Origin of the sequence: Acinetobacter sp. AG3 (genome assembly GCF_022343575.1) — a bacterium.
In the GTDB taxonomy this organism is placed as follows: Bacteria; Pseudomonadota; Gammaproteobacteria; order Pseudomonadales; family Moraxellaceae; genus Acinetobacter; species Acinetobacter guillouiae.
In genome coordinates this window covers 1,787,817-1,903,159 of sequence record NZ_JAKQZD010000001.1, presented here as the reverse complement: position 1 = coordinate 1,903,159, position 115,343 = coordinate 1,787,817, and the positions used below count along the sequence as shown (strand labels likewise).

Below are 115,343 nucleotides of genomic sequence, written 5' to 3'. Positions count from 1 at the left end.
CTAATTTCCCCATTTTTTTATACACTTTTATTCCTTGAGCAAAGATTAAGCCATGAATAGCGCTAAATGTCGATAAAACCAATCCATAATTCTGTGTAAAGAATTGTTCGACTCACTTATTTTTTTCTGTTCGTTCAAATCTCATCTTATTGTTTCAATTTAGATGATTAGAATCTTTAGCAACAAGGTGGAATCACATAATTTTTTTAAACCACTTATGCTTTTTTAGATTATTTAATCATACAGCGTCGATCTATTATCTGGCGACAAGCAGGGATAACGTACTGCACATAAAAAACCTGTTTAAAATTTTCATTCTAAACAGGTTTCTGGAATAGCTAAGTCTAAGCTAAATAAGCAATAGACCTCAGCTTAAAACGAAATGCTTCACTTAGTTAAAAGTTTTAAAACGTGTTGCATCATCAATAAATGTTTTTTCGCCCGCTGGTGCTTCGATTGAACCAAATACTAATTGTGCGCGAAGTTTCCAGTCAGCAGGTACATCAAATGTTGCTGCCACTTCTTCATCCACGATTGGATTATAATGCTGTAAAGATGCACCAATACCTGCTTCAGCCAATGCAGTCCAAGTTGCAAATTGTGCAATACCTGTTGAATGCTCAGACCATACTGGGAAATTATCAGCATATAATGGGAATTGTTCTTGTAGAGCTTTGATCACGCTTAAATCTTCATAAAACAACACTGAACCAGCACCAGCGATAAAGCTGTTAATTTTACCCGAAGTTCCTTCAAATGCTTCAGCTGGAACGATTTTACGTAAAGTTTCTAAAACGATTGTCCAGAATTTAACATGTGAATCACCAAATAAAATCACAGCACGAGAAGATTGTGAGTTAAATGAAGATGGGCTATGCTTGATTGCATCTTTGATGATTTCTTCAATTTTCGCTTGGTCTAAACTTAAATCTCTACCAATTGCATAAATTGTACGGCGTTGTTTGATTTGATTTAAAAATGACATGGTGTTAATCCTTCTATGACCAGATGGGTCGTGTTATTTAACATGGTTTGAGTGTATTGCATCATTCTTAGTTTCGTCATGCTTATATACATAACAATGTGTTCTATATTTAGAACAATATGTGAAATCGGGCATTTTTAAATGCTACCGTGTTTATGTGGTCCCCTTTTTAAATTGCAATTAAAGTATTTATTAATCAAACAATTCAATTAAAATTTACCATTAAACTCAGCCTATTGCCTTGAGCTTTTCAACGATAAGAATATGGCAAATATCCTATATACTTTTCATTGCTTGTTTTGTGGTAAAAATATTGCAAATCTGGGCAGATGATTCTAGACATCGCATTAAAGTACAACTTGATGACATTCTTATGATGCCTTCTTTCAATAACGTACCACCATCAACCCCAATCTTAGAAAATAAAAAACTCCGCATAAAGCGGAGTCTCATTTAAGATAAATAGTTATCTAAATTACTTATCTGTTTCAAACAGTGCAGCGACAAATGATTTTGCAGAGAATGGACGTAAATCATCAATCTTCTCACCCACACCAATATATCGAATTGGTACATGAGTACGACTGGCAATATTAAACAACACACCACCCTTTGCTGTTCCATCTAATTTGGTAATGGTTAAACCTGTTAAGCCTACAGCTTCGTCAAACATTTCAACTTGGTTAATCGCGTTTTGACCAGTACCTGCATCCACCACCAACATCACTTCATGTGGCGCAGTTGCATCAATTTTTTGCATCACACGTTTTACTTTAGTCAACTCAGACATCAAGTTACTTTTATTATGCAAACGCCCTGCTGTATCAGCAATTAAAACGTCCACACCTTTGGCACGTGCACTTTCAAAAGCATCAAAAATGACTGAAGCACTGTCTGCACCATGACCTTGAGCCACGACAGCAATATTGTTACGTTCACCCCAGATTTGAAGTTGCTCAGTTGCCGCTGCACGGAAGGTATCTCCTGCTGCAAGCATGACTTTCTTGCCTTCACCTTGTAAACGTTTGGCTAATTTACCAATCGTGGTGGTTTTACCCACACCATTTACACCCACCACCAAAATCACAAATGGATTTTTATTGGGATCGATATGCAATGGTTTTACCCGAGGTGCAAGTAAAGCAACCAGCTCTTCTTGTAGCGCTTTATACAATGAATGTGAGTAAATCAAATCACCACGTTCTGTACGCTCAGTCAAATTCGCAATAATGGTTTTAGTCGCCTCTACCCCGATATCAGCAACCAAAAGTTGCTCTTCTACTTCTTCAAGCAACTCATCATCAATTTCTTTACCACCAATCAGGATATTGACCATACCATCGGCAAGGCTTTTACGTGACTTGGTCAAACCTTCTTTCATGCGGCTAAAAAAGCCACCTTTAGACTTTTCATCTGCCGATTCAATCTGTGCGTCTTGGCTCTCAGTTTGAACAGGTTCCGTTTTAGGTGTTTCTACATTATTTTCAATAATAGGCACATTGACGGCTGGTAAACTAGGTAATGTGACATCGTCATCCCCGATATCCGCATCAATCAAGAATTTATTTTGCTGTTCTTGCATGCCGATTCCTTGAAAAGCATAGCGTTAAAAAAGAATGAGTTTAGCATAGATTGCATCATTTTTAGCGTTAAAGCAGCGATAAAACAAGCAAACCAAAATGCAACATTCCAGCCTTGCTTTAAATCATTAATTTTTTAAGAATAGTTCTAAATTTAAAATAAATTTTTGGGTTATCTGTGTATATTCTGAAATCTAAATTCTTAAATCTTCTTAGACAATCCAAAGTTATCCTTGCGCCACTTTTATTTTTATCTTTTAACACGGTAAATACGCAACTTCAGGCAGCGCCTCAAAGCCAACTTTCTAGGACCACCTTTGAAACCACACTGAAAAATGGTTTAAAAGTGATTATCCGTGAAGATCATCGTTCACCAATTGTTATGACCCAAATCTGGTATGGCGTGGGAAGTAGTGATGAATCAGGTAATGTACTTGGTATTTCGCATGTGCTTGAACATATGATGTTTAAAGGAACCAAAAAAGTTCCAGATGATGAGTTTGCACGTTTGAGTCGAATTTATGGTGGCCGCACCAACGCCGCCACATATACAAATTACACCAACTATTATCAGCTTTACCCCAAGAAGTATTTTCCATTGGCTTTGGAACTTGAAGCAGACCGTATGACAAATCTGGTCCTCAAACAACAAGACTTTGATCCTGAAATCAAAGTGGTGATGGAGGAAAGACGACAACGGACTGATGATAATCCACGAAATCTAGCCTACGAACGTTTTAAATGGATCGCCTATCCAACCAGTCACCATCGTCAACCAGTGATTGGCTTTATGAAAAACCTACAGAATATTCGTCTGGATGATCTTAAACATTGGTATCAAACTTGGTATACCCCCAATAATGCGACCTTGGTCATTGTGGGAGATGTCAATGCAGAACAGGCACTTAAACAGGTTGAAAAATATTTTGCAGCAATTCCCAAAAAGGAACTTCCTGACCGTAATGATGTTTTAGAGTTTGATCGAATGGGGTATCGGCACATGGAAGTGCAGTTGCCAGTACAAGTCCCCAACTTGTTTATGGCTTGGAATGTCAAATCCATTGCCACAGCAAAAAACCCACAAGATGCTTACGCACTAACCATTATCCAGTCCTTACTGGATGGCGGAATCTCCGCACGTTTACAAGATCGTCTGATTCGAGATAAAAAAGTGCTGACCGCAATCAGTGTCAGTTATGACCCCTATAATCGCGGCGACAGTTTATTTATGATCTCCGCGATCCCAAGTGATGATGTTTCTCTGGATGAGGCACAAAAAGCGATTGAAAAAGAGATGAATTTATTTAAAACAGAATTGGTCAATCAAGCTGAACTTGATCGTGTCAAAAACAACTTCGTTTCAAATTTAATCTATAGTCAGGATGATATTAGTGGACAAGCCAATATGATTGGGAATTTGGAAGTAAACGGCCTAAGTTTTCGTTTAATGGATGAATTACCCAAACATTATGACAAAGTCACACCACAAGATTTACAACGAATTGCCAATATTTATTTTGTCAAAGCCAATCTGAGTAGTTTGTATTTAATGCCTGAAAGTACAAAAGAATAAAAAAGGATCTCTCATGAATTTTAATCCATTCTCGACCTATTCGATAAAAATACCGCTGTTTGTGTGCATCAGCTTACTCTACTCCCCCCTTAACCATGCAGAGGTTGAATTAGACAATCATGATGAAACGGATGCGGTTATAGATGATTCAGCACTTAAGGCAAATTCGACTTTACAAAGCTTAAAAAATTTAGATAAACATCAACAGTACCAAGCGCCCTTTGTTCAAGACCTCTCCAACAACCAAAAAGTCAGAACACTGTTTGTTTCAGCCACCGACCTGCCTATTGTGGATATTCAACTCACCTTTAATGCAGGTTCCTCACAGGATGAAGCACTAGGAAAAGGTTTGTATGGTATGGCAAATATGGCAGCCAAACTGATCACTGAAGGTACAGATCAATATACAGCAAAAGAAATCGCGTCTACATTTGAAGGATTAGGCGCTCAATTTAGCGTTACCGCGTACCGTGATATGTTTGTCGTCCGGCTTCGGGTCTTGTCAGATCCTGAAAAATTAAACCCTGCCATCAATACCATGTTGCATGTGCTGAATCATGCACAATTTAATCCATCGGGTTTAAATCTTGTGCTAAATAATACCAAGGTTGGGCAAAAGCAAATCCAAGAAAATCCAAGTCGGATTATGAATATTCGCTTTTATCGTGCGTTATATGGACAACATCCTTATGCCGAACCCACTGTAGGGACCAATGGCAGCCTTAAAAAAATTACCCCAGAACTACTTAGGGCTTATCGACAGAAACTACTTGTTGCCCAAAACATGAATATTGCCATTACTGGTAATTTAACTGCAGCCGATGCAACCCAACTGGCCAATTTAATCAGTCAAAATCTAACTCAAGGTGAAGCTGCACAAGCACTTCCTGAACCACAAGATCAAAGTGATTTTAATATCCATTACATTCCATTTAACTCAACACAAGCCAATGTGATGATGGGACACTTGGCTATTCAGCGCAGCGATCCTGATCGTGTTGCATTAGAAGTTGCCAATCAAATGTTTGGCGGAAGCGGATTTAATTCCACTTTAATGAAAGAACTTCGGGTTAAACGAGGTTATACCTATGGAGCGTATAGTAATTTGACCTCCACATTGGCTCAGGGGTTTTTTAGTTTGAGTTATTCCACTGAACAAAATCAATTGATGGACAGTATCAAAGTTGCACATCAAGCCTTACGTGATTTTGTAAAAAATCCAATCCAAAGAAAACAGCTCGAAGAAACCAAAGAAGGTATGTTACGTTCATTTCCAATGACCTTTAGTTCCAATGCCAATATCAATGCCCAAATCGCATCGATTGGTTTTTATCAACTTCCTGCGGATTATTTGACTCAATATCAAAAGCAATTGAGCCAAGTCACCACCAAACAAGTTCAAAAAGCCATTCAAAAACATCTTCGTGCGGATCGTCTCACCTTGGTTGTTGTTGCACCAACACTGGATCAGAATGAATTAAAAGACATGTTAAGTGCTGATTTAGCCAACCCAGATCAATCCAGTACAAATCAAAACAAGCAAGTGGATACGCAAGCCATGCCAGATGTCCCGACATTGATCATTCAAAAAACAATTCGTCCGCAAGCGGAATCAACCAAATGAGTATTATCAGTTATTGCGGATCTTTACTATCCACCGCAGGATATCGTTTTACTTGTTGATTTTCAAAATGATAGGCACGTAGTAGGCGTAAATACTCAACCACATAAATACGATCTTGGCGGCGCAATTGATTGGCAATTTTTTGCGTCTTAGGATTGGCGGCTTGTTGTGAATATTGCATCACATATTTGTATTGATCTGGATTAACTGGCCGTGTTAAAGCCAATGTTGCAAGAAAAATCATCAGTGCGATGATCACAACAACAAAAGAATTCAAGATTTTTTCCACAGGAAATGAATAGAATAATTTTTGAAAATAATCTTTGAATTTTTGCATGAACTACCTCTAATTACAGATAGTTTATCATCCTGACCATAAAAATATAGGGCTTTCTTCAAGACAGCTGAAGATCGGTTGTAAGATGATCTTTAAGATCAAAATTGCGAGAACGACAGTGCTTAAATAATCTCCCCATAGATATCATCGCCTATCGATATGAGATTTAAAGCCCTGTTCTCTTATTCAAGAAAAGGGCCTGAGCCAAGTTAAACAACGCGTGAATCATTTCTATATCGTGCCAATTAAAGGATCGTTGCACGTAAGAATGCGAAATATAAAATAATCGCGATTATTGCCAATGCAATACTGACAGCAAAGATACTTACTCCCCCCTCTGCATGTGCAGGATGCAAATCATCATCATCAGCAAGACGCCTTAATTCACCATCATAGATTCGATAAAAGCCTGCTTTTTGCACTGGATTTAAGTTTCGGGTATAATCGTACACGCGTTTACGCTGGGCTAAACAATAATCCCCAAGATGGATTTCTTGATGATAAATTGCCTCATCCAGTTGTTTACGGTGATACTGAGCTAATTCTACGATCTGAGACTCAGCAGCGGGTACATCAAAAATAAAGCCATCTATAGTGTTTGTCATTTTGCTCTCCCTTTGTCTTAATTCTCATATTGATTTTAATAAATATTATTTCTGATTAATGTTTAATCATGTAATCTTATCTTCGTCAAGCATAGATTTCAAATCGCTTGACAAACAAGGCTAATTGTAATATTAGTTTAATAAAGTTAAGTTAGATTAGTTAAGTATAAGCTCCGTTGGGGAGCTATGTTAAAAGATCATAATTACAATAAGGAGTTATATATGATTCATCAAATCTCTCACCAAGACTTAGAACATGTTTATGCAGATGCTGTAAATACAATCCAGTGTGAAATGAACTTTGTAGAAGCGGTAAAAGCATTAGAAGATGCGGCGAAAGCGGGTCATGGTAAAGCGGCAATGTTTCTTGCAGAACTTTACTACCAAGGTTTCCGCGTTGAACGTGATTCTCTAAAAGCCCAATATTGGCAAAAGATGGCAACCATGCAAGCATAATAAAACGTCACCTAGGTGGCGTTTTTTTAACCCTATTCTTTTTATTTTTAATAAATCATTACGCTTTCAATACATTTTTTATTGTTTTAATAAATGCTTACGATTGAGCATAAAGCACCAACAGTTCTTATAAGAATTTCAACTACAATAGGCAATGTACTAAATAAGATTGTTAATTATGAAAAAGTATATTCATCTTCAACCCATTTCGAATGAATTGTTTATTAAAATTTCTATTTTAAAATCACTCATGTATTGTGGTGTACTTTGGGGACTTTACCACGATGGCTGGGCAATGAAGTCTGGTTCAAATGAAGTTTATTTTCCTTTTTGGCTAAACGCTGTTCAAGCCCATCAGTATGCAAAGATTCATTGGCCTCACTACACCCCTCGCAGAATAACACCTAAAGATTTTAGAGAATCGCTGTTACCTACATTAACACGGCTCAATATCATGCCTGCATTGTTTAATTCTTCATCTCGAAAATTTAAACTCTCAACTTCTCAAATGGAACATTTCTTTTTCCATAGTCATGTTCAATTTCAACCGGCTTAAAGGCGAAGATATATTTTTAGCGGTTTAAAATTGTTGTAAAAAATAAACTTTATATTTTTATGACTGCAAAGTATTTGCAAAGTTAAAAAATACAGTTAAGTTAAAGGTGTGCAGATTGGTAAGCACCCTAGAAAAGGAAGAATAATTATGACGACAGTAGCACAAGTAATCCAAGATAAGATTGGTCGTGAAATTTATACGATTTCACCCTCTGCCACAGTATTAGAAGCCATTACACTTATGGCAAACAAAGGTATTGGTGCTGTGGTTGTCACTCAAGATACAAAGGTCGTCGGAATCCTCTCAGAACGCGACTATACGCGTAAAATTGCCCTTATGCAGCGTACCTCTGACCATACAACGGTCGCTGAAATTATGACGTCTAGAGTGATTTCTGTGACACGTGGCCATACGGTTGAAGAATGTTTAAATTTAATGACTGACGGACACTTACGCCATTTACCTGTGATTGAAGGTGAAACGCTAGTTGGATTTGTTTCTATTGGCGATTTAGTCAAAGCCACCATGGAAGATCAACGAAAATTGATTGAACAGTTAAGACAGTATATTTCAGGTTAAATGACATTATAAAAATCTAACCCTCCATGTGGAGGGTTTTTTATTGTGTATAGAAAATTGGCATCTCAGCTTGCATGTAAAACCATTTTAAATTTCAAGATAATAGAAATAATCACCTGCTTTGAGTTGCATGTCTTTATTTATCATGGGGATAAAACAATCGAGTTCATTAAACGAAAGCTAAGGCTGAATTTCAAATTTAACGATAAAATAAAAAAACCTAGCCAAATGAACTGAACCCTATAAGTTGGACACAACTTATAGGGTATTTTTATGAAATACGATTTAAAGTTTAAACAAGCAGTCATTGCTTATTATGCTCAAGGTCATTCTAGCTTATCAACAGCCAAGCATTTTTCGATTAGTGATAAGGATGTCTCTAAATGGTTGGCTCAATTCGATTTAGGTGGAATTGATGCAATAAAGCCAAAACAGAATAAGACAATTTATACAGCTGAATTTAAATATTACGTATTAAAAACTATGCAGAATGAGCGATTAAGTTTATCTAATACTGCTCTTCGTTTTGGTATTTCTTCCCCGAGTTTGATCAGTGTATGGCGTAAAATCTATCAAACCGATGGTATGCTTGGACTAGAACCAAAGTCTAAAGGAAGAGTATCCATGTCTAAAAATAAACATAAATATATTGTTGATAAACCAGATCATGAAAAAACAACTGCTGAACTTCAACGGGAACTACTCTATTTACGTGCTGAGAATGCCTACTTAAAAAAGCTCGACGCCTTGCTGAATCCACCCAAAAAGGACAACAAGCAAGGTTGATTGATCAGATGAGTACTGAGTTTGCTTTGCCATTGCTTTTAGATATTGCTGAGTTATCGAGGAGTAGTTTCTACTATCATAAAGCCAAGCTAAATGCCGTAGATAAATATGCAGAACTCAAGCAACGGATTTGCCAAATTTATGATGAGCATAAAGGTAGATATGGTTATAGACGAATCACTTTAGCCTTGAAGCAACAAGGTCTTCATCATAACCATAAATTGATTGCTAGGTTGATGAGAGGCTTTGGTTTAATTTCACTGATTCGGCGTAAAAAGTACAATGCTTACAAAGGTACATCCAATAAAATAGTCAAAAATAAACTCAAACGTAACTTTGAAGCGAAGCGACCCAATAAGCGTTGGCTGACAGATATAACCGAATTTAAAGTTGCTGATACGAAGTTATATTTATCTCCGATCTTAGACTGCTATAACAATGAGATTGTGAGCTATACACTTTCAAGACGTCCAGTATTTCAACTTGTTAAAGATATGCTTGATCAAGCCATAAGTCATTTACCAAACTCACGAAAACACAAGCTTATGCTTCATTCAGATCAAGGTTGGCATTATCAAATGAGCCAATTTAGGAGTACGCTTAAAGCGAATAAGATTAAGCAAAGTATGAGTAGAAAAGGGAATTGTTGGGACAATGCTTTGATGGAGAGTTTCTTTGGTACATTAAAATCAGAGACGATTTATCTAGAGAAACCAGAAAACATTGAGGTCTTAGAGCAACAAATTCATGATTACATCCATTACTATAACCATGAGAGAATACAAATTAAACTAAAAGGATTGAGCCCTGTTCAATTCAGAACTCAATCCAGTGTTAACTAAACTGTCCAGGATTTGGGGTTCAGTTCACAAAGCTAGGTTTTTAAATCAAATCAATTTTTTATCAGTTTAGATTTAACTTTTCAGCAACATAGTCGGCATCTTTATCACCACGCCCTGAAAGGTTTACAACAATTTTGATTTCTTTCGCTAATTTAGGCGCTTCACGAATTGCCCACGCCACAGCATGAGAGCTTTCTAATGCAGGAACAATCCCTTCTACGCGTGAAAGGGTCATAAACGCATCTAAACACTCTTGATCAGTTGCTGTTGAATATTCCACACGGCCTAAATCTTTTAAGAAGCTATGTTGAGGGCCTACACCCGGATAATCCAAACCAGATGCAATCGAGTGCACAGGCAATGGCGCGCCCTGTTCATCTTCTAGTACATAACAAGCCATACCATGAATCTGACTTGGCTTTCCTAAAGTCAATGTTGCTGAATGCTGTTGAGTATCCAGACCATGACCTGCAGGTTCCACACCAACCAGTTTAACCTCTGCATCATTTAAAAATGCCGTGAATGCGCCAATTGCATTTGAGCCACCGCCTACACACGCAACCACATAATCTGGTTGTGCGCCAAAGCGATCTTGGGTTTGAACTTTAATTTCATTGCCGATAATAGATTGGAAATCACGTACCATTTTTGGGAAAGGATGCGGCCCAACCACAGAACCAATCGCATAAATAAAGTTTTTAGGGTCTTTTAAATACTCTTCAAATGCGCTATCTACAGCATCTTTCAGTGTTGCAGTACCTTGAGTGACTGAAACCAGTTTTGCACCCAAAATCTTCATTTTCACAACATTGGGATGCTCTTTTTCAATATCCACCTGCCCCATATGAATTTCACATGGAATACCAACCAAAGCACATGCGGTTGCAAGTGCAACGCCATGTTGACCAGCACCTGTTTCTGCAATCACTTTGGTTTTTCCCATATATTTGGCAAGCAAAGCTTCGCCCAAACAATGGTTAATTTTATGTGCGCCTGTATGATTTAAGTCTTCACGCTTTAAATAGATTTGTGCGCCACCCAATTGATCAGAAAGGCGTCTTGCATGGAATAAAGGACTAGGGCGACCTACATAATTGGCAAATAAATCAGCCAATTCATTTTGAAATTCAGGCGTTTTACGAATTTCCTCATATGCGACATTGATTTCATCCATTGCTTCTTTTAAATGAGGTGGAATAAATTGACCACCATATTCACCAAAAAAGCCTTGTTCATTTGGTAATGCAATACCATTTATTTGATGATCCATTTCTTTCCCTATTTAATAAATCAGCCGTTGAATTTATGAATAACAACTTTGCTTTCGAATAATCTATCGTGACAAATATTTCGTGATATCCTCAATACCTTTAAGGGTCATTGGAAACATATGATCGTCAAATAATTGTTTAATTAATGCGATGGTTTGTGTGTAATGCCAATAACCTTGCTCTTCTGGATTTAACCATGCTGTTTTTTCAAAATGATTGCGTAAGCGGCGTAACCATACGTCTCCTGCTTCATCATTCATATATTCAACAGAGCCACCGACCGATTTCAGCTCATAAGGTGCCATACTTGCATCACCCACCACAATTACACGATAGTCTTTACCATAGGTATTAAATAAATCCCATGTATTCATTCGGGTAGAAGAACGACGATGATTATCTTTCCACACATAGTCATATAGACAGTTATGGAAATAGAAATACTCTAAGGTTTTAAATTCAGTTTTTGCCGCACTAAACAATTTTTCACATTGTGCAATGTGCGAATCCATCGACCCACCTACATCAAACAACATCAAAACTTTAATACGATTACGCCGTTCAGGCACCATTTGTACATCTAAAATGCCCTGTTTGGCAGTTTCATAAATGGTACTGTTAATGTCTAATTCTTCTGCAGCACCTTGACGAGCAAACTTACGTAAACGACGTAAAGCCATTTGCATTTGTCGAGTACCTAAAATTTGTTCATCATCCAAATTTTGATACTTACGCTGTTCCCAAACTTTTACTGCTGAATTTTTACGACTTGGGCCACCAATTCTCACGCCTTCAGGATGGTCACCAAAAGCACCAAACGGTGAAGTTCCACCTGTGCCGACCATTCGGTTGCCACCTTGATGCTTTTTATGTTGTTCACGCAAGCGTTCTTCCAACATCTTCATCAGTTCTTCAAGCGAACCTGCTTTCAGCAATTCAGCACGTTGTTCAGGTGTGAGATGTTTTTCAAGTAACTCTAAATCAAACCAGTCTTTGGGAAGTTTTTGAACTTTGCTGAGCAGATCATCGATATCAAAAGTATGAATACCTTCAAAATAATCTTTCATAGCACGGTCAAATTTGTCAAAGAAGCGTTCATCTTTGACCATGACTGTCTTTACTAATTGATAAAAATCATCTTGATCGGCAAAAACCAAGCCTTCACTAATTGCTTGGTTGAGATCAATGAGTTCTCGTGTTGAAACTGGAACACCATATTTTCTGAGGGTATAAAATAATCGCACAAACATGTTGCGATCTCCTCATTAACGACGTGACATAAAGGCTAAGCGTTCAAGCAACTGTACATCTTGCTCATTTTTAATCAATGCACCATATAAAGGTGGAATCGCTTTTGATTTATCATGATTACGCAAAATGTCTTCTGGCATATCATCTGCCATTAACAAGCTTAACCAGTCAATCAATTCAGATGTTGAAGGTGGTTTTTTTAAGCCAGGCACTTGACGTAATTTAAAGAAGACTTGTAATGCTTCTGAAACCAATGTTCCAGAGATATTTGGAAAATGAACTGCGATAATTTCACGCATCGTTGCTTCATCAGGAAATTCAATATAATGGAAAAAACAACGACGTAAAAATGCATCTGGCAGTTCTTTTTCATTATTTGAAGTAATGATTACGATTGGACGTTGGGTTGCAGTAATTGTTTCGCCTGTTTCATAGACAAAAAATGACATTTTGTCTAATTCATGTAGCAAGTCATTTGGAAATTCAATATCTGCTTTGTCTATTTCATCAATCAACAATACACAGCGTTCTTCGCTGGTAAATGCATCCCACAACTTACCTGGTTTGATGTAGTTTTTAATATCGTAAACACGGTCATCGCCCAACTGGCTATCACGTAAACGAGAAACTGCATCATATTCATACAAACCTTGCTGTGCTTTGGTTGTAGATTTAATGTGCCAAGTAATTAATTTAAGACCTAGACTCTCAGCAACTTGTTCAGCCAATAAGGTTTTGCCTGTACCAGGTTCGCCTTTCACCAATAATGGCTTTTGCAATGCTCGAGCTGCTTTTACAGCCAGTTTTAAACTATCCGTTGCAATATACTGTTCAGTACCTGTGAATTGTTGAGAATCGACAGACATAACTTACCTTTATTTTTTATTTAAAGTGGTGAAATATTTTTTGCTACAGCGCTTGCTTGGGTATTTTTCGTGGTTTTGTATTTAGACCAAAAAAATCCAATGACTAAACCAATACCCATGACAAAAGTAATTAAGGCAAGATTTGACCAAATCAATGGTGAATCCTTGGTCAGAATTCCAAATAACAGTCCAAATATTGCTGGCGCAATCGCTGAGTTTGGTCCTTCAGAAATGGTCGGGGTTGCAAGAACGGCAAATACAATGATCCATGTAATACCGCCAAGTGGCGATGGCAATCGTTTTGAAATCGAATACCAGCACCATAAAATCAACAGCGTCCCAAGAATATAGACGGTTATTGCGATATTATCTTCTGGGATAGCATCAAATAGATCTAAAAAATTTGCCCATATTCCTGATAACTGATCAAGCACCACGTAATCCCTCTGGTTCAACCGCATTTGGGTTAATTAAACCTTCTGGCGGCATTTGAATAAAGAAGCCTTTTGTATTGAGTGAATCGATTACATGTAACACATTTACACGTGCCAATGGTCGAGCTTCGCTCAGTTCAAGATGCATTACATGCGTTGCACGACCAAAGGCAACACGTAGTGGCTCAGAAAGAGCCGCTAAGGGATCTGCACTTTCGTCTGTATTTGGATGATTTGGACGAGCCACATAAAGATACATTTCATCTTTTTTGCTCGATTTATAAATATCACAATGCATTTTAAACAACAGCTTCAGTAAAACTTAGTTGACAGCATACATGAAAAAAACGACGGATACATTATCGAAAGTTAACGCATCAGTCGTTATTTATGTCCAATTGCTAAATCTTTGATCAACAATAACGCAGTAAGCTTTCTTGGCTATTGATGATTATTCATCTAAACAACGGCAGCAACAGCCGCTATTCATTGACCTTCATCTGCATACTTAAAAACTTAATATCTTCTTGTAACAGATGGATAAGTGGCTGGGTAAGTAATTCATAGCGCCACCCCAACAAATAACCGGGTAAATCCTGTTCATTGCCATGAAATACCACATGATGATACAAGGCATTTAACCATTTTTTACGCATAAGTACTTCTTTAGGTACTTGCATTTCAAATGAAACCTGAGAAATTAACTCATCCACTTCAAGGGTGATTCCCTGAGAAGAATGCTTAATTGGTCGTGCAATACGCAGTGGCCACTCATCGGTTTCAGGCAGAAACTTCAATAAATCTAAAATTGTTTTTCCATGTTCACGCACAATATTTGGACGTATTCCCTTCACAGAGGACAATTGAAAATTATTTTTAGGATTGACTTCAACCAAATCAATCATCGTGGCATTTTTTAGAATAAAGCTCCGTGGTTGATTGAGTGCTTTGACCATTTCTTCACGCCAAACACTTAATTGTTGCAATTGCATCAATTGTTTTCTGGAATGACGATAATTACCAATATCACAATATAATTTTTCTTTTGGTGTTTCTGAAGCAATTTCAAAGGTTAAATTTTGACAATCTTCAAGCACATGTGAGTATAAGCTTTTCTCGACCAATTCTGCTTTTACTTTTTCAGCCAGACGCATAATGTATAAAACATCATTGGCTGCATAATTCATTTGTTCATCTGTTAACGGTCGAGCCAGCCAATCTGAACGTGTTTGATCTTTATCAATATCAATCTCTAACACCAATTTCAATGCATTTTGATAACTGACCTGTAGACCATGTCCTAAAAAAGACAACCCCACTTGGGTATCGAAGACATTTTTCAGATTTTTCTGATCTGCATAATGATAAATGAGATCAATATCTTCTCCACAAGCATGAAAAATATTTTGCTGTGCTTGAAAAAGTTGAAACCAAAAGCGATCTAAATTTAAGGTTGAGAGGTGGTCCCACATGTTTGAACAACTAAAAGCTTATTTATAAGTGATACTCTGCTCTAGTTAAGCTACCTTATTTTGTTGTGGTAGCTGGTCATAGTAAAACTCATCTGGAGTCATTTTGTCCAGACTCGAATGAGGTCGTTTCAAATTATAAAATTCAAAATATGCGTTTAATTGCTTCTTCGCATCCAAAACATTGCTGTAGGCTTTGAGATACACCTCTTCATATTTAACGCTCCGCCATAATCGTTCAACCATCACATTATCAACCCATCGACCTTTACCATCCATACTGATTTGAATGCCATTTGATTTCAATACATCAATAAATGCATCACTGGTAAACTGACTGCCTTGGTCTGTATTAAATATTTCAGGTCGACCATATTTTTCAATAGCTTCATTTAATGTTTCTATGCAAAATGTAACCTCCATACTAATCGATACTCTATGCGCAAGTACCTTGCGGCTATGCCAATCAATCACAGCACATAAATAAACAAAGCCTTTTGCCATAGGGATATACGTTATATCCGTAGACCACACTTGATTACTGCGCTGAATAGCCAATCCTTTGAGCAGATATGGATATTTGCGGTGAGCTTGATTAGCCTGGCTTAAATTTGGTTTGCAATATAACGCATTAATGCCCATTTTCTTCATTAAAGTACGTGTATGACGTCGTCCTATATGATGTCCTTGACGATTCAACAAATCACGCATCATACGGCTACCTGCAAAAGGGTATTGCATATGTAACTCATCCATACACCGCATCAGCTTCAGATCTGATGCACTCACAGGTTTTGGGCGATAGTAATAACAACCACGGGAGACTTTCAGCAGCTGAGCTTGCTTAGATACTGAAATCTGAAGTGAGTCATCGATTAACTTTTGTGGTTGAAGCGGCCCAGTTTCTTCAACACACCTTCTAAAAAATCAATTTCTAATGCCTGCTCACCGATTTTTGCATGTAGTTTTTTTAGATCGATGGGTGGTTCTGTTGGAGCTTTTGATTGATCGAAAGCTTGCGAGGAAGCTGAAATCAGTTGATTTTTCCAGTCGATAATTTGGTTTTGATGAACATCAAATTCAGCACTCAATTCAGCAAGTGTTTTTTCTGCTTTAATCGCAGCAAGTGCTACCTTAGCTTTAAAATCATTTGAATGATTTCTTCTTGGTCTACGTGCCATAAAATACTCCATATATTGATGTTTATAACATCATTTGGGGAGCAAAATATCACTTATAAGTGTTGTTCAAATTTCCTGATCCACCTCTGTTGTGCCGTCGAGCAAAAATACTTGACCATTGACATTAATTTGGAATACACCGAGTTTTGGCCAAAGTGTGTCGACTTTAATAAATTCAGTGTCTAGACCATAAGTCGAGGTATGTTGCATCAAGTTCAACACATGTTCGAGATCGGTCTGTTGATTAATAAATTGAAACATGTCAGTTTAAGTCAAAATGTTACATTCAAATGAAATATGATTTTACCTTAATATATAAAATTTAAATATAATATTTTTAAACTAATTCTCCGTAAACACCTTATTTTTCAATAAAGTTTCTTGTGAATATTTATTTTATATATAGGTTTTACAACTTAATAAAAGTATATTTTAAAGTAATAAATAACATGGCTAATCATTGCTTTAGCTTGAGTTTACCTAAAAAATTTAGATTGAATGTAAATAATTTTTAAATGAGACAGAGTTTGTTGATCTTTTAATCGTTATCGCATTTGCGCTAAACACCCAAGCTCAACAAACTCTAAATGGTACCAAGTCTAAGATCGCTATTTCATTCTCATGCGATTATGAACAGCCTGACTCAATGTATGACTATCCACATATTCCAATTCACCACCTTGTGGAACACCTTGTGCGATTCGTGTCATTTGCAAAGACAAATGTTTTGTCGCTTCTACAAGATAATGCGCAGTCGCTTGCCCTTCTACTGTTGCATTGGTGGCTAAAATTACTTCAGTAATTTTACCATCGGTTAAACGCTGCACTAAATATGGAATACCTATTTCTTCAGGACCAATACCATCTAAAGGCGACAAATGCCCACCCAATACATGATATTTGCCTCTAAAGCTACCAGACTGTTCTATTGCCATTACATCTGCAGGAGACTCAACCACACAAAGCAGCTGATCATCCCGATCATTTGAGCAGCAAATATCACAGACTTCATTTTCAGTTAAAGAATGACAAACACTACACTCATGAATATAGGAAGTTGCTTCATTTAGCGCATGCGCCAAACCAATAGCACCTTCTTTATTTTTCATGATCAGATGGAGTGCCATACGTTGAGCCGATTTCGGCCCAACACTGGGTAAGATTCGTAAAGCTTGTACGAGTTGATCAAAACGGTCGCTAAACACCTATGATTCCTTAGAACAAACCTGAAAGACCTGGTGGTAAACCCATACCTGAATTGGCTTCTTTCATCTTCGCTTCTGTAATGACTTCAGCTTGGCGAGCCGCGTCATTCATTGCTGCTGCAATCAAGTCTTCAATCATATCTGGATCGTCTTGTAACAAATCTGGACTGATTTCGATACGCTTAACAACATTACGGCAAGTCATTGTTACTTTTACCAAACCGCCACCAGCTTCAGCATTCACTTCAGTTTGGGCAAGTTGTTCTTTTGCCTTTTTAACGTTGCTTTCCATATCTTTCTGCATACGTTGCGCTTGCTGCATAAGCATATTAATGTTCATAAAATACTCCGAACAAAAGTCCTAAATTAAATCTCTGTCTTGCACTTTCATGACTAGTTTTTTAAAAGCCTAGAAGAAAATGAAAGAAACTCTTTTGCAAATTTTGCTTATCTTAAATTAAATCTAATCCATGAGAAAGGTCACGGATAATATCATCGACATCTTCTAAGCCAACAGACAAACGGATTAAACCTTCACGAATACCCGCTGCTGCTTTTGCTTCAGGAGAAAGCTTACCATGAGTCGTTGTTGCTGGATGGGTAATTGTTGACTTAGCATCACCTAAATTACCTGTAATCGAGATAAATTGTGTATGGTCAATAACTTTCCAAGCACCTTCTCGTTCACCTTTCACTTCAAAAGAAACGATTCCACCAAAACCAGTTTGTTGTTTGGCTGCTAACTCATGCCCAACATGATCTGCTAAGCCAGCAAAATAAACCTTTTCCACTTTTGGATGAGCAACCAACCACTCGGCAATTTTTTGTGCACTTTCAGAATGCGCTTTCATACGCAGTCTTAAGGTTTCTAAACCTTTTAAAAAGACCCATGCATTGAATGGGCTCATCGATGGACCAGTGGTACGAACATAACCAAATACTTCTTCAAGTAATTTGTGACTACCGACCACAGCACCACCCAATGCACGACCTTGTCCATCTAGATATTTGGTGGCAGAGTAAATCACTAAATCTGCGCCAAATTGCAATGGACGCTGTAAAATTGGTGTGCAAAAACTATTATCAATCGCCAATAAAGCATCATTTGCATGTGCTAAATCTGATAATGCTTGAATATCTGCGACTTCAGCCAAGGGATTTGATGGTGACTCAACAAACAGTAATCGAGTTTCAGGACGAACCGCGTCTTGCCAAGCAGTTAAATCAGTTAAATCAACAAAAGTCACTGCGACATTAAATTTAGCGACATATTTTTCAAATAATGAAACTGTAGAACCAAAAACAGCACGTGAACAAATCACATGATCGCCTGCCTTTAAGAACGACATTGCAACGGCCATGATTGCAGCCATACCCGAACTTGTTGCCACAGCGCGTTCACCACCTTCTAGTGCAGCTAAACGCGTTTCAAACATTGCTACAGTTGGATTGGTAAAACGTGAATAAATATTACCTGGTTCAGCACCAGAGAATTTTGCTGCTGCTTCCGCTGCATTTTCATACACAAATGACGAAGTGAGGAAAATTGGCTCACTATGTTCACCTTCAAAACTGCGTGTATGACCTGTACGAATCGCTAAAGTATCAAGTTGGTATTCAATGTCGTCGTGCTGGCTCATTTCAACTACTCAGTCCAAAAACTGCCTTTGTAAAATATTGCCAACATTTTGAGCGCCCTATGTATTTAAGGTCAAGGTAAAATCGTAAATTATCACATACACTTCGCTTAAATCTGCATAAAAATGAGACAATCACCGCTTATGACACAAGTATCAGCTAAGTTCCAACAGCGCAAATCCAAATTGAAGAATCTAACCACACGTATCTTCAATGGTAAGTCATTGGTTTTATCTCAAAGTACCCCTTATGAAATTATTGCGGAGCATCATCAAACCAAAGTGCGTTACTACGCAGCTGCTGAAAAAAAATTTAAGGAACCTTTGGTTTTTACAGCACCATTGTCGATCAATATGGCAATTTACGACCTCTACCCTTATCGTTCACTTATCAAATATTTTACCGAACAAGGCTATGATGTGTATTTATTGGACTGGGGAAAACTCAGTTATCAAGATCGCAACTTAAACTTTTTATATTTTATTGATGAAGCTATGCCGCTATGCATTAATAAAATCCGAGTACATGCTCAAAGTGAGCAAATCTCATTGCATGGCTGGAGCATGGCCGGCATTTTTGTATTACTTTACACGGCATTACGTCAACCCAATTATGTTAAAAACTTAATTATACTGGCCAGCCCAATTGACAGTTATGCATCGGGCGGTATCGGTAAACTTTATCAAAAAATAAATAATCTGATTATAAAGAATCAAAAACTGAAAGATACTTTATATAAAGGTGGTTTACCGAAAAAACTGATCCATACCCCAGGTTTACTCAATGCCATTGGCTTTAAGATTTTAGATCCAAAGGGTTGGTATGAGGGACATAAACAATTGTTGCTAAATTTAGACGACAAAGAGCTCTTACATGAACACGCTACCCTTGGAAATTTTTTAAATCACATGGTGGATTACCCCGGTGGTGTCAATCAAGACATGTTATTTAATGTTTGGCTGCAAAATCCACTGAAAAATGGGGCAATTCAGCTCAGTAACCACAAAATTGAACTTCGCAATATCGACTGTTCATTGATGATTGGGGCTGGAAAAAATGATCAAATGGTCACCGCAGATGCAGTTAAGCCTTTAAGCGAATTGACAAAGAGTAGTGATGTCACGTTTACTCTTATTCCTGGGGGACATTTAGGGCTAATGTCTAGTCAAAAAAGTGCAGATGAATTTTGGCCTACACTGTCCAGATGGTTAGAACAAAGATCGACAAAAATTTAAGAGATAGATATGAAGACTACAGTTGCATTTATTGGTTTAGGCGCAATGGGCTATCGTATGGCAGCACATTTACCCAAACATTTTGATACCGTATATGTGTGGAATCGAAATTTTGCAAAGGCCAAGCAACATGCAACTGAGTTTGGTACTCAAGCTGTCGAACTCGATCAAGCGGTGCAAGCTGATATTATTTTTTCATGTTTACCAACCAGTCAAGATATCGATGATTTAATCCAAGATTTAAAGATCAAAAATGGCGCGATTTGGGTCGACTGTACCAGTGGTGTACCTGATGCTGCGCGTAAACAATCTGAGTATCTGCTCAAAAATAATATTCACTTCTTAGATGCACCTGTAAGTGGTCAAACCATTGGCGCTGAAAATGCAACACTGACCTTTATGGTCGGCGGTGCGGCAGAAGCGTTTCAAATTGCCCTACCTGCAATGCAAGCGATGGGTAAATTAATTAAACGTGTTGGTGACTCAGGTGCAGGCTTTGCTGTAAAAGCTGTAAATAATATGATGATGGCGGTTCATTTATGTGCTGCCGCTGAAGGATTTACCACGCTGAAAGCACATGGGGTAGATTTAAATGAAGCGCTTGATTGTATCAATGCATCCAGTGGTAAAAGTGGTGTGACTGAAACTGCACTACCGCAACGTATCCTCAATCGTAGCTTTCCACTGACCTTTGCTTTACCCTTATTGGCAAAAGATACAGGTATTGCCATTGATTTAGTTCGTGATGCAAGATTATCAGCACCTATTCTTGGTTTAACACAAAGCTTAATTACCGCAGCCAATAGTCTTTCAGAGCCTGATAGCGATTTTTCTACCGCGGTAAAAATGTATGAATCATGGAGCAAAATTACATTAGATTAATTTTTCGTCATTGAATAATCACAACTAAACCTTATAATCACATTAAGTGACATGTAAATATGTCAATTTCGAGGTCGTATCATGAATAAATATGTAATTGCTACACTTTCTAGTTTATCTATTTTAGTCGCTAGTCACGCTTTTGCTGATAACACCCAAGAATGTAAAAAATTGCAAGATGATTACAATGTCATTTATGCATCAAAAGGGTTCTGTTTTAAAGATCCTGAAGCAAAAGCAAAATATAATAATGACAATTGTTATACAAGTAAGCCTAAATTTTCTGAAAAAGAGCAGCAAAAACTTGACTCTATCAAGGAACGTCAGAAAGAATTGAACTGTAAATAATCACATTCATACCTTCAAGGAAATAAACATGGCTTATGATGATCAGAATATATTTGCACGAATTTTACGTGGTGAACTTCCTGCAATTAAAGTTTATGAAGATGATCATGTGCTTGCATTTATGGATATCATGCCGCAAGCCGATGGGCATACCCTGATTATTCCGAAGACTCCAGCTGTGACATTGCTCGACTTAGATCCTGAAATTGCAGCTTATACAATCAAGATTGTGCAAAAAATAGCACAAGCAATTGAAACAGCTTTGGATGCTCAAGGTATTGTATTGATGCAACTTTCTGGAGCTGCTGCTGGACAAACTGTACCTCATGTACACTTTCATTTGATTCCGAGCTCGGTGCATGAATTAGGTCGTCATGCTATTCAAATGGGCGATCAGGAAAAAATTAAAGGGTTTGCTGAAAAAATTAAGGCTGCACTGGCTTAATTAAAAACCTTTTTAGAATCAATGGGGCTAATCAAGCCTCATTTTTTTATTCAAATTACACAAATGTTAAATCCGCGTCATTAAATTGTCATTTTTTCTTCACTGATATGTAACAAAGTTTACAGATACTGCATGCAAGTTAGTAAGTAGTGCACAAACCCACACTTACTGAATAAAAAAAGTAACTGCAAACCCATTGAACATGTTTTGGAGAAATCTCAATGAAAAAAGTGCTACTCGCTGCAGCAATCGCCACCCTTAGCATAAGCGCAGCTCAAGCAGCGCCAACATTGTATGGTAAATTCAACGTAACTTTAGATCAAATTGATAAGAATGGCTTTAAAGACGAAAGCGTAACTAAAGTAAACTCTAACGCTTCTCGTATTGGTGTTAAAGGCGAAGAGAAATTAACAGATAAATTGTCTGCTGTTTACTTGGCAGAATGGCAAATCAGTGCTGATGGTGATGGCGATGCTTTCACTAACCGTAACCGTTTCGTGGGGATTAAATCAGACGGTATCGCAACGTTAAAAGTTGGTCAGTTTGATTCATATTTCAAAAATGCTGCTGGTAACAACCAAGATATCTTCAACGATCACAACGAACTCGATATGACTGCGATTTTAGTTGGTGAAGATCGTTTAAAAAACGTGATCGGTTTTGAAACTGATAAAAAATTATTGGCTGGTTTAGCTTTCAACATCATGTTCCAGCAAGGTGAAGAATCATCTGCTTTAAAAAATGATGCTAAAGGTCAAAAAGGTAGCCGTGATAGTTTCGGTGATGGTATCTCTACATCACTTACTTATGACAACAAAGACTACGGTTTTGCTGCTGCTGTTGCAGGTAACTTCGGTGTTGCATCTAAATATAATGCATATAACTCTGAATTAGGTAGCAACACAATCTACTCTGACGCAATCCGTGTTACAGGTTCTGTAGACTTGAAACCTGCGGGTCTTGATGGCTTAGTATTTGGTGCATTATGGCAAACTGCTAAACCGTCTGATGATACTGTTGCAACCACTTCTGGTACTACAGTAACATCATTCAAAGGCTTGAAAGAAAATGCTTATGGCATCACTGCTGCATATGCAATTCCTTCTACACCGATTAAGCTAAAAGCTGAATATATTTCTGCAACGACAGAACTAGATGGCCGTGATGATCGTAAACAAGACCTTTACGGGATTGGCGCTGATTACAACATCAACAAGCAAGCTCGCTTCTACGGTGTTGTTGGTCAACAAAAGCGTGATTGGTCAACTACATCTACACCAGAGAAAAAGAAAACTGTTATTGGCTTAGGTATGGAATATAACTTCTAATCCGAACCTTTAATAAAAAACGGCAAGTGATCTTGCCGTTTTTTTTCGACTCAATAATTCAAAAGCTCATTTTATAAAATACATATTCATTTGCTGAGTAACCATCATATAAATTTAGCGCTTTTATAAATAGCGTACATATCATTTCATCATCTATGACAGATCTTTCGTTTAGCAACATGAATGTCGTGCTTGGATAGGCATACAGCTCCCCAAACCAAAACTGAAAATCATTAATTTAAATATCAATATGTAGGATATAACAGCAGTTATATATAAACACCAAAAATACAAACAAGCTCGACAGAATCTTAGGATTTCACGCTGTCAATTTTTAACAGTTAAAGTTTGATATAGGTTCGAAACCCACGGCTCGCATAATATGAGGCAGCACCATTATGATAGGTAAATGTACGCCCATAACGCTGATCACAAAAGATCGCCCCGCCTTGCTGACGTAATATCGTTGGAGTTTCGACCCAGCTGGATGTTTTTAAGTCAAAATTGAATATTTGCTGTAGAGCATAATACTGTTGTTCAGTCATTAGTGCTAAGGCATGCTTATTTACCCAGTCGATCACCGTATCTTCAGGAGGATGATCCTTGCGACTGAGTAATGCCTCTCGGTCATAACACAGACTACGCCGTCCTTTTGGAGACTCAACTGCACAATCAAAAAAATACACACCTTCTGAGTTCGGTAAAACAACCACATCAGGCTCACCGCCAGTCATTTCCATTTGTTGTAAAACCCATAACTTTTCAGGACAAAGCAAAAGTTGTTTCTGAACAAAATCCCAGCTCATTTGTGCATGTCGTTCTGTATGCTGCTGAAAACGCTGTGCTAAGGTTTTAAATAGGTTTTCAACTTGCAACGGACTCAATGTTTCTTGCTGTTTTATCATTTTATTTTACTGCCTGATTTTAAGCCTCTGCTAGCATAGCATTATCCGCCAAGCGCAACCAAATCCGCTTTTTAGGCATACTGAAGTGGATTGATTAAATAGTGTGGCACGGATAATTCAATAGATTCCTCTGCATATGCAATTCCTTCCACACCGATCCAACTAAAAGCTGAATATATTTTTGCAACGACAGAAAAATCGTCGTGGCGATCGTAAAATACGGGATATAGCTTCTAATCCTAATTTTAAAAAATGGTAAGAAATCTTGCCGTTTTTTACTTAACAACAGAATATTTTAAAAATCTCGTATTTCATCAAACCAAGTATTCATTGTTTCTTGATCTATATCGAATGTTGAAGCTTCAACCAGTTGCAGTACAGCAAGACCAGTATCTTCCCTTTCAACAGTTTCAATATTGGGCAATGTATTAATTATCTCAACAAGTTCAATAATTGCCCCTTTCACATCTTGCTTTGTCTTCGCCTTGGAGATTTCTTTTAAAGCAGATTTATATGCTTTGATCGCAATTTTTGCATTATTGCTTTCCCAATTTTCAAATGGAATTCCATATTCAGTGGTAAACCATATTGAACTCCTCAGTTTAGACACCGACGAATAATCCAATTGTTTTTCTTTAACTAAATGCTTTAATTCAGCATTTAACCTTTTCCCTGTTTTTTCATCAATATTCCATCCAATGAAGGACCTTAAGTTTTCCCAAGTATTTAAAGCTGGAAAGCCTTCCAAATTTACAGCATAGCGTATTCCAATACGTTCAAGTTGCTGAAGTTGTTTTAGACTTGCTGTATTGGTTATATTCCCAGTTAAGTTTAGATTTTTTAAATTAGGAAACTGTAATAAGCTTTCACAATCAAAAGCTTGACCTAAAGGTTTAACAGCTAAATCTAACGAAGTTATTGCCGCTAAATTTTTCATAACAGGAAGATGGTATGCCGATACCATTGGATCTTTGCTTGTCGTTGGCTCTATTCTCATATGGGGGTATGCTGCTGTGGTAATAATTTCAAAATACTCAATATGACCAGCCAAATGAAGCGAATATAACCCCTTCTTATTCTCACCATCAGCATGATTTAAAACTAATGTGATTGGATGTTCATCTGCTTTGATTGAAAAGTTATGAATTTGAGCATGACTTAAATCTAGACAAATCGCTTGCGTAGGTCGCCAAGAAAAATCTTCTATCACTCTTTTCTTCGACCATTCAATAAACCCCTGATCATTTCCCCAATAATAAAAAAATCTTGGCCAATCTCCATAAGGATGCAAATGCGCATTTTGTTGACCATTTGGCGTATACAAAGTATTAAAAGCGTCCCAATTGATTACAGCATTTTCTTCAACAAGAACATCAAACTTTTTCTTGTCCATTCCGATTCGACCAATTGAGAAGCTTCCTTGCCCAGCTGGAATTTTTATCTGATGGCTATTTGTACCTGTTAAAGAAACATAAATGGGAGTATTTCTATCCATGTTGATCCATTATTTGTAAATTGTATTATTTAGCTTTCAGCAAATATTAACTACTTATACTTGTGCAAATAAGCATATAAACTCAACACAGAATATATCAAGCTAAAAGCTTAGCCTTTGTTTCATTTTAGCAAAATATGAACATGTTAGATTTAGCTCTATATTTCAACTTTCCCAACTTAGATACTTAGATACTTAGATACTTAGATACTTAGATACTTAGATGATCTAAAACCTTGATGATCTATTTTGACCACAATCAGTGGATGGATTAGAAATTCCAATTTTTTCTAAGAAATCATCGCCTAATTCTTTAATATGAAAATCCATATAGTCTTTGACTATCCCTTCAACTTCAAAATCCTTTTGAATGATGTTTTGCTTTTATTGATCAAATTTTACGATATTTTCTAGTAAGTAATTTATTTGATCTAAAGTTTGCTTATTTAAAATATCTTGCCGATTTTCCAATAGAGCACTAACGCCAAAAATGTTGGCACTGTTTACACTTCGTTCCATTTTTATAAAAAAAGAGCGGAAAACCAAGCAATAGAAAAACCAAATAAGCGGGACGTTTTCCTTCGGTATATGGCTGTATATCGCGACTACCACAATGAGGGCAACTTTCACTTGCTCCAAACTGTTGCTCTAATTCTTGGCTAAAATCTTGGGCAAGTAATGCTTTAGCCTCCTCTGCATAGCTTTCAGGAACTAACAGTCGCACACCACCCAAAGCATTAGAGTAGAGCCAATCCATATTAATAGTATGTTCATTTTCAATACGTGCTGGAATTTCAGCTGCTTCTAATTGCGTTTTGGCAATCTGAGCCTCGTAAGGGAATGAATATGTTTCAGCGACCACCCATTGCATAAGAACACCTAACAGAAATAAAAATGGATTTTAAGCTCAATTCATTTCACTGTATATTGCATAAATTTATTCAGTTGATGCTTCCATTTTTCAAGTTATAACGAAGGAAAGAAAATTTCATAAAAATAAGGAAATATGTTGGAGGATAGATAGGTTTTAAAGCAGTGCATTTTATCTATTTCCGTTAAATGTCATTTTTCTTTCTATTCTGCCTAAATAACCAATAACTATAGTTAGTCTTAACTCTATCCTACTTTGCTATATTTTGATGAGGAAGTGAAACAGCAAAATTTATATCTTATTCTTACTATTTATTATTTTTATCCACGCATAAAAAAACACCCCGCTCTCGTTAAAGATCGGGGTGTTTTAGATTTAAAAGCTGGCGATGACTTACTCTCACATGGGTAACCCCACACTACCATCAGCGCTAAGAGGTTTCACTTCTGAGTTCGGGAAGGGATCAGGTGGTTCACTCTTGCTATTGTCGCCAGCAAACTGTTATGGACTTGTTCGGGTCTTATTTAAATGCCTTACTTCGTACCAAATGAGTTTAACAGAACATTTGAGTTGAATAGTTTAACTAGCTTTACAACTAAATCAAGTATGTTTGATCTTTTATGAATCAAATGATGCTTCATATACAACTGCTTGGGTGTTGTATAGTCAAGCCTCACGAGCAATTAGTATTGGTCAGCTTCATGCGTCACCGCACTTCCACATCCAACCTATCAACGTCGTAGTCTTCAACGGCTCTTTAGAGGACATAAAGTCCTAGGGAAATCTTATCTTGAGGTAGGCTTCCCGCTTAGATGCTTTCAGCGGTTATCCCTTCCGAACATAGCTACCCGGCGATGCGACTGGCGTCACAACCGGTACACCAGAGGTTCGTCCACTCTGGTCCTCTCGTACTAGGAGCAGATCCTCTCAAATTTCCAACGCCCACGGTAGATAGGGACCGAACTGTCTCACGACGTTCTAAACCCAGCTCGCGTACCTCTTTAAATGGCGAACAGCCATACCCTTGGGACCTGCTTCAGCCCCAGGATGAGATGAGCCGACATCGAGGTGCCAAACACCGCCGTCGATATGAACTCTTGGGCGGTATCAGCCTGTTATCCCCAGAGTACCTTTTATCCGTTGAGCGATGGCCCTTCCATACAGAACCACCGGATCACTAAGACCTACTTTCGTACCTGCTCGACTTGTGGGTCTCGCAGTTAAGCGCGCTTTTGCCTTTATACTCTACGCGTGATTTCCGACCACGCTGAGCGCACCTTCGTACTCCTCCGTTACTCTTTAGGAGGAGACCGCCCCAGTCAAACTACCCACCAGACATGGTCCTCGTCCCGGATAACGGGACAGAGTTAGAACCTCAATATTACCAGGGTGGTATTTCAAGGATGGCTCCATAGCAACTGGCGTCACTACTTCAAAGCCTCCCACCTATCCTACACAAGTAAGATCAAAGTTCAATGTCAAGCTGCAGTAAAGGTTCACGGGGTCTTTCCGTCTAGCCGCGGGTACACCGCATCTTCACGGCGATTTCGATTTCACTGAGCCTCTGCTGGAGACAGCGCCCCCATCATTATGCCATTCGTGCAGGTCGGAACTTACCCGACAAGGAATTTCGCTACCTTAGGACCGTTATAGTTACGGCCGCCGTTTACTGGGGCTTCGATCAAGAGCTTCGCTTACGCTAACCCCATCAATTAACCTTCCAGCACCGGGCAGGCATCACACCCTATACGTCCACTTTCGTGTTTGCAGAGTGCTATGTTTTTAATAAACAGTTGCAGGGGCCTGGTTTCTGTGGCTGCCAATAGCTCAAGGAGCAAGTCCTATCACCGTCAGCAGCGTACCTTCTCCCGAAGTTACGGTACCATTTTGCCTAGTTCCTTCAGCAGAGTTCTCTCAAGCGCTTTGGTCTACTCGACCTGACCACCTGTGTCGGTTTAGGGTACGATTCCTGTGTAACTGAAGCTTAGAGACTTTTCCTGGAAGCATAGTATCAGCCACTTCGCTAGTAAACTAGCTTGCTATCAGCTCTCAGCATAGAGCACCCCGGATTTGCCTAAGATGCATGCCTACTGCCTTTCACCTGGACAACCAACGCCAGGCTGACTTAACTTTCTCCGTCCTCTCATCGCATTACACAGAAGTATTGGAATATTAACCAATTTCCCATCGACTACGCCTCTCGGCCTCGCCTTAGGGGTCGACTCACCCAGCCCCGATTAACGTTGGACTGGAACCCTTGGTCTTTCAGCGAACGGGTTTTTCACCCGTTTTGTCGTTACTCACGTCAGCATTCGCACTTCTGATACCTCCAGCATACTTCTCAATACACCTTCATCGGCTTACAGAACGCTCCCCTACCACGTGCACATAGTGCACATCCGCAGCTTCGGCATATAGTTTTAGCCCCGTTACATCTTCCGCGCAGGCCGACTCGACTAGTGAGCTATTACGCTTTCTTTAAAGGGTGGCTGCTTCTAAGCCAACCTCCTAGCTGTCTATGCCTTCCCACATCGTTTCCCACTTAACTATAATTTGGGGGCCTTAGCTGGCGGTCTGGATTGTTTTCCTCTTGACTACGGACGTTAGCACCCGCAGTCTGTCTCCCGGATAGTACTCATAGGTATTCGGAGTTTGCATCGGTTTGGTAAGTCGGGATGACCCCCTAGCCGAAACAGTGCTCTACCCCCTATGGTATTCGTCCGAGGCGCTACCTAAATAGCTTTCGGGGAGAACCAGCTATCACCGAGTTTGATTAGCCTTTCACCCCTATCCACAAGTCATCCCCTGGCTTTTCAACGACAGTGGGTTCGGTCCTCCAGTTAGTGTTACCCAACCTTCAACCTGCTCATGGATAGATCACCCGGTTTCGGGTCTATACCCAGCAACTAAACGCCCTATTAAGACTCGATTTCTCTACGGCTCCCCTATACGGTTAACCTTGCTACTGAATATAAGTCGCTGACCCATTATACAAAAGGTACGCAGTCACCGAACAAGTCGGCTCCCACTGCTTGTATGCATGCGGTTTCAGGATCTATTTCACTCCCCTCACAGGGGTTCTTTTCGCCTTTCCCTCACGGTACTGGTTCACTATCGGTCAGTCAGGAGTATTTAGCCTTGGAGGATGGTCCCCCCATATTCAGACAAGGTTTCACGTGCCTCGCCCTACTCGTCATCATTATATGTGCCCTTTCGTGTACGGGACTATCACCCTCTACGGTAGCACTTCCCAGAGCTTTCCGCTAAAACACATATAACTTAATGGGCTGATCCCCGTTCGCTCGCCGCTACTGAGGGAATCTCAATTGATTTCTTTTCCTAAGGGTACTGAGATGTTTCACTTCCCCTCGTTCGCCTCGCATGACTATGTATTCATCATGCGATACCTACCTTATGGTAAGTGGGTTTCCCCATTCAGAAATCTCCGGATCACAGGATATTTGCCGCCTCCCCGAAGCTTATCGCAGGCTATTACGTCTTTCATCGCCTCTGACTGCCAAGGCATCCACCACATGCACTTAATTACTTGACTATACAACCCCAAACAGTCGTTAATCCCTACAAGGAGGATCAACAATGTGAACTTAATCACTTCTATTTGTTGCCTGTGAATTTAATCACTATACAGCTTCAATTTAATTCATATACCAAAACGCTTGATTCAGTTTTATCGCTAGTGCTCATTTCATTCAACATTAACAATTACTTGCTAACATCAACTAAAACGAGTTTAAACAATTATTTCAACTCAAATATATTCTGTTAATGATTCACTACCGCCTCGTCAGCGAGTAGTTAACTGTGATAAATCACAGAACTTAATAAGCTATCGGCTTACTAAGTTCTGTAATCACTTAGTCTTTAATTAGTGGTGGAGACTAACGGAGTCGAACCGTTGACCTCCTGCGTGCAAAGCAGGCGCTCTACCAACTAAGCTAAGTCCCCAGCTTAAGATCTTAATATATCTGCTCTTCTGTGTTCAGTAGACTTGGTGGGTCTGACAAGACTTGAACTTGTGACCCCACGCTTATCAAGCGTGTGCTCTAACCAACTGAGCTACAGACCCTCAGATACATCAATGAAGAACAACTTGTTGTGGATTCTTACCAATCGTCAATCTTTCGTTAAGGAGGTGATCCAGCCGCAGGTTCCCCTACGGCTACCTTGTTACGACTTCACCCCAGTCATCGGCCACACCGTGGTAAGCGTCCTCCTTACGGTTAGACTACCTACTTCTGGTGCAACAAACTCCCATGGTGTGACGGGCGGTGTGTACAAGGCCCGGGAACGTATTCACCGCGGCATTCTGATCCGCGATTACTAGCGATTCCGACTTCATGGAGTCGAGTTGCAGACTCCAATCCGGACTACGATCGGCTTTTTGAGATTAGCATCCTATCGCTAGGTAGCAACCCTTTGTACCGACCATTGTAGCACGTGTGTAGCCCTGGTCGTAAGGGCCATGATGACTTGACGTCGTCCCCGCCTTCCTCCAGTTTGTCACTGGCAGTATCCTTAAAGTTCCCACCCGAAGTGCTGGCAAATAAGGAAAAGGGTTGCGCTCGTTGCGGGACTTAACCCAACATCTCACGACACGAGCTGACGACAGCCATGCAGCACCTGTATGTAAGTTCCCGAAGGCACCAATCCATCTCTGGAAAGTTCTTACTATGTCAAGACCAGGTAAGGTTCTTCGCGTTGCATCGAATTAAACCACATGCTCCACCGCTTGTGCGGGCCCCCGTCAATTCATTTGAGTTTTAGTCTTGCGACCGTACTCCCCAGGCGGTCTACTTATCGCGTTAGCTGCGCCACTAAAGCCTCAAAGGCCCCAACGGCTAGTAGACATCGTTTACGGCATGGACTACCAGGGTATCTAATCCTGTTTGCTCCCCATGCTTTCGTACCTCAGCGTCAGTATTAGGCCAGATGGCTGCCTTCGCCATCGGTATTCCTCCAGATCTCTACGCATTTCACCGCTACACCTGGAATTCTACCATCCTCTCCCATACTCTAGCTTCCCAGTATCGAATGCAATTCCCAAGTTAAGCTCGGGGATTTCACATCCGACTTAAAAAGCCGCCTACGCACGCTTTACGCCCAGTAAATCCGATTAACGCTCGCACCCTCTGTATTACCGCGGCTGCTGGCACAGAGTTAGCCGGTGCTTATTCTGCGAGTAACGTCCACTCTTCTTGGGTATTAACCAAGAGAGCCTCCTCCTCGCTTAAAGTGCTTTACAACCATAAGGCCTTCTTCACACACGCGGCATGGCTGGATCAGGGTTCCCCCCATTGTCCAATATTCCCCACTGCTGCCTCCCGTAGGAGTCTGGGCCGTGTCTCAGTCCCAGTGTGGCGGATCATCCTCTCAGACCCGCTACAGATCGTCGCCTTGGTAGGCCTTTACCCCACCAACTAGCTAATCCGACTTAGGCTCATCTATTAACGCAAGGTCACAAGTGATCCCCTGCTTTCCCCCGTAGGGCGTATGCGGTATTAGCATCCCTTTCGAGATGTTGTCCCCCATTAATAGGCAGATTCCTAAGTATTACTCACCCGTCCGCCGCTAGGTCAGTTACCGAAGCAACATCCCCCGCTCGACTTGCATGTGTTAAGCCTGCCGCCAGCGTTCAATCTGAGCCATGATCAAACTCTTCAGTTAAAAATCATTAGTGACTTAAGGTCACAATTCTGGCTCATCAATGTACTGACAAATTCTCTCAAATAAACTTCGAGTAATTTAAACCAATCAATCAATGATAATATTTCGATCAATCAATCAGTAAAAATCCACACAAGTTGTTCTTCATATTCTCTTAATGATTAATTTATCACTTCGTCAGTGATAAATAAGACGCAATAAACATTTAACAACTTAACCCTCTAAGCTAAGTTCGTTTGCTGTATCGCGTCGGGATGCTGCGTATTCTATACAGATTTTAAACCAGCGCAAGCCCTATTTTCAACAAAATGCATCGTGTGATTATTTTTTAATCTAAATATTCAAAAAACCGCATAATTCACCTATTTTTTAGGCATTTTTGAGAAATTCAGCTTAAAAGCAACCTATATCTATTCAAAATAATCACCAGAAGATTGTGCATGTAGAAACGCAGGAATTAATCCTGTTAATGCTGCACGTATATCAGCACGTTCATTAATCAATTGATGCGAGCCTTCTTCAAGAATCAATAAGGTCTGTAATCTAAATTGTCGACGTACAAAATCAATATTATATTTCCAGTCTACAGTTTGATCTTGTGCACCTTGTGCCAACCAAACCGGAATGCGGCACTTTGGATAGGCTTCCATTTCCAGCATCCACTTTGACATTGCCAAAATCCAATCCATTCCCATCATTCGAGGTTGCAAAGGGTCTTTAAGGCGTACAAATCTTAAAAACTCTGGATTGTGATTATTTCTTTTAAAGTGACGAGGAACTTCTCTTTTAATTCTGCGAATAATTCCTAAACCAATAGAATTATGCCACCACGCTGTTTTTGCAGGTCGGACCAATGGTGAAAGCAGCAATACCCGATCCACAATTGGATTTTCACGTTTTTGTGCATACTCAAGTAAATGATGCATCCAAATTGCACCACCTGTACTTTGCCCCACTCCCAACCACGGCTTAGGAAGCTGCTCTGCATTTTTTACATATTGATAGACCGCATGTAACACTTGTTGATAATGGTCAAAGTTTTGAATATTTGCAGGCGAACCATTACTCAGCCCATGCCCTGGTAAATCATAAGTAATCACACTAAACCCTTGTTCAAGGATTTCTTTCACAATCGGTTGGTAAATACCACTATGTTCTAAATAGCCATGCAACAAACATACAGTGCCTTTTATTTTATCTATATTGGGTTTAAATACTTGCACATGCAGTTTAAACAACGGCATATCAATAAAACCTTGCCATTGCACACAGTCCAGTTGATCAAAACCATAAAGACGTTGATAAGATTTTATTTCTTTATTTGGAATATATTCACGATTTAAGTTTAAGGCTTCTAATAGTTGTGGTGTTGTATCTCGACTTGGTATAGGTAAGTCAAGTTGCTTTAGAATTGTTGGATTTAAAAATGGAATATCTGCCATTAAGGCACCTCTCTACAGCCACTCGAACCAAACAACATATCTCGGATCGTTGCTAAAGTTTCATAATTGGCTCTACGACTATGATCATAATTTTGTTTGCTAGGCTGCCATGCTGTTAATTGAGTTGGCATGGGTGCATTGACAGGAATTGTTTCGATCCCATTTAATGCAAATAAACGACGCGTTCTTGGCATATGGTAACGATCGGTAATTAATAAGACTGTAGGTGCACCACCTTTCTTCTGTAAAAGCAATGAGCTGAAGCGTGTATTTTCACAGGTGTTCATGCTTCTATTTTCTAATAGTTTTGCTTGTACACCGCGCTCAGATAACCATTTTTGCATATAGGGTGCTTCTACACCACTCAGCACAATAGGAAGTTTAACTTTCTCTTCTAAGGCTAAGGTTGTTTCAAGTCTTAGTTTGGTATAGTCATTCACAATAATGTCTTTTTGATTTTTATCTAAAGTTAGACCACCGCCCAAGACTACAATTGCATAAGGTTGACTGATTGGCTTCGGTTGTTCACTGGTTTTGATCGGCAAACTTTCAAGATCTTCTTGTACTTGTGAACTGGACAATTCATTTGCCAATGTGTGTGAATTTTCTTGAAGTAATTTTTCATCAATTTTATGTTTTTTTAAGAATGTTAAATATTCATCCATTAAAGCCTTATTGTCTTCACTATTTAAATCCAATAAGTTTTTAACCACATCGTTCGATTGATTCTCAACAACCTCTGATGCAGCATGTTCAGACACCAATGGAATTACCGGTTTGTTTTGTTCTTCATCATCATTTTTTTGATCTTCAGCAATTTTTTCTTGCAAGGCTTTATATCGTAACTGGAGTAGCATTAAATCCTGAGCATTTTTACTCTTAATGGCTTCATCCATCAGCTTAAGATAGGCTTGTCGAGCAATCCATAAATCAGAACCAGGTTCTAAATTTTCAGCCTCCGAAAGCGCAGCATTTTGCTGGCTCTTTGCTGCCACCTGATTGACTTCAACTGGAACAATGCTATTCAGGATTTTAACCATCATTGTCGAATAAAATGGCGTGTACCAAAAAACGACCAAACAGCCGAATAATACAAATAATATGGCAATTATTCGTAGAAATCTGACCATCCAATGCGGTTTGACCATATATTTACTCAATTTAATGGTTTTCGATTAACCCTAGTTCATTATAAAGCACAGGTTCAGGCTCTAAGTGCACACCAAACTTCTCAAAAACATCTTTTTGTACTGCCTGATATGTTGCGCGTACATCTGTCAATGTTGCATCGGCATAATTCACCAATACCAACGCTTGTTTATGAAACATTCCCACTTGATTAAGCTGTTTACCTTTCCAACCTGATTGATCAATCAACCAACCCGCTGCAATTTTAACGTGATTCCCTGCTTGAGGATAATGTGGAATATTAGGGAATTTTGCAATTAATTGTGAAAACTCTTGTTGCTTAATAATCGGATTTTTAAAGAAACTTCCCACGTTTGGATATTCTTTTGGGTCTGGGAGTTTACTTTGACGAATATGAATCACTTGCTTTTGTAAGTTTTCAGCACTCATATCATCCATCATTGCATCTTTTAAATCCCCATAATTTACTTTTAAATCAGCATGTTTAAGTAATTTAAAAATCACATGGGTAATCACATAACGATCTGGATCATCTTTAAAAATACTGTGTCGATAAGAAAAATGGCAATCTTGTGCTTGAATTGAAAGTGTCTGTGCTGATTGACGATCGTAGACTTCTACAGATTGAATAAATTCACCGACTTCAACACCATACGCGCCAATATTTTGCACAGGCGATGCGCCGACTAAGCCCGGAATCAAAGCCAAGTTCTGTAAACCATAAAGTTGTTGCGCTGTCGTCCATAATACAAAGTCATGCCAAACTTGCCCTGCACCCACTTTGATTGTTTTACTTTCGGCATCTTCACTTAAAAATTCAATACCGTGTATATCTATAGCAACTACAAGCGCATGAATATGCTCAGGCAGCATCATATTGCTGCCCCCTGAAAGCAGTAAAACGTTTAAATCGTGTGCTTTAGAAAACTGCAACGCTTGTTGAAGATCTACGATAGATTGTATTTTGACATAATGTGATGCAATCGAGTTCAAACTCAATGTATTAAAGGGTTTGAGCTGAACCTGTGATTCAATATTCATAACTTAAATTTATTTCCTAAAAATATTTCAATCACTTGCATTAAAACTGTTGTTGAAACACATGTACCCAAGCCAAACTGCTTGATTCACACTGATCAAGTACACGTTCAAATCCATCAGCTTCACCATAATAAGGATCTGGAAGCGCCTGTTGTGGATAAACGCGATCATGCTCACTCATTAAAGCAATTTTAGCTTTGATTTGAGCAAGACCAAATTGGCTGATGGCTTGGTTATACACATGCTGGATATCCGCAAAATTCTGATGATCCATGGCAAGAATCAAATCAAACTCTAAAAAGTCTTGTATTTTTAATTGTCTAGCACGTAATCCAGAAAGATCATAGCCTCTTTTTATTGCATGTTTTTGACTGCGACTATCGGGTGATTTATTTGGATGATAATTGCTCGTTCCAGCGGAATCCACAACTACATTTAATCGTTTTTCATCACAATAGTGTCGTAAAACCACCTCTGCTGTGGGTGAACGACAAATATTTCCTAAGCACACACATAAAACTTTGTATGGCATTTTGGATGACATAACAACCTCAAATGATCATTTCTTTTATAAAGTCTTATGTTAAGTTATTTAGCAGGCGAATCCTATAGAACCTTAAAACAATAATGTTTAATTTGTGATGATAGATTAAGGATAATACATATGAGTCATTTTCAATTCCAAACTGTAGCCAATATTATTTCAGGTTTAGGATCAATCCAAGAACTCAGCACAGTATTAGGCAATCAATACCACAAAGCATTAATCGTGACAGATGCAGGCATGATTCAACACGCACTGCATTTGCCGCTATTAAAAATTTTAGCGCAATGCAATTTAGACTATGAAATTTATGCCGATGTACAGGCAGACCCAGCAGAGCAGATTGTTTTATCGGCAGTTCAATTTGCCAAAGACAATCAAGTAGATGTGGTGATTGGCTTTGGTGGTGGTAGCTCTATGGATGTTGCTAAACTCATCGCGATATTGGCAAATCCAAAGCAATCACAAAGTATTCAGGAAATCTATGGAGTCAATAATGTCAAAGGCCCTCGCCTTCCTTTAATTCTTATTCCAACCACAGCGGGCACAGGCTCTGAAGTCACCCCCATTTCAATTGTCACTACAGGTGAAACCACCAAAACAGGTATCGTTTCCCCCATTTTATATGCCGATGTGGCAATTCTAGATGCAACATTTACCTCAGGCCTACCTGCACATATCACAGCAGCAACAGGCATAGATGCGATGGTGCATGCCATTGAAGCCTATACCTCTAAAATTAAAAAGAATTTTTATGCAGACATGCTTGCTAAACAAGCCCTTAAACTTTTAAATAAAAATTTAAAATTGGTCCTAGCGGATGGTACAAATTTAGCAGCTCGTCAAAATATGCTGGTTGGCTCTATGCTTGCAGGGCAGGCTTTTGCCAACGCTCCTGTAGGTGCTGTACACGCTTTAGCATACCCCTTAGGTGGTCATTTTCATTTATCACATGGACATACTAATGCTTTGGTTTTATTGGAAGTGTTAAAATTCAATGCGCCTGATGCAAAAGCACTTTATGCAGAGTTAATGCAATGGCTTGATCCTTATAGTAAAGGCAGTACAGAAGGCTTATGTGACTTATTTATTGATCATATGCAGAGACACTTAGATCACAGTGGTTTGACTTTGAAATTACGCGATTTAAATGTACACGAGCAGCAACTGGATAGATTGGCATCCGATGCAATGCTACAAACCCGTCTTTTACAAAATAATCCGAGGCCTCTACTCCACGCAGATGCATTAAAAATTTATCAGGCGATTTATTAAAATTTATCAACATTGATCATGCACTGATTTATTGAATACGCTTTTAAATAGACTTCTTTCATAAATCCTTTTTAAAAGCATAAATCAACATAAAAGCGCCCTCATCCTGGCCTTCTTCCAGTAGGAGAAGGCTCTTTCTATACCAATACGACTCACTCCACATGATCATTTTCTGATTTATGAAAAATCTTGAATAAACATGAAGTACAATTGAGACATACTCGCTGAGTGTTTTATTTAAAAGTATAAAGATATCTATCATATGACCTATAATTTGTGTTTGAAATATGCGACCTGCATCAGATCAAATCGACCTAAATTTTGAACAAAACTTATAATCTTGTAAAAATACAGCATTAAAATTAAACTTGATTATTCTCAAAATATGAAAAAAACCATCTTATTGCGTCGTTTTGTTATATTTTTTAATCAATCGAACTTAAAGTTTTTTTAAAGATTTTATTTAAAAATGATTAATTATCAAACTATTAACCCATTAAACGTTTATTTTATGACTAGCTAGTAATTAGTTTTTATTTAATTTTTATTTAATTTTTAAAATAATTACTCTAAAATCGCGACAGATCTTAATCGGAAAATTAAGACAACTAGTATTGGAAAATGATTCTATGAAAAAACTTACATTAGCAATTCTGCCATTAGCAGCATTTGGATTAAGCAACGTTTCTCACGCAGCAACTTCAGATGGTAAAACTTTTGGTGTTTCTGCTGGTTGGTTACATGTTATGCCTCAAAGTAAAGGACAAGGCGTAAATGGTAAAACTGGTAATAGTCCTTATTTAGGTCCATTGGCGAATATACAAGCCAATAACCCAGATGCAGGCTTTGAAGTACAAAATGCAGATACAGCAGGCTTAATGCTTGATTATTTTGTCAATGACAATGTTTCGCTTGAATTAACTTTAGGCGCTCCTCCTGAAATGGAGCTTGCTGGTAAAGGTAGCATTAAAGTTCATGGTGTTACTGTCGTTGATCTAAATAAATTTGATAAAGCTGCAACAACAGATGCTTATACACCAACGCTTTCTGGTCGTTATCACTTTGGTTCAATCAACAACAAGATCCGTCCTTATGTAGGTGCAGGCTTGATGTATGCTCATTTCTCAAATGTTGAGACTGATTCAGCAATCAATGATGCATTAAAAGCCAATCCTTTACTTGGTCGATACAATCCAGAACTAGGTAAAGTTAAAGTTGATGACGCGTTTGCACCTGTTGCAATCCTTGGCGCAGATTTCAATATCAACAAAAATTGGTATGCAACTGCTTCTGTTTCATATGCGCATTTAACAACAAAAGCAAAATTAAATGTTAATGGTACAACGCCAGCTGGACAAACCACTTTAATTTCAGGCCAAAGCAGCATTGAGATTAAACCAATCGTGACTTATTTAGGTCTTGGTTATCGTTTCTAATCAATTTGGACTGAATCAGTTCTAAATTGCAAAAGCTCATTAGGTTAGACTTAATGAGCTTTTTTATTGCATACACTTGATTATAAATGTTTAACTAAAACACTTGTAAACAAGTGCAAAATTCATCTATAAAGTTACTTGTTTATAAAATCTTGAAAAGCATTGACTTGGTGATTGATCACAAAAAAGCGCTGTTAATTTTTTATCTATTTGAATGAATAATCCAAATGAAACCAGAAATAAAATTACGTACCCAATATTCCTTTATCTTCCCTATCCAAACACGTTGGGCAGACAACGATATTTATGGTCATGTGAATAATGTGACTTATTATAGTTATTTTGATACTGCGGCAAATGCGCTCCTGATCCAAAAAACAGACTTTGATATACACCATTCACCCATCATTGGCTTGGTGGTAAATTCTTCATGTCATTTTCTCGAAGAACTCACCTATCCAGAAATTATTGAGGTTGGGGTCGCCATTGCAAAAATTGGTAATTCATCACTGAGCTATGATCTGGCTATTTTCAAACAGGGTAAAACTGAAGCTTCAGCACAAGGTCAATTTGTGCATGTATTTGTTGAGCGTGAGACAAAGAAAAGCACCCCGATTCCACAAAAAATGCGAGATGCTTTGCAAGACTATATACTTTAAGGTTAAAGCTAAAAATCGACGCTCAAAATAGCTTAAAACCGACACCCTAAAAATAAAACATCATTTTAAGCCAAGGTATTTTGATCCCAAAAAGCCTGACTCACTTCAGGCATTTGATTTAACATTTCAATAATCGGCTGAATTTCTTTTTCCTCAACGGAGTTCGCAATCAAAATCGCCTTAATCTCCACATCTTGCTCACCAAACGGTTCTACATCAAAATCTTTAGCAGGAAAATGATAACGCTTTAAAGCTTTATTCAGCTCATCCATAACATATTTACTGTGCTCTTTTTGACAAACCACATAAATTTCATGTTGCATTTCCGAATCAACATTTAAAGGTTTACGGTCGATAATATGCCCAATAGGACGTAATAAAGTATTGGCTGCCAAAATAAATATCGTCGCTAATATTGCTTCCACCAAACGGTCACAACCTGCCGCAGCACCGACAGCAGCAGAACACCACAAGGTTGCAGCAGTATTGAGCCCTTGAATATTCCCTTCTTGGCGCATGATTACCCCTGCGCCAAGAAATCCAATGCCAGAAACCACATAAGCAATCACCCGTACTGAACCATCAGCACCTGTTAAGTTATTGGCAATATCAACAAATATAGCAGCGCCAAGTGCGACTAATACATTGGTTCTTAAACCTGCTGTACGCTGCCTATACTGTCGCTCAAACCCGATCAATCCCCCTAAAATAAAAGCGCCAAGTAAACTAATCAAGGTATCTAGCATATTCGCTAATTCTAGATGTTGCATGAATTGGAGTTGCATTGGAGTTCTCCATTACCACCCGTAACGACGGATGTAAATTTTTTTCATCAGTTGCACAACCAGCATGTAGCCAAGCAAGATGAAAGGTAAAAATAAGAAATAAGTTAATGGTAAAGCTTGTAATTTTAAGTACTCAGCAAAAGGCCCCATTGGTAAGAAAATACCAGCAGCCACAATGACCAAAGTCATGACCATCAAAGGCATTGCCGCACGACTTTGAATAAATGGTATTTTTTCTGTACGAATCATATGCACAATAATCGTTTGTGTTAATAATCCGACGACAAACCAACCTGACTGAAACAAGGTTTGCTGTTCTGGTGAATTTGCATGAAATACAAACCACATCAGAGCAAAGGTCAAAATGTCAAAGATCGAACTGAGTGGCCCAAAGAAAATCATAAAACGTCCAATTTCATTTGGTTTCCAGCTTTGCGGTTTTTCAATCAACTCATCATCAACATTGTCAAATGGAATGGCGATTTGTGATACATCATAAAGTAAGTTCTGTACCAGCAAATGAATCGGTAGCATCGGTAAAAACGGAATAAAAGCACTAGCTACTAATACCGAAAAAACATTACCAAAATTTGAACTTGCCGTCATTTTGATATATTTCAGCATATTGGCAAATGTACGTCGTCCCTCTAGCACGCCTTCTTCAAGCACCATTAAACTTTTTTCAAGTAAAATTAAATCTGCTGATTCTTTGGCAATATCCACTGCGGTATCAACCGAAATTCCAATATCAGCACTGCGTATCGCAGCCGCATCATTGATTCCATCGCCTAGGAATCCAACCACATGTCCATTCTCTTTCAGCTGCATCACTATACGTTCTTTGTGAACTGGGCTTAACTTGGCAAATACCTGTGTATGTTCAACGGCAAATTTTAGTTCTTCATCAGTCATATTCTCAACATGCCCACCTAAAAGAACATGTTCACAGTCCAGACCAAGTTCTTTGCAGACCTTTTGAGTAACAAACTCATTATCACCAGTAAGCACTTTGACATTGACGCCATGCGCTGCCAATTGAGCTAAAGCAGGTGCAGCAGACTTTTTAGGTGGATCCAAGAAAGTTAGATATCCAGTTAAAATCAAATTACTTTCATCTGCGACAGAAAAGTCATCTGATCTACCACTAAAATCTCGATACGCGATGGCAATAACACGTAAACCTTCAAGATTAAATTGGCGTATTTTTTCTTGAATCGCCTCAAGATGGTCTGGTGTTAATAGCTCAATCTTGTCATTTATCTCTACGTGCGAACAGACTTTCAACATTTCCTCTGCCGCACCTTTAGTGATAATGCGTGCATTACCCTGCAAGGTTCTGACTACTACTGACATACGTCGACGCACAAAATCAAACGGTACTTCATCAAGCTTCTTAAATTTAAAATTTAGATCTTGCAAGTCTTGTGCAGCATGGTCCAAAATTGCAGCATCCAGTAAATTTTTCAGCCCTCTTTGGTAATAGCTATTTAAGTAAGCTTGTACCAGTACGCGTTGTGATGTCTTGCCATTTACATCGACATGTTGTGATAAACAAATTTTATCTTCAGTCAAGGTACCTGTTTTATCAGTGCATAAAACATCCATTGCGCCAAAATTTTGAATCGCATCTAAACGTTTAACGATAACTTTTTTACGAGATAAAAATACTGCACCTTTGGCCAATGTTGAGGTCACGATCATCGGTAACATTTCAGGTGTTAAACCCACAGCAACAGATAAAGCAAACAGCAATGCTTCACTCCAATCGCCTTTGGTAAAGCCATTGATAAATAATACAACTGGTGCCATGATCAACATAAATCGAATCAATAGCCAACTGACTTTATTTACCCCCATTTGAAATGAAGTCGTTGCACGATCTGCATGGGATACTCGGTGTGCCAATGCCCCAAAATAGGTTTGTGTCCCAGTATTTACCACCACTGCTTTTGCAGAACCAGACACAATATTGGTTCCCATAAAAACAATATTTTCCAGTTCCAATGCATTTTGCAGGGTGTGATCTTTTTGATCAGCAAACTTTTCTACAGGAATAGATTCACCTGTCATTGACGCTTGTGAAACAAACAGATCTTTTGCAAAGATAATTCGACAATCCGCAGGGATCATATCTCCAGCAGACAATAAAATGATGTCACCAGGAACCAAATCTTGGATCGCAAGTTCAACCTGTTGAGATCCTTGATCTAGGTCATATTGCAAGGTTTCAAGGTCTGGATCATCCCAATCAACTTGACGAATCACAGTAGCTGTATTACTTACCATTGCTTTTAATGCAGCGGCTGCTTTATTTGACTTAAATTCTTGCCAATAGCGCAGTACCGTAGAAAGTACAACCATGGTTGTAATAATGATTGTGCCTTCTATATCGTCGGTAAAGAAAGCCACCAAAGCCAAAATGGTAAGTAAAATATTAAATGGATTACGATAGGCATACCAAAGATGCTTCCACCACGGCAGTGGTTTTTCATGCGCAAGCTCATTTAATCCAAATTGTTCTTGTCGTTGTTCAACCTGCTTTGCTGACAAGCCTTGCTCTGTTGTATTTAAATGATTAAGCAATTGCTCTGAAGCTACATAGGAAGCATTGATCAAACTTTGTGAAAGCTTTTTACTAATTTCACTGGCATAACTGGCTTGATGTAATTCTTTAAATGAACGATGACGTTCAAATAAGTGTTGAATATGATATTTTTTGATGAAATTAGAAAATAAACGTTGCCATAGATTATGAAGCATAATGTTCTCCTTTTTTGGCAATAAAGACTTCTTCCTATTGAACAGGAATTGAATTAGATGATTTTTTTATGAGCTTAAAATTGGTGAGAAACTCAGCTCCCAGCCCAAACCAGCGATCATGATGGTGGTCAAATCGATCTGCATAAGCCACTTGGACCCTGACAAAATCTTGAATCAACTCATAACCAAATGCGGTTTGAAAAAATACAGACTGGTGATCTTGATTAAAGATTTCTGCACTGAGCGAAGTTTTAGCATTGATCCAATAATTACTTGAAATTGCAGCTAAAACATACTGAGTATTGCCCTGATGTTCATAGGAGATATTGCCATTTAAAAATAACCGATCATCCAGTAATAAATAAGTTACGGGGAGATTCACTTTCCAACTAGAGTGGTCATCACCATACATATTTCGGCTTATTGTTAAGGATGCGGCAGCGCCCCAACTATTTGACTCCACTGCTTTCAAATTACGTTTGAATTGACCTGATATCACATCATGACGATTCTTATTTTGAACATGATCATCCAGTTGAAAACTTAATTCCAAATTTTTGGCAATGCCACATACTGGAGAAAAACTGGAATTAACCTCCTGATGTTTATAAAAGTTTATATTACTTTCAAAATGGCAAGTATATAGATCAGCAACACTTGCATCATCTGTAATTAATACAGGATCAGCATATGCTGATTTATGAATAATAAGTAATAAAAAGCAGCCCGTAATCAGTACTGTTTCTATCATACAAAGTTGATTGATTACCATCCGTAATCCTCATTGCTGAGGCGGTATGAATCTAAGTGCGCACAAAAACAAGCCAAAATTGAACTGATTAAAGTCAAAATTGAGCTGTTTCACGTCAAAATGGGGATGTAGTTTAAAATCAGATTATAACTGTCTCATTGCAAGACAGCTCTCCTAAAGGCAGTGCTCTCTTGCTCAGATACGAATAATGGCTGTATATAAACTACAGCGCCTCGATGAACAATTTGCCACTTAGGGTCTCCGCTAATTAAAGTTGCCGCAATTATAACCATAAAAATATTTAAAACAAGTGATTTTCAGCATAACAACGTCTATAAATGCCAGATTGATCATCATAATTGGAATTAAAATTCTTATATAAATTGAGAACCTGATGAGATTTTAAAATGATTTACCTTGGCACAGGTAGAAAAGGATTGTGAATAATGCATAAATTTCGGCAAAATACAGTGGAATAAAAACAAGCCCAATTCCAGTGAAATTGAGCTTGTTTAAAACGTTATTTAATCTAGATGTTTTTTAAAATTAGGCTTTGAGCTGAATATTTTCCAACTTTCCATCCAATGCTTCAATTAAGCTTTTGACCAAAGGCTCTTTTTGAAGCATTTCACTGGCACGATCATAAGCTCGAAGCTTACGCTCGTTTTGCATCATATAAGGTGTAGTCGACTCAACTTCACCATATTGCACCGTAAACAAAGTACTCGGCCACTGCTGTTTTAATTTCGCCTCAAGATCATGTTGTGCTTGGTTCAATAATTTTTCATATTTTTGTGAAATTTGAAAAATAGATTGACCATTCACATCCCCTGTCATTAACCCATGCTGTGCAAGTTCTTGAACAGCTGGAGAAAGTGAGCTATTTCTAAACCAATACTCCCATTTATCAACCGTCCACTCACCTTCTAAGACCTGTAATTTTAAGGCAAGTATCTGTTGCGGCGTTTGTTCCTCAGAACAAGATCCGTGTTCTATTTCAGGGATAATATTAGAAACTTGAGCTGGAGTATCTGTTTGAGAATGAATAGGCTCAACCAAATCAATTTCAACATTTTGATCCTGATTTTCAGGTGCTAAAAAGAATACATCTTGATTTGGGCTAGACGGAGACATGGTATTTTTCGGTTGACTCAACTCAGCACCAAACAAGGTTAAACTTGGTTCTGCATTTTCTACGTCAATTTTCTCTTGAACAGTTGGCTGCTGTGCTTCAATACCTTGATTATTATGAGCCGTTGCTTCAACCACAGCGCTTTGTTGTACTTCCTCAGCAAAGTCATCTAAATAGTCATCACTGCTCGGTTCATGGTCAACACTTTGCTGTTGAGTTTGCTGATCTTCAACTTGGTCAAAAGCTGGATCTAAATCACTCACTACACGCTGCGAATTGGCCTCAACCTGCGCTTGCTGTGTCTCCGCTAATGGCGCGTCAGTTTCTAGTTGTGAACTCACATTCAAAGTAGCATTTTGTTGTTCACTGTTTTTTTCAACAGGCACTTGCTGAGCCTGCTGTTGATGAGCTGGCTCTTGCTGAATTTGTGCTTGTTGCACAAGCCCCGTTTGAACAGATGCTTGATGCGGTTGCTGTGAAATAGCAACTTGATCGATATTCTGATTGTTTTGTGGTTGTTGAGCTTGAGAGACTACAATTTCATTGCTTTGCATCGGTCTAAATGCCAGTAAACGCAATACTGTCATTTCAAAGCCTTGCTCTTGTGTTACTGCAAGTTGTAGCTCCGCTCTACCTTTACTGGCAATTTGATAATAAAGCTGTAAATCTTGTGCAGAGACAATTTTTGATAACTGCATAATTTTTTGATTAATTTCAGCACTGTATTTTAGACTTAAATCAGGCAAATATTGCAACATTGCCAACTCATGCAAAGTCGAAATAAACTGATCTAAAACCAATGAAACATCTAAAGCCTGTTGCCTAAATTGTAGTAATAATTGGCTGACACGTGCATTTTGGTTTTGATGAATTGCCAAGATCAAATCATAAATGATGGTTCTATCAATCAAACCCAGCATTTCTTTGACATCTTGATGATGAATTGCACCTTGACCATAGGCAATTGCTTGGTCAGTTAAAGACAATGCATCACGTAATGAACCTTGGGCAGATTCAGCAATTTGCCAAATCGCATCTTGCTCTGATGAAATTTCTTCTTTATTTAAAATATCTGTAAGGTGATGGGTAATTTCATCTACAGCCAATGGACGTAATGTAAATTGCAAGCAACGTGAAATCACCGTAATTGGTAATTTTTGTGGATCAGTTGTCGCAAATAAAAATTTTACATGTTCAGGCGGTTCTTCCAATGTTTTCAATAACGCATTAAATGAATGCGTCGAAAGCATATGTACCTCATCGATCAAATATACCTTAAATCGCCCTTGGGTTGGTGCATAAGGCACATTGTCCAGTAACTCGCGTGTATCTTCGACTTTTGTCCGTGATGCCGCATCGATTTCAATAAGGTCAATAAAGCGCCCTTCATTTACCGCCTTACAGGTTGCACAAACTTCACAAGGTGTAGAGGTTACCCCTGTTTCACAATTTAAACATTTCGCTAAAATTCGAGCAATTGTGGTTTTCCCTACCCCACGCGTTCCAGTAAATAAATAGGCATGGTGTAAACGTCCACGATCTAAAGCACTGGTCAGTGCACGTGAAACGTGATTCTGTCCGACCAATTCATTAAAGTTACGTGGGCGATATTTACGTGCAAGTACCTGATACATGGAAGCTCCTAGTTACAGGTCTAAGGATACTGTTTTTTTGCTGATTAGTGAATGAAGAACTGTAGAGTTATTTTTTTATTAGAGATAATTCGATCAATTTCTTCTAATTTGACACTGTGCTCTACAACATAAAGTTTATCTATCTCTTAAATAGATTTAAAAACAAACAGTAGCTATTTTACTTTAAAAAACACTGCCGTGGCAGTGTTGATTAAATCACAATTTGGGCTTGCTAAAGTTTTTCAATCGGTACATCAAACTCATTTTTTCACACTTTAAAATCTAAATGTAAAAACAAGCGCATAATTTAAATTATGCGCAATATTCTAGACAGCGATCTGTTTCTTTGCTGGTAAAGCACGCCAAACAAATACAGATAAAACTAGGAACATCAGACCCGAAATACCCAAGACTTTACTATGCGAATGAATAAACGCTTCAAAAGCAGCTTGTTTTACCTGTTGCATCAATGCAGGTTCTAATTGTTTACTCAGCAATAATGCCTCACCAATAGAAGAACTTGCTTGAGCTGCGATATTCAACGGTAAATGATCAGGCAAGATAATCGAATTCGCATAAAATATAGACAACAACAGTCCAAAAATCGCAATCCCAAGACCTGCACCTAACTCATACGCCATGCCTTCGATTGCACCAGCAGCCGTTGCTTTTTGTGGAGGTACAGCAGACATAATAGCTGCCGTGGAAGATAATAATGCGATTTCAACACTGATCCCCATCAGCACCATCCACACCCAAGCTTGAATATAATCGATGTCAAAATTGGTCATGGCCAAACCAAAGAAACATAAGGCACACATCAGCATCCCTACAGTTGCTACAGGTCTCAAACCATAGTGATTCATTAAAATACTGGTAAAGGGTCCACCAATACTAATTGCAATCATAAAGGGTAAAATAAACAAACCTGCTTCCAATGGGCTATATCCATACACAAACTGTAATTCTTGTGAAAGCAGTAGCTCAAAACCAACTAATGCAATCATTGCCACCATTGCCATCACAATACTGGTTGAGATCACAGGATTCTTAAACAGACTAAAATCGATCATCGGTTGGGTTGTTTTCAATTGATGGCGGATAAATCCTACCAACAATCCCAATCCAAGCACAAAAATCAAAATCATCCCTAGGCTAAACGCATAGATAGAGGTCTTAATCGAATAAATCAGCATTAAGATTGCAGTGACCAAAATGAGCGCTTGTAATAGATTTAAAGGTTGCTTGGTTTGTACTGCTTGCTTTGGCACCAGCCATGTGGTCAATACCAAGACCAAAATAATAATTGGCACGTTAATCAGGAACACGGTTCCCCATGAAAAATGTTCTAGAATAAAACCACCCAACAATGGACCAAAAGCGGCTCCACCACCACCGACAGTTCCCCAAATACCTAAAGCATAATTACGTTGTTTTTCATCTAAAAAGGTATTTCGAACACCTGCCAAGGTTGCAGGTAAAATCATGGCAGCGCCTACACCAAGAAATGCTCGGGCAGCAATCAACATATAGGCTGAACTCGCAAAAGCAGCCATTAGCGAAGCCACACCAAAAATACCAGCACCAATCAGCATCAGCCGTTTAAAACCAATACGATCCCCCAATGCCCCCATGGGTAAAATCAAGCCTGCCATGATCAGTGAATAGATATCTATCACCCAGAGCATTTCATTACTGGATAGTGATAAGGCAGCACTCAATGTTGGGATGGCAACATGCAAAACCGTTGCATCAATTGAAACCGGTAAATAAATTAAAACGATGATTGCCAAAATCACCCAATTGCGGTACATAACACACCTAACTAAAGTTGGACACTTGTTCAATTTGAGTCATTATAACCAGACTTGAACAAACGTCCAACTTTGTTTAATATTTGTTTTGTAAATTTTATTGTATTAAAAGTGATGAACTATTTAAACCGAGAACAACGTCGTACTATGATTTTGGATGCAGCAAAGCGTGTTGCATTACAAGATGGATTGAATGGATTAACTGTGCGCCGTATTGCCGCAGAAGCACAAGTTTCAACAGGACAAGTACATCATCACTTTGAATCAAGTTCGCATTTAAAGGCCGAAGTTTTTATTGAATTGATGGATCAACTCAATGAAGTAGAAGATCAAATTAAAACCGACAGTAGTTTTGAGCGTTTATCTCTCTTGCTAGGCTTTGAAAATATTGAACTAACGCAACCCTATTTACGACTCTGGAATGAAGCTGAGATTTTAATCGACCAAGATCCTGAAATTAAAAAAGCTTATAATATTACGATGGAACAATGGCATGTTGCCTTGGTTACTGCGATTGAACATGGCGTCAGCCAACAAGAATTTAAAATTGCTATAACCAGCAGCAGCCAAGACATTGCTTGGCGGCTGATTGCTTTTGTTTGTGGTTTAGAAGGAATCTATCAACTTGGCTTAAAAGGTCTAGACCAACACTCGTTTAAACATCATGTCGAAACCATTCTAAAAATGGAGTTATTTGCCTAAGAAAATATTGATAAATCTATATACCGCTGTTTAAAGTCCTTATTTTTAATTCTTTTGCAAAATAAGACTCAGCCATCTGATCTACTATAAAATTTCAATCGCTTTGATCTTAATATTTAGAACCAGCCTTTACTTCCCTTAAGTAAACCGTCGGCGCAACGTAATGTTTCTTGGGTCAGCCCCCAAAGACGATAATCACCGGTGATTGAACCAATGGCAAAATTATGAGTGTAGGCAAAACTAAGCCCTCGTTGCGGGTCACACCACGCCCCAGAACCATTATATCCAATGTGACCAAAGCCTTGCTTGGCACGTTTACCCATACTAATCACACGATGGTAGCCTAAACGCCATTTCATAGGAATTGGCATCACGCGATCTCGTTTAATCGATTGGATTTGACTTAACTCAGCAAATATTTCAGGGCGAATGAAAACTTTTCCTTCCCAAACCCCTTTATTTGCCATCATGGCATAAACTTTTGCAAGACTATTGGCGCTAAATACACCATTGGCCGCTGGAATAATTGCTTGAAGCCCTTGGTCACTAAAGAAACTAAAATCACGCATCCCTTTCGGTACCATAGCATCTAAAAAATCTTGTGGATTTTGTCCGGTTAATTCAACCAATTTATCGGAAAAAGACGTTTTATGATGCTTCTTGGCTTTGCTCTTACTGGATTTTGTTTCTGTTTTTTGTACAGGTGCTGCTTTTTGAATTAAACGCGCCACACGGTTTAGCTCAGATTCAGGCACACCAAAATAGGCACCATCAAGTTGTAGGGGTTCAACCAAATACTTCTGCATTAACTGTGTTAAAGATTGTTGCGTTGCTTTCTCTAAAACACCACCCACCAACCAGCCAAATGTTAATGCCTGATATGCAATATCAGTTCCTACAGCAAAACGAGGTGTGGCCTGCTCCATGACCTTGAGCATATGCTGCCAATCTGCCATTTCAACGGCACCAGCAATAATATTTCGAATATCGTATAAGCCACTTTGATGAATTAAAATATGACGCAGTGTCATATTCTCTTTACCATTTTGAGCAAATTCAGGCCAAAAATTGACTATAGGCGTATCGTAGTCTAAGAAACCTTCACTCACCAAAATATGCGCGAGTGTTGCCAGTACACCTTTCCCAGTGGAATAACATACCGACAAGGTTCGCTCATTCCATTGCTCAGTTTTTGATTTTTTACCCGTATATATATCGACAACTTTTTCATTTTGAAAATAAACAGTTAAAGCAGCACCACCATTTTCGCTACGACCATCCTGCAAACGACTAAATTGAACAGCGAGATCTTGAAAACGCTCATCCACATAGCCTTGATAATTTTTCGTACTCGCAAAAATAATGTCCGTTAAACTGCTCATTGCCCTATCCTATTTTTTTAATCATAACTTTTTTAATTAAAAAAGCCTGAATCATCTCGACTCAGGCTTTATATTTTATCTTATAAAGCGTTAACTACACCAGAAACATGAGGTTTTTGTGATTTTTGATTACGAATCAAAAAGTCAGTTGTTGTACCATCTTGTGCAGTTAAAAATTCTACTGTTGAAGGTAAATACATCGGCAATTTAAACAATACATCGGCTTCATAAGCTTCTGGTAAGTTGAGCCCAGCGAGAACACGCGCCTTGCTCCACATCCCATGAGCAATCGCTTGTTTAAAACCAAATGCTTTTGCAGTTAATGCATGGATATGAATCAAGTTAAAATCACCTGATGTCATAGCATAACGACGACCAGTATTTTCAGAAACTTCCCAAACCGCCTGAACTTGATAATTTGGTTCTTTTTTATCTTTTGGTTTTTCTGTAACTGAACCATCGGTTTTTTGGCGTGCTAGATAGGTGGTTAATCCTTGCATGACCACGTCACCGCCAACTTTGGCTGTTGTGATGAAATCGAACTGAACCCCTTTATCATGGGGCTTTAACTCACCAAATTGACAAGATAAAGTCAGCTGTTCATTGACCCCAATTTTACGTGTTTGCTTAATTTGATTGCGAATATGCACCAAGCCTAAGATTGCAAAAGGAAATGCTTCAGAGGTCATCATATGCATTTGTAAACTTTGCGATAAAACAGCTAAATAAATCGCGGGAATATACCCATTATTTTTAAAGCCACACACTTCGTTATATGCTTTTAAATGATTTGGATCAATTTTGAATGAATCAACCACATATTCAACTTGCGGTAGAACTTTTTCACCTTTTGGCTTTTTAAAAATTAAACCCTGAATCACTTTTGGATAAGCTAAATATGGCTTGGGAAGTTGACTAAAATGGCGAGTATTCATACTGGACCTTTGAAAAATTAATTCTTATTCAACATTTAAAAAATCCAACATTTCAGTTGGAAATTAACGGATGATACAGCTTAAACATCCTGATTTCGTTCAAGAGAAAGCCAGCGAAAGTGTTATTTAAATACACAAATAATCTCTTCGCGGAAATCCCCTAAACGAAACAGGACTTCACTTATGCGTGATTATGCACCCAATAAGCTTTGACCACAAACACGCACAACATTACCATTTAATCCTGTAGATGCTGAAGATGCAAATAAAGCAATTGTTTCAGCAACATCAACAGGTAAGCCACCTTGACTCATTGAGTTCATACGACGACCTGCTTCACGGATTGCAAATGGAATTGCCGCGGTCATTTGAGTTTCAATGAAACCCGGCGCTACAGCATTAATGGTAATACCATTTTTTAACACAGGCGCAGTAAATTTCACCAAACCAATGACACCTGCTTTTGATGCAGCATAGTTGGTTTGACCTAAGTTACCAGCAATACCTGAAATTGAAGATACGCAAACAATACGACCATTTGCATTTAAACCATCATTTGACAATAAATAATCGTTAATACGTTCAGCAGCAGATAAGTTGATATTAATCACCAGATCCCACATCTCTGGCTTCATATTTGCCAAAGTTTTATCACGTGTAATACCCGCATTATGTACGATGATATCTAAACCACCTTGTTGAGCTGCCGCAGCTTTGATTTTTTCACCAGCATCAGCAGCAGTGATATCAATTGCGAGCGTAGAACCACCGATTTCACTTGCAACACGGTCTAGGTCTGCTTGTTGTGGTGGAACATCTAAACAAATTACATGTGCACCATCACGTGCCAATACATGTGCAATCGCTTCACCAATACCACGGCTTGCACCTGTTACTAATGCAGTTTTGCCTGCAAGCGGTTTTGCCCAATCGATATCAATCACATCACCTTTAGATACGCGAATCACTTGACCCGATACGTATGCTGAACGTGGAGAAATTGCAAAACGTAAACTTGATTCCAAGTTTTGTGCAGCATCTGCATCAACCAGAATAAGATCAGCAGCAATTCCTTTCTTAAACTCTTTACCAACCGATTTAACAAACCCTTCTAATGCACGTTGTGCAATCGCTTGCTTAATCGTTGGTGCAGTTTCAGGTGTTAAACCAATAATAATTACACGACCTGATGTTGCAATTTGACGGGCAACAGGATTAAAAAACTTGTGTAGTTCATGTAATTGTTCTGAATTTTGAATCCCTGATGCATCAAATATCACTGCTTTGAATTTTGATTCTTTATCGCCTTCATTAAAAGCACCAACATTCAAACCAGATTTTGCAGCAGCTTGTTGTAACTCTGCGTTATTCCCTGCATAAGTATTGGCATGAATATTACTAAGAACCTGCGCAACTTCACCAGTGAAATGACTCTTTGGAGCTGCACCAAATAATACAGCACCTTTAACGACAGGAGTGGCTGACTCAAAGCGGTCTAGCTGGATTGGTGATGGTAAACCTAAATTTTTTATGACAAATTTACCAATTGGAGATTTAGCAAATGCTTGGTATTGGTCAGACATGTTTCTTATCTCTCATCAAATTAATTTTGTATGGGGCTTAAGCTATCTTTTAACTTCAGTATAATCTCAGATATTTAGCTGTGTTGCGCTTTCTTAAATGGCTTGCGTTGTTCTTCGCGCAAGGCTTAGAGGAATCGTCAACAACGCTATCATCTCTATGTCCCATAAGTTTCAGTTAAATCATACTTGAGTTGCCAAAATGATGACTTGACCTGAAAGAATATGCAAATGTCATTATAGTCAATTCGAGTCATAGCCAATTATGTTAATGTAAGTACTAAGAATATTGCGAACATGCTTGGAAAAGCCTTATGAGCAAAACAACTCAAGAAAATTCAAACGCTGAAAGCACTGTACAAGAAACTGTGTCAAATACATCAAAACCTCGTACTCGTACGAGTAAAAGTAGCAACACAAATTCTACAAATGCCAATGCAGCCAACACGACTAAAAAACCGACTCGTGCACCAGCAGCTGCTTCACGTAGCAAAGCAACGGCATCGACGGCAAAAAAAGTTACAACAGCTTCATCTTCTAAAACTCAAACTTCTGGTCAGCAGGATAAAATTATGAGTCAAAACACTGTACGTCGCGTAGCAATTATTGGCGGTAACCGTATTCCTTTTGCACGTTCAAATGGCCCTTATTTCCGAGCGTCAAACATTGACATGCTTACTGCGTCTTTAAACGGTTTAATTGAACGTTTTAACCTTCAAGGTCAACGTTTAGGTGAAGTTGTTGCTGGTGCAGTTCTAAAACATAGCCGTGATTTCAACATGACACGTGAATGTGTTTTAAATACTCAACTTGCCCCTGAAACCCCTGCTTATGATATTCAACAAGCATGTGGTACTGGCTTACAAGCAGCTTTCCTTGTTGCAAACAAAATTGCATTAGGCCAGATTGAAGTGGGTATTGCTGGTGGTGTGGATACTACCTCTGATGCACCGATCGCATTTGGTGACGGCTTACGTAAAGCATTGCTTGAATTAAACATTGCAAAAACAGGTAAAGACCGTTTAAAAGCCTTAGCTAAAATCAATGTTAAAGACTTGATGGATGCGCCAAAAAATGGTGAACCTCGAACAGGTTTATCTATGGGTGATCACCAAGCGATTACTGCTTTAGAATGGGGTATTCCTCGCGAAGCTCAAGATGAACTTGCTGCATCTTCACATCAAAAAATGGCCAAAGCATATGAAGAAGGTTTCTTCGATGATTTGATCACGCCATTTATGGGTCTAGACAAAGACAATAATTTACGTCCTGATTCTTCAGTTGAAAAATTGGCTAAGCTTAAACCTGCATTTGGTAAAGGTGAAACTGCAACAATGACTGCAGGTAACTCTACTCCACTTACAGACGGCGCTTCAGTTGTACTTTTAGCCTCTGAAGAATGGGCGAAAGCAAATGGTCACGAAGTACTCGCGTACTTAACATTCACTGAAACTGCTGCTGTAGATTTTGTCAATAAGAAAGAAGGTTTATTGATGGCGCCTGCTTATGCTGTTCCACGTATGTTGGCTCGTGCGGGTATTAAACTTCAAGACTTCGACTACTATGAAATTCATGAAGCTTTTGCATCACAAGTTCTTTCGACTTTAAAAGCTTGGGAAGATCCTAAGTTCTGTAAAGAACGTTTAGGTCTAGATGCACCTTTAGGCTCAATTGACCGTAGCAAACTCAATGTTAAAGGTTCTTCTTTAGCTGCGGGTCATCCATTTGCAGCAACAGGTGGTCGTATTTTGGCAACCGCTGCAAAATTGATTAACCAAAAAGGTTCAGGTCGTGTACTCATTTCGATTTGTGCTGCTGGTGGTCAAGGTGTAACTGCAATCGTAGAGAAATAAGTTCTCTGATTTGTACCATACCTTCAAAAAAGCATCCTGAATGGATGCTTTTTTATTACTCGTCAATCTACATATCGCTAACAAGATTTTACCTAGACCACAAAAAATGGTTAGCCGAAGCTAACCATTTAAAATCTTCACTATTCTTAGGGAAAATAGTGTTGATTTTAGAAGCGATACCCCACACCAACATAAGTAATCAATGGATCTATATCGACTTTTGTCGTGGAATTAATCAGTCGCTTACCAGTCTTGGCATCAACAACATCAATCTTTGCCTGATTGTTGAGCTTGGCATAAGAAACAGAAGCCACACCAAACCAGTTTTCATTAATATCATAAGTAGCGCCCAGACTTACAATGGGTGCTATGGCATCAGTCGTTTTAACTCTTACATAAGGATTTGCACTGGAAGGTTTGCCATCTAACGCAGCCCCAGCTTTTCCATCTAAAACGTTTTGAATCATGTGTCCCGCTGCAACCAGATCACTTTTGATCTGTGAGTTCAACTTAATATCCGTGAAATGAGAGTACATCACCCCTACCCCAATATATGGACGCAATTTATTGACACCAGATTGACCAAATTGATATTGCGCTTCCAGCGCTGGTGTCCAAGCACGTACCGATGCTGCTTTAGACTTATTGCCTAAATTGGTGATTGGAATGGCTTGATTTAAACCAATACCATCTGGAAATAAGATATTGACCAACTCATTTGGCGAAGTGGCTAATCCTGTGAGCGGTGCCAATATTTCCCCTTTACCTTTAATATCCACTTTTGGAGGAATCCCACCAATGAGTTGCAAAGAAACATTGTCGTTGATGTAATAATTTAGCATCAAGCCCAGCGTATCCACGTCATCGACTTCGAGCCCTGTACCCTTTGCTTGCCAATTTTCCAAGCCATGAATATTTGCGGTTCCTGCGACCTCCGGCAAAATATTCCCCTTACCATCAGTCAATAAGGTTTGCATAAAGGCATCATTGAGAAATTCAGTTAACACCTCTTTCTGATTAAATGGCACTCCGCCTAAGTCTTCTCCCATCGCATTAGGATCAACTGAGTTTAAAAAACTGGTTGTAGAGATACTTCCGACTGTTGCATTGGTACCATTTTTAACACTGGTATTAATATTAAAGGGATTGGCTTTTCCTTGAGGCATGACATGTAACCAACCTGCAGATACTGAAAAGCGTTTATACTCCCCCGCAAAACTCGTGCTGGTAATCGCGAATAATGAAGTTGCTATAGCAATATTTTTTAACGTTAATATTTTTTTCATTTTTTATCCTTAAAATATGAGATTACCGAACCGTGGTAACCTGTTTAAAAAACATACATAAAAAACAATATTTATGTATAAAATTCTGATCAATAGCATTTACACTCATCCGAAAAAAATATTGGTATCTTTATTTTTAATTTTTTTATAATACTTATTAATCATACATATCATTATGTTATTTTTATCATTTAGCATAAATTAACAGTACAGGTATATTTAAAAAGTCTATTTAAGCCCATACTGACCTAGTATAGAAATATTAAATTTTTCACATAATTTTCACTTTTTAATTATTAACACACATTCTCATAAATTGATAATTTAGTCTATTTTGATGGATTTTAAAATTTATCCCCGAAATTTAACGCAACGATTCACTTTTTAAAAATAAAATGATCTGTCAAAGCAAAAAATACCAAATAAAATCTGTTTTTGTCGTTTTTAATCAAAACTCACGTTAAAGCCTGATTTTCAGCTTAAAATTATAAAGAAAAACTTCATCATTTTATTTTAAATATAAATATCAAATACTTAATTTAAAATTTGCATGATTAAAATTTGGTAGGTGTTTAGTAGGTATTCAATCCAGCCCTCAAAACTGATACTCAACCTCAAGGTGATCATCACCTTTCTGGAATGATGAAATAACAATGGTAGAAGGAATCGCACCATGGCTTTTAAAAATATAGCAGATCAAACAAACGGTTTTTACATCCCTTGCGTCTCACTTTTTGGTCCAGGTTGTGCCAAAGAAGTCGGCGCTAAAGCACAAAATTTAGGGGCAAAAAAAGCCCTCATCGTCACTGATGCTGGCCTATTCAAATTTGGTGTTGCAGACATTATCGTTGGCTATCTCAAAGAAGCTGGCGTAGACAGTCATGTTTTTCCTGGCGCAGAACCAAACCCGACAGATATTAATGTACACAATGGCGTAAATGAATATAACAATAATGGCTGTGACTTTATTGTGTCTTTAGGCGGCGGATCTTCTCATGACTGTGCAAAAGGAATTGGCCTAGTCACCGCAGGTGGCGGTCATATTCGTGATTATGAAGGGATTGATCAAAGTAAAGTCCCAATGACACCGCTTGTCGCAATCAATACAACGGCGGGAACTGCTTCTGAAATGACTCGTTTCTGTATTATCACCAATACAGATACCCATGTAAAAATGGCGATTGTTGACTGGCGTTGTACCCCGCTTGTTGCAATTGATGATCCTAAACTCATGATTGCAAAACCTGCTGCTTTAACTGCTGCAACGGGTATGGATGCTTTAACTCATGCTGTAGAAGCTTATGTTTCAACTGCTGCAAACCCAATTACCGATGCATGTGCAGAAAAAGCCATTTCAATGATTAGCGAATGGTTAAGCCCTGCTGTTGCCAATGGCGAAAATCTTGAAGCACGTGATGCGATGGCATATGCACAATATTTAGCAGGTATGGCATTTAACAATGCATCTTTAGGTTATGTACATGCAATGGCTCATCAATTAGGTGGCTTCTATAACCTTCCACACGGCGTATGTAATGCAATTCTATTACCGCATGTGTGTGAGTTTAACTTAATTGCTTGTCCTGACCGTTATGCAAAAATTGCCCAATTAATGGGTGTCAATACCGAGGGTTTAACCGTTACTGAGGCTGCTTTTGCTGCGATTGATGCAATCCGTGAGTTATCATCATCTATTGGTATCCCTTCTGGCTTAGCTGAACTGGGTGTCAAAGCGGAAGATCATGCAGTAATGACATCAAATGCGCAAAAAGATGCCTGTATGTTGACAAACCCACGTAAAGCAACTGATGCTCAAGTCATTAAAATTTTTGAATCAGCAATGTAAAACGATACTCTTTGGTTCTACATCAGCCTGACAACTGTTTTAAGCCAAATCCAATGAAGTGTGCTTGATACTCAGGAATATTACTTAGGTAATATTCCTTTTTTTATACGCTTATTAAAAAATGACAATCATTATTGTCAGATATATTGATAAAGTCACAATCTATGACTATGATGCTTAAAACACCAGCGGATTATTTCAGCAATGACAACAACAAGTAAAACCATCATCATCACGGGTGCAAACACTGGAATCGGGCTTGCAACTGCAGAAACATTTATTAAGGATGGTCACCATGTGATCATTGCTTGTCGTAATCCAGAAAAAGCAAAAACAGCACAGCAACACTTAGAGTCATTCGGTACAGGTCAAGTAGACGTGATTCACCTTGATTTAAATAGTCTTGAACAAATTAACCAAGCAGCCAATGAAATTATTGCCAAATATGAAAAAATTGATGTATTAGTCAACAATGCTGGCATGATGACACCTGATCTTGAGGCCACAGCTGATGGTTTTGAAAAACAGTTTGGGGTAAATTATCTGGGGCCTTTTCTTTGGACATTGAAACTTCTTCCATTGGTTCAAAAAGCCCAACAAGGTCGTGTAATTCATTTGGCTTCAATGATGCATCTTTTAGGTCGTATCCAACCTGAGAATTTTAACGCGGATCAAGTGAAAAAATACAATGGTGTATTGAGCTATGGCAATAGTAAATTAGCCAATCTGCTGTTTAGTAATATCCTTGCAAAACAACTACAAGGAAGTCATGTCACCAGCAATGCATTGCATCCAGGTGGCGTAGATTCTGAGATTTATCGTGAATTACCCAAATGGCAATATGCAATAATTAAACTTGGTCTTATTCCACCATCTAAGCCTGCCGAATTAATTAAAAAAATTGCTTTTGATCCATCATGGGAAAAGCGCAATGGTGATTATGTGAGTTTGCAAACCCCTGCGTTTAAATCAGGCAAAGCCAAAGATATACAGTTGGCACAAAAACTATATGATGAATCCTATGCGCTGGTAAAAGACTATCTGTAATTTTTCGGATTTCATTTTTCAATAAATTCAGGAATATGCTATGACCACTCAATCTACTGAATATCAACCTGATATCCTTGGTACAGGGTATGAAAAACTAACCTTAAACTTAACAGATGACTATGATGGTAAAGTCATTGCGACTTTGGTACGCAAACAAGCAGTTCAAGCGACCAAGAAAGCGGTGCTATATATCCATGGTTTTATCGATTATTTCTTTCAAACAGAAATGGCTGAACAATTTAATCAACATGATTATGATTTTTATGCACTTGATTTAAGAAAATATGGTCGTTCTTACCTACCACATCAAAAATATTATTATGTTCTAAATTTGAATGAATATGATGAAGAAATCACACAAGCATTAAAGATTATTGGTCAGGAAGGCCACACTGAGGTGTTACTGGCAGGACATTCTACAGGAGGATTGATCGCAACATTATATGCAGCACATTATCCACAACACCCCCTTATTCAAGCCTTATGGTGCAATAGTCCTTTCTATGACTTTAATATGCCTGCTTGGAAGAAAAAATTAGCCCTCCCAAAACTCAGCGCATTGGGTAAACGCTTACCTAATTTAAAATTTCCAAGTGAATTAAATAAATGGTATGTCACTAGTCTGCATAAAGATTTGCAAGGCGAATGGGATTTCAGCTTAGAGTGGAAAAAACCAACTTACCCCAAAGTATATTTAAGCTTTGTGCATGCAATTTTTGAAGCGCAAAAAGAAATTCATGCAGGTGTACAGATCAATGTACCAACCTTAGTGATGCATTCTCACAAAACGACCTATCCCAAGAAATTTAACCGAGATGCTCAAAGCACTGATGTTATTTTAGAGGTCAAAGACATCGTGAGGGATGCAGGTAAAATACAGGGCGACGTTAATGTCATGACCATTCAAAATGGGCTGCATGACTTGGTCTTATCGGCACCAGAAGTCAGAAAAGAAGTTTATCATCAACTTTTTTCTTGGTTAGCCCAAAAACAGCTTTAAAAGCGCCAATTCATTCTTCTTTACAAGCGAATGATCAGTTAAAAGTATCCTGCAAAATCAATGTTCATCTTTATATTTCATTAGAATTTGATGAGCAGGATGCCCGACTGGTGTAAGTTCAATCAGACGCTCAACGGCATCAATCGCCTCTGGAAAATGTGCAAGGTGTTTTAATAAAGCATCTGTTTCATTGGCTTTAAAAATCGCTTCACTCAGGCGTGATTCAAGGCAGTCTCGCCATGCAGATAAAAAAGGACTTTCAGTTTTAGCTAAAAATACACCTTTGCATAATTTTAAAGCGGATTCGGTATAACCCGCATCTAAAGCATTCTCTGCTTGCAAGAAATCTGCCTCAACATGTGCCAATAAACGATAAGGCCGTGAACCCAACATGCCACCCAAGATATCGCGCAGTTGCGACATTTCAGCTTTTAATGTGCCGACACTTACTTTTCGTTCACCATATAGCGCTTGATGTAAATTTTCCAGATTCATCCCTTGTGGACACAACGCAAGAATGGTCAAAATTTCAATTTGTCGTGGTGTCAGTACCACAATCTTGCCATTGAACAACACTTGTGGCACAGCAAAAGCCCGGATAAATAAATGTTGTTGCTGAAACTCTAGCAATGCCGATTGAATAATTGAGGCACAGCGTTCAGCTGCCAGTAATCCCAAACTATTGTGATGATTCCATGTGGTTGACAGATCAATCACCCCTAAAACTTGTTTGGAATAAGGATCTATAATGGGAGAGGCATAACAAACCCAGTCATGCACAGAAGACATAAAATGTTCGTTAGAAAACACACAACTGGATTGTTGGGTTTTTAATGACAGTGCCAAAGCATTGGTTCCCACCAAATCTTCTCGCCATTGCCCACCAGCAATAAAATGAACACGTTCTGCAGCATTGCGCATTTGCCCACTCGCGGCTGACCAGATAATGGTACTGCCAATATCCCCTACTGCAGCAACCATTGCCGACTGTTCTGCGATATGGGTTAATTCATCACGACAATGTTCGATTGCTTTTTCTAACAGTGTTTTTCTTTCTTGTTTTACATTCATCAAGGGTGCAGCATCACGATCTTTGGGAATCGCAGCTGAGTTGGAACGTTGCCATGAACTTGCAATACTCTGCCCGAGTTGATCAGCATGTTTTAAAGACAAACTACTACTTTGGCGTAATTGCTCAATTAAACTCCGTTTATTTGATAACTCTTGTTGGCTTAACATACGCTACTTCCTCTGTAATTCGTTAAAAAATATCCTATCCTTTCTCTGTTGTTTTTATCCAGCGGACCTGCTTATAAATTACTCTAGCACATTAACACAGTGAGCTTAACATCAGTCAACACAACTCATACCAAAGCGTTAGAATAAAACCAATTTTTTCCAATATTTAGCAATTTTTCAATAAACAAGAAAATATTGCCAAAGATTAAAGCATAGCGCAAATGTGTCTTGGATTTCATCCAACCTTTTCCCTACCTTTGACTCTCTATGCTCAAACCATCATGTAAACAATCATTGTTCATACATGCCATATTAAACACATCATGAATGATCATGAATATAAGTAAAGGGATACTCTTATGCGTTATGTAGATCCAAATCAGCCTGGTTCAAAAGTACAGTTCAAAGCCCAATATGAAAACTTTATTGATGGCAAATGGGTAGCACCTGTTAAAGGGCAATATTTTGATAATGTCTCTCCTGTAGATGGTAAAGCCTTTACCAAAATTCCACGTTCTTCTGCGGAAGATATCGAACTTGCATTAGATGCAGCACATAAAGCCAAAGCTTCATGGAACAAAGCATCTCCAACAACACGTTCAAATGTACTGCTGAAAATTGCAGATCGTTTAGAAGAAAATTTAGAATTACTGGCGGTTGCAGAAACATGGGAAAACGGTAAGCCAATTCGTGAAACATTGGCAGCTGATATTCCTTTAGCAATTGACCATTTCCGTTATTTTGCAGGCTGTTTACGTGCACAAGAAGGTGGTATCTCTGAAATTGATGAAGATACCATTGCTTACCACTTCCATGAGCCTTTAGGTGTAGTTGGTCAGATCATTCCATGGAACTTCCCTATTCTTATGGCAGCATGGAAACTTGCACCAGCACTTGCGGCGGGTAACTGTATTGTGCTGAAACCTGCTGAACAAACACCATCAAGTATTTTAGTTGTTGCTGAACTCATTCAAGATATTTTACCGCCAGGCGTTTTAAATATTGTCAATGGTTACGGCGTTGAAGTGGGTCGCCCACTGGCAACCAATCCACGTATTGCTAAAATTGCATTTACGGGTTCCACTGCTGTTGGTCAAATGATCATGCAATACGCAACTGAAAATATTATTCCTGTGACACTTGAGCTTGGTGGTAAATCACCAAACATCTTCTTTGAAGATGTCATGGATAAAGATGATGACTATTTAGACAAAGCGCTTGAAGGCTTTGCCATGTTCGCTTTAAACCAAGGTGAAGTATGTACTTGCCCATCACGTGCCTTGGTTCAAGAAAGTATTGCCGATAAATTCCTAGAAATGGCAGTTGAACGTGTAAAACGCATCAAAACTGGACATCCTCTAGATACAGACACCATGATTGGTGCTCAAGCATCTCAAGAGCAACAAGACAAAATCTTGGGATGTATCGCAACAGGCCGTGCTGAAGGTGCTCAATTGCTTACAGGTGGTGGCGATCGTCAGGAAGTCGGTCAAGGTTTCTATATTGAACCTACCATTTTCAAAGGCGACAACAGTATGAAGATTTTCCAAGAAGAAATTTTTGGACCAGTGCTCTCTGTCGCAACATTTAAAGATTATGACGATGCAATCCGAATTGCCAATGATACGATGTATGGCTTAGGCGCTGGTGTATGGTCGCGTTCTGCGCATACCTCTTATCGTGCGGGTCGTGCGATTGAAGCTGGTCGTGTATGGACCAACTGCTACCATATCTACCCTGCACATGCTGCATTCGGTGGTTATAAGAAATCAGGCATTGGCCGTGAAAACCACAAGATGATGCTTGATCATTATCAACAAACCAAGAATTTATTGGTTAGCTATTCAACCAAAGCAATGGGCTTCTTCTAAGTTCTGTAGTTGATTTACACTTTTAAAAAGCGAACTTTGGTTCGCTTTTTTTGTCATGATGAAGATGCTTTTTAATTCTTATCACTATCAATTCATTATTTTATACAGATTGCGATGATTCGCTAAATTTAGTCGGTTGTTGGATTCATCCAAACATCTTCATAGCCATGCTCATCAATAATGACATGATAACCGTGCTCAAGCGCCAAATAAGGTAAAATTTCAGGTAAATATTGCTGTAAATGCGAGGCATGCAGCGGTTGATAAAAATCATCAGCGGAAGAATATTCTCCACAGTGAATAAACCAAGAAACATTGTCTGGTTTTTTAAGCGCAACTCGAACTGCATAAATCGGTTGTTGACCTAGACTCTGTAATGCAATTGCAACCCTATCCGACAAATTAAATTCGATATATTTTGACTCATATTTTTTGCAGATTTGCCGTTGTAATGTTTCTAAATCCATCAACACATTCCTTTATTGCCTGTTTAGTATTGCCTGTTTAGTATTGTTTGTTTAGTTGCATAAACCAATACGTTCAAATCAGATATATTAAGATCAGCAGCAAAATTACTTACGCCTTTTCCATAGCATTTTAATATTTTCGAAACTATATCCAACCACAACTCTTAAATTCACCATCAATAACATTGTGAAAAACACAACAACAAACATCACTAAACTTCGTGGAAAAAATTTCTGATCTAAAACAGATTGATAAGTATTCAATGCTAAATATAAAATGATCAAAAGTGTGTAAAACAACAGTTGAAAGTAGATTTTGTATCTTGGCTTTTTCTCAACAATTTCCATCAAATATACAGACAAAGCCAATGCAGAAAATGCGGTAAAAACGAAAAAGCTGAGTACCCATAAAATGCTAAAGCTTTTGATATGGCCGATTGCCCATAAGGATAGGTTAGCAATACAGCCACATAGTATAAATGCTGTTTTAGGACGTTCTATGAGTTTATAAATCAAATCATTCATTCTCTGTGCTTATACTCTTCTTTTGTTCTTTTACGAAAGGCTCACGATAAAATGCTAAACCATTTGTGCAATATCAATAAATGCCTGTGTAATTGGACTCATCTGTTTTTTATTCTTCACTGCCAGACTAATAGACCGCTTGATATTGGGTGATAAAGGTAATTTTTGAACATTGGGAAACAGCGTCATCAACTCTTTATTCAAGGCCATATCTGCGACAATTGAAACACCAGCACCATTGTTCACCATATTAATAATGGTCAAAATTTGAGAAAAATAACATTTAATTTTTGGACTCAGATTGGCTTTTTTAAACATCTCTGTCACATGGTTTTGGCTGCCTGCTGAGGTCATTAAAAAAGGATGTTCTACCAATTCATCCAATCGAACTGCACTTTGTTGTGATCGTGCATAGGATTTGGGAATAAGTGCTACAAAAATATCCTCTATCACAGGAAAAGTATCAAAACGTTCTTCAGGTAAAACCACAAATCCAACATCAATAGTACGGTCATGAATCCATTGAGCAATATCTTTGTCCGTTCCTTCTTTAATAAACACTTCAATATTTGGATATTTTAAACTAAATTTTTCTAGAATTAAGGGAATCAATACATTAGAAGATGAAGCACCAAAAGATCCAATTCTTAAAGTGCCAGAATGAAATCCTTGTATATCGGAGATTTCTTGTTTTAGCACATTAGAAATATTCAAAATTTCTTTCACATGCACTAAAAGCCGTATACCCGATTCAGTTAGCTCAACTTCATTATGATTGCGATAAAACAATGTGACTGACCAATCTTGTTCTAAGCCTTTAATTGCATGAGAAATCGCAGATTGAGAAATTTGCAAACGCTGCGCTGTGACAGTAAAGCTTTTTTGTTCAGCCAACATGGCAAAAATAGTCAGTTGAGTAAATGTCATCGCCACTCTATCCATGAGTAAAGACTCATTTTACCATGAATAGGCATAAGTCATATTCTTGATTAAAGTTTACTTGGGTTTAGCTTACAGATGAAATAATCAGTGGGTGGGACTTGGTCGAATTAGGTTCTGCATAGAGCGTTCATCATGCTACAAATGATTACTATTCTTTTCCCATCCATTGCCCTGATTGGTTTAGGTTTTTATCTGTTCCAGTCACGTATACTGGATAAAAAATTCTGGAATGGCGCAGAAAAGCTCAATTACTATATTTTATTTCCAGCCTTATTGTTTAGTTCTCTTGCAAATGCAGATATGAATATGGGGCATCTCAACAGCATTCTTACGGTCATTTTTTTCATTATGGCCACGATCATTGCTGGCGTTTATCTGTTTGCAAAGTTAAACCGCACACCTATTGCCCAAATCGGTGTATATGTCCAAAGCTTGATTCGTTTTAATACCTATCTCGGACTCTCGATTGCCACAACACTCAATGATGCTGAAATCAAAAGTATCTTGGTAAATATCCTTGCTATAGCAATTCCCTTGGTTAATGTTATTTCGATCCTTTCTCTGACAGATAAAGATCAACTGAACATTAAAAATATTTTCTGGTCTCTAATCAAAAACCCACTGATCAGTTCTTGTATATTGGGAATTACATTTAATGTTTTAAACATCCCTATTTGGTCTGGCTTTGCAAATCTGTTAAATGCTTTTTCAAGTAGTAGTCTGATGTTGGGCTTATTATGTGTAGGAACAGCAATTCAGTTTTCGACGCTCAAAGTTTATCTGAAAAAGTCTTTGCTCATTAGCCTACTCAGATTATTGCTGATCCCGCTTATTGCCTTTATCTGCTTGCAATTTTTTGAGCTCAGTCATGCTGCGGTGATTGCTATCATGATTTTCTTTTCTATCCCAACCGCATCTTCCGCATATATCTTAACCAAACTATTAAACGGCGATCATCAATTAATGGCGGCAAGCATCAGCATGCAAACACTTTTATCAGTATTTACTTTGGCACTGATCCTTGCGCTATTACAGCATTATTATGTTTAATCCTCTATATTTACGATTAGCATTTCTTCATCAAATATTTTGATGATTCGATGTAGTTTGGCTTTCTGTAGAATAGCTGTACTGCATGGCTAGCTACAGCACAGCTATTCTCTCATGCTAGTATCTAAATCATAGAATCAGAATTTAAAAGCGTATTTATCAAGATTTAGCCAATTCCATCTCAACAAAGTGAAGATGATCAACGCCCCAAAACATTTCATCGCCAATAAACCATGTCGGTGCACCAAAAACACCACGCCCAATGGCTTCGTCTGTGGTATTTTTTAGTTGGGCTTTAACTTGTTCATCTGAAAGCCAAGTTTGAACCTGCTCTATACTAAAACCCAATGATTGAAGCAATATAATAAGTTCATTGATATCATTTAAATTACGCGGATGCCCAAACATTGCATCAAATAAAGCGTTTAACACTGTTAAGAATTTTTCAGCTTGATAAAGCTGAACTGCTGTAATCACCCGCATCAGATTTAAAGTATTAATAGGAAAATAGGGATTCATTTGTATTGGAATATTCCAGAGTTTTGACCAGCGCCCCATATCAATCATCGAATAGCTGGCTTTTGCTGGCACAGCCATTGGACTACTGTTCCCTGTGGCTTTAAAAATACCACCAAGCAAGACTGGCTTCCAAATCACTTGCGCTTGATTTTGTTTTGCAATTTTTTGAATCTGATAAAAGCCTAAATAACTATATGGACTACCCAAATCAAAATAAAATTCTACCTGTTTCATTCAGTGTTATTCCTTAACTGTACTGATCATGTTTTTATCGTACTACTGTAAAAATGATTCTAGAAGAAACTTAAATCATCCAGACGTACTCTCGCTATACAAAGATAAAGCCACCTGCTTATACAACATGACTTATAGCAACTCGCAACCATTAATTAACTTACTAATATAAAGTGACTTACCATTTTTCCATCCAAGGACGTAAATCTAGCTCATGTGTCCATGCATCACGTGGTTGCTGGGCAAGATGCCAATAATTTTCAGCAATATGTTCAGGATTTAAAATACCATCTTGGTCTTTTTTCTCATAAAGATCAGGAAAACTATTTTTAATAAAATCTGTATCAATTGCACCATCAACTACCACATGAGCCACATGAATATTCTGTGGACCAAGTTCTCGCGCCATACTCTGTGCCAAAGCTCTAAGTGCATGCTTTGCCCCTGCAAATGCTGAAAAATAAGCAGCACCACGTAGACCAGCAGTCGCACCAGTAAAGATCAATGTTCCGCGTTGTCGGCTTACCATTCGTTTCGCCACTTCACGACCAGTTAAAAAAGCGGAGAAACACGCCATTTCCCATATTTTAAAATATTTACGTGCGGTTTCTTCAAGGATGCTACATGGAACATTGGCACCGATATTAAAAACCAATACCTCTATTTCACCAATGTTGCTTTCAATTTCTTCGATCAATTGTATAACTTGCTGTTCTTTTCGAGCATCTGATGCAAAACCATATGCTGTCCCACCTGCCTGTTCAATTTCATCAATCAGTGGTTGTAACTTGTCAGCATTGCGACGGGTCATACAACTAATATATCCCCCTTTGGCAAAACGTTTCGCAATCGCACCACCTGTTGCATCACCAGCTCCAATAATCAATGCAACTTTCTGATTTGATGTTGTTATTTCATCTTGCATATCATGCTTCCCTTTTTGCATAACGATCGTTATTATAACGATTACTATGTTATAGTTTAACTAGAGCGTCAAGAAAAAATTTGATCGAGGAAAATATGCGATACAAATCTGACTATAAAGAAGAAAAAAGAAAAGAGCTGTTAAAAATCAGTGGGCAGCTTGCTAAAAAAGATGGTTTTGCTGCAACCGGTGTAGATGGCTTTATGAAAGCTGCTGGCGTGACCAGTGGTGCATTCTATTCACATTTTTCTTCCAAGCAGGATTTGTTTAAAGCATTGGTTGAAAACGAACTCAAAAATAGCATTCAGATGTGGCAAAACAACCCTCATGATCAGGCTGAGTTATGGATTGAATTTGAACTCAATCGTTACTTAACCCTCTCGCATGTTGAACATCCAGATTATGGTTGTGTATTGCCAACACTTGCCACTGAAGTTGCGCGCGCTGATCAGGAGATTAAACAACGCTATCAACAAGAATTACAGCGCGGTCATGCCCTATTTGCTCAACGTCTCGGAAGTGAAGAAAAAGCTTGGGGCGTCTTGTGTCAACTGGTGGGCGCTATACTCATAGCGCGAAGTATCTCTGATGATTCGGTTAAATTGACCATTTTGGAATCAAGCAAACACTGTATTTATTCCATGTTGCAAATCGCAGCATAAATTTAGTTTTCAAGCCAACACAATCTAGTATAAATTAGCAATATTCTCGTTAAATCATTATAAAACCATGACTTCCTCCACACACGCTTTGCCGAAGACAATCTATGCCATTCAACATTTAGCTTTTGAAGATTTAGGTATTCTTGAAGACACTTTTTATGATTTGGGCTATCGCATACGTTATTTTGAAGCGGGTATGGATGATTTAAAGCAAGCATTTGAATTTGAAGGTCTAGTCATCATTCTAGGTGGACCAATTGGCGTTTATGAAACAGAAGATTATCCTTTTTTAAATGATGAAATCGCTTATCTTAAACAACGTTTGGCCAAGAATTTACCCACTATTGGCATTTGCTTAGGTGCACAATTGATTGCGCATGCTTTGGGTGCAAAAGTTTATGCAGGCCATCAAAAAGAGATTGGTTGGAGTCAATTGAAGCTAAATCTAGCTCAAAATAATCCCTTATTACCGCTGGTTAATACCGAAGTCTTACATTGGCATGGTGATACCTTTGACTTACCTGTACAGGCTGAATTACTTGCCAGTTCAGCAATTTATACAAATCAGGCGTTTAGAGTTGGACAAAATATCTTGGCGTTACAATTCCATGTCGAAGTTGCAGCAGACGATATGGAAAAATGGCTGATTGGACATACGTGTGAATTACGCAAAGCTGGCTTAAATATTCCTCATTTACGAGCTGAAAATGAAAAATATGCAGCAAATCTTGAATTAAAATCACCATTGGTTTTAGAGCATTTTATCAAACACTTAAATGTATAATCTATTTATCTATATCAGCATGAAATAGACTTTTCTGTTTCGTGCTTTTTATAACGTATTTACTCTTCACCCATTAATACGGCGTTGCTCGAAATGTAATATCAATACTGCATTGCCTATATTTAACTGATTATTATATTTAACTGACCATAGCATTTACATTAAAAAGATATTCTTTATTCTCACACAAAATTATTTAATCAAACTTAATATTTTACACTAAATCATACCTGATCATTATGTTTGAGCTACAGGATTATACAGAGTAGATACATTAAAGCTTGCTGATTTATTTATACTGCATACTTTAAAACCAAGACTTTGTTTGCAATGAATAAAATATATATTGGCGCTTCTGTGCTCATGACAACGCTTCTTTCTGCCTGCTCTACCCCTGAAGTAAATAATCAAAATGCTAAACCGCTTGGCATGGCCAATCCTGCAAGTGTGTATTGTCAAAAAATGGGAGGAGAGTCTCAGATTAAAAAAGATACATTAGGAAATGAAGTAGGATATTGTAAGCTTCCAAATGGAACAGTGGTTGATGAATGGAAGTTGTTTAGAAGTGCACAAGGCGATGAGCAAGCTGCTACTAAATAATTTTGAATAATCGCTGCGGAATATAAACAATAGACAAGCCTTCTGGAATGACTGATTTTCTATTGGCATAAATTTCAGACTCATTACTGTATATTCACTACGGTAATGAGTTGCTCCATCATTGTCATCGTTAAAATAAATTAGATCTAAACATGCATTAAATATAAACAGTATTGTATTTATTTTGGGAATATTGAATAGATGAAAACCTACCAATCTAAACAGGAACTGATTGTTGCAATCAATAATTCATTAAAGCAATATTTAACAGAATTTGAAGAAATATCCGAAGACTTAAAAGATCATAAAGTTGCAGCTGTAGATAAAACCCCTGCCCAAAACTTAGCCTATCAATTGGGGTGGGTAAATTTATTATTAGAATGGGAAAGTAAAGAACTTGCAGGTTTCCCCGTTTCAATGCCGAAAGAAGGCTATAAATGGAATAACTTAGCCAGTCTATATCAAAATTTTTATCAAACTTATGCCCAGCATTCATTAAAAGAAAATACTCAGTTATTGTCTAAACGGGTTAAAGAAGTCACAGACTGGATTGAAAATCTAACAGATGAAGAACTATTTGAAATAAATCAACGTAAATGGGCAACCACACCTGCCAACTGGCCACTGTATAAATGGATTCATATCAACACTGTCGCCCCTTTTACCAATTTTAGAGTTCAAATCAGAAAATGGAAGAAACTCAGCATAAATACTGAACCAACTAAAAAGCCTTAACAGGTTATTTTTTTCAGTTCTAAATATTGAGTAATGGTGTTATTTAATTCATCCAAATAATACTGTTTGGGTTTTTCTAGCCCCATGGATTTGTGTAATTTCATTAAAGCAGGCAGGTATTCATTTTTATAGACACGCTCATATTCACCACATAATAATGCTCTATTTACCTCATTACTGGTATTTTCATTATCCAATTGCTCATGCATGACTTCAATTTGTTTTTTTTGCTGCATCAATACCAAACTATGAGGATTTGGTGTAATACAGCCTGTAAGCATCAGCAACATTACCATTGTTATTTTTTTCATAAATCTGCTTCATTGTTCTTAGATTAAACTGAGCATAAACTATTTTTATCCCCCGCTCAATTTGTCGATAACAATTAAAATTTGAGTTTTACTAAAGTACGTATTAAAATCTTGATTAAGTAACAAAATCAAGATTTGATATAAACAATTCGAATCTGATTCACTCAAAGTGCAGAGCATTAAAATTCAATCACTCGTAGTTTTATTGATTATCAGCCATCAAGGTGTAAAGAATTTAATCCATGTCCCCTAGAAATAAGCCAAACAGAAAACAATTGTTATCCTCTGCTTGGTCAACAGATCAAGATTGCTTTCTCATTGAAAACAACCATTTAACTGTTGATCAATTGGTTGAAATACTGCCCTACCAACATGATGAAATTATCGCAAGAAAAAGTCAACTTGGACTGCTTAGAAGGGATTTTTACATGAAAAAACTACATGACTTGTAAGCAAAATTACAATATCCCCGCATCGGGCGCGACATAATGAATATATATATTAAATACTTAAATATAGGGCTATGTCATGAACAACAAGTTTAAAATATTTACGCTCGTCGGTGGAATAGCATTACTGAGTGTTGCGGCATTTGCTTATGCAGGAAATGAAAAGATTCAAACCGTTAAAAATGTAGATTTAAAGAGGTATCTGGGTACTTGGCATGAAATTGCACGCAAGCCAATGTATTTTCAAAAGAAATGCGATTATAACATTACTGCTGATTATTCCTTAAATGAAAATGGCTCAATCAAAGTGGATAATCGTTGTTACGATAAAAATGGCAAGCTTCAACAATCGATTGGCGAAGCATCTGTACAAAACGCGCCTACAAACTCCAAATTAAAAGTGAGTTTTTTACCAAAAGCACTTCGTTGGTTACCTGTAGGGCGTGGTGATTATTGGATTTTAAAGCTAGATGAAAATTATCAAGTTGCATTGATTGGCACACCCAATAAGAAATATTTATGGTTACTCAGTCGATCTCAACAGCTTGATCCAGCCACGACTGAAGAATATTTAAATTATGCTAAAAGCTTAGGATATGATTTAAGTGATTTAATTGAAACCAAACAAAAATAAATGCATACAAGCCCTCTTTTTGAGGGCTTGTTGAATCTGGCTCATTTTATACGATTGCACTACAAGCCCTTCTGATCAATATTATCTACGAAATGAGACACAACTGATGAGTAAGCCCACAACCATCAATGCTCCAGCACAGATAAAGGTAAGTTGCATCCCATCAATGATTGCTAAAGCCGTTGCCTGAGTGAGCTGATTTGTGCCGACACCAAATGAAAAAATAGCTCCCATCACTGAAGCCCCGATAATTAAGCCCATATTACGAGATAAGCTAAGAAGTCCTGATACTATCCCTTGTCGAGCTTTGGGAACATCTGCCAAGGTCATGGTATTGTTGGCTGCCTGAAACAACTGATAACCCGAAGTCAAAATAATGATCGGCATAATATAGCCACTTATACCCATCAATTTCGGTAAGATAGCGAGCATCGAGCTACCGATAATCAGAAAAATTAACCCTGTAATGACGATATAGCGACTGCCCCAACGATCGACAAGTCGACCCGATGGAATCCCACTTAAGATAGCAACCACTGGCCCAATCCCCATAATCAAACCCACTTGTATTTGATCCAAGTTTAGACCAAGACTGAGATAAAAAGGTCCAATGACAAGTGTGGTCATCATAACAGCTGCAACCAACGAATTAACCATAAGGTTTGGTGTTATGTTCTGGTCTGTTTGCAAAGAAGTTAGCGCAGGAATTTGTTTTTTAATGTAATCATTAGGCAGCAGTACCCTAGCCAGAATAATCGCGATACCCGCAAGTATAAACTGTAATCCAAAAATGCTTTGCCAACCGCTCACGACAAGCAGAAACCCGCCCAACACTGGTCCAAGTGCTGTACCTAAAGCAGATATTGTTCCAAGCATTCCCATTGCTCTTCCCAACTGTGATTTACTGACGGTCTGACGTGTAAGTGCCATTGCAAGTGTCATTAAGAATGCCGCACCTATTCCTTGAAATGATCGTGCAGCAACCAATATCCATAAGCTGGGTGCAACACTACATAGCAGTGAAGCCAAACTGAATATAAGCAGTCCAACGATCAGCATAGACTTACATCCATATCGATCACCTAAGCGTCCAGCAATCACAACCGTGATCGTCAACGAGATCAGATATCCAATTACAACAGCCTGTACTTGAATAAATGGCAGTAAAAAGACCTCAGCTAGTGTGGGTAATGCGATATTAGCAATGCTTGTTCCCAGCGATGCCAATAGCATGGATAACGCCAAAGTGATAGTGATTCCAGTTTGGGTCTTGTTTGTCAATGTTAATGATTCTGTCTGCTCTGTCATGTTGCGCTCTTGTCAGCAGTGGTGTTTAATCACATACTACTAATTCAAGTTGACTTGAGGTCAAGTATGAAATTTCTTGATATTGGTGAAGTTTCAGCAAAAAGTGGAATTAAACCTTCAGCACTACGCTATTACGAAGAAATCGGTCTGATTTTCTCAATTTCTCGCCATGGATTACGTAGACAATTCTCTTCTGAAGTTCTGTTACGACTCACTTTGATTTCAATGGGAAAATCAGCAGGCTTTTCACTTAAAGAAATCGCAGCAATGTTCGATAGTCGTGGTGCACTTGATCTTTCACCAAGTGTTATTCACCAAAAAGCTGATGAGATTGATCTTCAAATTCATAAATTGATCGCACTTCGTGACATACTTCGTCACGTAGGTGACTGCCCTGCACCATCGCATTTGCAATGTCCTAGTTTTAAGCGACTAGTTGAAAAGGCTGCTCATAAATAAAAGACTTTTTAAAAAGGTTGTTAGGCGTATTTGCTGAATAGCTAAATTAGATTGTAGAACAATAATTAAAATTAGCACGCAATGACATTGAACAGTCAAATGGCTTTCTCTAAGATGATAAAACAAGCTTAAATTTTGATGACTTTTATACGTTTGTAGCCTGATCTACGAATATAAATTGTATCTGTTGAAATCGGTATTTTTGATTTATGGATCAAAGTAAATCTAGTGATTCTGGTGTTTTCCTCTGGTTAACATATCACACCCTAAATAAAATGAATTTGGACGCAAATCGGATATTTTCACAAATAAGATTATCTGAACAACCACCTGACAAAACCATTCGGCGAGATAATTCGACCCAACAACGCTTTTGGGAAATAGCTGAAGAAATCAGTGCTGATCAGGATATCGGACTTCATGTAGGTGAACATTTCCCCATTTTTAGAGGCGAAATATTAGAATACATTTTTATGAGTAGCCCTACATTTGGAGACGGCTTACAAAGAGCGTTGCGTTATCAGAAAATTTTTACCGATGCTTTTGTGGCTCATTTACACATTGAAAATCAAAATGCAATGATCACGAATCTTCAGCACCCAGTTCGTCATTATCTAGAATGTGCCATAAGCGTTATGCTTAATTTTTTAAACTATATCAGTAACAATCATTTTTATCCCAAAGAAATATGGTTGCCTTACCAAGAAGGCGCGAGTTTAGATGAATATCAACGTATCTGGAAATGCCCGACTCGTTTAGGTATGCAGTACGGCTGTATAATTTTTGATGCGGAAATATTGAGTTTAGCTTCAGCATCGGCTGAGCCAATGCTATTAAAAATACATGAGCATGTAGCTAAACAGCAGGTGAAAGTTGTCGATAAATATTATTTGATTAATGATATAGAAAACTTACTCAGCTCTGGTTTATTAGAATCAGGGCAATTAGATCTAAAATTAATTGCCCAACATTTAGGGCTACAGCCCCGAAAACTTCGTGCAGATCTTAAAGAAGTTAACACGACTTTTGAAAAAGTTTTGGCAACTTATCGTGAAAAAATGGCCAAAAAGCTGTTGATGAATCCCAATATAAGCATAGATCAAGTTGTATATTTACTTGGTTTTTCTGAGCCTTCCGCCTTTTCACGTGCCTTTAAACGTTGGACAAATGAAACGCCATCCCATTATCGCCAGCGCAAGCAAAAATAAGTTTTCACTATAACTTGATTCTAATGACATTTAACGAGTTAGCTTTTCGGTCAAAAGAAATGAGCTGTTTTTTTCTACACTGATGGTTATTTCTTAATTGAAAAGGATCAGAGATGTTAGGTTTTCCAATTGGCCTTTTAGTTGCGAATGGATTTGAATGGTATGCACATAAGGTATGGTTGCATGAGTTTCCAAGTAAACACCGTAATAGCCCTTTCTTCACACATATAGCACATCATAAACGTGCCAGAACAGATCTGTTTCATGATGAAGGATATCGTGAATCTATGTTTAAAAATGCAGAAATTTATAATGAAAAAACCGTATTGTTAGGTTTAGCCGCGGTTTCAACTGTATTTTTACCCATTGCACCATTTTTTACTGCCGGCTTATATTATGGGATTTGGAATTATTGGCGTGTACATGCAAAATCTCACCTAGACCCAGAATACGCGCGTAAACGGATCCCTTGGCACTATGATCATCATATGGCAAGTAATCAAAATGCCAATTGGTGTGTTACACGTCCGTGGTTTGATTATATTATGGGAACACGTGTTTTTACTGAGCTTTCGATTAAAGAAAGCAATCCCTTAGGAATAAAACTACCTCAAAATTTTGAAATAATCCTAAATAAGACATCACAGAAAATATTTGCAAAATCATATCTTAAAATTATCTCTAAGAGTGCATTGGATATAAAAAGTACTCGTCAAGGCATCTCATTAGAACTGTAAATTTTAACAAATAAAGTATTAAGGATCATTTAGATGAAACGATTATTCCCCAAACATATTGCTGCACCAAAGTTTTTACATCATTTTATCGATCGTTCAGAGACAATCAACGGAAGACCTTTTGATGTGAATACGCCAACGCATACACCAAAAGGAAAGTATTCTTGCGTTCATTATGGGGTTATGATTCCGAATCTTGAAGCACCATTTAATTTTTTGAATCTATTAATTGTGGTTGGCCAACCTCGTGTAAAAATTTTTCGGAATCAACATTTAATCCAAACTACTGCGCTTGATACTGCAAACGTATTAATCGGTACCGCAGTAGGTACAAAAGAACATTTTAATGGCTATAGTGTAGAAAATGACTGTGTATTGGAAAGCAATGGTTCATCTTTAAGTTTTGGTCATGACGTGTTACTTGAAGGTACATATCCAAATTTTCATGCGCAGCGTGAAGGTCATGATTTCAATTTTGATTTAAAGATTCATGCGACTGATAAAATTGCCCAATTTGTACAAATGTCATTGGGTTTATATGATCACTGGGCATTATTATGTAAATATGAAGGATTTCTTGAATATCAAGGTAAGAAAACCACAGTTCAAGGACTGTGTACTTATGAATATGCTCGTGCAGTAGATGTAAATTTATATATCAATTATTTTACTTATCATATTTTAAATATCGATGAGAAAACTCAAGTCCTACTTGTAGAAATCCTTGGTCCATTAAATCTGGTATTGCAACGTCGAGTATATATTCGTTCTACAGATGATCATGGTAGTATTCATTCAAATGGATTTAATTTTAATGTCCATGCATTTGAAGATCAGCGCGTTATAACCCCGAATGGTTTATCAATGCGTTTAGCTCATACTTTCTCATGGAATGTGAATGATGATAATGGAAATCCGTTAATCCATATTGATGGTCGAACAAATGCTGATTTTCAATATGGTATGGCGGGAGGTTATGCAGGGAGCTATAAATATAAAGGTACATTCAAGGGTCGTGCAGTTGAAGGTACTGGTTATATTGAATATTTAGATATCCGTACCGATTAGATCGATTCAACTTATAACTAGGTGATAAAAAGCCTAGTTTAAACAGATATATCAGCTGCTTTACCATTGCTCGATATTCATCAATGTAGTTATGAAATATATCAAGGCAACGATAATACGATATTCGGTCTTTTCTACATTTACTTTGGAGGGAAGTAAAAGTAAATTAAAGAGAACTATTCCTTAAGCACTAAGACAAAATGAATATCTTTAACCAATTTAAACTTTGTATTGAGCAGCGTAAAAGCTTAATTCAAGCATCCTTGCTACTAATATTGTCAACAAGCGCTATGAGTGTTTACGCAGAAACGGATGAACAATTAAGCAAATCTGGGCAATGGCGTGACCCTGCCACAGGTCTAATCTGGATGCGTTGTTCAATTGGGCAATCATGGACAGGCTCAACTTGTAAGGGTGATCCTTTGGAATTTAAAAACTGGGAAGATGCACAAGATTATCTTAATCAAATGAATAAAAATGGTGGATTTGAGGGTAAAAATAACTGGCGTGTTCCCCAAATAAAAGAATTAATAACAATTCGTAAATGTAGTACTGGCTGGAGGAAAATAGGACAAATACAATTACCAGAACAAGAGCGGAGACAATATGGACAAGATCATGAACTTGAAATGAAAAAATTACCTTATGGGCAAAAAGCTCCGGCTAACTGTGCTGATGATTCAACTAGCCCTACATTAGATACTCATATTTTTCCTAATACCCCATCTAATGGTAAATATTGGTCAAGTTCATTATCCCCATGGAAACCTATAGGCTACAAATATAAGGCATGGAATGTCGACTTTAAGACTGGTTTTTTTGCACCGACCATTAACTACACAGACGACCATAGTTTTTCTAGAGCAGTTCGAAATAGCCGTTAGTTTCCCAGCAAGAAATTGTCTAGCATTTTATATAAGCAGTATCATGCTAATGTTAGAAAAAATTTAAAAATATAAAAGAATTGCAACGACTGAAGAATAGCTGATTTTGCCTCTAGAGCAAATCATAGTGAGTAATGATTATTTAAATATCTTAAATTGAATAAGGAATAGACGATCAAAAAGGCCTATAAAGCAAGTTAAACTAACTTTACAGGCCTTTAATCTATTTAAATATTACTTCGCTACAGAAGCTTCTGTTGTAATATTTACAGTGATTTTATCACCTACATTCGGGACATATGCTCCAACACCAAATGCTGAACGATTAAATGATGTCGTTGCATTGAAACCAATTGACTGTGCTTTAGTCATTGGATGCTCACCTTGTTTGTTTAAAACAGCATCTAAAACAACAGGTTTAGTCACATCTTTCACAGTTAAGTTACCTGTGATTTTGTATTTGTTTTTACCTAAAGCTTGAACTTTCGTACTTTTAAAAGTGATGTTTGGATACTTTGCAGCATCAAAGAAATCTGCATTTTTTAAATGCTCATCTAATGCTGCAACATTGGTATTTAAACTAGACAATGGAATAGTTACATTGACAGATGAGTCTGCTGGTTTTGCATTATCAACAGAGATTGTACCTTGGATGTCACTGAAGTTTGCTGAAGGAGTTGAAAAACCGAAATGATTCCAAGTAAATACTGTTGCAGTATGCGTTGGATCAATTTTGTAATCTACAGGTTTTGCCATGCTAAAAGTTGCTACTGATGCTACAGCTAAACCCAATGTTAATGCTTTGAAGTTCATCTTTATATTCTCGCTATCGAATGGATATTAGTTTATACACTTCCCGTATAAATTCATTGTTATTGATAATACGATATGTTGCATATATGCAACGATTCTATAATGAGCGCTTTTAAAACTTAATCAAGTCCTTAAAAATCAATATAAAATGTTGTTTTATAAAATTTTAATTTATTAAACTCAATTAAACCATGTATATATCAGAAACTAAATTCAAAACTAAAATTTAAAGTTCAATAAATTACACTAGACCATTTTACGGAAATTTTATATTTATAGTACTGGTCTTTTTTATCTGATGAATGTTTTATGGCAAATATTGCTCAAGCACAAAGTACACAAACAGCTTATCGTGTAACACTCACCAATCCACAAGGACATACATGGTATGCCGATGAACCTAGCGATAAAGGTGGTCAAGATACTGCACCGAATCCAATTCAAATTTTATTATCAGCACTAGGCGCTTGTACTGTGGTCACCCTAGAAATGTATGCAAATCATAAAGGGCTTAAAATTGAACATGTTCAATTAGATTTAGCTTTAAATCCTGAGGGCGATCCTGAAGCAGGTCAAAATAATATTTCAAGGAAAATTATTCTTAAAGGTGATTTTACCGAGGAGCAACATAAACGACTGCTAAAAGTTGCAGAAAGCTGCCCTGTTCATAAATTATTGACTTCAAATATCCAAATTCAGACAGAGTTGGGTATTGAATAAGAATTCCCTCATTTTTTAACAAGAGGATCAGGTATTCTTATTAATAAATACCCCGTTCAATGCCCTCTATCCACTTTCTGACCCAGTTAGCATTTCCTTGATCATAGATTGTATTATTATAATTTTTTTCAGCTGTTAATTTAGATAAAGATTAATTCTTAAAATTACAAGCTATAAAAATCAAAGCCCCTTTCGGGGCTTTTAAACTTATAACTTCTCAACCAAGACACGATCGACTTGCTTTAAACCAGATTGTTTTTCATGGTTTTTACGGCGGATCTTAATCAACTTGTCTTCTTGAAAATCTTGTAACAGCAACTCAACGGCAACCATAGATTCAAGCGGCAAATCTTGCCCAATCCACTTTTGCTCACCTGCGTCCATCAAGGTAATTTCATCACTAATTTGTTCATAAAGGCTCATATTTTCCTCACTTCTGGGATATGTATCACTATGTTTCATGAATACCCAATGAATGGCATAACTATATACCTATTGCTAAAAACTGCTACTAAAATTTACTTAATTTACAAACAAATTTCATAAAATAAAAATGTGTTAATTTGGGAGTTTTTATACTTTATAATTCAGAAACTTATATTTAAATATAGCACTTAATATCCCTACCTGCTTCTAGAGTTGAGTGGGATTTTGTACCCCAATATATTCGGCTAAAAAAACTGATTGCCAAGACTTACACTATTTTTAAATCTATAAACACTTTAGTACCTTATTATTGAAAATATTTTTATACGATAAAAAAGCAAAAAGCCCACTAAAAAGTCAACTTAATATCTAGTGGATTACCATAACCTTGTCCACTCTAAAAGAATATGCCTATGCCTTGATCAAGATGAAAAAGCTTTTACTTGGGCAACATCATATTGATCTTTAGCAAGCTTGCCTTGTTTAAAAAGCCAAGTTGCTACTTCTGGCCATGACCACAAAGGAGATTTAGTAGATACGCCATATATTGGTGTAGGAAACAAACCATCACCTCGTTTATTCAATGCATATAGTGATAGAGCTTGGCGACTTAATCCTGCACGCTCAGCCATTTCAGATAATGAAGCAACCCCATTCTCTTCCAAAACTAATTGGTTAAATCCAGCCGATTGAATGTTTTCAATTGCAGAATTAATTGCCTCAGCAGCACTGCTCGCTTCGCGATCAAATTCCAAATAAACAGTACTATTTGAACTACAGATCAAAGCATCATCACAACCAGCTTCAAATAATTTATCTTCTAAATTTTCTACATTTGGACGTGCATCACGAATCACAATTGTAAAGTGATAAGTATTCATTGTTCACTCTCCATTGCATTGGTTAACATTACGAATAATTTGCTTTGCATGATTCTCTGGATTTCTAGGCGTACTCCATACACTCATTTGATGCTCCGTATGCCCTGCTATGCAACGCAGTCTACAAAATGCATGTGATGATTTACCTGATTCCACAACATCCCACCCATTTTCAATTGCATATTCGATTGCTTCACGAATATGCTTATTAGGATGCTTATCCATGGTTACACCTATTCTAAATAAATTATATGACCACATGTTGACACATGTCAACAAAACTAAAATGAATGACACACTGTTTCTAATTTTTGATTAATATCATTTATAAAAACATTCAATTTTTTTAATTTATCACTCAATTGAAGAGTTAGTTTATCAAGCTCAAACTAACTTATCACGCTTTCCCTATGATCACTCTCACTAGGAAACTCTATATCTTTTACTACTCGTGATGATCATCATAATTTAGTTTCAGCACACCACGTAAAAAACCAGTAAGGAAAATAAACACTGCCTAATCGTTATCGATGATGGTGTTTTTAATCAAAGCACTTTCCATTCAATTAAATAATGCTGATCTATTTTCGATAGCTTAAGGTTAACCTTCATATTTCTTAAAAGAAAAATAACTTTAAACACATGTATTCTATTTTTATTTTAAAAAAGTGAATGCAGAGCAATAAAAAACGCCCCTCTCGGGGCGTTTTTATATTTAAAACGATGCAAGAATTAAGCAGTTAATTCTTTTACAGCACCAACAACAGCTTCAGTGGTAATACCAAAGAATTGGAACAAATCTTTGGCTGGTGCAGACTCACCATAAGTTGACATACCAATAACTTTGCCGTCTAAACCTACAAATTTCCACCAGTAATCTACATGTCCAGCTTCAACTGCAACACGTGCGCGGATATTTGATGGTAATACTGCTTCACGATATGCAGCATCTTGCTTCACAAATTCTTCCGCACATGGCATAGACACTACACGAACACCGTCAAGTTGTGCATATGCTTCCATCGCCAATGAAACTTCTGAACCAGTCGCAATGATGATCGCTTTTAATTCGCCTTTTTCTTCAGCCAATACATAACCACCTTTCACAACATTCTCAATCTGAGCTTGAGTACGTGTTTGGAATGGTAAGTTTTGACGAGAGAAAATTAACGCTGTAGGACCTTCCTTACGTGTTAAAGCAGATTTCCAAGAAATAGACGCTTCAACTGTGTCACATGGGCGCCATGTATTTAAATTTGGTGTACCGCGTAAAGAGGCAATTTGCTCAACAGGTTGATGGGTTGGGCCATCTTCACCTAGACCAATTGAGTCATGAGTATAAACATGGATCACACGTTGTTTCATCAATGCAGACATACGAACTGCATTACGAGCATATTCCATAAACATAAGGAAGGTTGCTACATAAGGAATGAAACCACCATGCAATGCTACACCATTGGCAATTGCAGTCATACCAAACTCACGCACACCATAATGTACGTAGTTACCCGCAGGATCAGACTCAACCCCTTTCGCGCCTTTCCAAAGTGTAAGGTTTGAACCCGCCAAGTCAGCAGAACCACCTAAAATTTCAGGTAGTAAAGGTGCAAATGCTTGAATCGCATTTTGGCTTGCTTTACGTGTTGCAATGGTTTCACCTTTTGCATTCACTTCAGCAATATAAGCATCCGCTTGTGCCAAAAATTCTGCAGGCAAGTCACCATTCACACGACGTTTTAACTCAGCCGCTTCTGTTGGGTATTTTGCAGCATAGCTTGCAAAAACGTCATTCCAAGCAGCTTCTGAAGCTGAACCCTTTGCTTTTGCATCCCAAGCTGTATAGACATCAGTAGGAATAATGAACGGCTCTTCTTTCCAACCCAATGCTTCACGAGTTAATGTAATTTCATCATTACCTAGTGGCGCACCGTGGCAATCTTCTTTACCTTGTTTGTTTGGCGAACCTAAACCAATAATCGTTTTACAGATAATCAACGTTGGTTTCGAGCTTTCTGCACGCGCAGCAACTGTCGCAGCACGAATTGCATCTGCATCATGACCGTCTGCACGAAGTACTTGCCAACCATAAGCTTTAAAGCGCTCTTCTGTATCGTCAGAGAACCAACCTTCTACTTCACCATCAATAGAAATACCGTTGTCATCATAATAAACAACGAGTTTTCCAAGACCTAATGTTCCAGCAAGTGAACATGCTTCATGGGAAATACCTTCCATTAAGCAACCATCACCCAAGAAGCAGTAAGTGAAGTGATCTACAACTTGAATATCTTGTTTATTAAATTGTGCCGCTAAAGTTTTCTCAGCAAGTGCAAAACCTACAGCATTGGCAACACCTTGACCAAGTGGACCTGTTGTCGTTTCAATCCCTGGTGCATAACCTAATTCTGGGTGACCAGGAGTTTTAGAATGTAATTGGCGGAATTGTTTAATATCTTCAATAGAAAGATCATAACCAGTTAAATGAAGCAAAGCATATTGCAACATTGAACCATGACCATTTGACAATACAAAACGGTCGCGGTTTGCCCATTGTGGGTTGCTTGGATTATGGTTTAAAAATTCACGCCATACGACATCAGCGATATCTGCCATCCCCATTGGAGCACCTGGATGTCCAGAATTAGCTTTTTGCACAGCATCCATAGCCAATACACGAATTGCGTTAGCTATACGACGTTCATTCAGCGGGGTTGTCATAAATCAGAGTCCAATAAATTAAAATATAGGAAGATGAATAGAAAATTCAAAAACTGGGATGTATTGTCTTAAAAAAAGCGATCAGGGTAAAGACTTAAGTCTATATTTATCCGCTTAGGTTGCAAATTAATTAAAAAATATACCGAATAGTCTTAAATCAACGTTAAAAACGGTCTTTTTTCTTATTCACATCGAACATCTCAACATCAGCAAAACAAATTTGATTATGTTTAAGCGATGCGGTTACATTCGGATACTCTTTCACCATCCAATTCAGTCTAAATTTTGAAAATTTCATACTGATCAATTTTAAATAGAACAAGATCTCGCTAAAGCGTTTCACATGATAAAAAGTCATGATAACTTGAATGCAAATCGGCCTGCTTTTGCAAATTTTCCAGAAAACAGGACTCAACCATAATCTTTTATCAATTTTTCTAATGAGCATATCAATTAAAAACACATGAAAATGAATTTAATTCATGCATTTTAGTCAGGTAATGCTAGTCCTCAGGCTGAAGTCGATGTAACATATTGCGTCTTTATAAATTACTGTGATAGGACTTTCATGCGCGAGTATGCTGTTTTTACTTCGGAATCTGTGAGCGAAGGCCATCCAGATAAAATGGCTGACCAAATCAGTGACGCTATCTTGGATGCAATCTTAAAAGAAGACCCATACGCTAGGGTTGCATGCGAAACATTAGTAAAAACTGGTGCAGTCGTTCTTGCAGGTGAAATTACAACGACTGCAAATGTCGATTTTGAAACTATTGTCCGCAATACCGTAAATGGAATTGGCTATCACCATACCGATTTAGGTTTTGATGGTTCAACTTGTGCTGTGATTAACATGGTGGGTAAACAATCACCTGAAATTGCACAAGGTGTAGATCGTCAGAAACCAGAAGACCAAGGTGCAGGTGACCAAGGTTTAATGTTTGGTTATGCAAGCCGTGAAACTGATGTGTTGATGCCAGCACCGATTTCATATGCGCATCGCTTAATGGAAAAACAAGCTGAATTACGTCGTAACGGCGCACTACCGTGGTTACGTCCAGATGCAAAAAGCCAAGTAACATTTGCCTATGAAAATGGCAAACCTGTTCGTTTAGATGCAGTTGTTCTTTCAACTCAGCACGATCCTGAAATTTCACAAGCCAATCTTAAAGAGGCTGTGATTGAAGAAATCGTGAAAAAAATTATCCCTGCTGAAATGTTCCATGCAGGTACTAAATTTCACATCAACCCAACAGGGTTATTTGTGATTGGTGGTCCAGTGGGTGACTGTGGTTTAACCGGTCGTAAAATCATTGTAGATACTTACGGTGGTATGGCGCGTCATGGTGGCGGTGCTTTCTCGGGTAAAGACCCATCAAAAGTTGACCGTTCTGCTGCGTATGCAGGCCGTTATGTTGCAAAAAATATTGTTGCAGCAGGTTTGGCGGATAAATGTGAAATTCAAGTGTCTTACGCAATTGGTGTTGCTGAGCCAACTTCGATTTCGATCAACACATTTAATACCGGCAAAGTATCTGATGAATTGATTATCCAATTGGTTCGTGAGCATTTTGACTTACGTCCATACGGTATCACCCGTATGCTTGATCTAATTCAACCGATGTATAAGCAAACCGCTGCTTATGGTCATTTTGGTCGTGAAGGTTCAGATACTGCATTTACTTGGGAAAAGACAGATAAAGTTGAAGCACTTAAAGCTTCTGCAAATTTGTAATTCTAGCCTAAGATCTAAATCTGAAAAAAGCTCGCAAATGCGAGCTTTTTTATTGAATTAATGTTATCGGAATGAATACCTCAAAATTTTTCCTCCTCTACTCCACTGAATATCTATATGTTAAATATCTTATCGATATTTATAACTTAAAACATCTCTAATGGTTTGTTTATTTTAATCATTAGCATGATCTAATTTTATTGTTTTTTAAAAAATCAAACCTTTATACAATTAAACCTACCATCTACACGAATTATTGACCATCTGATTTAGCATCTGGCTGTAACACACTCAATAAAGAAACTTGCGCTGGGGTTTCTGTATTGTGATTTTGCAAATAAATATGTCCCACTTTAAACGTTACTGCTGCAATCAAACAAGCAACCAGACAAAACGTCCATAATCCATATGGGCTTTTAATATGTTGAGAGCCACATTTTGGACAAACTTTTTGTGTTGAACTGACCGCTTCATCACAACAAGCACAATGATATTGTAGAATCATATTCAGATCTCCTTTTATGGCGCTATTATTGTTTTTAATTATTACACTACAATTATATCCATATATGTAATGCAAAAAATCTGTTTCTTTTTTTAGTGTACATGATTCATATCTTTTGACAAGACAAATTTGTTTCAATATATTCTTGCATAAATTCAATAACTTAAATTTACATACTAAAAATAAGTGATTATAAATCAACAGCTATCAAATTGTGGATCATTCATTCAATATTCTGTATTACATTGATTCAAGCTATAATCTGTAAAGTTAAAGATATTGTTTTGGAGATTATTTTGGTACAGCTGATTAAAAAAGGCGGTTTAAGAGAGCGTGCAAATCGCAGTCGTAAATACACGCAATCTGAAAATAATATTAAAACCTTAGATCCACATCGCTATGCCACTCAAGATCAAAACGATAGTCGCAATGATCAACAGTCACAACAACAACCCGTAAATCCTCTACAACATCCCGACCACTAAAACATTTTCAAGACATCGACCCAAAGGAAAATGGCAAATAATAAGAAAAAGCTTCCTGAAACAATATCGATATAACTTCCCGATTTTTGATAAACGCGTTTAATTTTAGGAATTGACATGATCATCATCAACAGGCTGAAAACTAAAAATGTTTGTATTGGAATAATCACTGCCAACTGCGGTTTTAAATTTGCACCTGCTGTTGAACTCAATGCCAATGAAAAAACACTACTAAAATAAATCACAATCTTAGGATTAGCTAAATTGGTATAAAGGCCCAATAGAAAATAGTTTTTAGGAGGCTGCTCGATCACGCCATCTAAATTGGTATTTTGTTTAAGTGTTGCAATGCCGCCTTTCAACATTGCATAGCCCATTTTAGCAAGGAATAAGCCCCCGATCAGCATCAAGACTTGTTGAATCCATGGCCATTGTTCCAATAAAACCGTAAAACCAAGCAAGGTTAATGCAACCCATACCACCACACCAGCAGAGATGCCTAAAATGATTTTTACAGTATTGGCACGTGTTGTCGATGCTGAGCTTTTAGCGACAAGTAATACATCTGGACCAGGACTCAACTGTGCAACAAAGTGTAGTGCACAAATAGTCAATAACATCGACATAATAAAATCTTAGAAATTGTGACTCAGTGATTATATCGTTTGATCAAAAATATGTTTAAGAAATTATGCTTGCTTTCGTTGATTTCAGACATAAAAAAGCCGAATCATTGATTCGGCGTTCTATTCAATATCATAGACTGTATTTTATTTTTTATTTACATCTTTCAATTCAATTTGTTTATGCTGCGGTTCAACTTCATGCGCTTCACCATCAATAATGGTTGAATCACGATATTGCCCACCAGATTGCTGGTTCTGCATATCCTGCATTTGACGCATCAAATCTGCAAATGGGTTTTCACCTTGAGCACCACCCATGTCCCCCATTCCACCCATCATATTGTTCATCATGGCTTGTTGCTTTTTCGCCATATATTTCATACCTGCATTTTTAATTGCATTCTGTACAGGTGGAAGAATAACCAGTAGTGCCAAGACATCGGTGATTAAACCTGGAATCATCAACAAAATACCCGCAAATGCTGTCGCCATTTTTTTGGCAATTGCAGGATCGTTTCCCATCATTCCTGTCATTTGCATTTGTTGTAATTGCGGCATAATTGTTGCTGTACTTGAACGCAACAAGTTTAAACCAATTACAAAAGCAATGATAAACCAGAAAAATACGTACCAACCGCTAATGAATTGGGCTACACCAATCCATACAGCAATTTCAAGAATCGTACCAATTAAAATAATAGGAAAAAGTTTCATCGAAACAAGGCATCTCAAAGATAAATTAAAAGTGAGCTTGAAAATTCACATATAAAAACAATGAATTTCGTTGCTTCTATCATTTATATGGGCAGTTAAAAATTTTTAAAGGGTAATTTTGTGTTCTGACAACGATTTTATGTATTTGTGCGATTTATTGACTAAGATTTTATAAATAATGAGCACCCTAGCGTTGTGCTTAAGGGAAATAATACTGTTGTGTACTTTGATTATACAACTAAGTTAAAATTTTACTTACAATTCATTTTTAGAATCATATAATTGAAGCAAGACTTACGATAAGCAGTATTATGCCTTTAATTATTGGAATTGACCCTGGTTCACGCTTAACAGGTTATGGCATCATTGAAAAAGATGGTCAAAAACTTACTTTTGTTGATGCTGGTACAATTCGCACTGAAACAACAGAAATGCCTGAGCGACTCAAACGAATTTTTGCTGGAGTTGAACGTATTGTTCAGTTTCATGGTCCTACAGAAGCTGCTGTAGAGCAAGTATTTATGGCACAAAACCCTGATTCCGCTTTAAAACTTGGACAAGCGCGTGGAGCGGCAATTGCAGCATTGGTCAATTTAGACTTACAAGTTGCAGAATATACGGCCCGTCAAATTAAACAATCTGTTGTGGGCTATGGTGCTGCAGACAAAGAACAAGTTCAGATGATGGTAATGAAGTTACTTAACTTATCAATCCAACCCCAACAAGATGCTGCCGATGCACTCGCTGCAGCAATTTGCCATGCCCATGCTTCTGGCAGTATGAGCAAATTAGCTGTACTGAATGCTTTAGGCGGTATGGCTCGTGGGCGGAGTCGCAATAGTAGTCGTCGACGTTAATTTATACACCACCAAAACGCCTCACTCTACCCATGTCAAAGTCCAAGCTATTGCAATCATCAACAAGTTATCGCTATCACCAAGATGATCTGAAAGGTTTTTTATTTATTGAGATGGTAGAGCCCATCTCAAGTTAAATAAGGGAAAGTATCTTTTCGAATCTCACGAATACTGGGCTGCTTTGTATAGGTTGCAATTAACATTTTCCCAGAAGTTCTTAGATTTTTCTTCTGTTCTGAATCAACACGAATCAATACCAACTCTTCAGGGATACGTGGATTACTCCCTTCTCGACAAATTATGAAATTTTGATTCCGTTCAAGAATGGTATAGTTTGGAAATTCCTTTTGTAACTTTGCTTTGAATGACAAAGACTTATCTTCTTTTTGCCCACTATCGAGTTGGGTATAAATAATCAATACCAAACACGCAGCAAATACAATTCCAACAACTAAATATTTATCAATCATGTAATTTCACTCGAATATACTTCTGCTGTTTTTCATTATACTGATAAACATGGGTTTCATTTATAGGCACAATTTTAGCAATATCACCAACATAAATTTGTTGCGTACCAGAATAGTGAATTTCAATATCATACAAACCATCATGCTCAGTGCTTAAAAAACGATAATCAGCTTGTGTATTGTAGATTTTATCACTTCCTGTCACTTCATTGTCATTCCCAATTTCTGCAACTTCCAATTTAACCATTACAGGGTTTTCATCAAATGGGACGATATAAAGCGTGCTAGTTGAATAGCCTTGTCGACTATACGCTTGTACTTCGACATAGCCTTTTATTCGCGGACCAATTTTTCGAATATTTTTAACTATATTTTCAGTCGGATAAGGCAAATAATTAAAATCTGCATTCATCCAACTATTTTCATCCCGACTCTGGCTCACTAACTCAAATTGACCTAAAGCATTTTTCTTAAATAGGTAGATTTTAGTAAATGTTGCGCATACACCACAAAAGTTTAGTAATTCATTATTTTTATCTATCGAAACTTCTGTTGTACTTATAAGATAGCGCAACTCATTTTGAGCATTTTGATAAGCACTCGCAGGACTAAATACAATCACAGCATCATCACGATCAAAGACATGGGTATATTCGGCATTTTTAATCCCGACATACTGTATATTGCTCTGATCTAATTGAGGGATTTTGACATATTGGATCTGTTTTTGATAAAAAGATTTCATCACAGTTTTAAAGTCCAAATCTTTTAAAGCAATCTTATTCTTATTCGTCACAGCGTCTACTGGTTGTGCGACAAGCTCAGTATGAATACCGCACATCAAAATACAGCTTAATAAAATTTTGTTGATCATCATGGGTAATATTGATTTATATCAGTATGTGGTTGCTATTCTAAATGATCTCTTTAACGGACCATCTTAAAATCAGTATAGTCTAAATCATGATTCAGGTTTTGTTGTTCAATACTAGTAACATCAGCACGTAAAGGCCCAACATAGCAATGACGAATCAAACTTAAAATCGCTTGTTCATCTCCGACCACAACCGCTTCAACCTCGCCTGTAGTTAGATTTTTCACATAGCCTTTTAAATTCAATTGTAAGGCTTCTTTTTCAAACCAACGACGATAGCCTACAGCTTGAACTTTACCACGAATTAACAATTTTACCGCTTTCATCACATACTCACTCCTGACAATGAATGATTGACCACATAATACACAGCATCACGCATTTGCTGGGCCTGTAAACCACGCATACCGTTTTTTGCGAGCCTATCACCTGCCAAAGCATGTAAGGTGACAATTTCATGTAAGTGAATATTTTCATCAAATTGTGCTTTTAAACTGGCAATCATTCCTGCAAGAACATCTCCCATCCCACCAGTGCCCATGCCTGCATTCCCCGCAGTACAGATCCATAGATGCTTTTCTAAAATCAAACTTCCAGAACCTTTAAGTACCCATTGTCCTGAATATTTTTGCTGAAGTTTTTGAATCGCAGCAATACGATCATTTTCAATCTCTGCCACTGAGCAATTTAATAATTTAGCAGCCTCACCTGGATGAGGCGTCAGGTAAGTTCGTTGATTGAGTTGAACAGCTTGTTCAGCTAAAAACCACAAAGCATCAGCATCTAAAACCACTTGCAGCTGTGGGGTTAAATGAATGGGTGAAAACCATTTTGAAAATTGTTGTTTCGCCCAAGCATCACGCCCTAAACCCATTCCAAAACTGACAGCATCCACATGGCTTAATAAATTTTGAATATCCACATCAGTTAAAGCGTTGATATCTCTCAGCATGATGTTAGGAGAGCGTGCCAGAATTGCAGTGTGATGTTTGGCATGACATACAATCGTGACTTTTCCAGCACCCGCACTAAATGCAGATTCAGCAGCTAACATGACTGCACCGCCCATCTCTGCATGCCCACCGACCACCAAAACATGCCCATAACTGCCTTTATGACCGAACGCTTGGCGTTGTGGTAATTGAATCTGGGTGGGTGACAACTGTGCGACCGCTTTTAATTGTGGGTCTATAGGAACAATTGAAATGAGCTCAATTTGACCCGCATATTCTCGACCTTGTCCTGTAAACAAGCCCGCTTTAAGACCTAAAACAGTCAATGTTTGATCTGCTTTTACTGCTACAGGTAAAGGTTGTCCTGTATTGGCATTTAAACCACTTGGAATATCAATCGCTACTTTTAAACCTGATTGGGCATTATAGTGTTGAATAATCGCTTGTAATGCACCGTCCAAATCACGGTTTAAACCAATACCAAACAGTGCATCAATATGACAATCAAAGCGCTTTTCGATATTAAAATGTGGGTGGATTTTAATTTTATCTTTCTGTACTAACTCAATTGCCGCCTTTAACTGCTGAGAATGCCCTGCTTCAGTTGCAAATATTTCGACTTGATAACCGTATTGATGCAAATAATGGGCAACACAATAGCCATCACCTGCGTTATTTCCTGCACCGCACCACAGCGCAACAGTGGTAATTGGGGGAGAAGCTTGTTGAAACAAAATATTTAAGCGTTGCGCAATCGACCAAGCCACCTGTTGCATTAAACCAAAAACGCTATTTTGCTGAGCAAACCAACGCGCTTCCCATGCTTGTATTTCACGGCTGTGATAAACTTGCTGATGCATCATTCTGTCCTTTTCTTCTCACTATTTTATAGCGCATTGATTCATTATGTCGGCAACTTTAACTTCGCAATCCATTCCCTTGCAACAGCTTGATCTTCAAGAACTAAAATCTTGGATCAAACAACAGGCTTTGCAACTGGGCTTTGCTGATTGTGTCATTGCTCGTCCTGATGCTCAAGCTGAATTACCACGATTTAAAGAATATTTAAAACGTGGATACCATGGTGATATGAAGTTTTTAGAAGAAAATTTAGAAAAAAGAGCGGATCCAACACTACTGGTTCCAGGCACAAAAAGTATCATCTGTGTACGAATGAATTATTTGGTGGAAACACCAAAACCGCGTTATGTACCAGATGAGCCCAATTCAGCAATTATTGCCCGTTATGCACGTGGACGTGACTATCATAAAATCATGCGTGGTCGGCTAAAAACCTTGGCAACCCTTATTAAAGAAAAAGTTGGTCCGTTTGAATCCCGTCCCTTTGCGGACTCAGCGCCGGTGTTTGAAAAATCACTGGCAGAAAGTGCGGGGATGGGATGGACCGGTAAACATACTTTATTGATTCATAAAAAATCGGGTTCTTTTTTTGTTTTAGGTGAATTATTTACTTCACTTGATTTGCCCTTTGATGAACCAGCAACGCATCATTGTGGTTCATGCTCAGCCTGTATCGATATTTGCCCAACTCAAGCGATTGTTGAGCCGTATATGCTGGATGCGCGCAGATGTATCGCCTATTTAACCATCGAATATAAGGGAATCATTCCTGAAGAGTTAAGACGTGGTATTGGTAACCGTGTTTTTGGCTGTGATGACTGTCAACTAATTTGTCCTTGGAACAGTTTTGCCAAAAAAGCTTCGATTGAAGACTTTAACCCACGTCATGGCCTAGACGATATTAACTTATTGGATTTATGGCAATGGGATGAACAAACCTTCCTCAATTGTACTGAGGGTAGCCCCATCCGACGTACAGGCTTTCAAAGCTTTATGCGCAATATTGCAATTGGCTTAGGTAATGCACCGTATTCAGCCCAAATTATTGCAGCATTGACCCAAAATAGAGCCTTACATGATGAAGTTGTGCAAGTCCATATTGATTGGGCTATTACCGAGCAAAATGCTAAACAACACCAAATTTCAGCCCATTGATGCCCTTAAATTGTGCCGAGTGATAATTTTCAGATCGTTGCAAAGTTCGTAATTTTTGAATATTTTAATCACCAATACACTGAAGTTAATAAAAATTAAAGTTAAAATTTTGTGAGTAAATCACAAGGAATGTGGTTAACTTTGCAACTATATTTATAATTTTAGTTTTCTATACTCTTGATCTTTTTAATCGTAAGATACCATCGTATTTGGACTTTTTTGCCCTATGGAATTGGCATGAATTATGTATTATATACAGGGATAGATAATGATTATCATGGATTTAATTAATGACAGTACGTAATGACTGGGCTCGTGAAGAAATTCAAGCTTTATATGAACAGCCTTTTTTAGACTTAGTTTTCAAAGCACAGCAAACTCATCGTGAACACTTTGATGCCAATACCATCCAAGTCAGTACTTTACTTTCAATTAAAACTGGTAAGTGCCCTGAAGATTGCAAATATTGTTCGCAATCTGCACGCTATGATTCAAAATTAGAAGCTGAAAAACGTATTGCGGTCGATAAAGTGATCAGTGAAGCAAAAGAAGCCATTGAATCAGGTTCTTCACGTTTTTGTATGGGTGCAGCATGGCGAAACCCACATGAGCGTGATATGCCTTATGTCCTCGAAATGGTGCGCGAAGTTAAAGCATTAGGTTTAGAAACCTGTATGACACTGGGTATGCTCAACCAATCACAAGCTGAACGTTTACATGCAGCAGGCCTAGATTATTACAATCATAACTTAGATACATCTCGTGAATACTATTCACATATCATCAGCACCCGTACTTTTGATGATCGCTTAGACACCTTGGATCATGTCCGTAATGCGGGGATGAAAGTCTGTAGTGGCGGTATTGTTGGATTGGGTGAAAATCGTAATGATCGTATTGGTTTATTACATGAATTAGCAACCCTGCCTGTTCATCCTGAATCTGTACCAATCAACATGCTCGTTCCAATCGAAGGTACGCCACTTGCAGATGTTGAAAAACTTGATGTCACAGAATGGATCCGTACGATTGCGGTTGCGCGTATTATCATGCCACACAGTTATATCCGTCTCTCTGCTGGCCGTGAATCGCTCACTGACTCAGATCAAGCTTTAGCCTTTATGGCAGGTGCAAACTCGCTATTTAGTGGTGAAAAATTATTAACCACACCGAATGCTGGTGAAGGTAAAGACAAACAATTGTTTAATAAGCTAGGTCTAAAAGCAGAAAAAGCCAAGCCAACCGTGGCTGAGCTTTCTGTCGATGCGATGGCGAGTTAATTCAAAGTTATTTCTAACACCGCTTGAGATCAAGTGGTGTGAGCACTTCCCTTCTAATTCTTTTTATTATCATTGCTATGATGGCTTTATCTACAACTCACTTTACCCTTATTAAATAATCATCACACTGTTCTTTTTCTGCATTTGATCTACGATATCGTCTGTGGCAAAGCCAAGTCGCCAATACAGCAATTGCAGTACATCTAATTCATCTTGGGTAATAATTCGATCATTCCACAAACAAATTTCAGCCACACCCAAAATACTGAGGCGATCACGTAATAATAACCCTGCAATATCATTTAAGATTTCACCCAAATCAATAGGTTCATCTGAGATTTCTTCAAACAGTTCTAACTCATCCTTAGACAAAACCCGTTCTAAAATCTCATAACGCACATCAAGCTGATTGGCACTGTTAATTTGCTGTACGTGCAGCAAGGCATCGATCAAGCGCACAATTTGTGGTTTAACCGTTTCCAAGGATGACGGTGTATGCATTGGCAACAAATGCAATTCAGCCTTTACACGCTCAATCAGCAATGCATCCAACAAACCAATCTCGCCATCTTCTTGAATAATTTTCGCTAGCTTGGTGACGAATTGACGCGCACTGGTCGCAGGCATATTACCAAGGTTTTCACAGGCATCATGGAAAATTTGAATATGTACCCGACCATCTAAATTTAAAAGTGAGTCAATAATGGCACGACTTACCTCCGCATCAGACGGAATAAACTCGCGATACTGTCGAATCATTAAGATGGCGACCATCACCTCACGAGAACCCGTTGCCGTTTGCATAGCGCGCTGAATCAAGTCAGAACGCTCAATTTGACGGCGTACTTCTGGATTTAAAGGTTTAATTGCATCGTTTAAAGCAAAACTAATAGGTGATAAGCGTAATAAAGGTAAAGGCTGCGGAGATACCCACGGGTTATAAACATCCCCTGTTGATTCTTCCAAAGGACGCAACAAACTAAATAAAGGCTGACTGCGTAATTTTTTTAAATTTTCTAGCTGTAGATCCTGTAACAGTGTCGGATTTAACTCATAAATACGGTCTTCAATACTTGGATGGATATTTAACCAACTTTGCGGACTTAAGGAATTGGCAAAACACATATGCGCAATAGCTTCAGAAAACTCACTATGAATTTGAGAACCTGCGTGATGCACATAGATACGTAATAAGGTTTGTACATTGGCATTATTGAGCAATAATTTTTTAGTTTTATAATCGTTATAAAAAGTACGACCACCCAAAGTAAAATATTTAATCAAACGATTAATTAAAATCCCCATACTGCCGAGCAGCCAAATCACCCCGCCAACTGCGACAAAGCTGGTTTCAAATTTATGCTGATTTCCCTTGGCGTTATAACGATTAAAGCCCTGCTTTGCGATTTTGCTTCCCAACTGGCTAAAGGTAATTAAACCACTATATAAAATTTTAAGTCGGGTATTTTCGCGTGCTTCACCGGATAGAATTTGATTGAACTCATGCCCCAATAAACCATAAAGCTCTAATTCATCCAGATTCTGTAATGCACCCCAGGTCAGAATAATCACCGTATCTCTTGGATGAAACCCAGCAGTTAAAGCATTGACTCCGACTTCATCTGGCAATACATACAATGTAGGTGCATCAATCTCAAAAGTCTCTGCAAATCTATCTGCAAGCTTTAATGCTACACTTTCTTCTGGAGTGCTTTCAATTTGACTTAAACGACGAGCTTTTAATTGCTTTGCAAGTGAGTGACCACCTGTACGGAACACATAAAATTCATATGCGATTGACCAACCAATGATGACGATGATCAAACCAACACAGTAAGGGCTGAGAATATTCCACCAGATCTCTTGATCTGGGTCCACATAGTGAACCAGCAATCCTAAAACAGTATTTAGAATAAAAATGGTCAAAATGACCGCAAGTAAGCAAATACTTGCAGACCACAACATATTCTTGTTTTTTATCAAATAATGACTGACATCTTTCAATGTAAAATTCCTCATTACATTGCAAAATACTATAAATGAAAAAAGCGGGAACTTCCCGCTTTTTCTCAATGTAAATCAAAGTTGCTTACATTTCTTCTTTGATACCGCTTAAATCCACAGATGCTGCATCGATATTGACATCAATATAACCATCTTTTTCTTTTTTCGCAGTATCACTACGACTTTGCTCAAGATCAGTTAAATATTGCTCATCAATATCACCTGTGACATAAACACCGTCAAATACTGAACAATCAAAATCCTGAATAACAGGTACTTTACTGGTTCTTACTGCCGCTTTTAAATCATCCAAGTCTTGGAAGATTAAACGATCAGCACCAATAATCTCCTGAATTTCTTCAACACTACGATGTGAAGCAATCAACTCTGCTTTTGCTGGCATATCAATACCATACACATTTGGATATTTCACCATCGGTGCAGCAGAGGCAAAATAGACTTTTTTCGCACCCGCATCACGTGCCATTTGAATGATTTCATTACAAGTGGTACCACGTACAATCGAATCATCAACCAACAAAACGTTCTTGCCTTTAAACTCAAGCTCTACAGGGTTGAGTTTTTGACGAACAGATTTGGTACGTTGTTGCTGACCCGGCATGATAAAGGTACGACCGATATAACGGTTTTTCATGAAACCTTCACGGAATTTCACACCCAACATATTCGCCAGCTCTAAAGCAGAAGTACGACTTGTATCTGGAATTGGAATCACCACGTCGATGTCATGCATATCCCCCCATTCACGAAGAATTTTCTTCGCAAGGGTTTCACCCATTTTCAAACGTGCTTTATATACCGAAATACCATCGATGGTTGCATCTGGACGCGCAAAATAGACATATTCAAAAATACATGGGCGGTAACGCGAATTTGCCGCACACTGTTGTGAAAAGAACTCACCTTTTGAATTGATAAAGATCGCTTCACCAGGCTCAATATCACGTTCTACTTTAAAACCTAACGCGGTTATCGCAACAGATTCAGAAGCGATAATATATTCTGTTTCACCATTTTCAGTTAAACGCGAACCATAGATCAGTGGACGAATACCATTCGGATCACGAAAACCTACGATACCATGCCCTGTGATCATTGCAACGACGCCATAAGCACCTTTACAACGCTCATGCACACGTTTAACTGTATGAAAAATATCTTCAGGCATTGGCGTTAATGATGCACATTTTTGCAATTCATGAGCAAAAACGTTCAGCAATACTTCTGAGTCTGAGTCCGTATTCATATGACGTAAGTCAGTTTTGAATAAGTCATCGTGAATATCAGCCGCATTGGTTAAGTTACCATTATGCGCCAATGTAATCCCATAAGGTGAGTTTACATAGAAAGGCTGCGCTTCTGCACTACTTGAAGAACCAGCAGTTGGATAACGCACGTGACCAATACCATAGTTACCGAGTAATGCGCGCATGTGGCGAGTATGAAATACATCACGTACCATACCATTATCTTTTCTTAGAAAAAGACGTCCATTATGACAAGTCACAATCCCAGCCGCATCTTGCCCACGATGTTGTAACATCGTCAACGCATCAAATAACATTTGGTTTACAGGTGCTTTACCTGCTATACCAACGACTCCACACATAACTACCTCGCAGACCAGCTAGGACTAATAAAACGGATTCTTTGTCGAATGTGCTGATTTTTCATCGCTTTGAGTATCCGATGATCGATCAGCCTTAGTTACAGAAGTATCATCGGAACGATCTTCTGAATGTATATGATGTAATGCTTCATTTGCAGCATCTTTAGAGATTTCAGATGCCAAAGGTGCAAATGGTAACAGCGTCTGAATGAATTTGGATTGTTTCCACGTTGGAGAACTTTCAACCCACGGCCCTAAACCTTGCATAGTAATGAGGACGATGAACAAACCTTTCAAGGTCCCTAAAGCACTTCCAGCTAAACGATTTAACGGACCGAGTTTTAAAGTTTTTAAAATCTGATTGAGTAAGGCTGTGACAATCCATGTTAAAACAATAATCACCAAGACAATAAAAGCAAATGCAGCAATTTTCTGCACCACAGGATCCTGACTGAGTGCAGACATTGAAGGTGCGATGATATTGGCATATTTAGCACCGACAATCAGTGCAAAAATCCATCCTATCAAGTTCGCAAAGGCTTTCACGAATCCTTGTCGCAAACCGTTTAGCCCTCCAATGAGCAATAGAATCAGAATAATAATGTCTAAGGTATTCATATTTTAAATCATAGCGTCAACACAGTCTTTAATGAGTGTAGGACCTGTATAGATCATACCACTATAAATTTGGACTAAGCTTGCACCGGCTTGTTGTTTTGCAACAGCTTGTTCACCAGATAAAATTCCACCAACACCAATCAAAGGAATTTTACCTTGTAAAATTTTTGAAAAAGCCGCCAAACATGCCGTACTCTTTTCAAATACTGGCGCACCTGATAAACCACCCGCTTCATCACCAAATGGCAAACCTTCAACCCCCTCACGGGATAATGTTGTATTGGTCACGATCAATCCATCAATTTTAAACTGCAACAATTGTGATGCAATAAATTCGATATCTGAAGCTTCTAGATCTGGTGCAACTTTCAACACTAACGGAACATAGTGCTGCAATTCTTCTGCCAACTCTAACTGACGTTTTTTGAGTGTTTCCAAAAGTTCAGTGAGCGCATGGCCACTTTGTAAAGAACGTAAATTCTTGGTGTTTGGAGATGAGATATTAACAGTAATATAAGATGCGTAGTTATAAACTTTTTCAAGACAAACTAAATAATCAGAAACTGCATCTTCAACTGGTGTTGTGGCATTTTTACCAATATTGATACCAAGAATGCCTTTAAATTTTGCGGCTTTAACATTCTCAACCAATTGATCCACACCATCATTATTAAAGCCCATACGGTTAATAATTGCTTTGGCTTGGGGAATACGGAAAAGGCGTGGCTTGGGATTGCCCTCTTGTGGCTTAGGCGTAATGGTTCCAATTTCAATAAAACCAAATCCTAAACCCGCTAAGGCATCGATATAAGCGCCATTTTTATCCAGTCCTGCTGCTAAACCAACTGGATTCGGAAACTCAATTCCCATGCAAGTGACTGGTTTGGCAGCAACAGTTTGACGAATCGCCCCCATTTTATGGGCAGATTTAAGCATGGATAATGTGAGTTCATGTGCACGCTCTGGTGCTAAAGAAAACAACAAAGGGCGAGCAAGTGAATACATCATAGCTACAAAAGTCTACTGCTTTTTAAGTTGCCATATTATAGGCACAGTATGTTGAAAAGGCTATGCTTGAACTGTGTTTATTTTCACTACTACTGTACCGTCGCTGTTAATTTAATCTGCCCACCTTCTTTGGCTAACTCCATCTTTTCCAAACTCACACCCATTTGAGCAATTTGGGTTAAAAAGTTAGCTAAAACGGCATAGTTTTGATGTTGTGCAATAATCTGAAATTGCTCACCCACTTGCTGCGAGGCAACCGAAAGTCCTTGTTGTTGAGCCACACGCTGAATTTTATCCGCAGTGGTTAATGCCAAATCATCTGCGGGCTTCATGGCCACCACATTACTTTGCATCCACACCACAAGATCTTTCATCTGATTTAAACGTGCTTGTTGTTTTTCGGCAGCTTTATGGGTGTACCACAACGCCGCCCCCACAATTGCCACAATGACAAAAATCGTAGTAAAAATAACCATGACACGTTCACGTGGAGATATTTTTTCTAAATTCTCTGCGATTTTCTCAGACCATATATCCAGTCGATTTTGCACATTTTCCATTGTTTTCATTATTGTATCTTCACCAAACCAACGACAGATGCGCCTTGCGTCTGAACATTGCCTAATTCTGCTTTAAAGCCCTGTTGATTCAGTTGCGTCACCAAGGTCTGCAAGCCTTCAGCATTTTTCGCCACCAGATCCATATTTAACACAGCTGTATCATAATTCACACGACTGGCAATGATCTGATGTTGCATTAAAATTGGCCCCACACGACTGAGTAATTGTAAAGCTTGGGTATTTGCACTCTGACTCAGTGCCAATTTATTTTTAAACTGACGTTCTACAGACTCTTCTGTAATCCGCTGCTCATTTGGAAACCATTTTTTGTACTGATCCACTGCAATCAAAGCAGTTTGATCTGCAACTTTCTTCAGCTTAATCCAACGCAAAGCATCGTAACTCAATTGCGCAATAATCAAAACAACCACCAAAACTGCACAGGCTTGCCAATAACGAGAAACGCCTTGATTGGCTTGCTTGGCTTTTGGCAATACATTATAAGGATGTAGTTTCGGTTTTTTGATTTCACTAAATTGATAATCAAAAGGCTCACGCTGATCTGCTGTCGCAATGGCAAATAAGCTGACCGCTTGCTCATCTGTCAATCCGCTATATAAATAGCTTTTCTCTCGATCAGCGAAATCCAAATATACATTCAGATCATCAATCGAATTACCAAGGAACTCGCCTTCTCGAACCAATAACTGTCCGTTGACATTGGCCAAAATCGTCTGTCCGACTTCTGGTACAGGCAGCATCAAAAAGTCAGGTAATAAAGAGACAATTTTTAACGAAATCAATGACAAGGAATGCTGCATTGTGGTGACAGCATATTGATGAATCCCCAATATTGAAACCTGATCGGGTTGTTGAAAGTGTGAAAACACTTTCATCTGATCAATCGGCAAAATCACATATTCTTCTAATAAATATTTGACACCATCTACACCCAATTGTTTATATTGAGTTTTACTGAATTTCTGTTGAAGAATTTGCACTTCACGACTTGGGAAGAAAACCACAGCTTCTTCACCTTGGTAAAGTTTAATATCTTGTATTAATTGTTCTAGGCTCGAAGATTTAGTCCAATCACTTCCTCGAGACCACTGCCAAACCCCATTGGCTTCAGGCATCCATAAGTACAACATTTATCGTTTTCTGCCGTTAAGTTCTTTTAACAATGCTTTTATACAGTTGGAATAAAGGCTTTATCTTGTGTAGATAGACCATTTGCAATCACAGTTTGCTCATAGATACGAGCTTCTGCCAAGGCAAAAGGATTAAAATATTCATGTGTCAGTTGTTCTGCAATATGTGCCACAACATTCATATGACATACCACCACAATACGTTCAAATGGCAATTGTGACAACCATTCGATTGCTAATTTTGCATCATCATCTGGCTTTATTTTGTCACAGACCAATACAGATATATTCGGGAAGTACGTCTGTATGTGCGCCAATGTTTCTTGTGCTCTTAATAAAGTGCTGACAACAAATACATCCGGCTGCACGATTTCTTTTAAAAAATTAGCCGTTTGTTGTGCTTGTAAATGCCCACGTTGTGTTAAAGGCCGTTTACTGTCCACCCCATTGACGGGTGGAGCTGCTTCACCATGACGCACCAAAGTCAGTTGCATAAGATTTCCTTTTTAATACTGCACTGATTATAACGAGGCTTTGTTACAAATCCATCTCTAAAGTTTTGAATATTGTGCCAACAACACACGATTAAACTTCGTTATGCGGAAGCACAAACTCTACATCACTACGATGCCCATTCTTCATCAAAGAAACGGCAATATTCAGTGGTGGCGCACCTTCAAAAATAACTTCATACAATGCAGTGGTAATTGGCATATAGACATCCAACTCCTTTGCACGTGCATTGACTTGTACAATGGTGTTGATCCCTTCAGCGGTTTGTCCCAATTCAGAGGTTGCTTGTTCCAGTGTCTTTCCAGAACCCAAGGCAAAACCAACTTGATAATTTCGGCTCAACGGGCTGTTACAGGTTGCGAAAAGATCACCCACACCAGACAAACCTAAGAACGTTAAAGGATTTGCCCCCAACTTAACTGCAAAGCGACTCATTTCAGCCAAGGCACGGGTTAAAATCATACTCTTGGTATTTTCCCCAACTTTATAAGCAGCGGCCATTCCCATTGCAACAGCATAAATATTTTTAAGTGCCCCACCCAATTCGACACCATGTACATCATCACTGCCAAATACTCGAAACAAGGCACTATGCAGTGCTTGTTGTACGGCATAACGTACTAATTCACTATCACTGGCAATTACGGTACCTGCTGGTTGTCCTGCAACAATTTCTTTGGCTAAATTAGGTCCTGAAAGAACACCATAAGGAACTTCAGGAAGCTCTTCACGAATGATGTCACTCATAAAGCTAAAGGTTTTTGCTTCAATCCCTTTGGTTAATGAAACAACGGCTTGTGCACTAATAAAGGGTTTAATTTGACGTAGAACATCACGAAAAGAATGGCTTGGAATTGCCACCAGAATAATATCGCGATCACGCACTGCATCTTCTAAATTTGACTCAGCACGTAAACCCGCCTCCAATTGAAAATCAGGTAAATAGCGTTTATTGACATGAGTCGCATTAATTTCAGCTGCGATATTTTCATCGCGAATCCAAATCATGGTGTCACAACCATTACGTACTGCTGTATTTGCCATTGCAGTACCGAAACTACCACCACCCAGTACAGTCACACGCAACGCTGTTTTCTGACCCAATACAATAGGTTCAACTAAATCTTTAAATTGTAAATCCGACATTTATTGTTATCCTAAAATGCTTATCCTAATAACCCAATGATTTTTCGACCTGAAAATATCAACAACTTTTTGACTCAAGCTTGCCAAAAATGAACATATTGTGTTGTTTCAATCTCTGCACGCGGGGCAATCGCTTTTGCCGCTGTACCAACATAAATAATGCCTGAAATTAAATCTCGTTCAGCTAAACCCAGTGCTGATTTTAATAATTTAGATTCGACCACAGCCCCACTCCGCCACATAGTTGCGAAACCTTGTGCCTGCATCGACAATAAAAAGTTTTCAATTGCAGCCCCTGAACTCAGCGTTTGTTCAAAAAAAGGCACTTTAGGGTGATCCTGAAATTTAGTCACAGCAAGCACTAAAATAGGCGCTCTAAAAGGATGAAGTTTTACCCGTTCAACTTGGGCTGGATCTAATTCACCTAAGTCAGCAATAGATTGTGCCAGTAATGCACCAAATGCTTCACGTTGCTCAACATCCACGACAATAAATTGTGTGGGTTTTAAACGATGATGATCAGGTGCTGTTAAAGCGGCTTTAAATGCAATATTCAGTTGTGCGTGTGAAGGTGCAGGTTCAACCAAATGACCAATCGATTGACGTTGATGAATATTGTCATGTACTGCTTTGAAGTTTAAATCTGACATTGACCTATCTATTATCTGGTTAATTTCACTTGTTTCAAGATTAGCATAATCTAAAATCATTAAGCTATCTCCGACAAAATTTACTTGGCATCTGTCAATATTACATACAACTTATTGTTAGGTTATCAATGAGCATGATTGCTCGCAAAAAATGCCTTCGATACCCTTTGGCTTCGAAAATAAAGCCAAATCATCAATAAACTTAAAAAAAACTGCAAAATTTATACATGTTTCTCAATATTTAGCCCATATTCTATGCTCAAATTATAACTAATTTAAAAGCAGTATCTTTTTAATTTTTAGTACAGGAATTTGAGAATCAATATGAATAAATTAACAACGATCACTTTACTTGCTAGTTCAGCGTTACTCTTCACTGCATGTGCATCAAATCCAACACAAACTTTAGCGATTCAAAAAGCAGATAACCAGTATGAAGTCACTGGCTTAGGTAAAGACCAAATTACCGCAAAAAATAATGCCATTACTGCAGCAAACAAGGCTTGCGGTAAAAAAGGTGCACCGGTATTAGTGGATGAAAAAACTGAATACCATGGCAGTTTAAAAGGTGTCGTTGATGAACAGACTGGAAAAATGATCACGGCAGCAGCAGGCGTATTAGGTTCAGTAATGGGTAAAAACTACGGTATTGAAAAAGATACTGACTATCAAACAACATTGACCTTTAGCTGTAAAGCAAGTTAATCCGTTTAGCCGTCTAAACTAAAATAGCCAATAAAAAACCCACTTTAAATAAGTGGGTTTTTTAAACACAATTCGATAAAGAAACAAAAAACTTAGCAATAACCATCTAGTCGCGTTAAAGGCAATTTTTGCCCAATCGCTTTCTCAATAGTCGGTAAATTAAATGCATCATCTTCAGACAAGAAACTAATACTTACACCCTGTGTACCTGCACGACCTGTACGACCAATACGATGTACATAATCATCTGACTGTTCAGGTAAAGTGAAATTCACCACATGAGATACGCCATCAACATGAATACCACGGCCAGCAACATCCGTTGCGATCATAATATTATGCTGACCATTTTTAAATTGATCTAACATTTTCAAACGTTTATCTTGCGCTATTTCACCTGATAGCATCACCACCTTATAACCATCTGCTTTTAAATGATCATAAAGTTTACGTACTTGATCACGGCGATTGGCAAAGATCATCACTTTTTCAATGGGTTCATCTGCCAAAATTTCGCGCAATAAGCGATATTTATCTTTCTTTTCGACCACATATACACGTTGTTCAACATCAGCGTTGGTTTTCTTTTCTGGTTCGATTTCGACTGTAACTGGCTCACATAACCATTGTTGGGCAAGATTGAGAACATCATAGCTAAATGTTGCCGAGAACATTAAGGTTTGACGTTGCTCTTTACGTGGCGAAAAACGCACAATCCGTTTAACTGATGGGATAAAGCCCATGTCTAATAAACGGTCAGCTTCATCAATCACCAAAAATTCAATTTGATCTAACCAAACTTCTTTTTGTTCTGTGAAATCAATTAAACGACCAGGAGTTGCCACTAAAATATCAACAAAACCTTGATCCAGTTGTTTTCTTTGCTTATCAAAATCAACGCCGCCAACCAAAGTCACGACATTTAGATTGGTATATTTGACTAAATCTTTTGCATCATTTTCAATTTGAATTGCAAGTTCACGTGTTGGCGCAAGAATCAATGCACGTGGTTCACCACGGAAACGTTGTTCTTTAATTGGGTTTGTGAGCAAATCATTAATAATACTGACTAAAAATGCCGCTGTTTTACCTGTGCCGGTTTGAGCACGACCAATTGCATCATGACCTGCTAAAGTATATTTCAATACTTTTTGCTGAATTGGGGTCATTTCTTTAAACCCTAAAGCATCAATCGCTTGTTTAAGTTGCGGATGTAAATTAAGGGTTTCGAAACCTGATGACATAAATACGAGCTCTAACTGTAGACACTTTTAATTGCGCCCATTATAAACAAAAAACGCCCCAATTTATAAGAAATTGGAGCGCCACTTAAATTTTAAAAATTTAAGATTAGTCTAAAGGCTGAACTTCTTCAGCTTGAAAACCTTTTTGACCTTGCACAACACTGAATTCAACGCGTTGACCGTCACGAAGTGAACGATGACCGTCACCTTGAATAGCACGGAAATGAACGAATACGTCATCACCGCCTGCGCGTTGGATAAAGCCGAAGCCTTTAGTGTCGTTGAACCATTTAACTACGCCTTGTTCACGAGCTGTCATAAGTTAATCCTCAGTTATTAAGAAAAAGGGACCACCCGGTGTTGCAAACAGCAGAGCAAACAAAGTTTTAAAATATTTTCTAATTTCAAAGCTTGTAATCATTCTGTAAAACTATTAACAAAATCCCGGTTACATCCATCTTGTAATAGGGTTTCAAAACAAGAATTGTTTCTGATAAATCCTAAATACGCAACGAGCTTAACATGGGTTTATGACAATTAATAGAATTTTTTTTGATAATTATTTTCGATATCAAGCGTGTTTTTTAAACAGCTTCACGATTATTTTTTATTTGTTGAAGAATATTCCAATTTTTGTTGGGGTGTTTCAATAAACTTGGTAAAATATGTGTTCCATAACCCTGTTGTTACCTTGCCAAAAAATGAATGAACCTTTAGGTCAGACAGCGATTGAAATAAATTGTATGGGTAAACCCTGTCCAATGCCTCTATTAATGTTAAAGCGTGAATTAAAAAGAGCATTGCCTCATCAAATATTTCTTTTAATGTCCTCTGATCCGCACAGTGAAATTGATATTAAGCGTTATTGCGAGATCAACAAGATTTCTTGCCAATTGACTAAACGATCAGAGCATGAATTTCATTACTTAATTGAATCTTAATTATTTTCAATTCAAATTATTTTTTGCAAATTTGCATATATTTTTACATTTCGATACCCAAATTTCCTTACTTATGTACAATATTCGAATTAAGATGAATGCATTAGCTATACAACGAAATTCCTATAAGGAGAACCCATGAGTGACAGCAGCAATCAGTTGATGCCCCTGTCCTTATCTGCACCAGGTGTTAACTTAGGTGCTTATATCAGCACCGTAAATCAGATTCCAATCTTGACAGCTGAACAAGAAAAAGAGTTAGCTGATCGCTATTTTTACGATCAAGATTTAGATGCTGCGAAAATGTTAGTGATGTCTCACTTACGTTTTGTGGTGCATATTGCGCGCAGTTATGCGGGCTATGGTTTGCCACAAGGTGATTTAATTCAAGAAGGTAATCTCGGTTTAATGAAAGCAGTTAAACGCTTTGACCCAAATATGGGCGTGCGTTTGGTGTCTTTTGCTGTGCACTGGATTAAGGCTGAAATTCATGAATATGTGATTCGCAATTGGCGTATTGTCAAAATTGCGACCACCAAAGCGCAACGTAAATTGTTTTTTAATTTACGTAGCCTAAAAAAATCAAGTAAAAAACTTACACTTGAAGAAGCACAATCAATTGCCAACGACTTAAATGTAACAGCAGAACAAGTCTTGGAAATGGAAGGTCGTTTAACCGCTTATGATGCGGCTTTTGAAGCTCAAGGTGATGACGATGACGAAGGTTCAACTCATGTTGCACCAGCGCTTTATCTCGAAGATAACCGCTATGACCCAGCTCGTTTAGTCGAAGAAGAAGATTACGAAGAACAAAGTACTTCAGCTTTGCATAACGCTATGGAACAATTGGATGATCGCTCACGCAACATCTTACAGCGCCGTTGGTTAGATGATGATAAATCGACCTTGCATGAACTGGCTGCAGAGTACAATGTCTCTGCTGAGCGTATTCGTCAGTTAGAAAAAAATGCCATGGACAAAATCAAAGTTGCCATGTCATCCAACTAAATCTTCAAAACTGTCTGCATACCAGACCAATAATTTATATTTTCAATAAAAGGGCGACATGCCCTTTTATTTTGCCTGATATTTTTGTCAAATCTTTATTCTTAATAGATTTTGCCTTTAATCCCGCTTCGAAATTGTGTTAATGTTATGCGCAAATTTATGCAGATGACTGGCTTATGTGGATTGCAATTTCAGCACTGAATTTAGCGCTTGCAGTAATCTTAGGTGCCTTTGGCGCACATGGTTTAAAAGCTCACGCAACTGAAGCTCAGTTGGCATGGTGGCAAACAGCAACTGATTATTTTTTCTACCACGCACTGGGCCTATTGGCACTGGCTATTCTCAGTAAAGTCATCCCTCAACTTCCAATCAAAGCCAGCTTCTTACTCATCCAAATTGGTATTTTATTTTTCTGCGGTTCGCTTTATGTCATGGCACTGGGTTTACCACGAGGTTTAGGTGCAATTACACCCATTGGTGGAGCACTGATGATTGCAGGTTGGCTGGTCCTTGCATGGAATGCATTGAAATACGCTAAATAAAATTATTTTGATTTTAGACATCACAATTTGCGCAATCGAATGGAATGTATATGCAAATTTTCTTAAATGGTGAGCCTCAAGAAACCGCTTGCCAAAATCTTTTACAACTGGTTCAGGAACTTTCACTCGAAGGTAAACGCTTTGCCGTAGAAATGAATGAAATGATCATTTCCAAAAGTAAACTTGAACTTACCCCTATTGCTGAAAAAGACCGTATTGAAATCATTCACGCTGTCGGTGGCGGCTAATTTGGAGCTCTCCCATGCTAGATTTTCCTACTGAAAACTCCCCTCTTATTATCGGTTCTCGTACTTTTCAATCTCGTCTTCTCGTGGGTACGGGTAAATACAAAGACATGCAAGAAACTGATTTAGCAATTCAAGCCAGTGGCGCTGAAATTGTGACAGTAGCGATTCGCCGAGTAAACATTGGGCAAAATCCAGATCAGCCCAACTTACTGTCAATCCTTCCACCTGAAAAATACACCATCTTACCGAACACAGCGGGTTGTTTTGACGCCAATAGCGCAGTACGTACCTGTATGCTTGCACGTGAACTTTTAGATGGCCATAACCTGGTCAAATTGGAAGTATTAGGTGATGAGAAAACCCTTTATCCAAATGTAACAGCGACACTTGATGCTGCTCGCACATTGATTGAAGATGGTTTTGAAGTGATGGTGTATACATCGGATGACCCTATTGTGGCTCAAGAACTTGAAAGCATGGGTTGTGTTGCGATCATGCCTTTAGGTAGCTTAATTGGTTCTGGCCTAGGCATTTTAAATCCGCATACTATTTCAATTATTAAAGAAAATGCCAAAGTGCCAGTTTTGGTTGATGCTGGTGTAGGTACTGCAAGCGATGCCGCAATTGCAATGGAATTAGGTTGCGATGGCGTATTGATGAATACCGCGATTGCCGCTGCACATCATCCAATTTTAATGGCGTCAGCAATGAAAAAAGCGGTTGAAGCTGGACGTGAAGCCTATTTGGCGGGTCGTATGCCACGTAAACGAATGGCAAATGCGAGTTCACCAGAAACAGGTTATTTCTTTAAATAATCGTTTGAATTGCCTAAAAGGATTTTCCGAAGTCCTTTTAGGCTCAAAATATCTTGATAAATTCATTGAGAAAGATCATGAATAAAATAATAAATACCGCCCTGCTCCTGAGCGCTTATTCATCGCTAAGCTTTGCAAATCAGCCTTCTACCTCATTACAAAAATTTGTCCCAAACAATTGGGAAATTCTTGCTCAAGCAGAAGGTGATTTGAATCAAGATGGTAAAAAGGATATTGCCCTCATCATCCAACCTAAAAATGAAAATCAGCACAATCGAAAGCTTTTAGTGCTTTTTCAAAAAGGTCAACAATTACAACTTAAGCTAAGTCGACAAATTCCTAACTGGACCTATCGTTCAGAAGAACTCTGTATCGAAGATGCTCTAGATGACTCCTCATTGACGATAAAAAATCAACGCTTAGATGTGTTATTCAATACCATGTCATCCTGTAGCAATACGTATGGCTTGATATATACCTATGGGTTTAAACTAAAGAACAATCAATTCCATCTCATTGGATTTGATGTTTATGATTTAGATAAAATTAGTGGCAAACTAAAAGAAACCAGCCTTAACTTTCTAAGCAACAAAGCCAAAGTGACCACAACGCCAAATATCTTTGCACAAGTTGAAACGCCATCCAAAATTGTTTGGAAAACACTGAGAACTTCGACAAGCTATACTTTGGAGAATATTCCTTGGGATAGTGAAGAATTGATTCATAACTTTAGCGTTCAATTTATTGGAGAAAAATAATGAAAAACAAAACTGAATTAATTTTATTTTGTGCATTAACAACATGCTCAACTTTGATTTGGGCAGACACCAACCCCAAAGCTGACTATCAATCATTTATCCCTAAAAACTGGAAAGTGTTGAGTAAAGTACAAGGTGACTTAAATGGTGATAAGCTTACAGATCTTGCTTTAATTATTGAAAATACGGATCCAAAAAATATTGTGACAAATGAGGGATTAGGTAATCCTCAGCTGAATTTAAACAATCGAAAGTTATTAATTTTATTTAAAGCCCCTCAAGGCTATCGTCTTGTTGCAAGTAATTACTCGCTTCCTACTGAGGGAGATAAAGAATCACCTTGTCTTGCTGACCCTCTAAGTGAAGGCGATCCACTCACCATCAAAAATGGATTAGTTAAAATTAATTTACATTATTGGCTCAGTTGTGGTTCATGGTCTGTCTATAACAATGCTTTTACTTTCCGTTATCAAAACCAGTCTTTTAAGCTGATTGGTTACGATACAGATTACTTCCATCGTGCATCTGGTGAAACCAGTGCGAAAAGTATCAATTTTCTAACAGGTAAAATTAAAAACACTACAGGTGGTGGTGAGTTTGAAAATCAGGATCAAGCTAAGCAAGTTTCTTGGTCCAAATTAAAGAACAGTTATTCACTTAAACTTGAGCAGATCAATTTTAAAGACTACGGCGAGTTTGAATAAAACACGTTTCGTATCTACCAACGATTCATAAATATGCCATATTATTCTGAGAATAAAGGTATCGAAGAGGACTCGATATTTGCCATAAAAAATTAGCTAAGACAAGGTAATCAAAAGTGATCGCTTGGAGAGATGCCTAAAAATAGGCGTAAATTTAACAACAAATTTACGATTCAGTGAATTGGAAGAAAACCATAAAAAATAACAATCTATTACTTCTATTTTTTACATTAACAGTCTGCTCAAGCTTAGTTTGGGCAGAAACCGATACTGGAGCTGATGTTCAAGCTTTCATGCCTAAAGATTGGAAAATACTAAGTAAAGTTCAAGGTGACTTAAATGGTGATCAACAAGCAGATATGGTGCTGATTATTGAAAATACGGATCCCGTAAATATTGTTAAAAATAAATTCAATCATAAAAAGCCAGCAAATCTTCAACTTAACCAAAATGAGCGAAAATTATTAGTTCTATTTAAAGACGCTCAAACTTACCGCCTTATCACCAGTAATTCTTCACTCCCTAGAGAAAGCAACAATGAACGCCCTTGCCTTATCGATCCATTGATTGTAGACAATTCACCAATCATCCAGAATGGACAACTTAAGATCACATTAAATTACTCGTTTCGTTGTAATTCATGGGAGGTCTTTAATAATATTTATACTTTCCGCTATCAAAGCCCATCATTCGATCTGATCGGCTATGATTTACATTATTTCGATATACCATCAGGTGACAGTCGAACTGAAAGTACTAATTTTTTAACAGGGAAAATCAAAAATGTCACAAGTACGCAAGAACTTGATCGCAAAAATACACCAAAAATATCCTGGTCAAAATTAAAGAAAGCACCTTTGCTCAAACTTGAGCAAATCAACTTTGGGCGTTATGTTCAATGATAGATGTCTTTATAAATTATTTTTTAAAAACAATAATTCAACATAAAAGAATCCCCCCCCTTAGCCTTCTCCCAAAGCGAGAATGAACCTCATAATAGTGAATTAACTTTAAAATCCATGTTCTAAAATACGGATTTTAACATCAGCAACATGCTCTTTTACTTCAAGTTGATACGCTTGCATATGCTCAGTTTGTAAGTGTGCATTGAGATGCTCAATATTTTCCCATTTTTCAAGCATCACGATCAAATCAGAATCCTTGCTTTGATAACTTACATCAACACCAGCGTCGACCAATAGCTGATAACCATGACAGCCTTGCTCTTGTAATACTGTCGGGGTAATTTTCTTAAATGCTTGGATAATTTTATCTTTGTGTAATCCATTTGGATATGCACGGATTTCAGCGACAATGGTCAACATTTTAGACTCCTTAAATTTTTTAAATGAGATACTCAAAATTCCAGTTTGCTTAAGCAAAAAGCTGCTGTAAATGTTGGCGATATGCCTGTTCATATTGCGCAATTTGTGGTGCTTTAATCACATCATTGACAATAAATGTTTCTAAGCTTTGCATCCCTAAGAATTGATTGGCTTTATGAAAAGGTAAATACACACCATCTACACCAACACCATGGAAAAATTGCTCAGGATCATCAAACGCTTGCAAGGGTGCATTCCAAGTTAACGACAACATATACTTTTTCCCCTGAATCAAACCACCTGAGCCATATTTCTTGGTAGCATCAGAACGGCTACGACCATCGTTGGCATATAAACTGCCATGACCAGCGGTAAAAACATCATCAATATATTTTTTCATGGTCCATGGTGCACCCATCCACCAACCTGGCATTTGATAAATCACAACATCCGCCCAGAGATATTTCTCTACTTCTTCTTGAGCATCGTAATTTGCATCGGTACGTGTCACTTTTACACTGTGTCCCAAATCGCTAAGCACGTCTTCACCCAAACCAGTTAGGGTATCGTTTAATTCACCATTTGAATGTGCAAACTGTTTCGCACCATTTACGATTAAGATATTACTCATTGTTTACCTATGTTTTGCCAATACGCTTGATTTATGGCGCAACTATAGAGCTTATTTTTATCGCAAAAAATGCAAAAATAAGCAAAACATTATTGACTAAAAATCAACAATAAACACCTTTCCCTGTTTCTGTCCATTTCACATTAATCAATTCAATAAAAAAGCACCCGTAGGTGCTTTGTATATCAATTCAAGCATACTTAAGGAATTAAACCTTCATCACGCATTGCAATCTGTACAGATTGACGTTCAGCGACTTTATTGCGTAATGCCACAATATTGGTAAATGGGGTTAGATCATGATGAATTGAATTCGACCAATTTGTCAGTACAAACAAGTAGGCATCAGCAGGACCAAAGCGGTCATTGACCAAATAATCGTATTCAGACTCTGCAAGATAGTCATCTATATATTTCAACATTTTATCTATGGTTGCATAGCCACGTACTTTTTCATCTTCAGTGATCGCTGGGTCAAAGAAGACGGCATATTCATCATGCAACTCTGAGTTTAAATAACCCAACCATTCTAAAACTTTAGCACGTCCCAAACCTGATGGTGGGATCAAATCCTGTTTAGGGTCGTGTTGTGCAATAAAAGGCAGTACTGCAACATTTTCAGTCAAAAGTAAACCTGGATTGATTTCTAATGCGGGTACATAGCCTTTTGGATTGATTTCGTAATAATCTGCGCCCTTTTCTGTTTTATGCGTTTTTAAATCAACACGTTCTAGATCAAAATCAACATTAATTTCGTTGAGTAAAATATGGGCAGCTAAAGAACATGCACCTGGTGAATAATATAATTTCATATCTAATCCTTGTTATATGACTGTTTAAGTTGTAAATGGCTCAGATCACAATTTCAAGTCGTAAAACATAAAATTGCAAAAAGCATAAATTTATAAAATCAGCTATAACTTGAATATTCAACAAAATGAAGACTTTTTCAAGTCAAAGTTAACTGCTTTTTCACTAAGAGATGTTTTAACATACGCATCTTTAAAGAATGATGAAAGGTTTATAGTGATTAGTCTAAAAAAAGCGGAATGGTTTTCCAATATTCGTACAGATGTACTTGCTGGAATGGTCGTAGGCTTGGCACTTATTCCTGAATCAATCGCTTTTTCTGCAATTGCAGGCGTAGATCCACAAGTCGGCCTGTATGCATCATTTTGTATTGCAGTGAGCATTGCTTTCTTCGGTGGGCGTACCGCAATGATTTCCGCAGCCACAGGCGCAATGGCGTTGCTGATGGTTACTCTCGTCAAAGATCATGGTTTACAGTATTTATTTGCCACCACAATTTTGACTGGAATTCTTCAGATTCTTGCTGGCTATTTTAAAGTTGCAAAACTGATGCGCTTTGTTTCACAGTCTGTCGTCTATGGTTTTGTTAATGCGTTGGCTATTCTCATCTTTGTGGCACAGATTCCTGAATTACAACGTATGGATTTGACGGCGTATCTATTTGTCGCCTTTGGCTTAGGGGTGGTTTATCTTTTCCCCTATATTCCCAAAATCGGTCAACTCATTCCCTCGCCTTTGGTGTGCATTATTATATTGAGTTTCGCTGCCTTATTTTTGGGTGCAGATATGCGTACAGTCAGTGATTTAGGAAAATTTCCAGACACTTTACCGCTGTTTTTAATTCCAGACATTCCACTTAACCTCGATACCTTAAAAATTATTTTTCCTTATGCCATCACCTTGGCCACCGTAGGTTTACTCGAAACCATGATGACCACCACGATTGTTAATGAAGTGACCCAAACGGAAGGCGATCGTCATAAAGAATGCCGTGGCCAAGGCATCGCCAATATGGTCAGTGGGTTTATGGGGGGTATGGCAGGCTGTGCCATGATTGGACAATCGATTATCAATGTGTCTTCTGGTGCACGAACTCGCTTATCGACCTTGGTTGCTGGTGTTTTTTTACTGTGTTTAGTGGTCTTTTTAAAAGAATGGCTGTCTTATATTCCAATGGCGGCACTGGTGGCAATTATGATTATGGTGGCTTTTACTACATTCAACTGGGACTCAGTCAAAAACTTTTCAAAACATCCCAAACAAAGCAATAGCGTGATGCTTGCGGTGGTGGTCATTGTACTGATGACGCATAACTTAGCTTTAGGTGTGTTAATTGGTGTACTTTTATCTGCACTTTTCTTGGTCAATAAATTAGAAAATGCAGTGCGTGTCCAATCTCATCTATTGAACAGCACGACCCGTAAATATGAAATTTTTGGGCAAATTTTCTTTAGCAGTTCAGAAAAATTCTTTCAGTTTTTTGATTTTAATGAATCTGTTGATCATGTCATTATCGATTTAACCCATGCCCATATTTGGGATATTACCTCTGTCAGTATGCTCAATCAGGTACAAAACAAGTTTCTGCAAAATAACGTTCAGGTTGAAATTATAGGGATGAATGAAGCAAGTCGTAGCTTGGTTGATCAATTTAGTGCGGTAAAATAAACAGCTTTATTTTTCTTAAGGCAGTGATGATCAGCGTTTAATACAGGTAAAGAACAATAGCCAAAATGGTAATCGCAATGCATTGTATCACTGCCAAATTTCTAAGGAATTTAATCATCGTAAGCTACATCCATTATAAAAATAATCCATTATTCAGCGAATATAACCGATATTTTGCTGTTAAATTGTGATTTTTATCTACTAAAATTTGAATATTTACTTAACTTGTCTCAATAATCTTATCTCAAAAAGTTAACTTGGTCTCAATAAATTGACTTTAGGCATCATTTGATACTTAGTAAGTGCGTTAAAACGCGATTGTAATAAACTGAATATTCATTCCTAATCACTGAATTAAATACTAAAAATACCTATTATCAGGTATAGATTAAGCCATCAATATCTGAAAAACTAAGTCCAATAGACATGGGCGAGTTTTTTACATCATGAACAATGAGTTAAGTTTACCTGTTCCAGTCATCATCGTAG

General features: G+C 38.0%; 114 protein-coding genes, 2 tRNA genes, 3 rRNA genes and 2 pseudogenes (1 of these 121 only partly in view). 50 read left to right on the top strand and 71 right to left on the bottom strand.

The genetic code is table 11. The features are described from left to right. Positions 1-391: 391 nt before the first annotated feature. The gene (locus tag L3V46_RS08800) at positions 392-985 is read right to left on the bottom strand and encodes a nitroreductase family protein (protein ID WP_004719619.1); all 594 of its coding nucleotides are present in this window, start codon (positions 983-985) and stop codon (positions 392-394) included. Between the two features lie 475 nt (positions 986-1,460). Continuing rightward, positions 1,461-2,567 carry a signal recognition particle-docking protein FtsY gene (gene ftsY / locus L3V46_RS08795; protein WP_004719613.1) on the bottom strand — a complete coding sequence of 369 codons (1,107 nt, stop codon included), beginning with the start codon at positions 2,565-2,567 and terminating at the stop codon, positions 1,461-1,463. Between the two features lie 176 nt (positions 2,568-2,743). Here ftsY and L3V46_RS08790 point away from each other — a divergent pair, with 176 nt between their 5' ends. Both L3V46_RS08790 and L3V46_RS08785 read left to right on the top strand, forming a co-directional pair. Further along, a complete protein-coding gene (locus L3V46_RS08790) occupies positions 2,744-4,138 on the top strand; it encodes a pitrilysin family protein (RefSeq protein WP_239045453.1) in 1,395 nt (464 codons plus the stop codon). A gap of 13 nt (positions 4,139-4,151) precedes the next feature. Continuing rightward, on the top strand, positions 4,152-5,762 hold the full coding sequence (locus L3V46_RS08785) for a pitrilysin family protein (protein ID WP_239045452.1): 1,611 nt from the start codon (positions 4,152-4,154) through the stop codon (positions 5,760-5,762). A gap of 10 nt (positions 5,763-5,772) precedes the next feature. Here L3V46_RS08785 and L3V46_RS08780 read toward each other — a convergent pair whose 3' ends face one another. After that, positions 5,773-6,099, bottom strand: coding sequence for a hypothetical protein (locus L3V46_RS08780; RefSeq protein ID WP_239045451.1), 327 nt, complete (start codon positions 6,097-6,099; stop codon positions 5,773-5,775). Between the two features lie 245 nt (positions 6,100-6,344). Continuing rightward, entirely contained in the window at positions 6,345-6,704 is a 360-nt protein-coding gene (locus L3V46_RS08775; protein ID WP_004822225.1) for a hypothetical protein, read from the bottom strand. Positions 6,705-6,926: 222 nt separating this feature from the next. Here L3V46_RS08775 and L3V46_RS08770 point away from each other — a divergent pair, with 222 nt between their 5' ends. From L3V46_RS08770 to L3V46_RS08750, 5 genes are all read left to right on the top strand, one after another. Further along, positions 6,927-7,160, top strand: a complete 234-nt coding sequence (locus tag L3V46_RS08770) for a hypothetical protein (protein ID WP_004719607.1) — start codon at positions 6,927-6,929, stop codon at positions 7,158-7,160. 178 nt (positions 7,161-7,338) lie between these two features. Then, positions 7,339-7,716 carry a DUF2750 domain-containing protein gene (locus L3V46_RS08765; RefSeq protein ID WP_004719606.1) on the top strand — a complete coding sequence of 126 codons (378 nt, stop codon included), beginning with the start codon at positions 7,339-7,341 and terminating at the stop codon, positions 7,714-7,716. Between the two features lie 147 nt (positions 7,717-7,863). Further along, positions 7,864-8,295, top strand: coding sequence for a CBS domain-containing protein (locus L3V46_RS08760; RefSeq protein ID WP_004822228.1), 432 nt, complete (start codon positions 7,864-7,866; stop codon positions 8,293-8,295). A gap of 273 nt (positions 8,296-8,568) precedes the next feature. Further along, on the top strand, positions 8,569-9,081 hold the full coding sequence (locus tag L3V46_RS08755) for a helix-turn-helix domain-containing protein (RefSeq protein WP_239045450.1): 513 nt from the start codon (positions 8,569-8,571) through the stop codon (positions 9,079-9,081). Next, positions 9,078-9,923 carry an IS3 family transposase gene (locus tag L3V46_RS08750; protein WP_239045449.1) on the top strand — a complete coding sequence of 282 codons (846 nt, stop codon included), beginning with the start codon at positions 9,078-9,080 and terminating at the stop codon, positions 9,921-9,923. The genes L3V46_RS08755 and L3V46_RS08750 overlap by 4 nt, the downstream gene beginning before the upstream one ends. Before the next feature lie 61 nt (positions 9,924-9,984). On the opposite strand, the gene trpB is transcribed toward L3V46_RS08750, so the two are convergent. The 11 genes and pseudogenes from trpB to L3V46_RS08695 all read right to left on the bottom strand — a co-directional run bounded on the left by trpB (position 9,985) and on the right by L3V46_RS08695 (position 19,240). Continuing rightward, positions 9,985-11,193, bottom strand: coding sequence for a tryptophan synthase subunit beta (trpB, locus tag L3V46_RS08745; protein WP_034617271.1), 1,209 nt, complete (start codon positions 11,191-11,193; stop codon positions 9,985-9,987). A 63-nt stretch (positions 11,194-11,256) separates the two neighbouring features. Further along, positions 11,257-12,444 carry a VWA domain-containing protein gene (locus L3V46_RS08740; RefSeq protein WP_239045448.1) on the bottom strand — a complete coding sequence of 396 codons (1,188 nt, stop codon included), beginning with the start codon at positions 12,442-12,444 and terminating at the stop codon, positions 11,257-11,259. Positions 12,445-12,459: 15 nt separating this feature from the next. After that, positions 12,460-13,311 carry a MoxR family ATPase gene (locus L3V46_RS08735; RefSeq protein ID WP_004719598.1) on the bottom strand — a complete coding sequence of 284 codons (852 nt, stop codon included), beginning with the start codon at positions 13,309-13,311 and terminating at the stop codon, positions 12,460-12,462. A 20-nt stretch (positions 13,312-13,331) separates the two neighbouring features. Then, the gene (locus tag L3V46_RS08730; protein ID WP_042141307.1) at positions 13,332-13,772 is read right to left on the bottom strand and encodes a hypothetical protein; all 441 of its coding nucleotides are present in this window, start codon (positions 13,770-13,772) and stop codon (positions 13,332-13,334) included. Further along, on the bottom strand, positions 13,738-14,043 hold the full coding sequence (locus tag L3V46_RS08725; RefSeq protein WP_004822235.1) for a YcgL domain-containing protein: 306 nt from the start codon (positions 14,041-14,043) through the stop codon (positions 13,738-13,740). Before L3V46_RS08725 ends, L3V46_RS08730 begins: the two co-directional genes overlap by 35 nt. A 184-nt stretch (positions 14,044-14,227) precedes the next feature. Further along, a pseudogene (locus tag L3V46_RS08720) lies at positions 14,228-15,202 on the bottom strand (HRDC domain-containing protein); the annotation flags it as partial. A 60-nt stretch (positions 15,203-15,262) separates the two neighbouring features. Next, positions 15,263-16,395 (bottom strand): IS3 family transposase gene (locus L3V46_RS08715; protein WP_223235881.1). Its coding sequence is split into 2 segments (ribosomal slippage): positions 15,263-16,143 and positions 16,143-16,395, totalling 1,134 coding nucleotides; the frame shifts between segments, so codons are not numbered across the junction. An 87-nt stretch (positions 16,396-16,482) separates the two neighbouring features. Then, positions 16,483-16,656, bottom strand: a pseudogene (locus L3V46_RS08710) (ribonuclease D); the annotation flags it as partial. Positions 16,657-17,003: 347 nt separating this feature from the next. After that, the gene (gene recR / locus L3V46_RS08705; protein ID WP_004719588.1) at positions 17,004-17,600 is read right to left on the bottom strand and encodes a recombination mediator RecR; all 597 of its coding nucleotides are present in this window, start codon (positions 17,598-17,600) and stop codon (positions 17,004-17,006) included. Between the two features lie 10 nt (positions 17,601-17,610). Beyond that, complete coding sequence (locus L3V46_RS08700; protein WP_004719585.1) at positions 17,611-17,940, bottom strand: YbaB/EbfC family nucleoid-associated protein; 330 nt, start codon at positions 17,938-17,940, stop codon at positions 17,611-17,613. A 112-nt stretch (positions 17,941-18,052) separates the two neighbouring features. After that, on the bottom strand, positions 18,053-19,240 hold the full coding sequence (locus L3V46_RS08695; protein WP_004822243.1) for an O-succinylhomoserine sulfhydrylase: 1,188 nt from the start codon (positions 19,238-19,240) through the stop codon (positions 18,053-18,055). Between the two features lie 141 nt (positions 19,241-19,381). Here L3V46_RS08695 and L3V46_RS08690 point away from each other — a divergent pair, with 141 nt between their 5' ends. From L3V46_RS08690 to L3V46_RS08670, 5 genes are all read left to right on the top strand, one after another. After that, positions 19,382-20,473 (top strand): alpha/beta fold hydrolase, encoded by a 1,092-nt coding sequence (locus L3V46_RS08690; protein WP_239045447.1) that lies wholly within the window; start codon positions 19,382-19,384, stop codon positions 20,471-20,473. A gap of 9 nt (positions 20,474-20,482) precedes the next feature. After that, complete coding sequence (locus tag L3V46_RS08685; protein WP_239045446.1) at positions 20,483-21,355, top strand: NAD(P)-dependent oxidoreductase; 873 nt, start codon at positions 20,483-20,485, stop codon at positions 21,353-21,355. Between the two features lie 81 nt (positions 21,356-21,436). Beyond that, complete coding sequence (locus L3V46_RS08680; RefSeq protein ID WP_004719576.1) at positions 21,437-21,703, top strand: YARHG domain-containing protein; 267 nt, start codon at positions 21,437-21,439, stop codon at positions 21,701-21,703. A gap of 28 nt (positions 21,704-21,731) precedes the next feature. Next, a complete protein-coding gene (locus L3V46_RS08675; protein WP_004719575.1) occupies positions 21,732-22,148 on the top strand; it encodes an HIT family protein in 417 nt (138 codons plus the stop codon). Positions 22,149-22,369: 221 nt separating this feature from the next. Beyond that, entirely contained in the window at positions 22,370-23,476 is a 1,107-nt protein-coding gene (locus L3V46_RS08670) for a porin (protein ID WP_004822251.1), read from the top strand. A 341-nt stretch (positions 23,477-23,817) separates the two neighbouring features. On the opposite strand, the gene L3V46_RS08665 is transcribed toward L3V46_RS08670, so the two are convergent. From L3V46_RS08665 to L3V46_RS08610, 12 genes are all read right to left on the bottom strand, one after another. Continuing rightward, entirely contained in the window at positions 23,818-24,381 is a 564-nt protein-coding gene (locus L3V46_RS08665; protein ID WP_239045445.1) for a DUF4256 domain-containing protein, read from the bottom strand. Positions 24,382-24,676: 295 nt separating this feature from the next. After that, positions 24,677-25,876: a hypothetical protein gene (locus L3V46_RS08660; RefSeq protein ID WP_239045444.1), complete on the bottom strand. Its 1,200-nt coding sequence runs from the start codon at positions 25,874-25,876 to the stop codon at positions 24,677-24,679. 478 nt (positions 25,877-26,354) lie between these two features. Further along, a complete protein-coding gene (locus L3V46_RS08655; protein WP_239045443.1) occupies positions 26,355-26,747 on the bottom strand; it encodes a DUF2007 domain-containing protein in 393 nt (130 codons plus the stop codon). A 380-nt stretch (positions 26,748-27,127) separates the two neighbouring features. After that, positions 27,128-27,242, bottom strand: a 5S ribosomal RNA gene (gene rrf / locus L3V46_RS08650). 167 nt (positions 27,243-27,409) lie between these two features. Beyond that, a 23S ribosomal RNA gene (locus L3V46_RS08645) occupies positions 27,410-30,300 on the bottom strand. 337 nt (positions 30,301-30,637) lie between these two features. Further along, a tRNA-Ala gene (locus L3V46_RS08640) sits at positions 30,638-30,713 on the bottom strand. 44 nt (positions 30,714-30,757) lie between these two features. Continuing rightward, positions 30,758-30,834: transfer RNA gene (locus L3V46_RS08635), tRNA-Ile, on the bottom strand. Between the two features lie 59 nt (positions 30,835-30,893). Continuing rightward, positions 30,894-32,432: ribosomal RNA gene (locus L3V46_RS08630) — 16S ribosomal RNA — on the bottom strand. Together the 16S, 23S and 5S rRNA genes with 2 tRNA genes alongside form the textbook arrangement of a ribosomal RNA operon. 410 nt (positions 32,433-32,842) lie before the next feature. After that, positions 32,843-33,874, bottom strand: coding sequence for an alpha/beta hydrolase (locus L3V46_RS08625; RefSeq protein ID WP_004719563.1), 1,032 nt, complete (start codon positions 33,872-33,874; stop codon positions 32,843-32,845). Further along, the gene (locus L3V46_RS08620; protein WP_004822257.1) at positions 33,874-35,022 is read right to left on the bottom strand and encodes a YdcF family protein; all 1,149 of its coding nucleotides are present in this window, start codon (positions 35,020-35,022) and stop codon (positions 33,874-33,876) included. The genes L3V46_RS08625 and L3V46_RS08620 overlap by 1 nt, the downstream gene beginning before the upstream one ends. Before the next feature lie 13 nt (positions 35,023-35,035). Further along, complete coding sequence (gene murB / locus L3V46_RS08615) at positions 35,036-36,064, bottom strand: UDP-N-acetylmuramate dehydrogenase (protein WP_239045442.1); 1,029 nt, start codon at positions 36,062-36,064, stop codon at positions 35,036-35,038. A gap of 40 nt (positions 36,065-36,104) precedes the next feature. Beyond that, positions 36,105-36,608 carry a low molecular weight protein-tyrosine-phosphatase gene (locus L3V46_RS08610; RefSeq protein WP_239045441.1) on the bottom strand — a complete coding sequence of 168 codons (504 nt, stop codon included), beginning with the start codon at positions 36,606-36,608 and terminating at the stop codon, positions 36,105-36,107. A gap of 120 nt (positions 36,609-36,728) precedes the next feature. Between L3V46_RS08610 and L3V46_RS08605 the strand changes: the two genes are divergently transcribed. The 3 genes from L3V46_RS08605 to L3V46_RS08595 all read left to right on the top strand — a co-directional run bounded on the left by L3V46_RS08605 (position 36,729) and on the right by L3V46_RS08595 (position 39,978). Further along, positions 36,729-37,883: an iron-containing alcohol dehydrogenase gene (locus L3V46_RS08605; RefSeq protein ID WP_004822263.1), complete on the top strand. Its 1,155-nt coding sequence runs from the start codon at positions 36,729-36,731 to the stop codon at positions 37,881-37,883. A 629-nt stretch (positions 37,884-38,512) separates the two neighbouring features. Next, positions 38,513-39,319, top strand: a complete 807-nt coding sequence (locus L3V46_RS08600; RefSeq protein WP_004822265.1) for an OmpW family outer membrane protein — start codon at positions 38,513-38,515, stop codon at positions 39,317-39,319. A 227-nt stretch (positions 39,320-39,546) separates the two neighbouring features. Beyond that, entirely contained in the window at positions 39,547-39,978 is a 432-nt protein-coding gene (locus L3V46_RS08595) for a thioesterase family protein (protein ID WP_004822266.1), read from the top strand. A 65-nt stretch (positions 39,979-40,043) separates the two neighbouring features. Here L3V46_RS08595 and L3V46_RS08590 read toward each other — a convergent pair whose 3' ends face one another. The 5 genes from L3V46_RS08590 to L3V46_RS08570 form a co-directional block, all read right to left on the bottom strand. Further along, complete coding sequence (locus L3V46_RS08590; RefSeq protein ID WP_004719550.1) at positions 40,044-40,763, bottom strand: MgtC/SapB family protein; 720 nt, start codon at positions 40,761-40,763, stop codon at positions 40,044-40,046. A 12-nt stretch (positions 40,764-40,775) separates the two neighbouring features. Then, positions 40,776-43,523, bottom strand: a complete 2,748-nt coding sequence (gene mgtA, locus L3V46_RS08585) for a magnesium-translocating P-type ATPase (RefSeq protein WP_239045440.1) — start codon at positions 43,521-43,523, stop codon at positions 40,776-40,778. Positions 43,524-43,557: 34 nt separating this feature from the next. Beyond that, positions 43,558-44,295, bottom strand: a complete 738-nt coding sequence (locus tag L3V46_RS08580) for a hypothetical protein (RefSeq protein ID WP_034618334.1) — start codon at positions 44,293-44,295, stop codon at positions 43,558-43,560. A 525-nt stretch (positions 44,296-44,820) separates the two neighbouring features. Further along, positions 44,821-47,040, bottom strand: a complete 2,220-nt coding sequence (dnaX, locus tag L3V46_RS08575; RefSeq protein ID WP_239045439.1) for a DNA polymerase III subunit gamma/tau — start codon at positions 47,038-47,040, stop codon at positions 44,821-44,823. Positions 47,041-47,366: 326 nt separating this feature from the next. Further along, positions 47,367-48,854: a SmvA family efflux MFS transporter gene (locus tag L3V46_RS08570; protein ID WP_034615188.1), complete on the bottom strand. Its 1,488-nt coding sequence runs from the start codon at positions 48,852-48,854 to the stop codon at positions 47,367-47,369. 114 nt (positions 48,855-48,968) lie between these two features. Between L3V46_RS08570 and L3V46_RS08565 the strand changes: the two genes are divergently transcribed. Beyond that, a complete protein-coding gene (locus L3V46_RS08565; protein ID WP_239045438.1) occupies positions 48,969-49,556 on the top strand; it encodes a TetR family transcriptional regulator in 588 nt (195 codons plus the stop codon). A 116-nt stretch (positions 49,557-49,672) separates the two neighbouring features. Here L3V46_RS08565 and L3V46_RS08560 read toward each other — a convergent pair whose 3' ends face one another. From L3V46_RS08560 to L3V46_RS08550, 3 genes are all read right to left on the bottom strand, one after another. Beyond that, positions 49,673-50,938 (bottom strand): serine hydrolase domain-containing protein, encoded by a 1,266-nt coding sequence (locus L3V46_RS08560; protein ID WP_239045437.1) that lies wholly within the window; start codon positions 50,936-50,938, stop codon positions 49,673-49,675. A gap of 80 nt (positions 50,939-51,018) precedes the next feature. Next, entirely contained in the window at positions 51,019-51,873 is an 855-nt protein-coding gene (locus L3V46_RS08555) for a MaoC/PaaZ C-terminal domain-containing protein (protein WP_004719535.1), read from the bottom strand. Positions 51,874-52,064: 191 nt separating this feature from the next. Further along, complete coding sequence (locus L3V46_RS08550) at positions 52,065-53,456, bottom strand: 3-oxoacyl-ACP reductase (protein WP_004822281.1); 1,392 nt, start codon at positions 53,454-53,456, stop codon at positions 52,065-52,067. Positions 53,457-53,767: 311 nt separating this feature from the next. Between L3V46_RS08550 and L3V46_RS08545 the strand changes: the two genes are divergently transcribed. Further along, on the top strand, positions 53,768-55,306 hold the full coding sequence (locus tag L3V46_RS08545; RefSeq protein WP_004822283.1) for an acetyl-CoA C-acetyltransferase: 1,539 nt from the start codon (positions 53,768-53,770) through the stop codon (positions 55,304-55,306). A gap of 167 nt (positions 55,307-55,473) precedes the next feature. Here the strand turns inward: L3V46_RS08545 and L3V46_RS08540 are convergent, their stop codons facing one another. Further along, entirely contained in the window at positions 55,474-56,592 is a 1,119-nt protein-coding gene (locus tag L3V46_RS08540) for an OmpW family outer membrane protein (RefSeq protein WP_004822285.1), read from the bottom strand. 673 nt (positions 56,593-57,265) lie between these two features. Between L3V46_RS08540 and L3V46_RS08535 the strand changes: the two genes are divergently transcribed. From L3V46_RS08535 to L3V46_RS08525, 3 genes are all read left to right on the top strand, one after another. Then, entirely contained in the window at positions 57,266-58,438 is a 1,173-nt protein-coding gene (locus L3V46_RS08535) for an iron-containing alcohol dehydrogenase (RefSeq protein WP_004822286.1), read from the top strand. 204 nt (positions 58,439-58,642) lie between these two features. Next, positions 58,643-59,485, top strand: a complete 843-nt coding sequence (locus L3V46_RS08530; protein ID WP_034615196.1) for an SDR family oxidoreductase — start codon at positions 58,643-58,645, stop codon at positions 59,483-59,485. Between the two features lie 40 nt (positions 59,486-59,525). After that, positions 59,526-60,488 (top strand): alpha/beta hydrolase, encoded by a 963-nt coding sequence (locus L3V46_RS08525; protein ID WP_239045436.1) that lies wholly within the window; start codon positions 59,526-59,528, stop codon positions 60,486-60,488. 57 nt (positions 60,489-60,545) lie between these two features. Here L3V46_RS08525 and L3V46_RS08520 read toward each other — a convergent pair whose 3' ends face one another. After that, positions 60,546-61,727: a hypothetical protein gene (locus L3V46_RS08520; RefSeq protein ID WP_004719519.1), complete on the bottom strand. Its 1,182-nt coding sequence runs from the start codon at positions 61,725-61,727 to the stop codon at positions 60,546-60,548. 359 nt (positions 61,728-62,086) lie between these two features. Between L3V46_RS08520 and L3V46_RS08515 the strand changes: the two genes are divergently transcribed. Next, complete coding sequence (locus tag L3V46_RS08515; protein ID WP_004719517.1) at positions 62,087-63,598, top strand: aldehyde dehydrogenase family protein; 1,512 nt, start codon at positions 62,087-62,089, stop codon at positions 63,596-63,598. A gap of 128 nt (positions 63,599-63,726) precedes the next feature. On the opposite strand, the gene L3V46_RS08510 is transcribed toward L3V46_RS08515, so the two are convergent. From L3V46_RS08510 to L3V46_RS08500, 3 genes are all read right to left on the bottom strand, one after another. Beyond that, positions 63,727-64,065, bottom strand: a complete 339-nt coding sequence (locus L3V46_RS08510) for a hypothetical protein (RefSeq protein ID WP_004822291.1) — start codon at positions 64,063-64,065, stop codon at positions 63,727-63,729. A 105-nt stretch (positions 64,066-64,170) separates the two neighbouring features. Next, the gene (locus L3V46_RS08505; protein WP_239045435.1) at positions 64,171-64,590 is read right to left on the bottom strand and encodes a hypothetical protein; all 420 of its coding nucleotides are present in this window, start codon (positions 64,588-64,590) and stop codon (positions 64,171-64,173) included. Between the two features lie 54 nt (positions 64,591-64,644). Beyond that, the gene (locus tag L3V46_RS08500) at positions 64,645-65,517 is read right to left on the bottom strand and encodes a LysR family transcriptional regulator (RefSeq protein ID WP_239046764.1); all 873 of its coding nucleotides are present in this window, start codon (positions 65,515-65,517) and stop codon (positions 64,645-64,647) included. A gap of 147 nt (positions 65,518-65,664) precedes the next feature. On the opposite strand from L3V46_RS08500, the gene L3V46_RS08495 reads away from it, so the two are divergent. Then, positions 65,665-66,582, top strand: coding sequence for an AEC family transporter (locus tag L3V46_RS08495; RefSeq protein ID WP_239045434.1), 918 nt, complete (start codon positions 65,665-65,667; stop codon positions 66,580-66,582). A 159-nt stretch (positions 66,583-66,741) separates the two neighbouring features. Here the strand turns inward: L3V46_RS08495 and L3V46_RS08490 are convergent, their stop codons facing one another. Both L3V46_RS08490 and L3V46_RS08485 read right to left on the bottom strand, forming a co-directional pair. Then, positions 66,742-67,335: a 2-hydroxychromene-2-carboxylate isomerase gene (locus tag L3V46_RS08490; RefSeq protein ID WP_034615209.1), complete on the bottom strand. Its 594-nt coding sequence runs from the start codon at positions 67,333-67,335 to the stop codon at positions 66,742-66,744. Positions 67,336-67,513: 178 nt separating this feature from the next. Then, positions 67,514-68,260, bottom strand: coding sequence for an SDR family oxidoreductase (locus L3V46_RS08485; protein WP_096734377.1), 747 nt, complete (start codon positions 68,258-68,260; stop codon positions 67,514-67,516). A gap of 95 nt (positions 68,261-68,355) precedes the next feature. On the opposite strand from L3V46_RS08485, the gene L3V46_RS08480 reads away from it, so the two are divergent. The 4 genes from L3V46_RS08480 (at position 68,356) to L3V46_RS08465 (ending at position 71,041) form a co-directional block, all read left to right on the top strand. Next, a complete protein-coding gene (locus L3V46_RS08480) occupies positions 68,356-68,922 on the top strand; it encodes a TetR/AcrR family transcriptional regulator (RefSeq protein WP_239045433.1) in 567 nt (188 codons plus the stop codon). A 67-nt stretch (positions 68,923-68,989) separates the two neighbouring features. Next, complete coding sequence (locus L3V46_RS08475) at positions 68,990-69,706, top strand: glutamine amidotransferase (protein ID WP_004822306.1); 717 nt, start codon at positions 68,990-68,992, stop codon at positions 69,704-69,706. 330 nt (positions 69,707-70,036) lie between these two features. Continuing rightward, positions 70,037-70,306: a DUF333 domain-containing protein gene (locus tag L3V46_RS08470; protein ID WP_004822308.1), complete on the top strand. Its 270-nt coding sequence runs from the start codon at positions 70,037-70,039 to the stop codon at positions 70,304-70,306. 201 nt (positions 70,307-70,507) lie between these two features. Then, the gene (locus L3V46_RS08465; protein WP_239045432.1) at positions 70,508-71,041 is read left to right on the top strand and encodes a ClbS/DfsB family four-helix bundle protein; all 534 of its coding nucleotides are present in this window, start codon (positions 70,508-70,510) and stop codon (positions 71,039-71,041) included. On the opposite strand, the gene L3V46_RS08460 is transcribed toward L3V46_RS08465, so the two are convergent. Further along, the gene (locus tag L3V46_RS08460) at positions 71,038-71,352 is read right to left on the bottom strand and encodes a hypothetical protein (protein WP_239045431.1); all 315 of its coding nucleotides are present in this window, start codon (positions 71,350-71,352) and stop codon (positions 71,038-71,040) included. The two genes, L3V46_RS08465 and L3V46_RS08460, sit on opposite strands and share 4 nt — an antisense overlap. A gap of 242 nt (positions 71,353-71,594) precedes the next feature. Between L3V46_RS08460 and L3V46_RS08455 the strand changes: the two genes are divergently transcribed. Both L3V46_RS08455 and L3V46_RS08450 read left to right on the top strand, forming a co-directional pair. Beyond that, positions 71,595-71,804, top strand: a complete 210-nt coding sequence (locus tag L3V46_RS08455; protein ID WP_034615229.1) for a hypothetical protein — start codon at positions 71,595-71,597, stop codon at positions 71,802-71,804. A 76-nt stretch (positions 71,805-71,880) separates the two neighbouring features. Further along, positions 71,881-72,435, top strand: coding sequence for a lipocalin family protein (locus L3V46_RS08450; RefSeq protein WP_239045430.1), 555 nt, complete (start codon positions 71,881-71,883; stop codon positions 72,433-72,435). Positions 72,436-72,516: 81 nt separating this feature from the next. Here L3V46_RS08450 and L3V46_RS08445 read toward each other — a convergent pair whose 3' ends face one another. Next, complete coding sequence (locus L3V46_RS08445; RefSeq protein WP_239045429.1) at positions 72,517-73,743, bottom strand: MFS transporter; 1,227 nt, start codon at positions 73,741-73,743, stop codon at positions 72,517-72,519. Positions 73,744-73,809: 66 nt separating this feature from the next. Between L3V46_RS08445 and L3V46_RS08440 the strand changes: the two genes are divergently transcribed. The 5 genes from L3V46_RS08440 to L3V46_RS08420 all read left to right on the top strand — a co-directional run bounded on the left by L3V46_RS08440 (position 73,810) and on the right by L3V46_RS08420 (position 78,099). After that, positions 73,810-74,202 (top strand): helix-turn-helix domain-containing protein, encoded by a 393-nt coding sequence (locus L3V46_RS08440; protein ID WP_239045428.1) that lies wholly within the window; start codon positions 73,810-73,812, stop codon positions 74,200-74,202. Positions 74,203-74,411: 209 nt separating this feature from the next. Next, positions 74,412-75,410, top strand: coding sequence for an AraC family transcriptional regulator (locus L3V46_RS08435; RefSeq protein ID WP_034615236.1), 999 nt, complete (start codon positions 74,412-74,414; stop codon positions 75,408-75,410). A 113-nt stretch (positions 75,411-75,523) separates the two neighbouring features. Further along, positions 75,524-76,147, top strand: a complete 624-nt coding sequence (locus tag L3V46_RS08430; RefSeq protein WP_239045427.1) for a sterol desaturase family protein — start codon at positions 75,524-75,526, stop codon at positions 76,145-76,147. A 33-nt stretch (positions 76,148-76,180) separates the two neighbouring features. Then, positions 76,181-77,215, top strand: a complete 1,035-nt coding sequence (locus L3V46_RS08425; protein WP_239045426.1) for a DUF6670 family protein — start codon at positions 76,181-76,183, stop codon at positions 77,213-77,215. Positions 77,216-77,505: 290 nt separating this feature from the next. Continuing rightward, positions 77,506-78,099 carry a DUF1566 domain-containing protein gene (locus L3V46_RS08420; RefSeq protein ID WP_239045425.1) on the top strand — a complete coding sequence of 198 codons (594 nt, stop codon included), beginning with the start codon at positions 77,506-77,508 and terminating at the stop codon, positions 78,097-78,099. Positions 78,100-78,333: 234 nt separating this feature from the next. On the opposite strand, the gene L3V46_RS08415 is transcribed toward L3V46_RS08420, so the two are convergent. After that, on the bottom strand, positions 78,334-78,912 hold the full coding sequence (locus tag L3V46_RS08415; protein WP_004719471.1) for a YceI family protein: 579 nt from the start codon (positions 78,910-78,912) through the stop codon (positions 78,334-78,336). A 309-nt stretch (positions 78,913-79,221) separates the two neighbouring features. Between L3V46_RS08415 and L3V46_RS08410 the strand changes: the two genes are divergently transcribed. Next, a complete protein-coding gene (locus L3V46_RS08410; protein ID WP_096734389.1) occupies positions 79,222-79,632 on the top strand; it encodes an OsmC family protein in 411 nt (136 codons plus the stop codon). A 207-nt stretch (positions 79,633-79,839) separates the two neighbouring features. Here the strand turns inward: L3V46_RS08410 and L3V46_RS08405 are convergent, their stop codons facing one another. The 5 genes from L3V46_RS08405 to L3V46_RS22840 form a co-directional block, all read right to left on the bottom strand. Further along, complete coding sequence (locus tag L3V46_RS08405) at positions 79,840-80,055, bottom strand: hypothetical protein (protein ID WP_004719469.1); 216 nt, start codon at positions 80,053-80,055, stop codon at positions 79,840-79,842. Between the two features lie 425 nt (positions 80,056-80,480). Beyond that, positions 80,481-80,939 (bottom strand): XRE family transcriptional regulator, encoded by a 459-nt coding sequence (locus L3V46_RS08400; RefSeq protein WP_239045424.1) that lies wholly within the window; start codon positions 80,937-80,939, stop codon positions 80,481-80,483. A 3-nt stretch (positions 80,940-80,942) separates the two neighbouring features. After that, a complete protein-coding gene (locus tag L3V46_RS08395) occupies positions 80,943-81,164 on the bottom strand; it encodes a hypothetical protein (protein ID WP_004822338.1) in 222 nt (73 codons plus the stop codon). 507 nt (positions 81,165-81,671) lie between these two features. Beyond that, positions 81,672-83,660 carry a transketolase gene (gene tkt, locus L3V46_RS08390; protein ID WP_239045423.1) on the bottom strand — a complete coding sequence of 663 codons (1,989 nt, stop codon included), beginning with the start codon at positions 83,658-83,660 and terminating at the stop codon, positions 81,672-81,674. A 163-nt stretch (positions 83,661-83,823) separates the two neighbouring features. Beyond that, entirely contained in the window at positions 83,824-83,958 is a 135-nt protein-coding gene (locus L3V46_RS22840) for a hypothetical protein (RefSeq protein WP_270402692.1), read from the bottom strand. 270 nt (positions 83,959-84,228) lie between these two features. On the opposite strand from L3V46_RS22840, the gene metK reads away from it, so the two are divergent. Continuing rightward, a complete protein-coding gene (gene metK, locus L3V46_RS08385) occupies positions 84,229-85,395 on the top strand; it encodes a methionine adenosyltransferase (protein WP_004719464.1) in 1,167 nt (388 codons plus the stop codon). A gap of 253 nt (positions 85,396-85,648) precedes the next feature. Here the strand turns inward: metK and L3V46_RS08380 are convergent, their stop codons facing one another. After that, positions 85,649-85,900: a hypothetical protein gene (locus tag L3V46_RS08380; protein WP_004822342.1), complete on the bottom strand. Its 252-nt coding sequence runs from the start codon at positions 85,898-85,900 to the stop codon at positions 85,649-85,651. 296 nt (positions 85,901-86,196) lie between these two features. On the opposite strand from L3V46_RS08380, the gene L3V46_RS08375 reads away from it, so the two are divergent. Continuing rightward, positions 86,197-86,385 (top strand): hypothetical protein, encoded by a 189-nt coding sequence (locus L3V46_RS08375; protein ID WP_004822344.1) that lies wholly within the window; start codon positions 86,197-86,199, stop codon positions 86,383-86,385. Here the strand turns inward: L3V46_RS08375 and L3V46_RS08370 are convergent. Both L3V46_RS08370 and L3V46_RS08365 read right to left on the bottom strand, forming a co-directional pair. Then, positions 86,382-87,011: a LysE family transporter gene (locus tag L3V46_RS08370; protein ID WP_004822346.1), complete on the bottom strand. Its 630-nt coding sequence runs from the start codon at positions 87,009-87,011 to the stop codon at positions 86,382-86,384. The two genes, L3V46_RS08375 and L3V46_RS08370, sit on opposite strands and share 4 nt — an antisense overlap. A gap of 144 nt (positions 87,012-87,155) precedes the next feature. After that, complete coding sequence (locus L3V46_RS08365) at positions 87,156-87,725, bottom strand: FxsA family protein (RefSeq protein ID WP_004822349.1); 570 nt, start codon at positions 87,723-87,725, stop codon at positions 87,156-87,158. A gap of 311 nt (positions 87,726-88,036) precedes the next feature. On the opposite strand from L3V46_RS08365, the gene ruvC reads away from it, so the two are divergent. Then, entirely contained in the window at positions 88,037-88,582 is a 546-nt protein-coding gene (ruvC, locus tag L3V46_RS08360; RefSeq protein ID WP_004719459.1) for a crossover junction endodeoxyribonuclease RuvC, read from the top strand. Between the two features lie 128 nt (positions 88,583-88,710). Here ruvC and L3V46_RS08355 read toward each other — a convergent pair whose 3' ends face one another. From L3V46_RS08355 to L3V46_RS08340, 4 genes are read right to left on the bottom strand one after another with little or no spacing between them, the layout of a single operon-like run. Then, positions 88,711-89,052, bottom strand: coding sequence for a hypothetical protein (locus L3V46_RS08355; RefSeq protein WP_239045422.1), 342 nt, complete (start codon positions 89,050-89,052; stop codon positions 88,711-88,713). Beyond that, complete coding sequence (locus L3V46_RS08350) at positions 89,045-89,929, bottom strand: hypothetical protein (RefSeq protein WP_239045421.1); 885 nt, start codon at positions 89,927-89,929, stop codon at positions 89,045-89,047. Before L3V46_RS08350 ends, L3V46_RS08355 begins: the two co-directional genes overlap by 8 nt. A 50-nt stretch (positions 89,930-89,979) precedes the next feature. After that, the gene (locus tag L3V46_RS08345) at positions 89,980-90,252 is read right to left on the bottom strand and encodes an acylphosphatase (RefSeq protein ID WP_239045420.1); all 273 of its coding nucleotides are present in this window, start codon (positions 90,250-90,252) and stop codon (positions 89,980-89,982) included. Continuing rightward, positions 90,252-91,739, bottom strand: a complete 1,488-nt coding sequence (locus L3V46_RS08340; RefSeq protein WP_239045419.1) for an NAD(P)H-hydrate dehydratase — start codon at positions 91,737-91,739, stop codon at positions 90,252-90,254. Before L3V46_RS08340 ends, L3V46_RS08345 begins: the two co-directional genes overlap by 1 nt. A gap of 46 nt (positions 91,740-91,785) precedes the next feature. On the opposite strand from L3V46_RS08340, the gene queG reads away from it, so the two are divergent. Then, on the top strand, positions 91,786-92,895 hold the full coding sequence (gene queG, locus L3V46_RS08335; RefSeq protein WP_004822356.1) for a tRNA epoxyqueuosine(34) reductase QueG: 1,110 nt from the start codon (positions 91,786-91,788) through the stop codon (positions 92,893-92,895). 290 nt (positions 92,896-93,185) lie between these two features. Then, positions 93,186-94,175: a biotin synthase BioB gene (gene bioB, locus L3V46_RS08330; RefSeq protein ID WP_004719449.1), complete on the top strand. Its 990-nt coding sequence runs from the start codon at positions 93,186-93,188 to the stop codon at positions 94,173-94,175. Between the two features lie 111 nt (positions 94,176-94,286). Here the strand turns inward: bioB and L3V46_RS08325 are convergent, their stop codons facing one another. The 9 genes from L3V46_RS08325 to L3V46_RS08285 form a co-directional block, all read right to left on the bottom strand. Continuing rightward, positions 94,287-96,179: a M48 family metalloprotease gene (locus L3V46_RS08325; protein ID WP_239045418.1), complete on the bottom strand. Its 1,893-nt coding sequence runs from the start codon at positions 96,177-96,179 to the stop codon at positions 94,287-94,289. 85 nt (positions 96,180-96,264) lie between these two features. After that, positions 96,265-97,809 (bottom strand): amidophosphoribosyltransferase, encoded by a 1,545-nt coding sequence (gene purF, locus L3V46_RS08320; RefSeq protein ID WP_004719445.1) that lies wholly within the window; start codon positions 97,807-97,809, stop codon positions 96,265-96,267. 24 nt (positions 97,810-97,833) lie between these two features. Beyond that, positions 97,834-98,427, bottom strand: coding sequence for a CvpA family protein (locus L3V46_RS08315; RefSeq protein WP_004719444.1), 594 nt, complete (start codon positions 98,425-98,427; stop codon positions 97,834-97,836). Positions 98,428-98,430: 3 nt separating this feature from the next. Beyond that, complete coding sequence (locus L3V46_RS08310) at positions 98,431-99,435, bottom strand: quinone-dependent dihydroorotate dehydrogenase (protein ID WP_004719442.1); 1,005 nt, start codon at positions 99,433-99,435, stop codon at positions 98,431-98,433. A gap of 89 nt (positions 99,436-99,524) precedes the next feature. After that, entirely contained in the window at positions 99,525-100,004 is a 480-nt protein-coding gene (gene gspM, locus L3V46_RS08305; protein WP_239045417.1) for a type II secretion system protein GspM, read from the bottom strand. After that, on the bottom strand, positions 100,004-101,146 hold the full coding sequence (gspL, locus tag L3V46_RS08300) for a type II secretion system protein GspL (RefSeq protein ID WP_239045416.1): 1,143 nt from the start codon (positions 101,144-101,146) through the stop codon (positions 100,004-100,006). The genes gspM and gspL overlap by 1 nt, the downstream gene beginning before the upstream one ends. Positions 101,147-101,184: 38 nt before the next feature. After that, positions 101,185-101,640 (bottom strand): phosphoglycerate mutase family protein, encoded by a 456-nt coding sequence (locus L3V46_RS08295; protein ID WP_239045415.1) that lies wholly within the window; start codon positions 101,638-101,640, stop codon positions 101,185-101,187. Between the two features lie 91 nt (positions 101,641-101,731). Further along, complete coding sequence (locus L3V46_RS08290) at positions 101,732-102,805, bottom strand: NAD(P)H-dependent glycerol-3-phosphate dehydrogenase (RefSeq protein ID WP_034616890.1); 1,074 nt, start codon at positions 102,803-102,805, stop codon at positions 101,732-101,734. A 74-nt stretch (positions 102,806-102,879) separates the two neighbouring features. Beyond that, entirely contained in the window at positions 102,880-103,455 is a 576-nt protein-coding gene (locus L3V46_RS08285; protein WP_035371016.1) for a nitroreductase family protein, read from the bottom strand. A 324-nt stretch (positions 103,456-103,779) separates the two neighbouring features. On the opposite strand from L3V46_RS08285, the gene L3V46_RS08280 reads away from it, so the two are divergent. Then, positions 103,780-104,160 carry a hypothetical protein gene (locus L3V46_RS08280; RefSeq protein WP_004719430.1) on the top strand — a complete coding sequence of 127 codons (381 nt, stop codon included), beginning with the start codon at positions 103,780-103,782 and terminating at the stop codon, positions 104,158-104,160. A gap of 92 nt (positions 104,161-104,252) precedes the next feature. Here L3V46_RS08280 and rhlB read toward each other — a convergent pair whose 3' ends face one another. Then, positions 104,253-105,404: an ATP-dependent RNA helicase RhlB gene (rhlB, locus tag L3V46_RS08275; RefSeq protein ID WP_004719428.1), complete on the bottom strand. Its 1,152-nt coding sequence runs from the start codon at positions 105,402-105,404 to the stop codon at positions 104,253-104,255. A 106-nt stretch (positions 105,405-105,510) separates the two neighbouring features. Beyond that, entirely contained in the window at positions 105,511-105,723 is a 213-nt protein-coding gene (locus L3V46_RS08270; RefSeq protein ID WP_004822370.1) for a cold-shock protein, read from the bottom strand. Between the two features lie 382 nt (positions 105,724-106,105). On the opposite strand from L3V46_RS08270, the gene L3V46_RS08265 reads away from it, so the two are divergent. From L3V46_RS08265 to L3V46_RS08230, 8 genes are all read left to right on the top strand, one after another. After that, positions 106,106-106,345: a sulfurtransferase TusA family protein gene (locus L3V46_RS08265; protein ID WP_239045414.1), complete on the top strand. Its 240-nt coding sequence runs from the start codon at positions 106,106-106,108 to the stop codon at positions 106,343-106,345. A 138-nt stretch (positions 106,346-106,483) separates the two neighbouring features. Then, positions 106,484-107,353 (top strand): RNA polymerase sigma factor RpoH, encoded by an 870-nt coding sequence (gene rpoH / locus L3V46_RS08260; protein ID WP_004719424.1) that lies wholly within the window; start codon positions 106,484-106,486, stop codon positions 107,351-107,353. Between the two features lie 176 nt (positions 107,354-107,529). Continuing rightward, positions 107,530-107,895 (top strand): DUF423 domain-containing protein, encoded by a 366-nt coding sequence (locus tag L3V46_RS08255; RefSeq protein WP_004719421.1) that lies wholly within the window; start codon positions 107,530-107,532, stop codon positions 107,893-107,895. A 50-nt stretch (positions 107,896-107,945) separates the two neighbouring features. Then, positions 107,946-108,143, top strand: coding sequence for a sulfur carrier protein ThiS (gene thiS, locus L3V46_RS08250; protein ID WP_004719420.1), 198 nt, complete (start codon positions 107,946-107,948; stop codon positions 108,141-108,143). A 14-nt stretch (positions 108,144-108,157) separates the two neighbouring features. Further along, a complete protein-coding gene (locus L3V46_RS08245) occupies positions 108,158-108,958 on the top strand; it encodes a thiazole synthase (protein WP_004719418.1) in 801 nt (266 codons plus the stop codon). Positions 108,959-109,035: 77 nt separating this feature from the next. Further along, on the top strand, positions 109,036-109,716 hold the full coding sequence (locus L3V46_RS08240; protein ID WP_239045413.1) for a hypothetical protein: 681 nt from the start codon (positions 109,036-109,038) through the stop codon (positions 109,714-109,716). Next, entirely contained in the window at positions 109,716-110,420 is a 705-nt protein-coding gene (locus L3V46_RS08235; RefSeq protein ID WP_239045412.1) for a hypothetical protein, read from the top strand. Before L3V46_RS08240 ends, L3V46_RS08235 begins: the two co-directional genes overlap by 1 nt. A 194-nt stretch (positions 110,421-110,614) precedes the next feature. Continuing rightward, entirely contained in the window at positions 110,615-111,322 is a 708-nt protein-coding gene (locus tag L3V46_RS08230) for a hypothetical protein (protein ID WP_343212684.1), read from the top strand. Positions 111,323-111,430: 108 nt separating this feature from the next. Here L3V46_RS08230 and L3V46_RS08225 read toward each other — a convergent pair whose 3' ends face one another. The 3 genes from L3V46_RS08225 to L3V46_RS08215 all read right to left on the bottom strand — a co-directional run bounded on the left by L3V46_RS08225 (position 111,431) and on the right by L3V46_RS08215 (position 113,188). Next, positions 111,431-111,745 (bottom strand): putative quinol monooxygenase, encoded by a 315-nt coding sequence (locus tag L3V46_RS08225; protein ID WP_239045410.1) that lies wholly within the window; start codon positions 111,743-111,745, stop codon positions 111,431-111,433. A 49-nt stretch (positions 111,746-111,794) separates the two neighbouring features. After that, positions 111,795-112,376: an NAD(P)H-dependent oxidoreductase gene (locus tag L3V46_RS08220; RefSeq protein ID WP_239045409.1), complete on the bottom strand. Its 582-nt coding sequence runs from the start codon at positions 112,374-112,376 to the stop codon at positions 111,795-111,797. Between the two features lie 200 nt (positions 112,377-112,576). Next, positions 112,577-113,188 carry a glutathione binding-like protein gene (locus L3V46_RS08215; protein ID WP_004719407.1) on the bottom strand — a complete coding sequence of 204 codons (612 nt, stop codon included), beginning with the start codon at positions 113,186-113,188 and terminating at the stop codon, positions 112,577-112,579. 214 nt (positions 113,189-113,402) lie between these two features. Here L3V46_RS08215 and L3V46_RS08210 point away from each other — a divergent pair, with 214 nt between their 5' ends. Continuing rightward, positions 113,403-114,854: a SulP family inorganic anion transporter gene (locus L3V46_RS08210; RefSeq protein WP_239045408.1), complete on the top strand. Its 1,452-nt coding sequence runs from the start codon at positions 113,403-113,405 to the stop codon at positions 114,852-114,854. 446 nt (positions 114,855-115,300) lie between these two features. Then, a protein-coding gene (locus L3V46_RS08205) for a response regulator transcription factor (RefSeq protein WP_096735528.1) crosses the window boundary here: on the top strand, positions 115,301-115,343 show its start. The gene runs 650 nt beyond the window's last position; only the first 43 of its 693 coding nucleotides appear in the window; its start codon is at positions 115,301-115,303; the stop codon falls past the right edge of the window.

Coding starts and splice junctions, on each gene's coding strand:
- L3V46_RS08800 (WP_004719619.1), bottom strand. CDS start 985: ATGTCATTTTTAAATCAAATCAAACAACGCCGTACAATTTATGCAATT.
- ftsY (WP_004719613.1), bottom strand. CDS start 2,567: ATGCAAGAACAGCAAAATAAATTCTTGATTGATGCGGATATCGGGGAT.
- L3V46_RS08785 (WP_239045452.1), top strand. CDS start 4,152: ATGAATTTTAATCCATTCTCGACCTATTCGATAAAAATACCGCTGTTT.
- L3V46_RS08780 (WP_239045451.1), bottom strand. CDS start 6,099: ATGCAAAAATTCAAAGATTATTTTCAAAAATTATTCTATTCATTTCCT.
- L3V46_RS08775 (WP_004822225.1), bottom strand. CDS start 6,704: ATGACAAACACTATAGATGGCTTTATTTTTGATGTACCCGCTGCTGAG.
- L3V46_RS08770 (WP_004719607.1), top strand. CDS start 6,927: ATGATTCATCAAATCTCTCACCAAGACTTAGAACATGTTTATGCAGAT.
- L3V46_RS08765 (WP_004719606.1), top strand. CDS start 7,339: ATGAAAAAGTATATTCATCTTCAACCCATTTCGAATGAATTGTTTATT.
- L3V46_RS08760 (WP_004822228.1), top strand. CDS start 7,864: ATGACGACAGTAGCACAAGTAATCCAAGATAAGATTGGTCGTGAAATT.
- L3V46_RS08755 (WP_239045450.1), top strand. CDS start 8,569: ATGAAATACGATTTAAAGTTTAAACAAGCAGTCATTGCTTATTATGCT.
- trpB (WP_034617271.1), bottom strand. CDS start 11,193: ATGGATCATCAAATAAATGGTATTGCATTACCAAATGAACAAGGCTTT.
- L3V46_RS08740 (WP_239045448.1), bottom strand. CDS start 12,444: ATGTTTGTGCGATTATTTTATACCCTCAGAAAATATGGTGTTCCAGTT.
- L3V46_RS08735 (WP_004719598.1), bottom strand. CDS start 13,311: ATGTCTGTCGATTCTCAACAATTCACAGGTACTGAACAGTATATTGCA.
- L3V46_RS08730 (WP_042141307.1), bottom strand. CDS start 13,772: ATGCGGTTGAACCAGAGGGATTACGTGGTGCTTGATCAGTTATCAGGA.
- L3V46_RS08725 (WP_004822235.1), bottom strand. CDS start 14,043: ATGCATTGTGATATTTATAAATCGAGCAAAAAAGATGAAATGTATCTT.
- L3V46_RS08700 (WP_004719585.1), bottom strand. CDS start 17,940: ATGAACATTAATATGCTTATGCAGCAAGCGCAACGTATGCAGAAAGAT.
- L3V46_RS08695 (WP_004822243.1), bottom strand. CDS start 19,240: ATGAGCCAGCACGACGACATTGAATACCAACTTGATACTTTAGCGATT.
- L3V46_RS08690 (WP_239045447.1), top strand. CDS start 19,382: ATGACACAAGTATCAGCTAAGTTCCAACAGCGCAAATCCAAATTGAAG.
- L3V46_RS08685 (WP_239045446.1), top strand. CDS start 20,483: ATGAAGACTACAGTTGCATTTATTGGTTTAGGCGCAATGGGCTATCGT.
- L3V46_RS08680 (WP_004719576.1), top strand. CDS start 21,437: ATGAATAAATATGTAATTGCTACACTTTCTAGTTTATCTATTTTAGTC.
- L3V46_RS08675 (WP_004719575.1), top strand. CDS start 21,732: ATGGCTTATGATGATCAGAATATATTTGCACGAATTTTACGTGGTGAA.
- L3V46_RS08670 (WP_004822251.1), top strand. CDS start 22,370: ATGAAAAAAGTGCTACTCGCTGCAGCAATCGCCACCCTTAGCATAAGC.
- L3V46_RS08665 (WP_239045445.1), bottom strand. CDS start 24,381: ATGATAAAACAGCAAGAAACATTGAGTCCGTTGCAAGTTGAAAACCTA.
- L3V46_RS08660 (WP_239045444.1), bottom strand. CDS start 25,876: ATGGATAGAAATACTCCCATTTATGTTTCTTTAACAGGTACAAATAGC.
- L3V46_RS08655 (WP_239045443.1), bottom strand. CDS start 26,747: ATGCAATGGGTGGTCGCTGAAACATATTCATTCCCTTACGAGGCTCAG.
- L3V46_RS08625 (WP_004719563.1), bottom strand. CDS start 33,874: ATGGCAGATATTCCATTTTTAAATCCAACAATTCTAAAGCAACTTGAC.
- L3V46_RS08620 (WP_004822257.1), bottom strand. CDS start 35,022: ATGGTCAAACCGCATTGGATGGTCAGATTTCTACGAATAATTGCCATA.
- murB (WP_239045442.1), bottom strand. CDS start 36,064: ATGAATATTGAATCACAGGTTCAGCTCAAACCCTTTAATACATTGAGT.
- L3V46_RS08610 (WP_239045441.1), bottom strand. CDS start 36,608: ATGTCATCCAAAATGCCATACAAAGTTTTATGTGTGTGCTTAGGAAAT.
- L3V46_RS08605 (WP_004822263.1), top strand. CDS start 36,729: ATGAGTCATTTTCAATTCCAAACTGTAGCCAATATTATTTCAGGTTTA.
- L3V46_RS08600 (WP_004822265.1), top strand. CDS start 38,513: ATGAAAAAACTTACATTAGCAATTCTGCCATTAGCAGCATTTGGATTA.
- L3V46_RS08595 (WP_004822266.1), top strand. CDS start 39,547: ATGAAACCAGAAATAAAATTACGTACCCAATATTCCTTTATCTTCCCT.
- L3V46_RS08590 (WP_004719550.1), bottom strand. CDS start 40,763: ATGCAACTCCAATTCATGCAACATCTAGAATTAGCGAATATGCTAGAT.
- mgtA (WP_239045440.1), bottom strand. CDS start 43,523: ATGCTTCATAATCTATGGCAACGTTTATTTTCTAATTTCATCAAAAAA.
- L3V46_RS08580 (WP_034618334.1), bottom strand. CDS start 44,295: ATGGTAATCAATCAACTTTGTATGATAGAAACAGTACTGATTACGGGC.
- dnaX (WP_239045439.1), bottom strand. CDS start 47,040: ATGTATCAGGTACTTGCACGTAAATATCGCCCACGTAACTTTAATGAA.
- L3V46_RS08570 (WP_034615188.1), bottom strand. CDS start 48,854: ATGTACCGCAATTGGGTGATTTTGGCAATCATCGTTTTAATTTATTTA.
- L3V46_RS08565 (WP_239045438.1), top strand. CDS start 48,969: ATGAACTATTTAAACCGAGAACAACGTCGTACTATGATTTTGGATGCA.
- L3V46_RS08560 (WP_239045437.1), bottom strand. CDS start 50,938: ATGAGCAGTTTAACGGACATTATTTTTGCGAGTACGAAAAATTATCAA.
- L3V46_RS08555 (WP_004719535.1), bottom strand. CDS start 51,873: ATGAATACTCGCCATTTTAGTCAACTTCCCAAGCCATATTTAGCTTAT.
- L3V46_RS08550 (WP_004822281.1), bottom strand. CDS start 53,456: ATGTCTGACCAATACCAAGCATTTGCTAAATCTCCAATTGGTAAATTT.
- L3V46_RS08545 (WP_004822283.1), top strand. CDS start 53,768: ATGAGCAAAACAACTCAAGAAAATTCAAACGCTGAAAGCACTGTACAA.
- L3V46_RS08540 (WP_004822285.1), bottom strand. CDS start 56,592: ATGAAAAAAATATTAACGTTAAAAAATATTGCTATAGCAACTTCATTA.
- L3V46_RS08535 (WP_004822286.1), top strand. CDS start 57,266: ATGGCTTTTAAAAATATAGCAGATCAAACAAACGGTTTTTACATCCCT.
- L3V46_RS08530 (WP_034615196.1), top strand. CDS start 58,643: ATGACAACAACAAGTAAAACCATCATCATCACGGGTGCAAACACTGGA.
- L3V46_RS08525 (WP_239045436.1), top strand. CDS start 59,526: ATGACCACTCAATCTACTGAATATCAACCTGATATCCTTGGTACAGGG.
- L3V46_RS08520 (WP_004719519.1), bottom strand. CDS start 61,727: ATGTTAAGCCAACAAGAGTTATCAAATAAACGGAGTTTAATTGAGCAA.
- L3V46_RS08515 (WP_004719517.1), top strand. CDS start 62,087: ATGCGTTATGTAGATCCAAATCAGCCTGGTTCAAAAGTACAGTTCAAA.
- L3V46_RS08510 (WP_004822291.1), bottom strand. CDS start 64,065: ATGGATTTAGAAACATTACAACGGCAAATCTGCAAAAAATATGAGTCA.
- L3V46_RS08505 (WP_239045435.1), bottom strand. CDS start 64,590: ATGAATGATTTGATTTATAAACTCATAGAACGTCCTAAAACAGCATTT.
- L3V46_RS08500 (WP_239046764.1), bottom strand. CDS start 65,517: ATGACATTTACTCAACTGACTATTTTTGCCATGTTGGCTGAACAAAAA.
- L3V46_RS08495 (WP_239045434.1), top strand. CDS start 65,665: ATGCTACAAATGATTACTATTCTTTTCCCATCCATTGCCCTGATTGGT.
- L3V46_RS08490 (WP_034615209.1), bottom strand. CDS start 67,335: ATGAAACAGGTAGAATTTTATTTTGATTTGGGTAGTCCATATAGTTAT.
- L3V46_RS08485 (WP_096734377.1), bottom strand. CDS start 68,260: ATGCAAGATGAAATAACAACATCAAATCAGAAAGTTGCATTGATTATT.
- L3V46_RS08480 (WP_239045433.1), top strand. CDS start 68,356: ATGCGATACAAATCTGACTATAAAGAAGAAAAAAGAAAAGAGCTGTTA.
- L3V46_RS08475 (WP_004822306.1), top strand. CDS start 68,990: ATGACTTCCTCCACACACGCTTTGCCGAAGACAATCTATGCCATTCAA.
- L3V46_RS08470 (WP_004822308.1), top strand. CDS start 70,037: ATGAATAAAATATATATTGGCGCTTCTGTGCTCATGACAACGCTTCTT.
- L3V46_RS08465 (WP_239045432.1), top strand. CDS start 70,508: ATGAAAACCTACCAATCTAAACAGGAACTGATTGTTGCAATCAATAAT.
- L3V46_RS08460 (WP_239045431.1), bottom strand. CDS start 71,352: ATGAAAAAAATAACAATGGTAATGTTGCTGATGCTTACAGGCTGTATT.
- L3V46_RS08455 (WP_034615229.1), top strand. CDS start 71,595: ATGTCCCCTAGAAATAAGCCAAACAGAAAACAATTGTTATCCTCTGCT.
- L3V46_RS08450 (WP_239045430.1), top strand. CDS start 71,881: ATGAACAACAAGTTTAAAATATTTACGCTCGTCGGTGGAATAGCATTA.
- L3V46_RS08445 (WP_239045429.1), bottom strand. CDS start 73,743: ATGACAGAGCAGACAGAATCATTAACATTGACAAACAAGACCCAAACT.
- L3V46_RS08440 (WP_239045428.1), top strand. CDS start 73,810: ATGAAATTTCTTGATATTGGTGAAGTTTCAGCAAAAAGTGGAATTAAA.
- L3V46_RS08435 (WP_034615236.1), top strand. CDS start 74,412: ATGGATCAAAGTAAATCTAGTGATTCTGGTGTTTTCCTCTGGTTAACA.
- L3V46_RS08430 (WP_239045427.1), top strand. CDS start 75,524: ATGTTAGGTTTTCCAATTGGCCTTTTAGTTGCGAATGGATTTGAATGG.
- L3V46_RS08425 (WP_239045426.1), top strand. CDS start 76,181: ATGAAACGATTATTCCCCAAACATATTGCTGCACCAAAGTTTTTACAT.
- L3V46_RS08420 (WP_239045425.1), top strand. CDS start 77,506: ATGAGTGTTTACGCAGAAACGGATGAACAATTAAGCAAATCTGGGCAA.
- L3V46_RS08415 (WP_004719471.1), bottom strand. CDS start 78,912: ATGAACTTCAAAGCATTAACATTGGGTTTAGCTGTAGCATCAGTAGCA.
- L3V46_RS08410 (WP_096734389.1), top strand. CDS start 79,222: ATGGCAAATATTGCTCAAGCACAAAGTACACAAACAGCTTATCGTGTA.
- L3V46_RS08405 (WP_004719469.1), bottom strand. CDS start 80,055: ATGAGCCTTTATGAACAAATTAGTGATGAAATTACCTTGATGGACGCA.
- L3V46_RS08400 (WP_239045424.1), bottom strand. CDS start 80,939: ATGAATACTTATCACTTTACAATTGTGATTCGTGATGCACGTCCAAAT.
- L3V46_RS08395 (WP_004822338.1), bottom strand. CDS start 81,164: ATGGATAAGCATCCTAATAAGCATATTCGTGAAGCAATCGAATATGCA.
- tkt (WP_239045423.1), bottom strand. CDS start 83,660: ATGACAACCCCGCTGAATGAACGTCGTATAGCTAACGCAATTCGTGTA.
- L3V46_RS22840 (WP_270402692.1), bottom strand. CDS start 83,958: ATGAAATTTTCAAAATTTAGACTGAATTGGATGGTGAAAGAGTATCCG.
- metK (WP_004719464.1), top strand. CDS start 84,229: ATGCGCGAGTATGCTGTTTTTACTTCGGAATCTGTGAGCGAAGGCCAT.
- L3V46_RS08380 (WP_004822342.1), bottom strand. CDS start 85,900: ATGATTCTACAATATCATTGTGCTTGTTGTGATGAAGCGGTCAGTTCA.
- L3V46_RS08370 (WP_004822346.1), bottom strand. CDS start 87,011: ATGTCGATGTTATTGACTATTTGTGCACTACACTTTGTTGCACAGTTG.
- L3V46_RS08365 (WP_004822349.1), bottom strand. CDS start 87,725: ATGAAACTTTTTCCTATTATTTTAATTGGTACGATTCTTGAAATTGCT.
- ruvC (WP_004719459.1), top strand. CDS start 88,037: ATGCCTTTAATTATTGGAATTGACCCTGGTTCACGCTTAACAGGTTAT.
- L3V46_RS08355 (WP_239045422.1), bottom strand. CDS start 89,052: ATGATTGATAAATATTTAGTTGTTGGAATTGTATTTGCTGCGTGTTTG.
- L3V46_RS08350 (WP_239045421.1), bottom strand. CDS start 89,929: ATGATGATCAACAAAATTTTATTAAGCTGTATTTTGATGTGCGGTATT.
- L3V46_RS08345 (WP_239045420.1), bottom strand. CDS start 90,252: ATGAAAGCGGTAAAATTGTTAATTCGTGGTAAAGTTCAAGCTGTAGGC.
- L3V46_RS08340 (WP_239045419.1), bottom strand. CDS start 91,739: ATGCATCAGCAAGTTTATCACAGCCGTGAAATACAAGCATGGGAAGCG.
- queG (WP_004822356.1), top strand. CDS start 91,786: ATGTCGGCAACTTTAACTTCGCAATCCATTCCCTTGCAACAGCTTGAT.
- bioB (WP_004719449.1), top strand. CDS start 93,186: ATGACAGTACGTAATGACTGGGCTCGTGAAGAAATTCAAGCTTTATAT.
- purF (WP_004719445.1), bottom strand. CDS start 97,809: ATGTGTGGAGTCGTTGGTATAGCAGGTAAAGCACCTGTAAACCAAATG.
- L3V46_RS08315 (WP_004719444.1), bottom strand. CDS start 98,427: ATGAATACCTTAGACATTATTATTCTGATTCTATTGCTCATTGGAGGG.
- L3V46_RS08310 (WP_004719442.1), bottom strand. CDS start 99,435: ATGATGTATTCACTTGCTCGCCCTTTGTTGTTTTCTTTAGCACCAGAG.
- gspM (WP_239045417.1), bottom strand. CDS start 100,004: ATGAAAACAATGGAAAATGTGCAAAATCGACTGGATATATGGTCTGAG.
- gspL (WP_239045416.1), bottom strand. CDS start 101,146: ATGTTGTACTTATGGATGCCTGAAGCCAATGGGGTTTGGCAGTGGTCT.
- L3V46_RS08295 (WP_239045415.1), bottom strand. CDS start 101,640: ATGCAACTGACTTTGGTGCGTCATGGTGAAGCAGCTCCACCCGTCAAT.
- L3V46_RS08290 (WP_034616890.1), bottom strand. CDS start 102,805: ATGTCGGATTTACAATTTAAAGATTTAGTTGAACCTATTGTATTGGGT.
- L3V46_RS08285 (WP_035371016.1), bottom strand. CDS start 103,455: ATGTCAGATTTAAACTTCAAAGCAGTACATGACAATATTCATCAACGT.
- L3V46_RS08280 (WP_004719430.1), top strand. CDS start 103,780: ATGAATAAATTAACAACGATCACTTTACTTGCTAGTTCAGCGTTACTC.
- rhlB (WP_004719428.1), bottom strand. CDS start 105,404: ATGTCATCAGGTTTCGAAACCCTTAATTTACATCCGCAACTTAAACAA.
- L3V46_RS08270 (WP_004822370.1), bottom strand. CDS start 105,723: ATGACAGCTCGTGAACAAGGCGTAGTTAAATGGTTCAACGACACTAAA.
- L3V46_RS08265 (WP_239045414.1), top strand. CDS start 106,106: ATGAATGAACCTTTAGGTCAGACAGCGATTGAAATAAATTGTATGGGT.
- rpoH (WP_004719424.1), top strand. CDS start 106,484: ATGAGTGACAGCAGCAATCAGTTGATGCCCCTGTCCTTATCTGCACCA.
- L3V46_RS08255 (WP_004719421.1), top strand. CDS start 107,530: ATGTGGATTGCAATTTCAGCACTGAATTTAGCGCTTGCAGTAATCTTA.
- thiS (WP_004719420.1), top strand. CDS start 107,946: ATGCAAATTTTCTTAAATGGTGAGCCTCAAGAAACCGCTTGCCAAAAT.
- L3V46_RS08245 (WP_004719418.1), top strand. CDS start 108,158: ATGCTAGATTTTCCTACTGAAAACTCCCCTCTTATTATCGGTTCTCGT.
- L3V46_RS08240 (WP_239045413.1), top strand. CDS start 109,036: ATGAATAAAATAATAAATACCGCCCTGCTCCTGAGCGCTTATTCATCG.
- L3V46_RS08235 (WP_239045412.1), top strand. CDS start 109,716: ATGAAAAACAAAACTGAATTAATTTTATTTTGTGCATTAACAACATGC.
- L3V46_RS08225 (WP_239045410.1), bottom strand. CDS start 111,745: ATGTTGACCATTGTCGCTGAAATCCGTGCATATCCAAATGGATTACAC.
- L3V46_RS08220 (WP_239045409.1), bottom strand. CDS start 112,376: ATGAGTAATATCTTAATCGTAAATGGTGCGAAACAGTTTGCACATTCA.
- L3V46_RS08215 (WP_004719407.1), bottom strand. CDS start 113,188: ATGAAATTATATTATTCACCAGGTGCATGTTCTTTAGCTGCCCATATT.